This window comes from Motilimonas sp. 1_MG-2023 (assembly GCF_030547455.1).
In the GTDB taxonomy this organism is placed as follows: domain Bacteria; phylum Pseudomonadota; class Gammaproteobacteria; order Enterobacterales; family CBDFNC01; genus Motilimonas.
The window spans coordinates 1-115,343 of the sequence record NZ_JAUOPX010000010.1; the positions used below are offsets into that span (position 1 = coordinate 1).

At 43.8% G+C, this 115,343-nt stretch carries 91 protein-coding genes and 1 pseudogene (1 of these 92 running past the window's edge); 51 read left to right on the top strand and 41 right to left on the bottom strand.

Translation table 11 applies throughout. From position 1 onward, the window contains the following. The first annotated feature begins 737 nt into the window (after positions 1 to 737). From Q4519_RS07180 to Q4519_RS07190, 3 genes and pseudogenes are all read left to right on the top strand, one after another. A complete protein-coding gene (locus tag Q4519_RS07180) occupies positions 738 to 950 on the top strand; it encodes a hypothetical protein (protein WP_232801323.1) in 213 nt (70 codons plus the stop codon). 119 nt (positions 951 to 1,069) lie between these two features. Further along, positions 1,070 to 1,807, top strand: a complete 738-nt coding sequence (locus tag Q4519_RS07185) for an SDR family NAD(P)-dependent oxidoreductase (RefSeq protein ID WP_303511209.1) — start codon at positions 1,070 to 1,072, stop codon at positions 1,805 to 1,807. Positions 1,808 to 1,999: 192 nt separating this feature from the next. After that, positions 2,000 to 2,244: pseudogene (locus tag Q4519_RS07190) on the top strand (GNAT family N-acetyltransferase); the annotation flags it as partial. A gap of 75 nt (positions 2,245 to 2,319) precedes the next feature. Here the strand turns inward: Q4519_RS07190 and Q4519_RS07195 are convergent. The 3 genes from Q4519_RS07195 to Q4519_RS07205 form a co-directional block, all read right to left on the bottom strand. Further along, positions 2,320 to 2,814 (bottom strand): hypothetical protein, encoded by a 495-nt coding sequence (locus Q4519_RS07195; protein ID WP_303511212.1) that lies wholly within the window; start codon positions 2,812 to 2,814, stop codon positions 2,320 to 2,322. Positions 2,815 to 2,993: 179 nt separating this feature from the next. Further along, a complete protein-coding gene (locus Q4519_RS07200) occupies positions 2,994 to 4,805 on the bottom strand; it encodes a M3 family oligoendopeptidase (RefSeq protein WP_232801320.1) in 1,812 nt (603 codons plus the stop codon). Between the two features lie 193 nt (positions 4,806 to 4,998). Next, positions 4,999 to 6,915: a methyl-accepting chemotaxis protein gene (locus tag Q4519_RS07205; RefSeq protein ID WP_303511214.1), complete on the bottom strand. Its 1,917-nt coding sequence runs from the start codon at positions 6,913 to 6,915 to the stop codon at positions 4,999 to 5,001. Between the two features lie 300 nt (positions 6,916 to 7,215). Between Q4519_RS07205 and Q4519_RS07210 the strand changes: the two genes are divergently transcribed. Further along, positions 7,216 to 7,809, top strand: coding sequence for an FMN-dependent NADH-azoreductase (locus Q4519_RS07210; protein WP_303511216.1), 594 nt, complete (start codon positions 7,216 to 7,218; stop codon positions 7,807 to 7,809). A 50-nt stretch (positions 7,810 to 7,859) separates the two neighbouring features. Here Q4519_RS07210 and Q4519_RS07215 read toward each other — a convergent pair whose 3' ends face one another. After that, positions 7,860 to 8,027, bottom strand: a complete 168-nt coding sequence (locus Q4519_RS07215; RefSeq protein ID WP_232801317.1) for a YqaE/Pmp3 family membrane protein — start codon at positions 8,025 to 8,027, stop codon at positions 7,860 to 7,862. A 216-nt stretch (positions 8,028 to 8,243) separates the two neighbouring features. On the opposite strand from Q4519_RS07215, the gene Q4519_RS07220 reads away from it, so the two are divergent. After that, positions 8,244 to 8,933 (top strand): SDR family oxidoreductase, encoded by a 690-nt coding sequence (locus Q4519_RS07220; protein ID WP_303511220.1) that lies wholly within the window; start codon positions 8,244 to 8,246, stop codon positions 8,931 to 8,933. 61 nt (positions 8,934 to 8,994) lie between these two features. Here Q4519_RS07220 and Q4519_RS07225 read toward each other — a convergent pair whose 3' ends face one another. Then, the gene (locus Q4519_RS07225; RefSeq protein WP_303511223.1) at positions 8,995 to 10,188 is read right to left on the bottom strand and encodes a putative manganese transporter; all 1,194 of its coding nucleotides are present in this window, start codon (positions 10,186 to 10,188) and stop codon (positions 8,995 to 8,997) included. A 241-nt stretch (positions 10,189 to 10,429) separates the two neighbouring features. Here Q4519_RS07225 and Q4519_RS07230 point away from each other — a divergent pair, with 241 nt between their 5' ends. Both Q4519_RS07230 and Q4519_RS07235 read left to right on the top strand, forming a co-directional pair. Next, complete coding sequence (locus Q4519_RS07230) at positions 10,430 to 11,020, top strand: pentapeptide repeat-containing protein (RefSeq protein ID WP_303511225.1); 591 nt, start codon at positions 10,430 to 10,432, stop codon at positions 11,018 to 11,020. Between the two features lie 155 nt (positions 11,021 to 11,175). Then, complete coding sequence (locus tag Q4519_RS07235) at positions 11,176 to 12,132, top strand: Wadjet anti-phage system protein JetD domain-containing protein (RefSeq protein ID WP_303511227.1); 957 nt, start codon at positions 11,176 to 11,178, stop codon at positions 12,130 to 12,132. A 9-nt stretch (positions 12,133 to 12,141) separates the two neighbouring features. On the opposite strand, the gene Q4519_RS07240 is transcribed toward Q4519_RS07235, so the two are convergent. Then, entirely contained in the window at positions 12,142 to 12,864 is a 723-nt protein-coding gene (locus Q4519_RS07240) for a DNA repair protein (RefSeq protein WP_303511342.1), read from the bottom strand. A gap of 112 nt (positions 12,865 to 12,976) precedes the next feature. Beyond that, entirely contained in the window at positions 12,977 to 13,666 is a 690-nt protein-coding gene (locus Q4519_RS07245) for a sensor histidine kinase KdpD (protein ID WP_303511228.1), read from the bottom strand. Between the two features lie 133 nt (positions 13,667 to 13,799). On the opposite strand from Q4519_RS07245, the gene cysB reads away from it, so the two are divergent. After that, the gene (gene cysB / locus Q4519_RS07250; RefSeq protein WP_232801310.1) at positions 13,800 to 14,774 is read left to right on the top strand and encodes an HTH-type transcriptional regulator CysB; all 975 of its coding nucleotides are present in this window, start codon (positions 13,800 to 13,802) and stop codon (positions 14,772 to 14,774) included. 15 nt (positions 14,775 to 14,789) lie between these two features. Here the strand turns inward: cysB and Q4519_RS07255 are convergent, their stop codons facing one another. Together Q4519_RS07255 and pabB are read right to left on the bottom strand one after the other, a co-directional pair. After that, positions 14,790 to 15,335, bottom strand: coding sequence for a CoA pyrophosphatase (locus tag Q4519_RS07255; protein WP_232801309.1), 546 nt, complete (start codon positions 15,333 to 15,335; stop codon positions 14,790 to 14,792). Positions 15,336 to 15,368: 33 nt separating this feature from the next. Then, positions 15,369 to 16,778, bottom strand: a complete 1,410-nt coding sequence (gene pabB / locus Q4519_RS07260) for an aminodeoxychorismate synthase component I (protein WP_303511229.1) — start codon at positions 16,776 to 16,778, stop codon at positions 15,369 to 15,371. 133 nt (positions 16,779 to 16,911) lie between these two features. On the opposite strand from pabB, the gene Q4519_RS07265 reads away from it, so the two are divergent. The 5 genes from Q4519_RS07265 to pssA all read left to right on the top strand — a co-directional run bounded on the left by Q4519_RS07265 (position 16,912) and on the right by pssA (position 25,894). Next, on the top strand, positions 16,912 to 18,432 hold the full coding sequence (locus tag Q4519_RS07265; protein WP_232801307.1) for a fumarate hydratase: 1,521 nt from the start codon (positions 16,912 to 16,914) through the stop codon (positions 18,430 to 18,432). 242 nt (positions 18,433 to 18,674) lie between these two features. Next, on the top strand, positions 18,675 to 19,865 hold the full coding sequence (locus Q4519_RS07270) for an amino acid aminotransferase (protein ID WP_303511233.1): 1,191 nt from the start codon (positions 18,675 to 18,677) through the stop codon (positions 19,863 to 19,865). Positions 19,866 to 20,446: 581 nt separating this feature from the next. After that, positions 20,447 to 22,852: a N,N'-diacetylchitobiose phosphorylase gene (locus Q4519_RS07275; RefSeq protein WP_303511235.1), complete on the top strand. Its 2,406-nt coding sequence runs from the start codon at positions 20,447 to 20,449 to the stop codon at positions 22,850 to 22,852. Between the two features lie 91 nt (positions 22,853 to 22,943). Beyond that, complete coding sequence (locus tag Q4519_RS07280; RefSeq protein ID WP_232801304.1) at positions 22,944 to 24,356, top strand: phosphoglucomutase/phosphomannomutase family protein; 1,413 nt, start codon at positions 22,944 to 22,946, stop codon at positions 24,354 to 24,356. Between the two features lie 173 nt (positions 24,357 to 24,529). Next, positions 24,530 to 25,894, top strand: coding sequence for a CDP-diacylglycerol--serine O-phosphatidyltransferase (pssA, locus tag Q4519_RS07285; RefSeq protein WP_303511238.1), 1,365 nt, complete (start codon positions 24,530 to 24,532; stop codon positions 25,892 to 25,894). Positions 25,895 to 25,925: 31 nt separating this feature from the next. Here the strand turns inward: pssA and Q4519_RS07290 are convergent, their stop codons facing one another. Continuing rightward, positions 25,926 to 27,143, bottom strand: a complete 1,218-nt coding sequence (locus Q4519_RS07290) for a Bcr/CflA family multidrug efflux MFS transporter (protein ID WP_303511241.1) — start codon at positions 27,141 to 27,143, stop codon at positions 25,926 to 25,928. 226 nt (positions 27,144 to 27,369) lie between these two features. Here Q4519_RS07290 and Q4519_RS07295 point away from each other — a divergent pair, with 226 nt between their 5' ends. The 8 genes from Q4519_RS07295 (at position 27,370) to Q4519_RS07330 (ending at position 33,057) form a co-directional block, all read left to right on the top strand. Next, positions 27,370 to 27,537 carry a DUF3012 domain-containing protein gene (locus Q4519_RS07295; RefSeq protein ID WP_232801301.1) on the top strand — a complete coding sequence of 56 codons (168 nt, stop codon included), beginning with the start codon at positions 27,370 to 27,372 and terminating at the stop codon, positions 27,535 to 27,537. Beyond that, positions 27,534 to 28,091 (top strand): DUF1415 domain-containing protein, encoded by a 558-nt coding sequence (locus Q4519_RS07300; protein WP_303511245.1) that lies wholly within the window; start codon positions 27,534 to 27,536, stop codon positions 28,089 to 28,091. The genes Q4519_RS07295 and Q4519_RS07300 overlap by 4 nt, the downstream gene beginning before the upstream one ends. Before the next feature lie 3 nt (positions 28,092 to 28,094). Beyond that, a complete protein-coding gene (locus Q4519_RS07305; RefSeq protein WP_232801299.1) occupies positions 28,095 to 28,394 on the top strand; it encodes an MliC family protein in 300 nt (99 codons plus the stop codon). A gap of 381 nt (positions 28,395 to 28,775) precedes the next feature. Continuing rightward, entirely contained in the window at positions 28,776 to 30,179 is a 1,404-nt protein-coding gene (gene leuC / locus Q4519_RS07310) for a 3-isopropylmalate dehydratase large subunit (RefSeq protein WP_303511248.1), read from the top strand. A 36-nt stretch (positions 30,180 to 30,215) separates the two neighbouring features. After that, positions 30,216 to 30,830: a 3-isopropylmalate dehydratase small subunit gene (gene leuD / locus Q4519_RS07315; protein ID WP_232801297.1), complete on the top strand. Its 615-nt coding sequence runs from the start codon at positions 30,216 to 30,218 to the stop codon at positions 30,828 to 30,830. Between the two features lie 109 nt (positions 30,831 to 30,939). Then, entirely contained in the window at positions 30,940 to 32,487 is a 1,548-nt protein-coding gene (locus Q4519_RS07320; RefSeq protein WP_232801296.1) for an alpha-isopropylmalate synthase regulatory domain-containing protein, read from the top strand. Positions 32,488 to 32,552: 65 nt separating this feature from the next. After that, complete coding sequence (locus tag Q4519_RS07325) at positions 32,553 to 32,756, top strand: DUF3283 family protein (RefSeq protein ID WP_232801295.1); 204 nt, start codon at positions 32,553 to 32,555, stop codon at positions 32,754 to 32,756. 28 nt (positions 32,757 to 32,784) lie between these two features. Continuing rightward, on the top strand, positions 32,785 to 33,057 hold the full coding sequence (locus Q4519_RS07330) for a hypothetical protein (protein ID WP_232801294.1): 273 nt from the start codon (positions 32,785 to 32,787) through the stop codon (positions 33,055 to 33,057). Positions 33,058 to 33,062: 5 nt separating this feature from the next. Here the strand turns inward: Q4519_RS07330 and Q4519_RS07335 are convergent, their stop codons facing one another. After that, positions 33,063 to 33,596 carry a hypothetical protein gene (locus Q4519_RS07335; RefSeq protein ID WP_303511252.1) on the bottom strand — a complete coding sequence of 178 codons (534 nt, stop codon included), beginning with the start codon at positions 33,594 to 33,596 and terminating at the stop codon, positions 33,063 to 33,065. Positions 33,597 to 33,842: 246 nt separating this feature from the next. Between Q4519_RS07335 and Q4519_RS07340 the strand changes: the two genes are divergently transcribed. Then, positions 33,843 to 37,994 (top strand): hypothetical protein, encoded by a 4,152-nt coding sequence (locus Q4519_RS07340; protein WP_303511255.1) that lies wholly within the window; start codon positions 33,843 to 33,845, stop codon positions 37,992 to 37,994. Between the two features lie 260 nt (positions 37,995 to 38,254). Here the strand turns inward: Q4519_RS07340 and Q4519_RS07345 are convergent, their stop codons facing one another. Then, positions 38,255 to 38,989 (bottom strand): M48 family metallopeptidase, encoded by a 735-nt coding sequence (locus Q4519_RS07345; RefSeq protein WP_303511258.1) that lies wholly within the window; start codon positions 38,987 to 38,989, stop codon positions 38,255 to 38,257. A 244-nt stretch (positions 38,990 to 39,233) separates the two neighbouring features. On the opposite strand from Q4519_RS07345, the gene Q4519_RS07350 reads away from it, so the two are divergent. After that, positions 39,234 to 42,683, top strand: a complete 3,450-nt coding sequence (locus tag Q4519_RS07350; protein ID WP_303511261.1) for an acyl-[ACP]--phospholipid O-acyltransferase — start codon at positions 39,234 to 39,236, stop codon at positions 42,681 to 42,683. 627 nt (positions 42,684 to 43,310) lie between these two features. Here Q4519_RS07350 and Q4519_RS07355 read toward each other — a convergent pair. Continuing rightward, complete coding sequence (locus Q4519_RS07355; RefSeq protein ID WP_232801289.1) at positions 43,311 to 43,958, bottom strand: CDP-alcohol phosphatidyltransferase family protein; 648 nt, start codon at positions 43,956 to 43,958, stop codon at positions 43,311 to 43,313. A 245-nt stretch (positions 43,959 to 44,203) separates the two neighbouring features. On the opposite strand from Q4519_RS07355, the gene Q4519_RS07360 reads away from it, so the two are divergent. Further along, complete coding sequence (locus Q4519_RS07360; RefSeq protein ID WP_303511266.1) at positions 44,204 to 44,347, top strand: TIGR02808 family protein; 144 nt, start codon at positions 44,204 to 44,206, stop codon at positions 44,345 to 44,347. A 47-nt stretch (positions 44,348 to 44,394) separates the two neighbouring features. Here the strand turns inward: Q4519_RS07360 and Q4519_RS07365 are convergent, their stop codons facing one another. Beyond that, positions 44,395 to 45,588 carry a class I SAM-dependent methyltransferase gene (locus tag Q4519_RS07365; RefSeq protein WP_303511269.1) on the bottom strand — a complete coding sequence of 398 codons (1,194 nt, stop codon included), beginning with the start codon at positions 45,586 to 45,588 and terminating at the stop codon, positions 44,395 to 44,397. Positions 45,589 to 45,726: 138 nt separating this feature from the next. Here Q4519_RS07365 and Q4519_RS07370 point away from each other — a divergent pair, with 138 nt between their 5' ends. Then, the gene (locus tag Q4519_RS07370) at positions 45,727 to 45,999 is read left to right on the top strand and encodes an acylphosphatase (RefSeq protein ID WP_232801286.1); all 273 of its coding nucleotides are present in this window, start codon (positions 45,727 to 45,729) and stop codon (positions 45,997 to 45,999) included. A gap of 56 nt (positions 46,000 to 46,055) precedes the next feature. On the opposite strand, the gene metG is transcribed toward Q4519_RS07370, so the two are convergent. Then, on the bottom strand, positions 46,056 to 48,116 hold the full coding sequence (metG, locus tag Q4519_RS07375; RefSeq protein WP_303511273.1) for a methionine--tRNA ligase: 2,061 nt from the start codon (positions 48,114 to 48,116) through the stop codon (positions 46,056 to 46,058). Between the two features lie 131 nt (positions 48,117 to 48,247). Between metG and apbC the strand changes: the two genes are divergently transcribed. The 4 genes from apbC (at position 48,248) to Q4519_RS07395 (ending at position 52,609) form a co-directional block, all read left to right on the top strand. After that, positions 48,248 to 49,303 (top strand): iron-sulfur cluster carrier protein ApbC, encoded by a 1,056-nt coding sequence (apbC, locus tag Q4519_RS07380; RefSeq protein ID WP_303511276.1) that lies wholly within the window; start codon positions 48,248 to 48,250, stop codon positions 49,301 to 49,303. Between the two features lie 128 nt (positions 49,304 to 49,431). Further along, positions 49,432 to 50,076 carry a uridine kinase gene (udk, locus tag Q4519_RS07385; protein ID WP_303511279.1) on the top strand — a complete coding sequence of 215 codons (645 nt, stop codon included), beginning with the start codon at positions 49,432 to 49,434 and terminating at the stop codon, positions 50,074 to 50,076. A 113-nt stretch (positions 50,077 to 50,189) separates the two neighbouring features. Next, a complete protein-coding gene (locus tag Q4519_RS07390) occupies positions 50,190 to 52,109 on the top strand; it encodes an AsmA family protein (RefSeq protein ID WP_303511281.1) in 1,920 nt (639 codons plus the stop codon). Positions 52,110 to 52,123: 14 nt separating this feature from the next. Further along, positions 52,124 to 52,609: a low molecular weight protein-tyrosine-phosphatase gene (locus Q4519_RS07395; RefSeq protein ID WP_232801281.1), complete on the top strand. Its 486-nt coding sequence runs from the start codon at positions 52,124 to 52,126 to the stop codon at positions 52,607 to 52,609. Between the two features lie 38 nt (positions 52,610 to 52,647). On the opposite strand, the gene Q4519_RS07400 is transcribed toward Q4519_RS07395, so the two are convergent. Then, on the bottom strand, positions 52,648 to 54,327 hold the full coding sequence (locus Q4519_RS07400) for an NAD-dependent malic enzyme (RefSeq protein WP_232801280.1): 1,680 nt from the start codon (positions 54,325 to 54,327) through the stop codon (positions 52,648 to 52,650). Between the two features lie 123 nt (positions 54,328 to 54,450). Next, positions 54,451 to 57,189, bottom strand: coding sequence for an ATP-binding protein (locus Q4519_RS07405; protein ID WP_303511284.1), 2,739 nt, complete (start codon positions 57,187 to 57,189; stop codon positions 54,451 to 54,453). Positions 57,190 to 57,308: 119 nt separating this feature from the next. On the opposite strand from Q4519_RS07405, the gene Q4519_RS07410 reads away from it, so the two are divergent. After that, entirely contained in the window at positions 57,309 to 57,767 is a 459-nt protein-coding gene (locus Q4519_RS07410) for a YaiI/YqxD family protein (protein ID WP_232801278.1), read from the top strand. Positions 57,768 to 57,829: 62 nt separating this feature from the next. On the opposite strand, the gene Q4519_RS07415 is transcribed toward Q4519_RS07410, so the two are convergent. Beyond that, on the bottom strand, positions 57,830 to 59,401 hold the full coding sequence (locus Q4519_RS07415) for a SulP family inorganic anion transporter (RefSeq protein ID WP_303511288.1): 1,572 nt from the start codon (positions 59,399 to 59,401) through the stop codon (positions 57,830 to 57,832). A gap of 109 nt (positions 59,402 to 59,510) precedes the next feature. Further along, positions 59,511 to 62,561: a ribonuclease E gene (gene rne, locus Q4519_RS07420; protein ID WP_303511290.1), complete on the bottom strand. Its 3,051-nt coding sequence runs from the start codon at positions 62,559 to 62,561 to the stop codon at positions 59,511 to 59,513. Between the two features lie 355 nt (positions 62,562 to 62,916). Here rne and rluC point away from each other — a divergent pair, with 355 nt between their 5' ends. After that, positions 62,917 to 63,855, top strand: a complete 939-nt coding sequence (gene rluC, locus Q4519_RS07425; protein WP_232801275.1) for a 23S rRNA pseudouridine(955/2504/2580) synthase RluC — start codon at positions 62,917 to 62,919, stop codon at positions 63,853 to 63,855. A gap of 45 nt (positions 63,856 to 63,900) precedes the next feature. Here the strand turns inward: rluC and Q4519_RS07430 are convergent, their stop codons facing one another. Next, positions 63,901 to 64,482, bottom strand: a complete 582-nt coding sequence (locus tag Q4519_RS07430; protein WP_232801274.1) for a nucleoside triphosphate pyrophosphatase — start codon at positions 64,480 to 64,482, stop codon at positions 63,901 to 63,903. A gap of 128 nt (positions 64,483 to 64,610) precedes the next feature. On the opposite strand from Q4519_RS07430, the gene yceD reads away from it, so the two are divergent. From yceD to Q4519_RS07500, 14 genes are all read left to right on the top strand, one after another. Continuing rightward, positions 64,611 to 65,135: a 23S rRNA accumulation protein YceD gene (yceD, locus tag Q4519_RS07435; RefSeq protein ID WP_232801273.1), complete on the top strand. Its 525-nt coding sequence runs from the start codon at positions 64,611 to 64,613 to the stop codon at positions 65,133 to 65,135. A 10-nt stretch (positions 65,136 to 65,145) separates the two neighbouring features. Then, complete coding sequence (rpmF, locus tag Q4519_RS07440; RefSeq protein ID WP_232801272.1) at positions 65,146 to 65,316, top strand: 50S ribosomal protein L32; 171 nt, start codon at positions 65,146 to 65,148, stop codon at positions 65,314 to 65,316. An 11-nt stretch (positions 65,317 to 65,327) separates the two neighbouring features. Next, on the top strand, positions 65,328 to 66,356 hold the full coding sequence (plsX, locus tag Q4519_RS07445; RefSeq protein ID WP_303511293.1) for a phosphate acyltransferase PlsX: 1,029 nt from the start codon (positions 65,328 to 65,330) through the stop codon (positions 66,354 to 66,356). 6 nt (positions 66,357 to 66,362) lie between these two features. Then, entirely contained in the window at positions 66,363 to 67,322 is a 960-nt protein-coding gene (locus Q4519_RS07450) for a beta-ketoacyl-ACP synthase III (RefSeq protein WP_232801270.1), read from the top strand. 12 nt (positions 67,323 to 67,334) lie between these two features. Beyond that, a complete protein-coding gene (gene fabD / locus Q4519_RS07455; RefSeq protein ID WP_232801269.1) occupies positions 67,335 to 68,276 on the top strand; it encodes an ACP S-malonyltransferase in 942 nt (313 codons plus the stop codon). A gap of 3 nt (positions 68,277 to 68,279) precedes the next feature. Further along, positions 68,280 to 69,014, top strand: coding sequence for a 3-oxoacyl-ACP reductase FabG (gene fabG / locus Q4519_RS07460; RefSeq protein ID WP_303511296.1), 735 nt, complete (start codon positions 68,280 to 68,282; stop codon positions 69,012 to 69,014). 159 nt (positions 69,015 to 69,173) lie between these two features. Continuing rightward, a complete protein-coding gene (acpP, locus tag Q4519_RS07465; protein ID WP_232801267.1) occupies positions 69,174 to 69,410 on the top strand; it encodes an acyl carrier protein in 237 nt (78 codons plus the stop codon). A gap of 94 nt (positions 69,411 to 69,504) precedes the next feature. Then, positions 69,505 to 70,743 carry a beta-ketoacyl-ACP synthase II gene (gene fabF / locus Q4519_RS07470; protein WP_232801266.1) on the top strand — a complete coding sequence of 413 codons (1,239 nt, stop codon included), beginning with the start codon at positions 69,505 to 69,507 and terminating at the stop codon, positions 70,741 to 70,743. A 65-nt stretch (positions 70,744 to 70,808) separates the two neighbouring features. Beyond that, positions 70,809 to 71,615 (top strand): aminodeoxychorismate lyase, encoded by an 807-nt coding sequence (gene pabC / locus Q4519_RS07475; protein WP_303511298.1) that lies wholly within the window; start codon positions 70,809 to 70,811, stop codon positions 71,613 to 71,615. Further along, the gene (mltG, locus tag Q4519_RS07480) at positions 71,608 to 72,609 is read left to right on the top strand and encodes an endolytic transglycosylase MltG (protein WP_232801264.1); all 1,002 of its coding nucleotides are present in this window, start codon (positions 71,608 to 71,610) and stop codon (positions 72,607 to 72,609) included. Before pabC ends, mltG begins: the two co-directional genes overlap by 8 nt. 4 nt (positions 72,610 to 72,613) lie before the next feature. Then, positions 72,614 to 73,246, top strand: coding sequence for a dTMP kinase (gene tmk, locus Q4519_RS07485; protein WP_232801263.1), 633 nt, complete (start codon positions 72,614 to 72,616; stop codon positions 73,244 to 73,246). Continuing rightward, the gene (gene holB, locus Q4519_RS07490; RefSeq protein WP_303511299.1) at positions 73,243 to 74,208 is read left to right on the top strand and encodes a DNA polymerase III subunit delta'; all 966 of its coding nucleotides are present in this window, start codon (positions 73,243 to 73,245) and stop codon (positions 74,206 to 74,208) included. The genes tmk and holB overlap by 4 nt, the downstream gene beginning before the upstream one ends. A 1-nt stretch (position 74,209) precedes the next feature. Then, positions 74,210 to 74,992: a TatD family hydrolase gene (locus tag Q4519_RS07495; protein WP_303511300.1), complete on the top strand. Its 783-nt coding sequence runs from the start codon at positions 74,210 to 74,212 to the stop codon at positions 74,990 to 74,992. A gap of 28 nt (positions 74,993 to 75,020) precedes the next feature. Further along, complete coding sequence (locus Q4519_RS07500; RefSeq protein ID WP_232801369.1) at positions 75,021 to 75,629, top strand: trimeric intracellular cation channel family protein; 609 nt, start codon at positions 75,021 to 75,023, stop codon at positions 75,627 to 75,629. A 96-nt stretch (positions 75,630 to 75,725) separates the two neighbouring features. On the opposite strand, the gene rsmF is transcribed toward Q4519_RS07500, so the two are convergent. The 4 genes from rsmF to Q4519_RS07520 are packed head-to-tail and all read right to left on the bottom strand — an operon-like array spanning position 75,726 to position 81,043. After that, a complete protein-coding gene (gene rsmF / locus Q4519_RS07505) occupies positions 75,726 to 77,165 on the bottom strand; it encodes a 16S rRNA (cytosine(1407)-C(5))-methyltransferase RsmF (protein WP_303511301.1) in 1,440 nt (479 codons plus the stop codon). 39 nt (positions 77,166 to 77,204) lie between these two features. Then, complete coding sequence (locus Q4519_RS07510) at positions 77,205 to 79,835, bottom strand: MlaD family protein (protein ID WP_303511302.1); 2,631 nt, start codon at positions 79,833 to 79,835, stop codon at positions 77,205 to 77,207. Beyond that, a complete protein-coding gene (locus tag Q4519_RS07515; RefSeq protein ID WP_232801258.1) occupies positions 79,819 to 80,436 on the bottom strand; it encodes a paraquat-inducible protein A in 618 nt (205 codons plus the stop codon). Before Q4519_RS07515 ends, Q4519_RS07510 begins: the two co-directional genes overlap by 17 nt. Then, positions 80,423 to 81,043 carry a paraquat-inducible protein A gene (locus Q4519_RS07520; RefSeq protein ID WP_232801257.1) on the bottom strand — a complete coding sequence of 207 codons (621 nt, stop codon included), beginning with the start codon at positions 81,041 to 81,043 and terminating at the stop codon, positions 80,423 to 80,425. Before Q4519_RS07520 ends, Q4519_RS07515 begins: the two co-directional genes overlap by 14 nt. A 124-nt stretch (positions 81,044 to 81,167) precedes the next feature. On the opposite strand from Q4519_RS07520, the gene Q4519_RS07525 reads away from it, so the two are divergent. Further along, positions 81,168 to 81,467 (top strand): YebG family protein, encoded by a 300-nt coding sequence (locus Q4519_RS07525; protein ID WP_232801256.1) that lies wholly within the window; start codon positions 81,168 to 81,170, stop codon positions 81,465 to 81,467. Positions 81,468 to 81,482: 15 nt separating this feature from the next. On the opposite strand, the gene Q4519_RS07530 is transcribed toward Q4519_RS07525, so the two are convergent. The 5 genes from Q4519_RS07530 to Q4519_RS07550 all read right to left on the bottom strand — a co-directional run bounded on the left by Q4519_RS07530 (position 81,483) and on the right by Q4519_RS07550 (position 87,252). Continuing rightward, entirely contained in the window at positions 81,483 to 82,421 is a 939-nt protein-coding gene (locus Q4519_RS07530) for a diguanylate cyclase (RefSeq protein WP_303511303.1), read from the bottom strand. 135 nt (positions 82,422 to 82,556) lie between these two features. Further along, a complete protein-coding gene (locus tag Q4519_RS07535; protein ID WP_303511305.1) occupies positions 82,557 to 82,796 on the bottom strand; it encodes a hypothetical protein in 240 nt (79 codons plus the stop codon). Between the two features lie 121 nt (positions 82,797 to 82,917). Then, positions 82,918 to 84,585 (bottom strand): asparagine synthase B, encoded by a 1,668-nt coding sequence (gene asnB, locus Q4519_RS07540; protein ID WP_232801253.1) that lies wholly within the window; start codon positions 84,583 to 84,585, stop codon positions 82,918 to 82,920. 191 nt (positions 84,586 to 84,776) lie between these two features. Then, a complete protein-coding gene (locus tag Q4519_RS07545) occupies positions 84,777 to 86,393 on the bottom strand; it encodes a cation:proton antiporter family protein (protein ID WP_232801252.1) in 1,617 nt (538 codons plus the stop codon). Positions 86,394 to 86,502: 109 nt separating this feature from the next. After that, positions 86,503 to 87,252 carry an HAD-IIA family hydrolase gene (locus Q4519_RS07550; RefSeq protein WP_232801251.1) on the bottom strand — a complete coding sequence of 250 codons (750 nt, stop codon included), beginning with the start codon at positions 87,250 to 87,252 and terminating at the stop codon, positions 86,503 to 86,505. Between the two features lie 149 nt (positions 87,253 to 87,401). On the opposite strand from Q4519_RS07550, the gene Q4519_RS07555 reads away from it, so the two are divergent. Together Q4519_RS07555 and Q4519_RS07560 are read left to right on the top strand one after the other, a co-directional pair. Further along, positions 87,402 to 88,013 (top strand): DUF924 family protein, encoded by a 612-nt coding sequence (locus Q4519_RS07555; protein ID WP_303511310.1) that lies wholly within the window; start codon positions 87,402 to 87,404, stop codon positions 88,011 to 88,013. A gap of 35 nt (positions 88,014 to 88,048) precedes the next feature. Further along, positions 88,049 to 88,462 carry a hypothetical protein gene (locus Q4519_RS07560; protein WP_232801249.1) on the top strand — a complete coding sequence of 138 codons (414 nt, stop codon included), beginning with the start codon at positions 88,049 to 88,051 and terminating at the stop codon, positions 88,460 to 88,462. Positions 88,463 to 88,531: 69 nt separating this feature from the next. Here the strand turns inward: Q4519_RS07560 and Q4519_RS07565 are convergent, their stop codons facing one another. Genes Q4519_RS07565 through Q4519_RS07620 form a run of 12 tightly spaced genes read right to left on the bottom strand, consistent with a single transcriptional unit; the run spans position 88,532 to position 100,258 of the window. Then, positions 88,532 to 90,025, bottom strand: coding sequence for a nitrilase-related carbon-nitrogen hydrolase (locus tag Q4519_RS07565; RefSeq protein ID WP_303511311.1), 1,494 nt, complete (start codon positions 90,023 to 90,025; stop codon positions 88,532 to 88,534). 14 nt (positions 90,026 to 90,039) lie between these two features. After that, positions 90,040 to 90,762, bottom strand: coding sequence for a 4'-phosphopantetheinyl transferase superfamily protein (locus tag Q4519_RS07570; RefSeq protein WP_232801247.1), 723 nt, complete (start codon positions 90,760 to 90,762; stop codon positions 90,040 to 90,042). 12 nt (positions 90,763 to 90,774) lie between these two features. Beyond that, on the bottom strand, positions 90,775 to 91,500 hold the full coding sequence (locus Q4519_RS07575) for an SDR family NAD(P)-dependent oxidoreductase (protein ID WP_303511313.1): 726 nt from the start codon (positions 91,498 to 91,500) through the stop codon (positions 90,775 to 90,777). After that, positions 91,497 to 92,000, bottom strand: coding sequence for a hypothetical protein (locus Q4519_RS07580; protein ID WP_303511314.1), 504 nt, complete (start codon positions 91,998 to 92,000; stop codon positions 91,497 to 91,499). Before Q4519_RS07580 ends, Q4519_RS07575 begins: the two co-directional genes overlap by 4 nt. Then, positions 91,984 to 92,916 carry an alpha/beta fold hydrolase gene (locus Q4519_RS07585; protein ID WP_303511316.1) on the bottom strand — a complete coding sequence of 311 codons (933 nt, stop codon included), beginning with the start codon at positions 92,914 to 92,916 and terminating at the stop codon, positions 91,984 to 91,986. Before Q4519_RS07585 ends, Q4519_RS07580 begins: the two co-directional genes overlap by 17 nt. Further along, positions 92,913 to 94,052, bottom strand: coding sequence for a polyketide synthase dehydratase domain-containing protein (locus Q4519_RS07590; protein WP_303511318.1), 1,140 nt, complete (start codon positions 94,050 to 94,052; stop codon positions 92,913 to 92,915). Before Q4519_RS07590 ends, Q4519_RS07585 begins: the two co-directional genes overlap by 4 nt. Continuing rightward, entirely contained in the window at positions 94,046 to 95,086 is a 1,041-nt protein-coding gene (locus Q4519_RS07595) for a polyketide synthase dehydratase domain-containing protein (RefSeq protein WP_303511319.1), read from the bottom strand. Before Q4519_RS07595 ends, Q4519_RS07590 begins: the two co-directional genes overlap by 7 nt. Then, a complete protein-coding gene (locus tag Q4519_RS07600; protein ID WP_232801241.1) occupies positions 95,083 to 96,039 on the bottom strand; it encodes a hypothetical protein in 957 nt (318 codons plus the stop codon). Before Q4519_RS07600 ends, Q4519_RS07595 begins: the two co-directional genes overlap by 4 nt. A 10-nt stretch (positions 96,040 to 96,049) precedes the next feature. Next, positions 96,050 to 97,348: a beta-ketoacyl synthase gene (locus Q4519_RS07605; protein WP_303511321.1), complete on the bottom strand. Its 1,299-nt coding sequence runs from the start codon at positions 97,346 to 97,348 to the stop codon at positions 96,050 to 96,052. Further along, a complete protein-coding gene (locus Q4519_RS07610; protein ID WP_303511323.1) occupies positions 97,345 to 98,604 on the bottom strand; it encodes a beta-ketoacyl synthase N-terminal-like domain-containing protein in 1,260 nt (419 codons plus the stop codon). Before Q4519_RS07610 ends, Q4519_RS07605 begins: the two co-directional genes overlap by 4 nt. Further along, positions 98,601 to 99,833, bottom strand: a complete 1,233-nt coding sequence (locus tag Q4519_RS07615) for a beta-ketoacyl synthase (protein ID WP_303511325.1) — start codon at positions 99,831 to 99,833, stop codon at positions 98,601 to 98,603. Before Q4519_RS07615 ends, Q4519_RS07610 begins: the two co-directional genes overlap by 4 nt. A gap of 14 nt (positions 99,834 to 99,847) precedes the next feature. Then, positions 99,848 to 100,258, bottom strand: coding sequence for an acyl carrier protein (locus tag Q4519_RS07620; RefSeq protein ID WP_232801237.1), 411 nt, complete (start codon positions 100,256 to 100,258; stop codon positions 99,848 to 99,850). A gap of 815 nt (positions 100,259 to 101,073) precedes the next feature. Between Q4519_RS07620 and Q4519_RS07625 the strand changes: the two genes are divergently transcribed. The 3 genes from Q4519_RS07625 to Q4519_RS07635 form a co-directional block, all read left to right on the top strand. Beyond that, positions 101,074 to 101,802 (top strand): 4'-phosphopantetheinyl transferase, encoded by a 729-nt coding sequence (locus Q4519_RS07625; RefSeq protein WP_232801236.1) that lies wholly within the window; start codon positions 101,074 to 101,076, stop codon positions 101,800 to 101,802. A gap of 650 nt (positions 101,803 to 102,452) precedes the next feature. After that, a complete protein-coding gene (locus Q4519_RS07630) occupies positions 102,453 to 108,815 on the top strand; it encodes a type I polyketide synthase (RefSeq protein WP_303511328.1) in 6,363 nt (2,120 codons plus the stop codon). Beyond that, positions 108,812 to 115,343 carry the 5' portion of a non-ribosomal peptide synthetase gene (locus tag Q4519_RS07635; RefSeq protein WP_303511330.1) on the top strand. The gene runs 1,331 nt beyond the window's last position, so 6,532 of the gene's 7,863 nt are visible here — the first part of the coding sequence; it begins with the start codon at positions 108,812 to 108,814; its stop codon lies off the right edge, out of view. Before Q4519_RS07630 ends, Q4519_RS07635 begins: the two co-directional genes overlap by 4 nt.

The window sequence follows — 115,343 nt, forward strand, 5'->3', positions numbered from 1 at the left end:
AGAGCCCGTATATAAGCACGCATCTTATGCTATGACATCGCAAAACTATTGAACAATACGAGGAGTCCATATAAGCCGTATGCGTTAGTAGCGCACGTACGGATCTGTGCCGGAGGCCTGATCTTTAGGAGTTATCTCTTTAGATCAGGGCTTTACGGCGACCCTCTTTTTGGGTTGAATAATACTAACTCGCCTCATCATAACCACACTATTTACCCAGCTTCTATCAGCTGGTGCAGTCATGCTTGATTTTTATCAATCCGCTCAGCATTTAGCATCTCTATTCTTTTTTAGTTATTAACGAAGCATCAGCAGATGATCTAGTCGCTAATCAGTAAATAAGATTTGGCAATGTTGTGGTAGCTTGGTGCATGAAACTGGCGGTGTAGAATTACCGCGGTGTAGAATTACCTAAAAATTTGGTGGATGTCCCAACTTTCCCTGCCAGCTTTGCCACCAGCTTTCCTGTAAACCGATACCACAGTAGTATGGATGTGCGTTATTATAAATGTTTATTGAGTTTCATCCTGCTGGGTATGGTTACCTTAAGCGTACCTCGGTTAGAGGTTTGGGGAGGGGCCCAATGACTATCAAGGCGCGGCTATCAGACAATTTTTTCGCTGCGCTTCAAACCAGCCGTAAATGTAGGCGTTACGTGGCAGTTTTAGCTAAGGGGTTTTGCTATCAAACAATCAGAAAATAAGCTGCAAGAGTTTTTGCTAGGGCAGTTTGCATCAATGTTATTTGCACTGCCAACAACAGCATTACTTTGGCTTGCAACCAACAAGTATTTAACTTTTTGGGGACCTGAAAATGCATTTATAGGTAGCTTAGGTTTCTGGGTAATATTTGGTGTGTTTGCCTTTACCTCTTTATTTTATCCTCGCTTATTTCCATCGCTACTTGGTAAAGCGTGGAATGGCTTGATGAAAGCTGAAAAGTGGTTGTAGCTAGAACAGATAAGAGTAGGTGTCGCGAAGCCAAAGTGGGTATAAGAGAAGAAGAATGACAGGGTGACATCTGTATGGACTACCGCTGGTAACCAAACATATACACGAGGTTGAGATAAATGAAACATAGAGTCGCATTAGTTACAGGTTCTACATCCGGAATAGGCAAAGCTATCGCCAGCAGACTTGCCTCGGATGGCTTTCACGTTATTTTCCATTCTCGTTCATCTGTAGATGTTGGCCAACGGTTGGCATCAGAGCATGAAGGCGCTTCTTATTTTCAAGCTGATTTATCAAGTCAGGCAGAATCGAAAAGCCTAATTGAGAAAATTACTCGCAAATACGGACGTCTGGATGTGTTAGTAAATAACGCTGCATTAACTGAGGTTATTGACCATTCAGACCTAAAGGCTGCAACTCCTGAAATATGGCGAATGCTCCATGAGGTTAATGTGATTTCGCCATGGACACTGATTTCAGAAGCGGAGTTTTTATTGAAAAACGCGTCCACAGAGGGAGCGACTAGCTGCATTCTCAATATCAGTTCGCATGCAGGCGTTCGCCCCAAAGGAGCATCAATTCCTTATTCGGTAACTAAGGCTGCGCTCAATCATATGACTAAACTTCTGGCTTTGAATCTAGGGCCTGATATTAGGGTTAACGCTATCGCCCCAGGTTTAGTTCATACGCCCATGAGCAAAGATTGGGTTGCGGCTAGAGAACTGTGGGCTACCAAGTCTCCTATGAGACGGGGTGCTGAGCCGGAGGAAATTGCCTATGTCGCTAGTATGTTAATCAATAGCTCCTATTTAACGGGTGAAATTGTGCTTTCAGACGGTGGGCTAAATTTAACGTGAAGAAAACTCTTAACAAATTTCAGCCGTCGCGCCTATGGTTCCGAGCGATGTTAAATTTCAGTCAGCCGAATCAGGACACTTAAAAACCAATAAATGATTTCAAAGGTAAAATTTCAACATTGCAGGACTATTGGTTAGAGTCGGCTGGTCAATAAGTCCTCCCTGACCTGCCAGACAATAGCCACAGCCTATTTTCTTTTAGCTCAACTTGCGGTTCATAAAGAATTTTATGGAAGTGGACTAGGTAAAGTTAGCTTAATCAAAGCTCTCGAATATCTTTGGGAAATAAACTCTCACATGAGAGTTTATGTCATTGTTGCTTAACTGAAAAAGCTGAGTCATTCTACGCAAAATATGGTTTCGAGGTTCTTTGTGAAATCAATGGCCGAGTAAGAATGTTCATTCCAATGAAAACAATCGGCCAGTTATTCACTTAGACGTAAAAGTGAATATAACAACAGGCTATGGCATCAATAGTTTATCCTAGGTTTTATCGCTTCTACATAGCACTTTTATCGACGACGTTGCCGCCAAGCAATGGCAAAAAACACCACCGCGCCAACTACGCCAGAGTATAAACAAAATTGGTGTATAGCTTGGTGGCTGAGTAGGTTTAACAGTGGGTTGGTGAGGCTAACGGGGAAAAACGGCTCAACATCGTGATGCATGATGGCGTCGAGTACTACGTGGCTGGCACAGCCAATAGCGGCACTGAAAAAAGCGACGGGCCAGCTTATTTTTGTCGGCATAAATCGGTCTAGCTCGAGCCATCTCAAGCCCCATTCTGACAGATGTTTACCGCTGAGGGTCGCAACAACGGTGAGCAAGCTGGCGCCAACAAAGGTATGACTAAAACCATGTAAATGCCCCTCACCTGTGATCATCACTATCAAGGGTTGTATGTCCATGATGATCTGCGCCCAGCCAAACACCATTAAGCTAAAGCTGCCTTGGAACAAGGCTTTAATGAATATTCCGGGGCCCATATGAAAGGGTGTAAAAGGCATAGATTGGCTCTCGTGCTAAACTGGGTTTATCAGTTAATTAGATTAAAATCAATGGACTATAGCATCAAAAGTGTATTGTGTTCTAGTTGAATCATGTTGCTTTTTGATGTTGTGTGCAACGAGGGGGATTCCCAAGCAATTTAGGCCGAATATGTACCTTATAATTGCTTGGGGGCAAATTAGCGTGCTAATTGCGCAGCAAATTGTTCGATGTCTTGTGCTATTAAGTCTAAGCTTTGCTGCCAAAAATCAGCTTGGCGAATATCCATGCCTAAATGTTTTTGCACTAGGTCTTCGGCGGTCATGGCGCCGGTATCGGCCAGTAGCGCCTTATAATCCGCGTAAAACTCATTGCCTTTGGCAGCACGCTGGGCATAAACCCCTTTGCTGAATAGGTAACCAAACAGGTAAGGGTAATTATAAAAACTCACCGAGCCAATGCTAAAGTGTAGTTTGCTGGCCCAAAACATCGGGTTGGTTTCGTCCATGGCATCGCCATACCAATCGGCCCAGGTATCAGACATTAGTTGGCTTAGCTGCGCTGGCGAAAGTTCACCTTGGCTGCGTTGAGTGTAAAAGGCCTGTTCAAATTCAAAGCGCACGGGAATGTTATTTAATAGGGCCAGTGCTGATTGCGCTTCTTCCCATAACATTTGTAATTTAGCCTGCTTATTAGTGGCTTGCTCCATTAATGCTGATCGCACTACGTTTTCGGCAAAAATAGAGGCGGTTTCTGCCAAGGTCATTGGGTAGTTTGCTAAAGTACGCGGTTGGTCCTTAAGCACCCAGTTATGAAACGCATGGCCGAGCTCGTGGGCGAGGGTGATCACATCTGACATGCTGTTGCCCCATGTCATAAACACTAATGGGGTACGACTATTTGCAAATTGGGTACAGTAAGCGCCCATGCGTTTATTCGGAGCAGGAGCGGCGTCGATTAATTGGTTTTCTACCATGTAGTCAACAAACTCGGCCATCTCTGGGTCGATCCCTGTAAAAGCTTGTTTAATGATGGTGATGGCTTGTTCGAAGCTGTATTGCTCTGCAATTTCACCTTCTGATGCGGGCATCGCGGCTTGCTCTTGCCAAGGTTTCAGGCAGGTTTGACCATAACATTGCGCCATTAATTTACCCGCGCGTTGGCCTAAGGCACGATTGTTTTTCGTCACGCTGATCATGGTGTTTAAGGTTTGCGCTTCAATGCGACTGTCAAACAAGGAGGGGTCTAAAAAATGCACTGGCGCTTGGCCTTTACTCACGGCAACGTCGCTGCGCTTGGCGTATTCCGTTAAGCGATCGCCTGCTAGCGCATTTAAGATGGCAGCAAAACTTTGTTGATGCTGCGTCATTGCTTGATTAATGGCGCGCCAAGCAGCTTCATGGCGCAGGGTATCGCTGCCATATAAAATGCTAGCGGCTTGGGATAAGCCCATGGTTTCTTGGCTGCCATCAGCCAGCGTTAAGGTAACTTGAATACTGCCGGTAAGGTTGTCGTATAAACGCGACCAGGCGTTGCGACCATTGACTTGCATGGCGCTCAGTAGCTGCTCTTCTTTCACCGTTAGGGACGTTGCGCTTTTTAGGCGCTCGCGCTGATAGGTAAAGGCAAAATGCGCTAAGCTGCCTGTTTGCTCATTGCCTGCTAATACTTGTGCTAATTGCTCGTCACTACCGTGGATCAGTGCGTGTTGAATTGGGCTTAACTGTTGTTGCAGTCGTGAATATAAGCCGTCCATTTTAACGTCTAAGGCTTTGGCTGGTTCATTACTGGCATCCACAGAGGTAATACAGTTAGCAAAACTGGATAGGGTATGCAGTTTGACGCCGATAGCTTCAGCTTTTACTAAGGCTTGTTGTAGATGCTCAATCTTGGTTGGGTCTAACTGGGTTAAGCCTGCAATGCCCTGCTCAATATCAGCGATGTCGTGGTTGATCTGTGGATCAGTTAAGCCGTTGTAGGCTAGCGATAGGTTCCACGTTGGCGCAGTCATAAAGTACCTCTAATCAGATAAATAGAATTAGTTAATACTTGGATATGAACATAAAACCATCAGTACTGACAAGAAACTCGCCATAAAAACAAAAAGGCCAATATTACATTGGCCTTTGAGTCTCATAAGGTAGGCTTTTACACCGTTGAATTTAATGGTGATCCATTAGTTGAGAGTCTAAGCACCAAGATCACTAAACCTTAAAGGTTGCCACTAAGCTATCAAGGCGGTGAGACAACTCGGTTAGCTCTGAACTTGCCTGTGCAGCTGCTTGCGCTGTGTTCGCGGTGCGGTGAGTTATATCATTGATGTCATTCACATTGCGGTTGATATCTTCTACTACGGTTGATTGCTCTTCGGTGGCGGCGGCTACTTGCATGTTCATGTCACTGATCAGGGCGATACGTTCACTAATGCTGATCAGCGATTCACTGACGGCATCCACAGAGCTGACACCTTCATGAGAGCGACTCAAACTTAGTTCGGTGGCTTTAACGGCTTTGGCTGCCTCACTTTGGAGTTTGTCGATCATGGCTTGTACTTCGTCGGTGCTGGCGGCAGTGCGTGAAGCTAAGCTGCGTACTTCATCTGCTACTACCGCAAAGCCGCGACCAGCTTCCCCGGCACGGGCTGCTTCTATGGCGGCATTGAGAGCCAGCAAGTTAGTTTGTTCAGAAATCGCTCGGATCACGTCTAAAATAGTACCAATTGATTTTGTGTGGTGAGCGAGAGATTCAATCACTTCACCGACTTCAGATACATCGTTGGATAAGTTGTTAATTGTTCCTCGTGCCTGATCCGAGAGTTTTTGACCATCATTTGCTTGGTTGTCAGCATCTTTGGCTTCAATAGCCGCGTTTGCTGCATTGCTGGCGATCTCATTAACAGTGGCGCCCATTTCATTAATCGCAGTGGCAACCATCACGGTACGGTCTTTTTGTAATTCGCTGTCATTTAAGGTTTGCTGGGCTTGGCTAGCAACGTCACTGGCGGAGCTATTCAATAACTTACTGGTGCTGGCCACTTCAATTATTGATTGTTGAATTTTTTCGATAAAGCTATTAAAGCCACTAGCCAGTTGGGCAATTTCATCATTACCATTAACAGGTAAGCGCTGGCGCAAATCACCGCCACCGGCGCCAATGTCTTGTAGCATGTTAGCTACTTGCGCGATGGGCTTGCTGACTGAGTTGGCTAATACTGCTGCTAGTGCAATAAATACAGCAGCAATCAACAAGGTCCAGATCAGGATTTGATAGGCTGATTGATCGAGCATGGCAAATATTTCATTTGCAGGTACATAAGCAACTAAATACCAATCCATGGCTGGAATGTAGCTGCTTGCTACCAACATATCGACGCCGTTCACTTGCGTTTCAATAATGTTGAAATCATCTGGGCTCAATAAACTTTGCGTGTTGGCGTTAGGATAAATTTGGGCAAGGCTTTGTCCGCTACTTTGACCACCTTGATAATGAATTTGCACGTCGCCTTTAGCATTAACTAAGAATACTCGACCTGATTGCTCAATAGTGAAGCGTTGCAGTAAATTCACCATATCATCAAGGGATTTAGCTAAGCCGACTAAGGCTCGACCATTTGGCTGTTGGTAGTTAATAAATAATTTTACTTCGCCGTTAGCCTCGGTAAAGACATTGAGCATGCGCTCTTCACCACTGTCGCGATAATCATAAAACCAGCTATCTTGCTGTTTGTCTAATAAGCGTAAAAAACCTGACTGAGTGTAATAAGCACCTGTTTCTTTATCGGCATAGGAGGTTTGCACTAGATCATATTGCTGTTTCAATACCGCTAGCTGCTGGATCACCAATGGTGTTTGTTCTTCTGGGCGACCATTGTTGAGCCAAGCTTGCAAAAATGGATCGTTTGCTAATTGCTCAGCAGCATTCATTAATCCGCTAATTTCATGATCAACTTGATCGCGAATTTGCTTGGTAATACTGGGCATTTCTGAGTTAAGCATACGTTGTTGTACGACTTCTTTAGCACTCCTCTGACTGAGGAGGCCAACGAGGGCGGTGGACAGTAAAATAGCAATGACGACTGTCATTAATATTTTTTGTTTGATGCTAACATTGTTCAATTTCATATAGGTGCCCTAAACAAGCAGAAAATTCATAGAAGAGTATAATAGCGCAGCTTACTAGGTTTGCTAGTTTATTGTTCTTTTACTGTATCTAGGATTGTATATATCAGGCTATTATTATGTGTATAGATTATTAATTGTTAGTTGTAAAAAAATAGGTTGAAAATCAGATAATGGACAAGATTGCGATGTTTGTTCTAAATAATAGAATGTTTTAGCTTAAATTTAGCACTATTATTCAAGATTGTGAGGCTATAAAGTTGGCGTAAATATTCCTAGATGATAATCAAAAGGGCGCCAATAATGAAAAAAGCATTGCTATTACAATCAAGTATTTTAGGTGAACATTCTCAATCTTCGCTGTTGGTGGCGCACTTAGCTGCGCGCTGGCAGGCGCAAGGTGTGCGAGTAACGTTACGTGACTTAGTGGCGGAGCCTGTTCCCGTGTTAGATGGGGCCATTGCCACAGCATTACGCGGTGGTGATAATTTAGATATGCAGCAAACGCAGGCTTTGGCGCTATCAAATCAGTTGGTTGAAGAGTTGATGCAGCACGATACGCTAGTGCTTGCTGCGCCCATGTATAATTTTAGTGTTCCTACCCAGTTGAAAAATTGGTTTGATTTTATTGCTCGTGCTGGCGTGACATTTGCCTACACTGAGAAAGGGCCGCAAGGTCTTGTAACGGGTAAAAAGGCGATAATTATTACCACTCGTGGCGGTGCCCACAAAGACTCAGAGCATGATCATGTAACGCCTTATTTAAAAACGGTGTTGGGCTTTATTGGTATTACTGAAGTAGAAGTCGTTTACGCTGAAGCACTGGCGATGGGGCCAGAAAGTGCAGAGCAGGGGATTGCGTTAGCTAAGCAGCAGTTGAACGAAATTGCCGCGTAAAAAATGATTTAGGCGAGCTAACAAACAATGTTAACTCGCCTGATATAGCACTAGCCATCTTTCATTGTTACCCAAAGGGCATGAACCACACCTGGGAAAAACACGATTAAACACAGCACTATGTTGATCAGCAAATCAACGCCCACGCCCTTTTTCAAAAATACCGCAATGGGTGGCAATAATAACGACAAGATAATCAGTAGTAACTTGTTATCCATTTTCTTTTTCTCCATTCAAGTAATGTCTTAGCCAGTGTATAGGCTATATCAAATAAATGACATCTGTTAGGCTAGTTCAATGTAGATTTTGTTGCGTATAAAAGCGTTAGCGAAATATTTAAGCCAACTTTAGGTCATTGCTGGTTATTCAATTAATACAGGCTTGATGTGGCGTTAATGAAAACCAACCTCATAGAAACGGAGTAACTAGATACGATGGAAACAATACTGATCACTGGTGCTAACCGTGGTATTGGTTTGGCCCTGACTGAAGCATGTTTAAATAAAAGTTATGCGGTACTGGCCACTTACCGTGATGAAGGTAGCTGCGGGGCATTAAAGGCGCTAGGCGGAGAGCATGCTGAGTTAAGTTTGATGAAATTATTCCTTGATGATGAAGCGTCAATACTAGCCTTGGCTGAGGGGTTACAGGGCCGCAAAATTGATGTACTGATCAACAATGCGGGCGTCATGGGGCCGACGAATCAATCCCTAACAGCCATGGACAGTACTGGTTGGTTAAATGCCTTTGCTATTAATACCATCGCACCTTTTACGTTAAGTCGATTGCTATTAGACAATTTGAGCCTCGCTGAACGGCCTCGTATTGTGACTGTTTCAAGTCAAATGGGCTCGCTTAACCGAGTGAGTAAGGGCGCATTTGCTTATCGTAGCTCTAAGGCCGCGGTGAATAAAGTGATGCAAGTAATGGCGCTAGAGCTCCAAGAGCAGGGCATTGTTGTGTGTCCCGTGCACCCTGGTTGGGTACAAACCGATATGGGCGGCAGCGAAGCCGAGATTACCGCGGAGCAAAGCGCGGTTGGGATCCTTGAATTAGTAGAAAAGCTACAACTTGAGCACTCAGGGCGTTTTTGGACCTGGCAAGGAGAAGAACATCCTTGGTAATGGTTGTTAAAATAGAGGGCGCGCCGACTTGGCTGCGCCTTATTTGACTTTAGTAACCTAATTATTCGAATAGATAGTAATAACCATAAGCGACCACAAAAGCGGGAATAGCAGAATAAAAAGTGGCGACCAGTGCCGCTTTTGGTGCTAGCGCTAAGGCCGGAAATAACGCATCACCATCGTTTGATATGCCATTGGCAATTTGACTTGAAAGGGGCACCGCGCCGCTGATGTATAAACTCGTCACCAAGATTTGCGGCCCACAACCGGGTAATAAGCCAATGATTAATCCCATTAATGGCATCCACGGCCCCCAGCCAGTGAGAAACTCAGAAAGATTAACGTCTGCGAAATGAATTGTTAACTCAAAGCTGAGTAGCGCCACAATAACCCAAGCACTAACAAAGTGGGTATCTTGTGCAACTTTTTCCATTGGATGTATGCAAGTTTGTTTATCACTCTCAGCGACGGTGGATTGATAGTCACAGGTTTTTTTAGTTAATGCCCATAAGCTTAATGTGAGAAGCGACAATATTGCGCCAACCCATTCAATACTATTACTCGGCAATGACAGTAACTGATTGATGTTGATTTGAAACGAGTTAAGTGCGGCAATGATAAGAGCTGGGACCATAAGTAGTTGCCAGAAAAGACCTTGTATGTTGATGATACTATTATTAGATGCTAACTCTCGGTTTTGTATTGTTTGGCCTAATGGGGTTGAATGAATACTTGGCCGTAAATAGTCGTCACTGTGAAAGAAGTTAATAATAATGCCAGATATCATGCCGACCGCAACGCCCAGTACTATCATAAACAGCCCTACTTGTGGCTTACTTGCCAATAGTAAAAAGGCGGCGTCGCCCATAGTGGCGGTTAGTACGGCAACCATGGCTGAAAACCCCACTTTTCCTTGGATAAATTGAGTGGTTACTATGATGGCGCCGCCGCAGCCGGGCAGCGCGCCCATCAATGCAGCGAAAATGACTTGGTTTTGGCGTGAGTGTCGATATAACTGGCTGATCCTGCTGGTGTGATCAAATAACCTAGACAAATAATGGTAAAGGGTGAGGGTAAAAGCGACATAACAAGATACGGCCCAAAAAGCATCAGCAAGTGTTGCCACGATAATGGATTGCAAGTCGTCCTGTAGTAATAATGTTAGTAGTAGCACAGGAAGAAACAAACGTTTATGGGAAAGCGTAAATTGCTTTAAAGAAAAATACGTTACATTGTCAGTAGCGAAAAATTGCATCGAATCGGTCTCACAAGTGATATTAATTACCATTATATGCAAATGATAACTATTATCAATTGTGTTTTTCGATAGTATTCACGCTTGGTTCTTAAATGTTGAGATGAATCGTTCTTTTTAGTACCGTTTACAGCGTATGATGGATGGAGGAAACAACTATCTAATGGGCCCCCTGAGTCAATAGGCTTTATCTTTCAGGTATTTACTTCATTTCCCCCTTAAATGCATTATGGAATTCACCATGTTTAATAATCAAACCCAGTATACAGACGAAACATTTGACCAACTCATTAGCCAACATGAGCATCATTCATTAACGTTTGAAGACTGCAGTTTTGAGCGGTGTGATTTTTCACAAGCGAGTTTTAATCGTTGTCAGTTTATCCGGTGTAACTTTTTACAGTGTAATTTGAGTAATGCTTCGATATTAGGCTGCCAGTTCAATCAGGCTTTGTTTACCGATTGTAAATTGCTCGGCATCGATTGGACTCAAGCCGTTTGGCTTGACTATGTGTTTGATCAAACTGTGTCTTTTAAATCATGTTTACTTTCGGATAACTCATTTTTCGGTTTAAGTCTTTATGAACTAACGCTGAAAGATTGTAAGGCGCATCGGGCTGATTTTCGAGAGGGGAGTTTTTGCCGTGCTGACTTTAGCGGCTCAGATTTCTATGGTAGTCAATTTAGCCAAACAAACTTAACGCAAGCTAACTTTGTTGGAGCAGAAAATTACCACATGGATATTACCCGAAACCGTTTACAAAAAGCTAAATTTAGCCGCTATGAGGCCATTTGCCTATTGTCGAACTTAGATATAGAACTGGTAGATTAGCAGTACTATCCCATTTATGAATGTGTTTGGGATCGAAAAATTTAATCATGTCAAATCATGAACATCTTCACGTTGTTGGGGCATTGTTCTTGGGTTATTTTGGCCATCGGGTATGATAAAAATTCGTTGCTGAACACGGATGTAGATAAATATTCATGGCTGGATTATTTGATGATGAGTATGTTCAATACGCAGCGCGTCAGTTGCTTGATGGTCATGAAGTAAATTTATCGGCTAAACGTTTAGCTGAGCTTAAAGGGTTGTTAACAGACAATCATTTCACCTTGTCAAAAGGGCAGCGCTTCTGGCTTAACCCACAAGGTAAGGAATACATCAAACGGCAGTTAGCGCAGGCGAAACCCATTGGTGTCACCGATCCTGAATTGGATATTCAACAACTCAATATTCACCTTCCCGAGCAAGTTAACCAACATGTACTTCAAGCATTATTGAAAAAGGATGCGAAGAAAAAATTAGACGAGGCTGACCGGCAACGACTGATTGAAGTAGACATTAAAGTCACTAAAGATGATATTTTACGCCTTCGCTCTGCCCATGGCTTTAGTTTATATCTTAGACAAGGTAGCTTGCTTGATTTATCGAGTGTCTTTGCTTTATCTGACGAGTGTATTCTATCAGAGCGTTTATTAACGACAGTGACAAAGTTACTGCCGGGTGATGTTGCTTTTACTCATGTGATCACCGTTGAGAACCTTGGCGCATTTATTGAAATAGAATTAAAGCCGCAATGCTTGTTTATTTATGCCCCTGGCAATAACACACGATTAGCGGAATTATTAGTGGGAATGTTACCCGCTAATATTAGTTGGGTGCATTTTGGCGACTTAGATCAAGCAGGTATCGACATTGGTTTGCGGATGGCAGCTAATTTAGCGCGCCCTTATAAGCCTTTGTTACCACGAAATTTACATGACATAGCAGTGCGCTACGGTAGACCGGTTGAAAGTCGTAAGCCCGAGTTAGAGCAAAACAAAAGAGGTAAGCTACCTTGGCAAACCGCTAAGTTAAACCCAGAGCTGGCGGCGCGCTTGGCGCCGCTGATTGAACAAGATTTGTGGCTAGAGCAAGAGGTGATCGTGATGTGCTTGTAAAGAAATGGATTACCACTTCTTCTTAGGCTGAAACAGTACATCTAATTCATCGACCTCTTTCTCTTGGCGCTCTTTTAAATCGGTGTCACTGGCTGTTTTAAGCTGTGAATTCATTTCCGCTTTCATTGCTTCCATTTGCTCAAGCTTAGATTGTAAGTAAGCATCACGATCGGGTACGCCAGATAAAGTGGTAATGGCTTTATCTAATAATTGTTTGACGGTACCAAATTGCCGGTTCATTTTTGCTGTTTGCGCGCGCGCGATAGCATTCTCAAGATTAATTTTCAGCTGCATTAATTCTAAGCGGCGGTTTTCCATGACGTAAACAGGGGTTTCAACTTTACCTTTTGAATGCTCAGAACGAACAATGGCGCGTATTTTTTTAATCACTTGTAACGTTAGCAGGGCTTGTTTGTCGTTATCTGGCGAACGGTATGAGTCACTTGGCGGCGCTTGATAATTTTGCTGAATATTACTAATTTGCCCAGTAATATCATTTAACCTTTGTTTGACTTGGCCCAGTGATGGGTCCACTTGAGCAATGGCCTGTAAGGCGTTGTAAACACGTTGGTGTAATATTAACAACAGCTCTTTACTGAAAGGTAAACGCGATGCCTGTAATAGCATTTCATCGGTTTCTTCTATAACCGCTTTTTGTTTGACGATAGTCGCGCGTTTTTCCGCTTCTACCTTTTGTCGATATTGCTGGAGGATGTTGTAACCTATGATCACAAACAAAAGTACACCAGCTAGAATTAATATTAATGGAAGAACCATAGTATCCTCAGGTCGAGATTAAAATGCGAATCGCCGAATATTTGAAATATTACAGTCATATATCTTATCAGGGTAAGGTTAGCATAAACTGACTACCGCCTAACTCACCGCCATTTTTCAAGGAAATGTGACCTGTATTGTTTTTTATCTCATGGGCTGCGGCAATTTTTTTCGCAAAAAACAGGCCTAAGCCAGTTCTGCCACGTGTTACGTCAAAATCGGCCAACGTGTTCTCACCTATCTTAAGCATTTCATCGGGGTATCCTTGACCATTGTCCTCGACTAAAATTTCTAGTTGCATGTTATGAATTTTGGCAGTCACCCGAACTTTATCCTTAGTATAGCGCAGTGCGTTGACGAGAATATCGTTGATTAAGTACGCTATTAATTCGCCATCAAAGTACCAAGTGAGATCGGGGTCAACATTAAGGGATATTTCCACGTTTTTATTTTGGTAAAAAGTTTGATTGCGGCCTACTTGCTCTTCCAAAATATCGAAGACAAAGTGCTCGGCGATATTAATAGGCAGTTGTTCACGTTCGTACCGGTAGAGCGCCAAAATTTGCATTAAACCACTATTTAAGCGTGACGCCTCATAATGTAAGGTGGCAATTTGCTGACGCTTTTCTGGTGGATCATTCTCACTGTCCGCCGATAAGGTATCGATGGATTGCAACAACATAAATAATGAATTTTTCATGTCATGTACAGCTGTTGCGAGGACTGCTGCAAAATCTAAATTATCGTTTTGGGACATAAAAATTCCATAAAATTAATCCAAATCAATTAGTTTCAGCTTACCTTTTGCCATTAATGGGGTAAAGTAAAACCGTTTTTTCCTTATTCTGTTAAAATTTAGCAGAAGATGTTCATTTTAATATGGTGAAATAATGAAACTGCAGCAGCTCAGATATATTGTCGAAGTGCTCAATCATAGTTTAAATGTTTCCGCGACCGCAGAAAGTCTGTACACCTCGCAACCTGGCATCAGTAAACAAGTGCGAATGTTAGAAGACGAGCTGGGAGTGCAAATATTTGAGCGCAGTGGTAAACACCTTACCCAAGTAACTCCTGCGGGAAAGGATATCATTCGTATTGCTTCGGAAATATTAGGCAAGGTTGAAAGTATTAAATCCGTTGCAAGTCAGCACACTCACCCTGATGAAGGGACGTTGAATATTTCAACCACTCATACCCAAGCGCGTTATGCATTGCCTGATGTCATTAAAGGGTTTATTAAACGCTACCCCAAAGTTTCATTGCACATGCACCAAGGTACACCATCGCAAATCAGTGAGGCGGTCGCAAAGGGCACGGCTGATTTTGCTATTGCCACGGAAGCGCTGCACTTGTATCACGATTTGGTAATGTTGCCTTGCTATCACTGGAATCGCAGTGTGGTGGTGCCACGTAACCACCCTTTAGCTGATAAAAAACGTATTACGGTTGAGGACGTGGCTCAGTATTCTCTGGTTACTTATGTGTTTGGTTTTACCGGTCGCTCTGAGTTAGATGCGGCTTTTAACGCCGCCGGGCTTGAGCCAAAAATTGTGTTTACCGCCACGGATGCTGATGTTATCAAAACGTATGTTCGTTTAGGCATTGGTGTGGGTGTGATTGCCACTATGGCAATCGATAAACATCAAGATAGTGACTTAGTTGCCCTTGATGCCAGCCATTTGTTTGACTCAAGTACTACCAGCATTGGTTTTAGGAAAGGCACATTTTTACGCGGTTATATGTATGATTTTATGGAGCGTTTTGCGCCGCATTTAACGCGCGATGTAGTGGATAAAGCCATTATGTTGAAAAGTAATATTGAAGTTGAAAATATGTTTAAGGATATTGAATTACCCCTTAAATAAGGGGGCTTAAGGTAACTAACTCAAGTGGCGGTATAAGTTATCTAATATCGCTGCGGTTGCCCCCCAAATTAGGCGCTGCTGATAGCGGATAAAGACTAAATCGTGTGGCTTGTTTGCCAGTGTTACTTGGCAATGCTGCTTTTGTTTTATCTGATTCAGGGGCATAAAAAATATGTCTTTAACTTCGTTGGGGTCGGCTGTTAAGTTAAAGCCAGGCTGCAATTTAGCCAAAATTGGCGTGATCGTAAAACCACTGCCAGTGTGAAAAGTGGGCAGGGTGCCTAGCACATTAATAAACTCCGATGTTAAGCCAACTTCTTCCTGCGTTTCTCTTAGGGCGGTGTGCACCAAAGATGGATCCGTTGGCTCTACTTTTCCTCCGGGAAAAGATATTTGCCCTTTGTGATGACGTAAGTGTAGGGCTCGCTGAGTTAATAACACTTGCCATTGGTGCTGATGCCGATACAACCCAACGAGGACGGCAGCTGAGCGACCCCGTGGTGCTTGATGATTATGGGGGAGTGCTTGTTGTAGAGTAAAACGATGAAATATATGGCGCACCTCATTTCCCTCCAACTTACTCAACGTCACTGATTACACGGTCAGCAATGGTAATATTTTCGCCACTTTATCAAAGGTTTCTTGATATTCTGCAGCGACCTCTGAGTCTGCCACCAAGCCCCCGCCAGCCCAACAATAAAGCTGGTTGTGAACGCATACCACAGTGCGAATGGCAATGTTAGTATCCATGTTACCTTCAGCACTAATATAGCCCAAGCTACCACAATAATAACTGCGACGATGTGGCTCTAACTCTTCTATTATCTCCATGGCACGAATTTTTGGCGCACCAGTAATCGAGCCCCCCGGAAAACATGCTCTGAGTAAGTCTTCTGCTTCATAGGGCGGGGCTAACTCACCCGTTACCGTGCTGACTAAGTGATGCACCGCAGGATAGCTTTCAATTGCAAACAGCTCTGGTACCGCAACACTGCCAGGTGTGCACACTCTGCCAATATCGTTGCGCAGTAGATCGACTATCATCAGGTTCTCGGCGCGATCTTTTTCTGCTGTCGCTAACGCATGCTTCATGGCTGCATCCGCTTGTGACTCTGTCATTCGCGGCCTTGTCCCTTTTATTGGTTTTGTTTCTACCTTATTGCCTTCGAGTTTTAAGAAGCGCTCAGGAGAAATTGATAGCACGCAGCCTTGTGTCAGGCGCATGAAACAAGAAAACGGCGCCTGATTGGCTTGCACTAATGTTAAATAGGCTTGGTATTCATCACCACGATATTGCGCCATAAAGCGCTGCGCCAGATTAACTTGATAACAGTCGCCACTATGTAAGTAGCTTTGTACCTGCTCAAATTTTTCCTGGTATTGGCGTTGGCTCATGTTGGATTGCCAATCGGATTCAAGAGCGAACGGAACTGTATTTGCTTTATTATCGGTTAATTGATGCAACCAAGCTAAGCGCTGTTCAATAATCTGTGTTGCCTTTGGTCCATTAGCCACCAGATGAACTTGTTGTATTTGATGGTCAATAATCAAAGCCCAATCGTAGAAACCTACCGCCATGTCAGGCAAGGGCAAATCATGCTGTGCTTGATTAGGCATTCGCTCAAATTGACGACCTAAATCATAGCTAAAACAGCCCATGGCACCGCCGTTAAAGGGCAATTCTGTTAGCGGGAGGGCGTCATCAATTAAGCAACAAGGCTGACCTAAATCTTGGCTAAATAACTTCTTACGCCAATCTTGTACTAAAGCGAGTGGGTCTTGATTGGTGGTTAGCCGTTGCTGTTGATAGCTGACTTGGCTGGTTTTACCATAAGTTTCAATGCAAGCGATGGGCTCTGCGCTAATAATTTGGTAGCGATTATGTTGGCTTAGTGGCGGCTGGCCGCCCAAAATTATGGCCCAAGGTTGTTGAGATAGCGCAATTTTTATTCGATTTAGCGCTGCCATAGAGAAAGACAAGTTTTTTTTAACAACTAACGACATCTTTTTTTCAAACCATACCAGAGTTTTTAACACACTTGCTGGATGCAAGGTTCGCGCAAGAGTATCATACGGGGTATAACAATAAAGCTAATTATGCTCCTAGGTTGGGGCAAGGAACAGTGAGGCAACGTCGATGTCAGTGATAAAAAAAGAACACCTTATTGAAAGTGTAGCGGATGCGCTGCAGTTTATTTCTTATTACCACCCGCTGGATTTTATTCAAGCGCTGGAACAGGCGTATAACAAAGAAGAAAGCCAAGCCGCTAAAGATGCAATGGCGCAAATTCTCATCAACTCGCGTATGTCGGCCGAAGGTCACCGACCAATTTGTCAAGACACTGGTATTGTGACTGCATTTGTTAAAATTGGTATGAATGTACAGTGGGAAAGTGATTTAACGGTACAGCAGATGATCGATGAAGGCATTCGTCGTGCTTATAACAATGCTGATAACCCATTGCGCGCTTCCATTGTGGCCGATCCAGCGGGCGCACGTAAAAACACCAAAGACAATACCCCAGGCGTGGTTCACATTGAAATGGTGCCGGGCGATAAAGTGGAAGTGATGGTAGCGGCTAAGGGCGGCGGCTCAGAAAACAAATCGAAAATGGTCATGCTCAACCCCTCCGATGATGTCGCAGCTTGGGTTGAAAAAACCGTCCCGCTGATGGGCGCGGGTTGGTGTCCGCCGGGGATGTTAGGCATAGGCATTGGCGGTACGGCGGAAAAAGCCGCGGTAATGGCAAAAGAAGCATTAATGGACCCGGTAGATATTCATGAGCTTCGTGAGCGCGGTGCGCAAACCACAGATGAAAAGCTACGTTTAGATATTATGGATAGAGTCAATAACCTTGGTATTGGTGCACAAGGCTTAGGTGGCTTGACGACTGTTCTTGATATTAAAATCAAAAGTTGCCCAACTCACGCCGCCTCTAAGCCGGTGGTGATGATCCCAAACTGTGCCGCCACGCGTCATACGCATTTTACCCTTGATGGCAGCGGTCCTGCGGAACTTAAACCGCCACGTTTAGAAGACTGGCCTGAGGTAACATTTGAGGTGGGCGAGAATGCTCGTCGGGTTAACGTAGATACGTTAACCAAAGCCGAAATGCAAGAATGGAAGATGGGGGAGACAGTGTTACTGTCAGGCAAAATCCTTACTGGCCGTGACGCTGCCCATAAGCGTATTAAAGAATTGATGGAGTCGGGTAAAGGCTTACCTGAAGGAGTTGATTTCAATGGTCGCTTCATTTACTACGTTGGTCCTGTTGATGCGGTAGGCGAAGAGGTAGTTGGTCCAGCAGGCCCAACCACGTCAACGCGAATGGATAAGTTTACGGATTTCATGCTTGAAGAAACCGGATTGATGGGCATGATAGGTAAAGCAGAGCGTGGTCCAGCAACAGTTGAATCAATCAAAAAACACCAAGCTGTGTATTTGATGGCAGTTGGCGGCGCTGCATATTTAGTCGCTAAGGCGATTAAGCAGTCTCGCGTCGTAGCGTTTGAGGACTTAGGGATGGAAGCAATCTACGAGTTCGAAGTAGAAGACATGCCAGTGACGGTAGCAGTAGACTCAACCGGTGCTAATGCTCATGAGCAAGGCCCAGCTATTTGGCGTGCTAATATTGCTGATGCTAATGCATTAAAGTAAGTAAAAGTAGAATAAATATGCAAAAAGCCGGCAAGAGCCGGCTTTTTTGATCGACGAATACGGTTCGATAATGTGCAGATTTGTTATTGGTTTGTTATTAACATTCTTTTTTTCAGTTTTTTTGCCTGAAAAATAAAAAAAAGCAGTAAAATTACACCAAAATGTGACTTTCTACTTTGTTCGTAATTGGCGCAATGGTATAACTGAGTTGCAACTTTTAGTCATATTATTGAGGGATTACAATGTTTGAGAAGGTCGTTGAAGCTGCTGCAGATCCAATTCTTGGTTTAACTGAAGCGTTTAAAAAAGACGAGCGCGCAGAGAAAATTAACCTAGGTGTAGGTATTTACAAAAATGAAGATGGCCAAACGCCAATTCTAGAAACAGTTAAGAAAGCTGAAGCACGTCTTTTGGCTTCTGAGACGACTAAAAGTTACTTAAGCATTGAAGGTAATGTTGCTTACGGTAAAGCGGTACAAGCGCTGCTTTTTGGTAAAGACAGCGATATTGTTGTTAATCACCGCGCCTTTACTGCACAAGCACCAGGTGGTACCGGTGCACTGCGTACAGCGGCAGATTTTGCTGTTAAACATTTACCTTCTAACAAAATTTGGGTCAGTAACCCAACGTGGGCGAACCACGGCAATGTATTTAAAACAGCTGGTTTAGAAGTTGTCACTTATGATTACTACAACGCTGAAACGCGCGATTTAGATTTTGCCGCTATGCTAGCGTCACTAGAAACAGCGCAAGCAGGTGATTTAGTGCTGTTCCACGGTTGTTGTCATAACCCAACGGGTATTGATCCAACGGCTGAGCAGTGGGAAATTTTAGCTAAGCTGTGCGCGGTTAAAGGCTTACTGCCATTATTCGACTTTGCTTACCAAGGTTTCGCTAAGGGCGTTGAAGAAGATGCGCAGGGTTTACGTATTTTCGCGCAGTACAATCAAGAGTTATTGATTGCGAATTCTTTCTCGAAAAACTTTGGTTTATACAACGAGCGCGTGGGTGCGGTAACGTTAGTTGCAGCGACTACGCAAGTGGCTGAAGTGGCCTTCAGTCAAGTTAAGAGCGGTATTCGTGCTAACTATTCAAACCCGCCAGCACACGGCGCGGCTGTGGTAACTGAAATTCTAAATGACCCTGAACTTTATGCTGAGTGGGACAAAGAAGTTGCTGAAATGCGCGACCGCATTCAAGAAATGCGTACCTTGTTTGTGCAAACGTTAAAAGACAAAGGCGTACAAGGCGATTACAGCTTTATTGAACGTCAAAATGGTATGTTCTCTTTCTCTGGTTTAACTCCTGAGCAAGTGGCGACATTAAAAGATGTTCACGGCATTTATATTGTTGGCTCTGGCCGTATCTCAGTTGCAGGTATGACCAAATCAAATATGGATGCATTGTGTGAAAGTATTGCTAAGGTGGTTTAATTCACTTTAGTAAAAAAATAAACGCTGCTAATTGCAGCGTTTTTTTTGCCTGATGTTTGCCGATGTGCAGCATTAAAGTAATGTAAACGTGAATATATGTAATCGCGCTGTAAACAACATTGACATCAGCCTACGTTAATTCCGTTAATTACGTTAACCTAAGCCGCTGTTAAGCCTTGAAAGTCAGTAAAACCAATCTTGTAGAGCTTATGAAACATTAAGAAATACAATGCTTTAATCTTGAGTTTTTTAGACTAGGTGACAGCTATCACAGTATCTAAGAACAGAGACCTTGAATGCCTATTCGCGCTTTGTTTCAGTGGTACAATGTGGTAAAAAACACGGCGTTAGAAAAGGATTTTTTCACAGGGAAGCTATCAGGTTGTTGGGCTTTGTGAATATCAGCTTTTATTTATTATTGAAAAGTTGTTATTTCACGGTGTTTTGATTTAGACACTAATTAAAAGCAACCATTATGATACAAAGTGATTTTTAACTTTTAGTTTTATTTTTTTGCGAGTATCACATTTTGGTATTTTGGAAGCACCAAAGTACGCAACATAAGTAAGGATGGATAATAAATGAAATACGGTTTTTTTGATGATGCAAATCGAGAGTACGTGATCACGCGTCCGGATACACCGGCGCCGTGGACTAACTACTTAGGTACAGAAAAGTTCTGTACTGTTATCTCTCACAATGCTGGCGGTTACTCTTTCTACAATTCTCCTGAGTACAACCGTGTTACTAAATTCCGTCCAAACGCGTCTTTTGACCGCCCTGGACATTACGTTTACTTACGTGATGATGAAACAGGTGATTACTGGTCTATCTCATGGCAGCCAGTAGCGAAAAGCCTAGACGAAGCGAAGTATGAAGTTCGCCACGGTCTTTCTTATTCAAAATTCAAATGTGAATATAACGGCATCACAGCGACTAAAACATTATTCGTACCAAAAGGCGAAGATGCAGAAGTATGGGATGTGGTTATTGAAAACACGGGCGATAAGCCACGTACTATCTCAGCTTTCTCTTTTGTTGAGTTCTCTTTCTCTCATATTCAGTCAGACAACCAAAACCATCAGATGTCTTTGTACTCTGCAGGTACGGCTTACACTGAAGGTGTGATTGAATACGACCTATACTACAACACTAATGATTTCGAAGGTTTCTACTACCTAGCATCAACGTTTAGCCCTGACTCATACGATGGTCAACGTGATAACTTCCTCGGTGCATACCGTGATGAAGCTAACCCAATTGCGGTTGAAAACGGTAAATGTTCTAACACAGTTAAAACTTGTTACAACCACTGTGGTTCTCTGCACAAGCAGTTCGTTATCCAACCTGGTGAGAAAGTACGTTTTGCCTTTATTCTTGGTATCGGTAAAGGTAACGGCGATCGTCTACGTGAGAAATACCAAGACCTAGCTAATGTTGACGCAGCTTTCCAAGGTATTCTTGATCACTGGGAAGAGCGTTGTAGCAAATTCCAAGTTAAGTCACCAAATGTTGGTCTTAACTCAATGATCAATGCTTGGACCTTATACCAAGCTGAAACTTGTGTGGTTTGGTCACGTTTTGCTTCATTCATTGAAGTAGGTGGTCGTACTGGTTTGGGTTACCGTGATACTGCGCAAGACGCTATCTCAGTACCTCATGCTAACCCGAAAATGACACGTAAGCGTCTTGTTGACTTATTACGTGGTCAAGTTAAAGAAGGTTACGGCCTACACTTATTCGATCCTGATTGGTTCGATCCAGAAAAAGCGGACGTTAAACCATCTAAATCACCAACGGTAGTACCTACACCGTCTGATGATGACAAAATTCACGGCATCGAAGATACGTGTTCTGATGACCACTTATGGATTGTTCCTACGATTTGTAAATACGTAATGGAATCTGGCGAAGAAAGCTTCTTCGACGAGCAAATTCCTTACGCAAACGGTGGCACAGCGTCTGTTTACGACCACATGAAAGCCGCGTTAGACTTCTCTGCTGAATATGTTGGCCAAACGGGTATCTGTAAAGGCCTTCGCGCCGACTGGAACGACTGTCTAAACCTAGGCGGTGGTGAGTCAGCCATGGTTTCTTTCCTTCATTACTGGGCATTACAAGAGTTTATCGACCTTGCTAAATACCTAGGTAAAGAAGATGACGTTGCTAAGTACACTGCAATGGCGCAAGGCGTGCAAAAAGCCTGTGAAGAGCACCTATGGGACGAAGAGGGTGGCTGGTACATCCGTGGTCTAACTAAAGACGGTGACAAAATTGGTACTGCGCAACAAGCTGAAGGTCGCGTTCACTTAGAGTCAAACACACTGGCTGTTCTTTCAGGAGCGGTTTCGCAAGAGCGCGGTGAAAAAGCGATGGATGCGGTTGATGAGAACTTATACTCAGAATACGGCTTACACCTAAATTCACCTTCGTTCTCAACGCCAAACGACGACATCGGTTTCGTTACTCGCGTTTACCAAGGTGTTAAAGAAAACGGTGCAATCTTCTCACATCCAAACCCATGGGCTTGGGTAGCGGAAGCGAAACTAGGCCGTGGTGACCGTGCGATGAAGTTCTACGATGCACTAAACCCATACAACCAAAATGAGAATATGGACAAACGCGTTGTTGAACCATACTCATATGTACAATTCATCATGGGTCGTGATCATGAAGATCATGGCCGTGCTAACCACCCATGGTTAACAGGTACTTCTGGTTGGGCTTACTTTGCGGTAACTAACTTTATTCTGGGTGTGCGTTTAAGCTTTGAAGGCCTAATTGTTGACCCATGTGTACCAACTAACTGGCCTGGATTTGAAGTACAACGCGAATGGCGTGGTGCTAAGTTCAACATCAAAGTTGAAAATCCAAATGGCGTAAGTAAAGGTGTTGCCTCTGTAACCCTTAATGGTGTTGCCGTAGAAGGTGCCATTCCTGTTCAGGCTGAAGGCAGCGTGAACGAAGTTGTTGTGGTAATGGGCTAAGCCTCAGCCTCAATCATAATGTGATTTTTAAGGGGCGGGCAGTCATGCAGCGCCCCTTTTTTGTTTTTATTTTTAGAGTGTAGGGAAAGTAATGATTAAATTTGGAACAGGCGGCTGGCGTGCATTTATTGGTGAAGAGTTCACTAAAGATAATGTACGTTTAGTTGGCCAAGCACTATCTAATATTATTAATACAGAAAATGCAGCGGGTAATGGTTTTGTCGTTGGTTTTGACCGTCGTTTTATCTCGAAAAAAGCGGCGACTTGGCTAACGGAAGTGCTTGCTGGTAACGGTATTACCGTTAGTTTCATCGATAAATATGTACCGACTCCGATCGTGATGTTTAAGTGTCGTGAAATGGGCTGTCAATATTCAGCCTGTATTACTGCTTCTCATAACCCTGCTGATTACAACGGTATTAAAGTGTTCATTGAAGGCGGCCGCGATGCTGATGAAGTGATCACACAAAAAATTGAAGCGCAAATCGCTAACTTAACCCTAGCTGATGTGAAATCATTGGATATAGACGTAGCGATTGCAGATGGCAAAATATTGCTAATCAACCCAATGAATGAATTTGTTGACTCAATTTTGAATTACTTAGACGTTGAATCAATCAAAAAAGCAAATTTAAAAGTGTTGATTGACCCTATGTTCGGTGTAGCAAAAAATGCACTGCAAACTGTGTTGATTTCAGCGCGCTGTGAAGTTGACGTGATCAACGATGGTGAAAACCCAGGTTTTGGTGGTTTAATGCCAAGCCCAAGTGCAGCCACCCTGTACCGACTAAAACACCTTGTTGCGCATGAAGGTTACGACATTGGTATTGGCACTGATGGCGATGCTGACCGTTTAGGTATCATTGATGAGAAAGGTAACTTTATTCATCCAAATGAAGTACTGCTGCTGTTGTATTACTACCTACTTGAATATAAAGGCCTTAAAGGGTCTGTGGTACGTAATATCGCGACGACGCACCTATTGGACAAAATTGCTGCGGATCATGGTGAAAAGAGCTTTGAGGTTCCAGTGGGCTTTAAACACATTAGTTCGCAAATGGAAGCTGATGATTCCCTTATCGGTGGTGAGAGCTCGGGTGGCCTAACTATTCGTGGCCATATTAAAGGTAAAGATGGCGTATTCGCGTCAAGCCTATTAGTTGAAATGATCTGTGTAACAGGTAAAAAACTAGGCGAGTTACTAAAAGAAATTTACGGCAAGTACGGTTACGCTTACACCGCAGAAGGCGACTGTACGTTTAAACCTTCTGCTAAAGAAGCGCTATACAAGCGTATTTATGAAGATAAAGAGCTGCCAGAGTTTGCTTACGAAATCGAAAAAGTCAGTTATGAAGACGGCGCGAAAGTGTACTTCAAAAATGGCGGTTGGGTGATTGCTCGTTTCTCTGGTACTGAGCCTTTACTGCGTATTTTTGCTGAGATGGAAGACCAGCCAACGGCGGAAGCCGTGGTTGCACAAGTTAAAGCATTCCTGAACGTGTAATACTTAGTGTTATCAAAAAGCTCCGAAAGGGGCTTTTTTTTTAACTGAAACGACCTAAAAAATCATATTTGTTTTGGTAATTTGCGATAAAGGTGAATAGTTAAACAGATGATTTGTAAATAACTTGATATAATATCGCCGCTTTTACAACATTGAGTATAAGAATTTTGGGCATGATGGACAGAATCAATCGAAGTTTAACCTTTATAGCTGAGCAACCCTTTCTGATCAGTCATATCAGTGATATACAGTTTTTGTATGAGGCTGCTGAATTCAGAAAGTGCATTCTCGCTTCGATCGCTAATGCCAAGCATCGTATTTATTTGACCGCTTTATATCTAGAAGATGATGAGGCCGGACAAGAAATTTGGCACGCACTTAATCAAGCGAAGCAAAGTAATCCAGCACTAGAAGTAGTGGTGCTTGTTGATTTCCATCGCGCACAGCGTGGTCTTATTGGCCAAGCAGCGGATTCCACTAATGCGACTTTTTATCAACAGTTTGCACAAACCTTTAATAGTGACTTTAATATTTATGGTATACCAGTTAAAAGCCGTGAATTATTTGGCGTGTTGCATTTAAAAGGGTTTGTGTTCGACGACCAAGTGCTTTACAGCGGTGCAAGTTTAAATAACATCTATTTAAATAAGAAAGACCGTTATCGCTACGATCGTTATTGTCTTATTAAGCACAATGAATTGGCCGATAGTTTTGTTAACTATATCGACGATCTAATCAAAGGTGACTTTGCGGTCGTGCCGTTAAATATTGCGCCAATCCCCACGTTGACCGAGATGAAAGGGCAGCATAAGCAGTTGCGTCGCCATTTGAAAAGAGCCCAGTATCAATATTCCGGCCACGTGTTGCCGAAAAAAATCGAACCTGATTGCATTGGGATTGCACCATTAGCTGGTTTTGGTGCTCGCGGTAATAAATTAAACCAAATGATACGCCACATCTTTCACAGCACACGTCGTGAATTGATCTTATTTACACCTTATTTTAATTTTCCTGCGGCATTGTCGCGTGATATTGCCGCCATGTTAAAACGCGGCGTTAGCATCACCTTGGTTGTTGGCGATAAAACGGCTAATGACTTTTACATTCCGCCATCTGAGCCCTTTAAAACCATTGCTGGTTTACCGTATTTGTATGAAGTTAACTTACGTAAGTTTGCCAAGCGACATAACAAATATATTGATCAAGGTAGCCTTAATATTCATTTATGGCGCCATGAAACTAACAGCTTCCACCTTAAAGGAATTTATTCAGACAGCCAAACAATGTTACTGACGGGTAATAACCTCAACCCTAGGGCATGGCGTTTAGATCTTGAAAACGGTTTATTACTTCAAGACAAAAGTGGTGCTTTAGCAGATATGCAAGAAAAAGAGTTGGAGCTCATTCTTGCTCACACCACTCGTATTAATCACTATAAGCAAATAGAAACCTTAGAAGATTACCCTCAGCAAGTGCAGAGACTACTAGGGCGAATGCGGGTGTTTCGTGCTGATAATATGGTTAAGCGCATTCTTTAAATGCGATTACTGCCTTAAAGTGTTGGTTATCTTAGGCTGCGTCAACCGTCGTCATATTTTTGTCGTTAGTGGGTTTAACCAGCCAGAGATAACTTGCTATGGAGAGTACCGCGCAGACAAACATTCCTCCAGCCATTGAATCGGCATTATTGCTGTGAAACATGCTGACGATGGCGCCTGCCACGGCGCCCATACCAAACCTGAGGGTACCTGTAAGGGCGGTAGCAGTACCCGCCATGTCACTAAATTCGTTTAGAATACCAGCCATGCCATTTGAGCCAATTAATGACATAACGCCAACAAAACTGACCACAGCAGCCACGATGAACAACCGACTATTCACATTGAATAACATAATCAGCAACATCATCAAAGCAGCAAAACCCAACAGGCTCAAACCCAGCTGTAGCATGTATATATAGCCTTTAGTCTCAACAAAACGGCCATTTGACCAGGTTAAGATCATCATAAATATGATATTCAAGCCAAAATAATAACCGTATTGTTCGGTGGGAATGCCGAGAAATTCAATGTAGACATAGGGTGAGGTGGTTAAAAAAATAAACATACCAGAAAATGAAAAGCCACTGGTGAGGATAAAGCCTAGTACCCGGCGATGTTTAAGCACTTTTATGTAATTGCGCGCCACACTGCCTAGTCGCAATGGGATCCGGTTTTCCTCAGGTAAGGTTTCTGGAATAAATACCATAACTGCTATTGCAGTGAGTAAGCCTGCGGTTGACAGTAAATAGAAAATAGCGCGCCAATCAGCAATGATGAGGATTTGCCCTCCTAGCAAAGGGGCGACTAAAGGGGCGACGGTCATGATTAAAATTACAAACGACATCACTTTAGAAAAAGCATCTTTGGCAAACATGTCGCGTAATAAAGCGCTGACAATAACCGCACCTGCGCCACCTCCGATCGCTTGAATAAATCGTAATATCATTAAAGTGGTAATGTCTTGTGCAAAGTACACCAATCCATTGCTGACGACAAAAATGAATAAGCCAGATAGTAATACTTTTTTCCGGCCTAAGCTGTCAGAGAGAGGGCCGTAGATCATTTGGCCAATAGCAAAGCCAACTAAAAAGACACTTAATGTTAATTGCACCAAACTGATTCGGGTGTCTAATGCTTGGGTTATGGTCGGGATCGCTGGAAGATACATATCCACTGCAAGAGGGGTCAGTCCAGACAAAGATCCTAGGATGACAAGCAATAATAGGCTTGGCTTAGTTGGATTCATCGATTATTGCCAAATAAAATAGTGGGCTCAATAAGGTATTAGATAATTGTTGTGAAGTCCATCAAACTATTGCATAACCAAAATGAAATGAGATTATGTCTTAGCTAGAAGGTTAATCGTTGCTGATTGAATGATATTAAGTATTAATTTTGCGCTAACTATTAAGCCTTTATGACAATTGTAGTAATATTTGCAAAACAACTTATTACAAACTGAGAGAGCCTTGATGAGATTAATTAACGTATTTTTTGCTGGCATTTTTATGCTGTTTTTAACGGCGTGCTCACCGGAAGTTGGCTCAGAGGAATGGTGCCAGCAAATTAAAGAAAAATCAGCAGGCGATATTACCGCAAATGAAGCAGCCGATTATGCCAAGCATTGTGTATTTAAATGATCATTAAAGAAGCAGAAATTGAGCAAAAAATTTGGACTTGGTTAGAGCAAGTGGTCATAGGTTTAAACCTATGTCCTTTTGCCAACAAACCGCACCGCAATAAGCAAATTAAAGTGTTATTAAGTGATGCCAATGAGCCACAGCAGTTTTTGGATGATTTAGCGCACGCATTCGGATTACTAGCGAGCACGGATGCTAAAACATTAGATACGGTTTTGTTTGCCACGCCGGGTTTATTTGCCGATTTTATGGACTTTAATGATGCGCTCGATTGGGCCGATGCATTACTCGCCGAGCAAGACTGGTATGGCGTTTATCAAATTGCCAGTTTTCATCCTCATTATCAGTTTGCTGGAACAGACCCCGAAGATGATGAGAATTTAACTAACCGAGCACCATACCCTATTTTTCACCTGATCAGGGAGGAGAGCATGAACCGAGCATTGGATAGCTACCCGGATCATGACAAAATCCCTGAGCGTAATATTGCGCGTGTTAGCGCACTAACAAACACTGAAAAGAAACACCTTTTTTCATATTTATATAAGGATTAAACCATGAAAAGTATCATGCTGGCAGTTACAGGCGTTTTAGCCGTTGCAACACTTTCAGCTTGTTCTAAAGCGCCTGCTGGTGACAAGTATGTCTGCCAAGATAAGGTGGAGTTCTACATTGATATTAATGATGACAAAACTGCAACCCTGTATTTTAAAGGCAAAGAAGAAGCCTTAACGTCTGTTCCTGCTGGCTCAGGCGCGAAATACGTTAGTGATGAACATATGTTTTGGTCCCATCAAAATGAAGCCATGCTTGGCGAAGGGCAAAATCTACATAAGCAATGTCTAAAACAAGGTTAAATTTGACGTTAGGGTGTTAACCTAAACATAAACATGCATTACCATGCATAAAAAAGCCTAAAAAATTCATAAATATTCAAATAAGGCGGCTTTTATATTTATAGTTTATGTTTCTGAGTATAAGTCTTTTTAAGGTTTAATATACTAAGTATTTATCCTTAACTGGTGTTATATTCTTTTTTTATTGGCTGGCTCGACCTTGAGTTAGCATTTTAAACTGCAGTGTTGGCTTAATTTATTATTTCTAGCTTGAGCCAATTCTATCGATCATTTAATATTGCGATTTTCAGCTGATCCACCGAAATGATGGGTAAGATTTTAATACTATTATCAGCGGTTGATTTGCGTGGTAACGCAAAGTGAAGAGTGGTAAGGGAAGCAATGAATAAAACGATGTATGAAAAGATATGGGACAGTCATTTAGTTCACGAGCCAGAAGGCGGCACGCCTCTGCTATACGTTGACAGACAGCTCATGCACGAAGTAACCAGCCCACAAGCCTTTGAAGGCATGAAGCTGAAGAATCGTAAAATCCGTAACCCACATAGTGTACTTGCTACTATGGATCACTGTGTGCCAACAACTAAAGCAGGCCGCGCAGTGCTAGTGGATCCAATTGCGAAAAAGCAAATTGAAACCATGGCTGCAAACTGTGAAGAGCACGGTTTAAATCTTTACGATATGGAAAACCCAAATAATGGTGTTATTCATATTGTTGTACCTGAGCATGGCTTTGTTCATCCAGGAATGGTGGCTTGTTGTGGCGATAGCCATACAGCCACTCACGGTGCGTTTGGTGCGCTGGCATTTGGTATTGGTACTTCTGAAGTTGAACACGTTATGGCGACACAAACGCTGCAACAGAAGAAATCTAAAACCATGCAAGTCAAAGTGGATGGCAAGCTAACCAAATTTGCAACCGCTAAAGATATAGCACTGGCGGTAATCGGCAAAATAGGCACAGCTGGTGGTACTGGTTATGTTATCGAGTTTGCTGGTGAAGCGGTTCGTAACCTAACCATGGAAGGGCGCATGACCCTTTGTAACATGGCGATTGAAGGTGGTGCTCGTGCAGGCTTGATCGCGCCAGATCAAACGACATTTGATTACCTTGAAGGCAAAGAGTTTGCGCCTAAAGGTGATGACTGGGATGCGGCTGTTACCTACTGGAAATCTCTAGTTTCTGACGAAGGCGCAACATTTGATGCTGTGGTTGAACTTGATGCTGCTGAAATTGCACCACAAGTAACCTGGGGTACGTCACCTGAACAAGTAATTAATGTTAATGCGCCAATTCCTGGCCCAGATGACTTTGATGACAAAATCAAAAAACAAGCCGCTGAATCAGCGCTTAAATACATGGGCTTAGAAGCAGGCCAATCGTTAACAGATGTAAAACTAGACATCATCTTTATCGGTTCTTGTACCAACGGTCGTATTGAAGATTTCCGCGCCGCTGCTGAGTTGTTAAAAGGTAAAAAAGTGGCGCCAGGCATTCAAGCCATCGCGGTACCAGGCTCTTACTTAGTGAAGAATCAAGCGGAAGCCGAAGGCCTAGACAAAATTTTTGTTGAAGCTGGTTGGGAATGGCGTGAGCCAAGCTGTTCAATGTGTTTAGCGATGAATGGTGACCAATTAGCACCAGGACAACGCAGTGCGTCTACATCAAACCGTAACTTTGAAGGTCGCCAAGGTAAAGGGGGACGTACACACCTACTGTCACCTGCTATGGCCGCTGCCGCATCTGTTGCGGGTACGTTTGTTGACATCCGTGATTGGGACTAATCCTTAATCGCCTCACTAAGTTGTTTGGAGTAATAAATGCAACCATATAAAAAACACACTAGTATTGCGGCATTAATGGATCGCAGTAACGTAGACACTGACCAAATCATTCCAAAGCAATTCCTAAAAAAGGTTGAGCGTACTGGATTTGGTATCCACTTGTTTCACGATTGGCGTTTTCTGGATGACGGTATCACGCCAAATCCAGATTTTGAACTGAACAATCCTGCTTTTAAAGGCGCTAAAATTTTAGTGGCGGGTGACAACTTCGGTTGTGGTTCATCTCGTGAGCATGCGCCATGGGCAATTGAAGATTACGGTTTTAATACGGTTATCTCTACTAGCTTCGCTGATATATTTTTCAGTAACTGTTTCAAAAACGGCATCATTCCTATTAAAGTTACGCCAGCTGAGCTGGACAGCTTAATGGATGAAATTCGTGCTAATGAAGGCGTTGAGTTTACTGTCGATTTAGAAGCGGAAAAGTTAACTACCCCAGGTGGGATTGTCATCAAAATTGAAGTTGACGCATTCCGCAAGCAAAGTTTACTTGAAGGATTAGACGATATCGCCTGGTCACTCAAGCACGAAGACAAAATCACAGCTTTCGAAGAAAAGCATAAACAACAACTACCTTGGTTGTGGAAATAAGCTTCGCGCTTATGCAACCTTAGTTGATGAAGGGCGCGGCATTCGCTGCGCCTTTTTTTTACACCATTATTTTTACGTGTAACTGTTACGTGAAACAAGGAAATGCAGCATGGGACAATTAAACCGCCGTGTGCTTTTAATGGACACAACCCTTCGTGATGGTGAACAGACGCAGTCGGTGTCTTTTCCTCCAACTGAAAAAGTCAGTATAGCCAAAGCGCTGTTACAAAAGCTTAAGATTGACCGCCTTGAAGTTGCCTCGGCTCGTGTATCAGAGGGTGAAAAAGAAGCGGTTAAGAAGCTCAACGAATGGGCAACGGCTGAAGGTTTAGTTGAACGAATTGAGGTATTAGGCTTTGTTGACCATACCTTAAGTGTTGATTGGATCAAAGAGACGGGTGGACAGGTACTGAACTTGCTTGCTAAAGGCAGTTTAAAGCATTGCAGCGAGCAGCTTAAGAAATCCCTTGATCAGCATGTTGCCGATATTAAACAAACCGTTGACTATGCCTTAAGCCAAGGCTTACGGGTGAATATTTATCTCGAAGATTGGTCTAACGGTTATAAAGATAGCCCCCAGTATGTCTATGATATGGTGGCAAAGTTAGTTGACAGTGGCATCGAGCATTTCATGCTGCCTGACACTTTAGGTGTGATGTCACCTGATGAGGTATTCGATAGCCTGTCAGATATGTTAACTCGTTTCCCTGACACTAAGTTTGATTTTCATCCTCATAATGATTACGGCTTAGCCACCGCCAATGCGATGTTTGCGGTTAAAGCGGGCATTAGCTCTATTCATTGTACCGTAAACTGTTTAGGTGAGCGTGCCGGTAATGCTTCTCTTGCTGAAGTGGCGGTGGTGTTAAAAGATAAGCTGGGTTTAGAAGTGGGCATTGATGAAAGTCAAATGCATCATATTAGCCAGTTAGTGGAAAATTTTTCTGGTAAGCGAATAGCAGATAATACTCCGATTGTTGGCGCTGATGTGTTTACTCAAACCAGTGGTATTCACGCTGATGGCGATAAAAAAGGCGGCTTGTATATGTCAGCCTTAACTCCTGAACGCTTTAACCGTGAGCGTAGCTATGCGCTGGGTAAAATGAGCGGCAAAGCGTCGCTGGCGAAAAACCTAGAAGCCATGGACATTGAGCTCAGCGACGAACAGCAACGCATGCTACTCAAACGTATTGTTAAACTGGGCGATCAAAAGGCCAGTATCACACCTGAAGATTTACCGTTTTTAGTGGCTGATTTGCTCGAGCGTAAAGATTATAACCACGTTCAATTGCTTAATTGCTCGATCACCTCGGGGATGGATTTAGAGTCTGTTGTCAGTATCCGCGTGTCGGTTAATGGCAGCATTCGTAAATCAGCAGGCAGTGGTAACGGTGGCTTTGATGCCTTTATCAGTGCGATGAAACAAGTGCTGAATGAAGAAGAGCAGTTTGATTTTCCTGAATTGCTTGATTACGAGCTGCGTATTCCGCCCGGTGGGCAAACCAGTGCATTAACCGAGTGTATTGTGACATGGCGTGATGATGGTAAGGTATTACGTACTCGCGGGGTTAACACTAACCAAGTTTTGGCCGGTATTGGCGCCACGTTACGTATGATCAACATTAAGCTACACAGTAAGCACACAGCTAGCGTTTAAATGCTGGTTAGGCTGCATCACTTTCGTTAAAATCGCCTACGGGCGATTTTTTATTTGGAAATGCAATGACGACCTTTAATTTGGCTTTATTGCCAGCGGACGAGAAACAAGCCATAGAGCTAGATAAACAAGCGGCATACGATGTATGGAAAGTACGCAGTGGCCAAGAGCCAGAGTTTTATCTTGAGCAACAAAAAGCCAAGATGAGCGACCCCGAGCAGCTAAGCCGTTATCAACAAGCTGTTGATCTGTATAAGACGTTAATTTAAAGCACACCAAAATACCCCTTGAGGATCTATGAATTTAGTTGAATTAGGTGAAATGACCGACTGCGAATATGACGCAGAACATTGTTGCCAACAAAATGCTTATCCAAAATTTGATCGATTAGTGCATTGCAACATCAGTCAAGATGAGCCTGTAGATGCGTGGCAACTACACGGTATTCACTATGCTGATGAAGAAGAAGTGGCAATGGGAGAAGCAGAAGCCGTTGGTGAGATCATATACCACAGCATGATTTTAGTTAATTATTGCCCATTTTGTGGAACACAGCTCAAAATGGAGTAGGTACTTTATTTGGTTTTCACCAGCTGAATTAAGTAATCCGCTACACGGTCAATTTTTTCATTAGACAGTTGTCTGTAATCAAAGTAAGGGCAGACAATTAGTCTGCTTTTTACATCAATGGCAAATTGCTCATCAAGCCAAATTAGACCGGAGTTGATTTTACCAGCGAGGAGCAATTTGTTGGCATAGGTTTTACCACTAATAATGTGTAAGGCTTGGCTGTCATGGTTTATTACTGGTGGGCTAAATAATAGTGCGGTAGCACTGCCTTGTTGCAGCAAATGTTGATCTCGGTATGCTTGCCAAGAGGGGGCGGCACAAGCAAACTTAAACCAGTCTAGATCAAGGGCATATAACAGTTTAGTGTATACATTAAACACCTTGCGCCAACCGTTTCCACATTCCAAGCCAATATGTTGTATCTCACCAGTGCTTAATGGCTTTATCACATCCAAGTTTTCATAAGCCACCATAGCAGGTTTGTTTTCGATATATACTGCCAGACTAAAATTGCTGCAGCCAAAGCCCACGTTTTTCACTTTTTATACCTTCTTCGCGACTAACAATATAAGGGCTGACCCCAAAGCCTTATCTTACCCGAACAATATTCTTTTCTACACCTCTGCCTAGAATATCAGCCTCGGCTTAAAATGTGAGCCAGGCAACGTTAATGACTTATTACTCATATTTATATCGAAAACGTAACCCTAACTAAAGCTCTACAGGTTAAATAAGTTTACGATTGTTTTTTATCAATTTTATGCCTATTTAAAAAGGATTTAGAGATGCGATTAACTCGCTTGTTTCTTATATTCATCTTATGCAGTTGTTTGTTTAATCTCGCCCAAGCTGCCGATGATCCTGCCCTTTCACCAAGCTGGCAACAATGGGTAGAAGAGCGGCATCCTGAGCTTGACTGTCCCTGGTTGATGTCGGCTAGCAAGCAACGAGTCTGTAGTTGGCCTGCACAATTTAAAGGTGAATTAATAAGCGAGGGGATGCGTTTTGAGATGCAAGTTGAAGTATTTTCGCGTGCGAGTGAGGTACGCTTACCAGGCAATCAATCTCATTGGCCAACACAACTCTTGGTCAATCAACAACCCGCGTTGGTTCTCGATAAGGGAGGTAAGCCCTATGTGCAATTAAGCAAAGGGCGTCACCTGATCACCGGAACGTACCTTTGGTCACGTTTGCCGACAAGCCTAGCATTACCAGATGATTTAGCTTTGCTGAATATTGTCAAAAATGATCAGCGGTTTCCCACCACCATTAACAACAACCAACTGATTTTTGCACAAAAACTGACTGGGACGGAGAGTGCTAAAGATACCTTGCGCGTAGAAGTGTATCGCATGTTAAGCGATGATGTGCCGATGGGCTTAACAACGCAGATTAAACTGTTTGTTAGTGGTAAGTCGCGTGAAGTAGAAATCGGCCAGGTCTCATGGGATAACATTAAAACGCTTCAACTCGAGTCAAACCTACCCGCTCGATTAGAAGAGAATGGCATGTTAAGGGTGCAAGTTAAGCCCGGGGTCCATGAAATAAAATTGCAAAGTCGTGTGGTTGGTAATATCACCTCGTTTCAAACCAATAAGTTATCTACGGCTTGGCCTGAACATGAATACATTAGTTTCGCTAGTGATCCCCATTGGCGTGAGGTTACCCTAACCGGTGCAACAAGTGTTGATACGTCTTTAGTTGATATTCCCGCACAATGGAAAAATTTACCCACTTATCGGCTACAGGCTAATCAAGCCTTGCAACTTACTAGCAAAACATCACAGGCCAGTAAGGGACATAGCAATACCATCAATATTCGACGCGAAATTTGGCTGGCATTTAATGGTCAAGGTGCTGTGGTTAAAGACTTAGTTCGTGGCGAAATGAATCAAGGCTGGCGTCTCAATGCTGATAGTGAAATGCAGGCTGGTCGTGCGTTAGTTAATGAGCAAGCAGTGTTAATAACAGAGCTTGACGGTCAGCAAGGGGTAGAGATACGCAGTCCACAAATCAACCTTGAAGCGGTAAGTTCTCTTAACGATATTCGTCATTTTAATGCGGTGGGTTGGCAAAATGACGTGACAGGTTTCAGTGCCAGCATTCATTTACCACCGGGTTGGCGAGCACTTCATGCCAGTGGTGTCGACGGTGTAGCAGGTACTTGGATCCAACAGTGGAACTTATGGGATATCTTTTGGTTGATGATTTTGGTTGCGGTAGCGAATAAGTTATTGGGCGTGAAAGGGGCTATGCTGATGGCCGTAACGTTGATATTAAGTTTTCATGAAGATAAAGCGCCCAATTTGTTGTGGGCCCTATTGTTGTTATTGATTGGTTTGGCCTCACTGCCCATCGGAAAGTACAAAGTGTGGGTGTCGCGATTTGCCTTGTTCCCTGTGTTTATTTTAGTGCTTAGCATAGTGGTATTTAGTGTGTCATCACTGCGTTTGGCGCTGTACCCCAGTTTAGAGAAGCCTGGTATTAGCCATTATGCGATGAACACCCATCTTGAGCTTGAGTCTGCAGTTGAGAATAGTTTTGATGAAATTGATCCTTTGGCCGAATTATCCCAAAAAAGTGCTAGTCCGATGACGATAAAAGAGCAACAAAGTAGCAGTCAAGATTTGAAAAAGCTGCAACGCAGTGGGCGTCCTGACAGCTATGCTGGCGTTAAAGAGCTATCTCCTTATCAAGTGGGAGAAAATGATCGCGTACAAACTGGGCCAGGAGTACCGACTTGGCAATGGAATCGCTTCTATATTAATGCGACAGGTGTTGTCTTGGCCACGCAGAGCATTGATGTCATTTATTCATCCCCTTGGATGACGGCCCTATGGCGAGTGTTAAATGTCTTATTATTAAGTGCGATGTCGTTAGTGACAGTGATGAAATTAGTGCAAGTGGGCCGCTTTAAATCATCGCTAGATGCCGACACAAAGGGGACAAGCCAGACTTCTAAAAATACCAGTTCAATGGCTTCGATAGGCTTGCTTATTGCCTTAGCAAGCACTGGCACGTTAATCAGTGAGCCAAGTCAAGCGCAAGATTTCCCACCTGAGTATTTACTGACGGAATATGAGGCAAGATTATTGGCAGCGCCAGATTGTTTACCTCATTGTGTGTCACTCGACCAAGGCCATTTAGAAATCCGTGAGGGGCAATTACGTTTGTCGTTTAATGTAGTGGCAAGTGTTGATGTAGCGATTGCGCTACCTAGCGCAGGTAATACTTGGCAAGCAGATTCCATTAGTCTTGATAATCAATCAGCTATCTTACGTAAAGACAAAGGTAACCCGTTTATCTATGTCGCAAAAGGACAACATCAGGTAGTGCTGCAAGGGCCTATTTTAAATCATCAAATTGCGATTAGTTTACCTTTAGCTATCCATAATTTTACCAGCTATACACCGGATTGGTTGGTTGATGGCATACAAGATGGCGTGGTGTTGAAAAATAACATTGGCCTAGTGTCAAAAAAAGCCATGGTCGTTGATACGAATGATAACTTGACACCATTACCAGTGAAACCTTATGCCATCGTACATCGGAAAATTAGCTTGGGGAATCAATGGCAAGTGGAAACCCAAGTTGAAAAATTATCGCCCCTGAATGAGTCAGCAACTTTCACTGTTGCTTTACTACCGGGCGAACAAGTGTTGTCAGGTCTTGAGGTTCGTAATGATGGCGCGGTGATGATACAGATCCCTAAAGGGCAAAGAACCTATGTGTGGCATTCTACTTTGCCAGCGACGCCAGTGATAAGCTTACAAGCTGGGAAAAGCAATGCTTATTCTGAACGTTGGCGTGTGATCCCATCTTCGCTTTGGCATGTTAGCTATAGTGGTATTGCAGCGGTCAAATCTGATGCTCAGGCTGAGCAGTTGCAACCACTCTGGAAGCCTTGGGCTGGTGAGCAGTTAGACATTCAGGTACAACGCCCAGAAGGCGTTAGTGGCAGTGTATTCACCACTGAAAAAGCCACATTGTTACATGTCGCAGGTAAAAATACCCAAGCCATGACCTTGAAACTAAAGGTTCGAGCCAGTCAAGGAATCGACTATAAGATAGATCTTGCAGCGGATGCCAACATTATGGCGTTAACGCATAACGGTCGAAATTTAAGTATCAATAGCCCTACCAGTGCGGTGGTGCAATTGCATCCAGGTGAGCAAGAAATTGAGGTTAAATTTCAGTTGCCTAGGGTGCTAAGTTGGGCTGAAACCAGTGCAAACATTCAACTGCCGGGCAAAGTATCCAATATTGATATCGAGTTTGAATTACCTCGTGATCGTTGGTTATTGTTTATCTCTGGGCCTGCATTAGGTGCCTCTATGCTGTATTGGGGCATGTTAGGTGTGGTTGTGTTAGGTGCGCTAGCCCTTCCTGTGCTGGCCAGAAAGTTAAGCCTTACTTTACCGGTTAACACCATGGCTTGGGTTTTATTAGGGCTAGGTTTTTCAACTGTGAGTAGCTATGGCGTAGTGCCGTTTGCACTGTTGTTTTTCGCGACCGCTTATCGAAATCAATTTGTTGTGCCCAACAAGTTGGCGCAGTGGCAGTTTAACATGTTGCAAGTCGGGCTCTTGTTACTGACTTTTATTTGTTTAGTTATTTTACTGCTGGTTATCCCTGTCGGCTTATTGGCGACACCGGATATGCAAGTGGTGGGTAATGGCAGCAGCGCTTATCTGTATAAGTTTTTTCAAGACCAAGTGACATCTGGCGCGTTACCTTTAGTGCAGGTTTATAGTTTACCGATTTGGGTTTATCGTGTGTTGATGTTGCTCTGGTCGCTATGGATTGCGACACAGTTAATCAAATGGGGTAAATGGTGGTTTGTTAGCTATACCCAAGGTGGAGCATGGTTGAGCGGGGCGACTGCAGCTAAAACGGCAGAAAATACAGCAAGTATTAATCAATCAAAGGACGGCTAATGAATGAAGCTCAGCTGATACTTACCTTTAGATAAGTGAAAAAAGTATGCTTTCGCTAATAGTTGGTTTTAGTAAGTTTAAATACAAACTGCCGAGTTAACTCGGCATTACATTCATGGCCAGCTTGGCGATAGGGTGAATAACTATGTTGCTTATCCAAGTTATGGCTTAGCCAGTTTCAAATGCGAGCAGATAAGAAAAAGCCGGCCATAAATGGCCGGCAAACGCTTAGATTGCAGTCTTTTGCGTTAAAACTAGCGTTACAGTTGTTTCTCTAATCGCTCTGCACGTTTAGATGGAGCGGGATGGCTTGAAGTGATGCTGTCGACATCGCCTAAACCGGCTAGCTTTCTAAAGCTGCTTACAAGGGCTTCACGCTTGTAGCCATGTTTTTTCATAAACTTAAATGAGTAATCATCTGAGCCTAGCTCGTCTGATTGAGAAAATTGCGCTTTCATGACTTCATCGGCTAAATCGACTAGCTGTGACTTGGCGAGATTACCAGCCACACCTCCTTGAGAGGCAACGCCTTTACGCGCAGCACTGGCAGCGTAAGCTTTTTGGAACTGCGTTTTAGTGTGCTGTAATTTAACGTGGCCAATTTCATGACCGATCACACCAATCAGTTCTTCATCTGTCATCATGTCCATTAAGCCAGAATAGACACGGATGCTGCCATCAGGTAGGGCAAAAGCATTTACATTCGAATCTTCATATACTTTAAAGTTCAGATTTAACCCATCTTCTTTTAAGTGTTTTTTGGTTAGTTTAGCCAAACGCTTACTGTACTCTGAATCGGCCGGTGATACTTTGCTTTGTTCATCATAAGCCGCTGCCGATTCGCGACCTAATTCGATAATTTCCGCATCCGATAAGGTGATCGCTTTGCCAGCGTCTTTGGCTGCATCAAGGAGACCGGTATTTATTTCAAAAGCAAGGGCAGGAGCAGTGCTGATAGCTAAGCTTAATAATGAATAAGTAAATAGTTTACGCATGATGTTTCACTCATTTTAAAATTTAGCCAACATTAACAGTGATATAACACTGGTGCAATATTCATATGATAATAACTTTATATTCCTTTGCAATTAACGATGAAAAAGTAAAGCTTTGCCATTGAGTTAATCTTATCTATCAAAAACTCCTCACTATAATGTAGAATTTGTCACGTTTATTAAGCTGACGGATTAACCTATCCATGTATCATGTTGCAGATAGGAATTATATTAAGGGAACACTATGAAAAAGCTTTGGCAATATGCCGGTGCATTACCGTATTTGTTTGCTGTTTTTTTGAATTCATTTGTCGATTTAGGGCATAAAATTATCATTCAAAATACGGTATTTAAGGTATACGATGGTCAGCAGCAAATTATTTTGACCGCTATTGTCAATGCGCTGATTTTGCTTCCTTTTATATTGTTGCTTTCACCCGCGGGTTTTTTATCGGATCGCCATCCGAAAAATAAGGTGATGCGCGGGGCCGCTTGGGCCGCTGTCGCTCTGACCATCGGTATCACCGCTTGTTACTATCTCGGCTTATTTTGGCCAGCGTTTGCCATGACCTTCTTATTAGCAGTGCAATCAGCACTTTATTCGCCGGCAAAGTTTGGTTATATCAAACCCTTATTTGGTAAAGAGCGTTTAGCGCAGGCAAACGGTATGGTACAGGCGGTGTCTATCGTTGCAATTTTATCGGGTACGTTAGTTTATTCGTTGCTGTTTGAAATTTTTTATCAGCCTGACGCCGTGACACCTGAAGCGATATTACTATTGATTGCGCCATTAGGCTGGATTCTAATCGCTAATGCTTTGATTGAGCTGGTGATGGTGTATCGATTGCCACAACTTGAAGCTGACGACCAAAGCAACGATTTTGACTGGTCTGCTTATCGCACTGGCCGTTTAATGAAGCAAAGCTTAAGTCCTCTTAAAGATCGCATGGTGATCCGTTTATCTATTATTGGCCTTGCGATGTTTTGGGCGATTGGTCAAATGCTGCTAGCGGCATTTCCCGCTTATGCCAAAGCATACTTTGATGTGACCAACACCTTAGTGATCCAAGGTACTATTGCCACAACTGGGGTTGGTATTGCGTTGGGTTCATGGTTGGCTGGTCGTTGGTCAAAGTCTCATATTGAAACGGGGTTAGTTCCTATTGGCGCGGTGGGTATATCACTCGCGCTGTGGGCCTTGCCATATATGGACTCTTCTTTAACCCAAGCCCTTTGTTTCCTTGTGGTGGGCACCATGGGCGGTATTTTCATTGTGCCCCTTAATGCTTTAATTCAATTTCATGCTGGCGAGCATGAAATGGGCCGGGTGTTAGCCGTTAATAACTGGGTACAAAACGTGGCCATGGCCAGCTTTTTACTGATCACGGCAGGGGCTGCGGTTTATGGTTTAGACAGCAAGTTTTTGCTTGGTTTTACTGCTGTGGTTGCTGTTATTGGTGGTGCTTATACTATCTTCAAATTGCCACAGAGTTTACTGCGTATTTTGGTTCGTTGGGTATTATCGCGCCGCTATGAAATATCAGTGCAAGGGATAAAGAATATTCCTAGTGAAGGCGGTTTGCTATTACTCGGTAACCATATTAGTTGGATTGACTGGGCGATTTTACAAATTGCTTGCCCACGACCAATTCGGTTTGTGATGCTTAAGGCAATATATCAACGCTGGTACCTAAAGTGGTTTTTTGATTTGGTGGGTTGCGTGCCTATTGAATCTGGCGCCTCAAGTGTTAAGTCGTTAAACATTATCGCAGAGTTACTGGATGCAGGTGAAGCTGTGGCTCTATTCCCAGAAGGGACCATTAGTCGCACCGGCCACTTAGCCGAGTTTAGACGTGGCTATGAGAAGGCTTGTGATGCCTGTGAAACAGAAATTAAAATCGTGCCGTTTTATTTGCGTGGTTTATGGGGCAGTCAATTTAGCCGGTCATCAGAACGATTAAAGCGCACCAGTGCTCAAGGAATGTCTCGTGATTTAATTGTGGCTTTCGGCCCTGCATTAGCCAAAGACACGCCTGTTGATGTACTAAAGCGCCGCGTGTTTGATTTATCAGTGCATTCTTGGCAGAGCCATGTGGAAACTTTACCGAGCATTGGTAGTGCTTGGGTGAGTAGTGTAAAGCGGGTTAAAAACAATGTCTCATTAACGGATAGCATCAGCGGTGATGTATCGGCATACAAAGCGTTAACAGGTGCCATCTGCATGTCAAGGCGGATGAAAAAACAAATAGTGGGACAAAACGTGGGCATTTTAATGCCCACTAGTGTCGGTGGTGTGTTGGCTAATATGGCAGCGTTATTACGGGGAAAAACCTTAGTAAACTTAAACTACACTGCCAGTAGTGATGCGCTTATTGCGGGGCTTGAACAAGCCAATGTTAACACTATATATACCGCGAAACGCTTTATTAAGCAGCTAGAAAAACGTTGCATTGATTTAGCCCCTGTGCTTGAAGGTAAAGAGGTTATTTATCTTGAGGAGTTAAACCAAGGTATTAGCATGCGTGAAAAGGCGTTGACCTTATTCTCAGTACGCTTATTACCCGCTTGGTTGTTGCGATTGTTGTACTGCAAAAAGGTTAAACCTGACGCGACGGCGGCGATATTGTTTTCAAGTGGCAGTGAAGGTACACCCAAAGGGGTCATGCTAAGTCATAAGAATATTATGGCTAATCTTAAGCAGATTTCAGATGTGCTCAACACCCAGGAAAGTGACGTGGTGATGGCGTCATTGCCGTTATTCCATGCCTTTGGTTTGACGGTAACACAATTTATGCCGTTGGTTGAAGGCTTGCCTATGGTATGTCATAGCGACCCAACAGATGCCCTTGGTATCGGTAAGGCGGTTGCCAAGCATAACGCGACTATTATGTGTGGTACATCTACATTCTTACGCATCTATAGTAAGAGTAAGAAACTTCATCCATTAATGTTTAGTTCATTACGCTTAGTGGTGGCAGGTGCTGAGCGCCTTAATCCAGAAGTCAGACAAAGCTTTGAGCTTAAATTCAATCGTCCTATTTTAGAAGGCTACGGCACCACGGAAACGACCCCTGTGGCCAGTGTGAATTTGCCTGATCAACTGGATACGCAGTGGTGGCAAGTGCAAATAGGTGGCAAAGTTGGCACTGTGGGCATGCCACTACCGGGCACTAGCTTTAAAGTGGTTGATCCGAACGATTTTACCGAGTTGCCGACCGGCGAAGCGGGCATGATCTTAATAGGTGGGGCGCAGGTAATGCAAGGCTACCTCAACAACCCTGAAAAAACGGCAGAAGTAATTAAAGAAATCGATGGTGCCCGATGGTATGTGACGGGAGATAAAGGGCAAATAGATAAAGATGGCTTCTTAACTATCATCGATAGGTATTCTCGCTTTGCTAAGCTCGGCGGCGAGATGATCAGCTTGGGAGCGCTTGAGCAAGCGGTCGCTAAACATTTAGCCCCTGATCAGCAAATTGTCGCTGTTGCACTGAGCGATGAGAAAAAAGGTGAGAAGATTGTTTTGTTGTATGAAGGTGAGTTAGCCACAGACCAAGTGCGAAAAGCAATGTTAGAGGCGGGCGTTAACCCCTTGATGATCCCATCAAGTTGGATGTCGGTTGAACAAGTGCCTAAATTAGGCTCAGGTAAAACCGACTTTAGCCAAGCTAAGGCTTTAGCAATGGCAAGTTGAGTTACGGTTTAGCTAGATCGGAAGTTCGAGCCCATCATGTTTTTTCGTGTTGGGCTTTTTATTTTGCCGTGTTGGCAGATAGCTTGAGATAGAGCAGAGGTCATTCACTTCAGCTTTACTTAAGCCAATAACGAACGAATACAGGGTATTTTACTGTAAAGTTTCGTTTTCAAGGGTAAAAACGCAACGGGTATAGGGGCATTTCCCGCAACAATGTCAAAAGCAAAGTTCAACGTTATGTTTTAGGTGGGCCTATTTATCGCATTTTTGCAGGAAAACTATACTGTTTTACTTATCCAGAACTTGGGGTAATTAGAGATAAAAATAGCGGATAAAAAAATGCAACGTTATTTTATTGGAGTAAGGGCCAATAAAATAAGCGTTGCAATTTGCGGTGTAGATGGCGCGTTAACTCTTACTAAGCTAATGACACTGCATTAACCAAACAACCGAGCTCCACTCTTTTTCTTATTATTCACGTGGGCGCATAACACAAAGATTAAATCTGACATGGATTGAAATCAATTTTCTGTTTGATAAAGCGTTAACTGTAACTCTTTTTATCGTCACAACTGTGACCTAGCTAACGTAGCCTAAGGCAATAAATGGGTATAGAGGATATTATCGTTAAGGCACTGGCCGGTTTTTAACCGCAACCCGTTGTTCGAATTTCTGTAACGTAACGAAACCGCTATAGAGACGAATGGCGGCGGTGATAAAACAAAGCGAGGCAAACCCGTAAGCAATAATGCTGAAATGCTGTGGCAGTAAGCAGCATACTAAAAATAATAAAATAGTCTCCGTACCTTCGGTGATCCCACCAATGTAATAGAAGCCTTTACTGGGGTATTCAATGTTTTCTAATTGATGTTTTTGCGCAAGAATGGCAAAGGCTAAAAATGTTGATCCCGTAGCCATAAAACTTAGGATCAAGGTCGTAGCAGCAATGCTATTTTCGTTTGGATTTGCAAGGGCAAAGCCCAGTACAATCGCAGAATAAAAAATGAAATCACAACTAATATCTAAGAAGGCACCTGCACTGGTCGCGCCATGACGTCTTGCCAGCGCGCCATCTAAGCCATCAGCAATGCGGTTTAATGCAATAAAAAATAAGGCAGGTAGGTAATATTGTAATGCTAATAATGGCACCGCTATTAAGCCGAGAATGAAGCCAATGAGAGAAACCTGATTAGCCGATAGTCCAACCTTATCAAGCTGCTGAGCGCTTAGTTGGGTAAGGGGGTTGATGATTTTAAGAGCATATTTATCAAGCATTAGTTGAGCCTTGTTTCTTCATGTAAACGGTTAAGTGACTAAATTTTATCTAATATGATAGTGGCTGAAAGCGATGGATGCTGGGTTGCCGATATTTTTTCCAACTATAGGTCTGCTGCATTTATCGTTAGTGTTGGATAAAAACGGCGGTTACCTCTTTAGAGATGTTTACGGGAAAGTTTGATGTATCACAATTTCTGGCTTTTTTTCCGGCTTATACTCAACACAAATAAGGAGCAATTTATATGAGTACTCTCGAGTCAATTATATGGCATGTACTAGGCTATGGCGTAATGCCTGTCATCTTTTTAGGTGGGTTTATTGGGGTGTTTTTTGTTTCGCTATTGATATTAAAGCTAACGGGGGCAAAGTCGTTACCGAATAAGTAACAGTAAAAACCAGCACTAGCGTGGTTTTTACTGTTTAATAACCAAGCTTAATAAACCTTAACGACTAGCCCTTTAAGGTAAAAGCCTTCTGGGTAGTTTGTTTTGACTGGATGATCGCCAGCTTGAGACATGCGCTCAACAATATAGGCATCTTTACCTGCGTCTACTGCCGCATCTGCCACTACCTTTTGAAACAGCTCGCCCGAAATCAAGCCTGAGCATGAAAAAGTTAGCAATGTGCCTCCTTCATTAAGTAGTTGCATGGCGATCATATTAATGTCTTTGTAACCGCGGCATGCTTTTACTACTTGTGACTTGTTTTCGGCGAACTTAGGCGGATCGAGAATAATGGTATCGAAGGTGCGCCCTTCGTTGCGGTAACGACGTAGCAGGGAGAATACGTCCTCATTAATAAATTCGGCTTTTGATAAATCTAGCTGATTAAGTTGTGCGTTTTCTTTAGCGGTGGCCAGCGCTAAATCTGATACATCGACATTTTGTACGTGTTTAGCTCCGCCTTTTAGGGCATAAACGCCAAAAGTGCCGGTGTAGCAGAAACAATTAAGTACGGTTTTATCTTTAACGTATTTTGCAGCGATGGCGCGATTGTCACGTTGATCTAAGTAAAAGCCGGTTTTATGGCCGTTAACTATATCCACTTTGATTTTAACGCCGTTGTTTTCACTAATGACGATGTCACCTTCTGGCATAGTGCCAGCGAGCAAGCCTTGAGTCAGAGCTAAGCCTTCCTTTTTTCTTACCGCCACATCTGAACGTTCATAGACAGCGCAGTCTGGGTAAAGGGCTTGCAGAGCGCCAATGATGGCCGGTTTTTGAAATTCAGCGCCGGCCGACAGCAGTTGGCAAACCATGACATTATTGTAGCGATCGATAGTAATGCCGGGCAAACCATCCGCTTCTCCAGCAATGAGGCGATAGCCGGTGAGGCCTTTTTCGGCAATCAAATCATCGCGCAATGTTTGTGCCTGTTTGATTTTGTTGATGAAAAAAGCTAAGTCGATGGATTCATTTGGTTCAAAACTCCACACCCTTGCGCGAATTTGTGAGCTATCAGACCAAGCTGCTTTTGCTAGCCAGTTGCCATGGGCATCAACTATGTCTACAGTTTCACCTGACAGGGCTTTTCCTTGGGTAGATTTTATCGCACCAGAGAAAATCCATGGATGACGACGTAATAACGATTTTTCTTTGCCTTTGGCAAGGGTAACAGTAAGTGGCATAGTTAGGGCCTTGAAAAAATTTGCCCAATTCTACGACTTGGCTAGCTTTTTTAATAGGCAAAAGAGCAATAAACTGTGGGCAAGGTGCAGGAAAAATGTTTTTTTATTGCATAAACTAGTTAAAACAGGAGGAGTGATATGTCTAAAATTGGTGTCCATGTGGTGGTATCAGGTACGGTGCAAGAGGTTGGCTTTCGTTTTTTTACTGTCCGTGAAGCAGAGCGTTTAGGCATTGTTGGGCATGTACGGAATTTGGAATCTGGCGAAGTTGATATTGAAGCTTTTGGTGAGCCGGAGGCGATCAAAAACTTTTTGGCATTTTTAGAGCATGGCCCGAAAACGGCGATGGTTGAGCATTTAGTGGCCAAAGAAATCCCGGTTAAACACCTTATTTCTTTTACCTCAAGCTAAAAAGCCAGCTTAAAAAGCTGGCTTTAATTGGTTTTGCCTGGGGACTAAGCTTGCTGCTACATGATGCGCATGCCCGGTTGGGCACCATCATCGGGGTTAAGAATATAGATTTCTTCTCCGCCAGGGCCTGCTGCTAAAACCATGCCCTCTGAAACGCCAAACTTCATCTTACGTGGTGCTAAGTTAGCCACCATGACAGTCAGTTTTCCTTCTAATTGCTCTGGCTCGTAAGCGGATTTAATGCCAGCAAATACTTGGCGAGTTTCACCGCCCAAGTCTAAAGTCAGTTTAAGCAATTTTTTCGCTTCTTTTAGGCTCTCAGCTTTAACGATACGGGCAACACGCAAGTCAACCTTAGCAAAATCATCAAAGCTGATTTCTGCAGCGATAGGCTCTTTATCTAACTCAGACTGTGACGCTTGCTGCGCTTTTTTCGCCGCCGCTGCTTTGGCTTTATTCGCTGCCTCAAAACTGGCTTTTTCTTCTGCGATCATGGCTTCCACATGCTTTGGATCAACACGTTGGAACAAGGCTTTAAATTTACTAATTTGGTGGTTAGTAAGTGGCGTTTGAATGCCATCCCAGGTTAACTCTTCATTTAAAAAGCCTTCAGAGCGCGCGGCCAACTCAGGCATAACAGGTTTTAAATAACCCATTAAAATACGGAACAAGTTAATGCCGACTGAACATACGGCCTGTACTTGTGCTTCAGCACCTTCTTGCTTTGCCAGTACCCATGGTGCTTTTTCATCTACATAACGGTTAGCGACATCGGCTAAGGTCATGATTTCACGAATAGCTTTACTAAACTCACGCGTTTCGTAGGCGTTAGCTATCACTTCTGCTTTATCCGCAAACTGTTGGTATAACTCAGGCTCAGCAAACTCTGCGGCTAACATGCCATCGAATTTCTTGCTGACAAAGCCGGCATTACGTGACGCTAAGTTAACCAGTTTGTTGACCACATCTGAGTTAACACGTTGCACAAAGTCATCAAGGTTTAAGTCTAAATCATCCACGCGGCTAGAAAGTTTAGCAGTGTAGTAATAACGTAAACACTCTGGCTCAAGGTGTTTTAAATAGGTTGACGCATTAATGAACGTGCCTTTTGATTTAGACATTTTCTCACCGTTAACGGTGACATAACCATGCACGTTTACTGCCGTCGGCTTGCGAAAACCTGAACCTTCAAGCATGCCGGGCCAGAATAGGCAGTGGAAGTTAACGATGTCTTTACCAATGAAATGATAAAGCTCGGCATCGCTTTTTGCAGACCAATAATCATCAAAATTAAGGCCGTCAGTACGATCACATAGATGCTTAAATGAGCCCATATAGCCGATAGGAGCATCTAGCCAGACGTAGAAAAATTTGCCTGCAGCGCCGGGGATTTCAAAGCCGAAGTAGGGGGCGTCACGGGTGATATCCCATTGCTTTAATCCGGTTTCAAACCATTCTTCTAATTTATTTGCTACCTCATCTTGTACTGCGTCTGAGCGTACCCAGCCTTTTAACATGTCGGTGAATTGCGGCAGGTCGAAGAAGAAATGCTCGGTGTCTTTCATGACCGGCGTGGCACCGGATACAGTTGAGCGTGGATCAATCAGCTCAGTAGAGCCATAGGTTGCGCCACACGAGTCACAATTATCGCCATATTGATCCGGCGCTTTACATTTTGGGCAAATACCGCGCACAAAACGCTCAGGCAAGAACATTTCTTTCTCCGGATCGTATAATTGAGAAATCGTGCGACTGCTAATATAGCCTTTACCTTTGAGCTGTTCATAAATGTAAGCAGATAGCTCTCGGTTTTCTTCACTATGAGTGCTGTGATAGTTGTCAAAGCTGATATTAAAGCCAGCAAAATCACGTTGATGCTCTTTGCTTACTTGGGCAATCATGGTTTCAGGCTCAATTCCCAGCTCTTGTGCTTTTAACATCACTGGCGTGCCATGGGCATCGTCTGCACAAATAAAGTGAACTTGATTGTCACGCATTCGTTGGTAACGCACCCATACATCCGCTTGGATGTGCTCTAACATGTGACCTAAATGAATTGAGCCGTTTGCATAAGGCAAGGCGCAGGTAACTAAAATTTTGCGTGCTTGATTCGCCATAATATCCGTACTAACTTCCAGTGATTAATCTGAGTTGAATGTTACCTAATAGAGGCTATAAATCCCAGTGATGACATGAAAATAGCGGGATTTTTGCTACACTGGCGCAAATTTCCAGCGAAGTGATCAATATGGACGGTAAATTAGATAGAGCAATGGCGGTATTAGCTGCCTCGGGCGGTAATGAACTTATCAAAACCTTGCATTCCCGAGGTGCTTTTAAATTGAGCGACGGCCTTTTAACGTTGAGAAAGCCGTTTTATGCGCCCACATGGTTTGACACCTTAAAAGCAAAAACGCAGGTAAAATTGGCCGCACTTGGTATAACGTTACATTGCCAGAATCAAGTTGCTACCTTGCAGTCTAATATTGCCAGCCCCATTGCAGGCATTAAAAATGTGTTGGTAGTTGCTTCAGGAAAAGGCGGCGTTGGTAAATCCACCGTGTCGGTAAATCTCGCGTTGGCGCTTGCTGTGAAAGGGGCAAAAGTAGGCATTCTTGATGCTGATATTTATGGCCCGTCGATGCCATTAATGTTGGGACAGTCAGAAGCAAAACCGGAAAGCCATGATGGCAAAACTATGTTACCCATTAAGGCCCATGGTGTGGTAGCCAATAGTATTGGTTTTTTAGTGGATAAAAACGATGCCACGGTTTGGCGCGGACCTATGGCCAGTAAAGCACTAGCGCAAATTTTGCGTGAAACCCAATGGGGTGAACTCGATTACTTAGTGGTGGATATGCCACCAGGAACCGGGGATATTCAATTAACCATGGCACAACAAGTGCCAGTTACCTCTGCATTGATAGTGACCACGCCGCAAAATGTCGCATTGGCAGACGCCACTAAAGGCATCAATATGTTTACAAAAGTAAATGTACCTGTGCTCGGGCTGGTGGAAAACATGAGTATGCATGTGTGCAGTCAATGTGGTCATGAAGAAGCTATTTTTGATCAAGGCGGTGGCGTCACGTTGGCTCATGCGCATAACAGTGAATGCCTAGCGCAATTGCCACTACACCGACAATATCGTGAAGATACCGACGCGGGGACGCCAACGGTCATCAAATCGCCAGATTCACCATTAAGCCAAGCCTATCTTGAGTTAGCAGAAAAGGTTGCCATAAAGTTGTATCAAGATTGTGCGTTAGGTGTACAGACAATTTCTGTTGTTTCAGTTGATTAGAGCCTATATAGGGGCGGAGTAGTTAAATAACAGTAGAAGCTGCTGTAAACTTGACTTGCCCCAAACAGATCTAACTTTCTATAATAAAAGAGATATTCCTTATTACCTTAACCACATAATGAGCCCCCATGTCTAGCGATCAAAATGAAGCGGTTATTATCGCCATTGCAGGTGCATCAGCCTCAGGTAAGAGCCTGATAGCACAAACTATTTATAGAAAATTGAGAAAGGACTTTAGCTCACAAGAGATAGGTGTTATCTCAGAGGATAGATATTATCGAGATCAAACTCATCTGCCGATGGAGCAGCGGGTGTTAACCAATTATGATCACCCTAATGCCATGGAGCATGAGTTGTTGGTTAAACACTTAACAGCACTCAAAACGGGTCAAGCTGTTGAATTACCGAATTATTCCTATACAGAGCATACCCGTATGGCGGAAACGACAGAGTTTAAGCCAAAAAAAGTCATTATTCTTGAAGGTATTCTATTATTGAATGTACCGGAATTACGTGAATTGATGCATACCAGTGTGTTTATGGATACGCCATTGGATATTTGCTTGATTCGACGTTTGAAAAGGGATGTGGCTGAACGGGGACGTTCAATGGAATCTGTGTTGGCCCAGTATCAAGCCACGGTGCGACCAATGTTTATGCAATTCATTGAACCATCGAAACAATATGCTGATATCATAGTGCCTCGAGGCGGTAAAAATGTGATTGCAATAGACTTGTTAACAGCTCGCATTCGTCAATTTTTGAAGAATTAATAATCGCATATTTGCACTTAGGTTCTTGCCCATGTTAATGGGCGTTTTAAGAGAAGTGCTGATGCGTTTAGTTATTTCCAACTAATACTCGCTAGATATTGAAAAGGACCATAATGAAAAAACTCCTCTATGCCTTTGTAGCCATCGTGCTATTAATTATCATTGCTATCGTCACCATCACCAGTTTAGTGGACACCGACCGGGTGAAAGCGATGCTGTCGGAACAGGTAAAGTCGACAACTGGTGCTGATTTAGTGGTGTCGGGCGATCTGTCGTGGCGCTTTTTCCCTAGCTTAGGTTTTACGTTGGGCCAAACAGAATTGCGTAATGCAGCCGGCTACTCAGAGCAAAACTTGATTGAGTTTAAAAGTGCGAGCATGGACTTGGCAGTTAAACCTTTGTTCGACAGAAAAATTGAAGTTGGTCAAGTAACCTTTTCTGGCGTGAAAATTAATATTTTGACCAAAGCTAACGGTGAAACGAATGTCGATGAATTTAGCCAAGGTATCACCGAGCAAAACAAAGAACAATCCACTAAAGAGCAACCAACAGAGCCGAATCAACTGAGCGAAAGACCTGAATTCAGCATCAGTGTTGCGGGGATTAATATTGAGCAAGGTCAGTTGTTATTACGTGATGAAGTGAGTAAAAAGCAGCAGTTAGTCTCAAATATTGACTTTAGTACTTCTGACATTGCTTTAGAAAAAGCCATTCCCGTTAGTGTATCAGCTGATTACGCGGAGCAAGGGCTGGTAGCGAGATTCGAAAGTAGTTTTAACTTATTGGTTAACGCCCAGCTTGATGTTTTAACTATCACAACTATGCAGACTAAGGCTGAATTAGCAGGGGACGCCATTCCAAAGGGGCAGCAAACCATTCAAATGGATGCAGATTTACGTTATGAGCTAGGTAATAATTTAGCAACAATAACGAATCTGAAGCTAAATGCTTTTGCCCATGAGCTAACAGGCAGTGCTTCTGTGCAGCAAGCTAAGATCCCCAAAATTCGTTTTAATCTTTCGTCTGAGCAACTGGATGTAGATAATTTGTTGGCCCAGTTTACTGACTCAAATCAATCAACCACCGCGCAACCAGCAGCCACTGAAGAAACAGCCAAGGAAACAGAGCAAGCTAAATCGCCAGCATCAACCGATCTATCCATTTTGTCAGCAATTGATTTATTGGGTGATTTGTCCATCAGTAACGTTGCTGTATCAAATGCACAAATTGAACAAGTTAAAATGCAGGCCAAAATTAGCCAAGGCATTGCACAATTGTCAGGCATTCAAGCGCAACTTTATCAAGGCCAGTTAAAGGGCAATCTAACCCTTAATGGTAAGACTAAGGTGCCTACGTTTAAAGTGCAGCAAACTTTAACGGGCGTGCAAGTAAGACCATTAATGACGGCTGTTGCAGAAATGGACAAATTGGCGGGCACGATGAATGCTAGTATTAATCTGACTGGTACAGGGTTAACGGATCCTCAAATCAGAAAAAGTCTGGCTGGTGAAGCCAAGCTGAAGTTTACTGATGGCGCGTTACACGGCATTAATATTGCGCAAATGGTACGCAAAGGAAAAGCGCAGCTCAAAGGTCAAAGTGTTGATGAGGTGGCGGAAAAGAAAACCGACTTTTCAGCACTTACTGGCAGTTTCCAAATTGGTAAAGGTGTGGCACGCACGCAAGATATCAAGATGGAATCCCCCGCACTGCGGGTAAATGGTAAAGGTCATACCAATTTAGTCAGTGAGAGTTTGGATTTTCTTGTTGATGTCACTGTAGTGGGTTCTTTGAAAGGGCAAGGTGGTAAGTCAGAAGACGAGTTGGCAGGCTTTAACGTGCCAATAAAAGTTTCAGGATCTTGGCAAGCGCCTGCTTTCGCACTAGACATGGAAGCGTTACTGAAGCAGGAAATGAAACAGCATGGCGAGCAGTTAAAAGAGAAGCTCGAGCAAGCTATCGATGACAAAGTGAAAGATGAAGGCGCCAAAGAGTTACTGAAAAAATTACCCCTTAAAGGTTTATTTAATTAATACACGAGGCATTCATGGTTAAAAAAATCCTAGTCGTTTGTTTGGGAAACATATGCCGCTCTCCTACTGGGGAGGCTGTGCTGCGTCATAAGGCTAAACTGCGAGGATTTGATTTGGTGATTGACTCAGCGGGGACCATTGCGGCTCACGCCGGCGAAGGGCCGGATAGTCGCAGTGTGATAGCTGGTGAATCAAGGGGTTATCAGTTTACTGGGATTTATTCACGTAAAATCAGCGTCGATGATTTTGCTGAATTTGATTTGATCTTGGCTGCTGATAAGCAAAACTTGAGAGATTTAACAGCCATCTGTCCAGTTGACCAACAGCACAAGTTAGCTTTATTTTTGAGTTTTGCCAATGGTGATGTCGCAGAAATACCTGACCCATACTACGGCGGAGCTGGGGGGTTTAACAAAGTGATTGATTTGATTGAGCAAGCCAGTGACAGTTTGCTTGATTATCTGCAACACACGAAGGTGCAAACTAAGTCTGCGTTATAATAACATCAAGCCAGCCAGACTGGCTTGATGTAACATACCTAGAATGACGTACGTCGGTATTGGCGATACTCTGGTCGCCAAAATTGATTGATTAGTTCTTGATCTAACACTTCTTCCGCAACAGGTAAGGCCAGACCATCTTCAATGGCTTGCATCGCAACCGCTTTAGCGATTTTTTTGCTGACCGTTTGTATTTCAGCTAGCGGTGGTAACAGGCCATCCGTTTCTTGGTAAGCCATTGACGCATCGGCCAATGCTTGGCTAGCTGCCATTAACATATTGTCACTGATTGATTTAGCGGCAACCGCTAACACGCCAAGTCCTATACCGGGGAAAATATAGCTGTTATTACACTGCGATATTTCAATGGTTTGTTCTTGGTATACCACCGGCGGGAATGGACTGCCCGTCGCTACGATTGCTTTCCCTTGGCTCCAATGAATGATATCTGACGGCGTGCCTTCAACCCGTGACGTTGGGTTGGATAAGGGGAGTACGATCGGTTGTGGAGTATTAACGCAAAGTTGTTCGATGATTTCTTGTGTAAACAGCCCAGGTTGGCCACTAACGCCTATTAATACGGTAATTTTGCCTTGTTCGACTACCTGCTGTAAGCCCAATGGAGCGGGCGTCGGCCAGTTGGAAATACGTGTTTTGGCTTGCACTAATGGCTGTTGGAAGCCTTGTAAATTAGGCATGTCATCGGTTAATAGGCCATATCGGTCAACCATAAATACTTGGGATCTTGCTTGTTGCTCAGACAAGCCTTCACGTTGCATTTGTTTTACAATGTGCTCTGCGATGCCACAGCCTGCTGAGCCAGCCCCGAGAAAGGCGATGTTTTGCTCACTGAGCTTTTGCCCTTTGTTTTGACATGCTGCTATCAATGTGCCGACCGAAACCGCCGCTGTGCCTTGAATGTCATCGTTAAAGCAGCACAGTTGGTTGCGGTATTTTTGCAGTAAGGGGGTGGCATTAGCTTGTGCAAAGTCTTCAAATTGCAATAACACTTCTGGCCAGCGACGTTTTACTGCCTGAATAAATTCGTCAACAAACTCGGCATACTGTTCACCATCAATGCGTGGATTACGCCAGCCCATGTACATAGGATCGCTGAGTAACTGTGTATTGTTAGTACCAACATCGAGCACTATGGGTAAACAATAGGCTGGGCTAATACCACCACAAGCAGTGTAAAGAGCCAGTTTTCCTATTGGAATACCCATTCCCCCAATGCCTTGGTCGCCAAGACCTAAGATCCGCTCGCCATCTGTTACGACGATCACTTTTACATTTTGCTTGGTCGCATTTTGCAGCATGTCGTCTATCTTGTCGCGCTCTGGATAGGAGATAAAAAGACCCCGTTTACGGCGATATATTTTAGAAAACTTCTGACACGCAAGGCCAACCGTTGGCGTATAAATCAGCGGCATGATCTCTTCAAGATGATGATCAATCAGACGGTGAAACAGGGTTTCATTGGTATCTTGAATGTTACGTAAATAAATGTGCTTGTCTAAGTCTGATTTAAAGGAGGAAAACTGCTGGTAAGCCCTTGCGGCTTGCTCTTCAATGGTTTCAATATTGTGCGGCAATAAACCAGTTAAATTAAAACTGTCGCGCTCTTCTTGAGAGAATGCACTGCCTTTATTGAGTAAAGATGTTTCCAGCAATGCAGGGCCAGCAAAGGGAATGTATAACGGGCGTTGAAATGGCATAGGTATGGCTCAAAGTTATGAATAAAGTAGCTCTATAGCTTGGTTATTTATTGTGCCGAATAACCAAGCATTTACAACTGTTAAATTGTTTAGCCTTATCAAAATTGGGGTATAAACGGACCTCTAGACGATGATCTCGCCTCCATTTTTTGTGCCAAACTGGATTAACGTGGCTTTGAGGTTGTCCATATCAATGGGTTTGGCTATGTGTGCGTTAAAGCCAATTTCGATGGCATAAATTTTTTCATCTTGCATCACATCTGCAGTGAGCGCAATGATTGGGAGATCAATAAACTCGGGGATTTGTCGAATGACTTTAGTTGCTTCATAGCCATCTAGTATAGGCATTTGACAATCCATCAATACGATATCAAAGGCTTGTTGTTTAACCGCATCGATAGCTTGCTGTCCGTCGGATACAACAACAGGCTCGATAGCAAAATTATTGAGCATACCTTTGATAACCATTTGGTTTACCATGTTATCTTCGGCGACAAGGACGGCTAACTGTGACAGAGGTGTGGTATTTGGCTTGATTGATTGATCCACTTTTGGTGGCTCACAGGTTGCTAGCGGTATCGTTAAGCAAAAGCATGAGCCTTCACCAATTTGGCTTTCAACAGTAAGCTTACCTTGCATTAACTCGGTTAAACGTTTGCTGATGGCTAAACCTAACCCAGTACCGCCAAAACGACGAGAAGTCGATGAATCCGCTTGAGTAAAGGCTTTAAACAAATTAGCTTGTTGTGTTTTAGATATGCCAATGCCGCTGTCTTTGACACTGATGATTAATGCTGATGTGTTTTCTTGGTAGTTAGTCAACTCTGCAGATAATTCAATCAAACCTTGTTCGGTAAATTTAAACGCATTTGAACACAGGTTCATTAATACCTGTTCTAAGCGTAAAGGGTCACCGATAAACCATTGGTCTTCATCGACATGATTAACGACTCGCCAAGTTAATGATTTATTAATTACACTTGGTTCAAACAGCGTTTGCATGCTGGATAATATGGTCTGTAAATTGAAAGGGATAGACTCGAGCTCAAGCTTGTTGGCTTCGATTTTAGCTATATCTAATATGTCGTTAATGATGTTGAGTAAAGCGGAAGATGATTGCTGGGTTTTAGCCAGATAGGTTTTTATTTCTTCTTTATCATCACTTAACTCAGCCAATTGGGTGAAACCTATTACGGCATTGAGTGGGGTTCGTATTTCATGGCTCATATGGGCTAGAAAACGACTTTTTGCCTGATTGGCATTATCTGATTCTTGCTTTGCTTTTTCTAATTCAATGGTGCGGGCTTGCACCATTAAATCAAGACTGTGGCGACGATTATTCATCAACAAAATTAATAACATAACAAATGCAATGATAATGAGTTGGATGATTAAAAGCAGTTGTGACCATTGACTTTGGTATTGCTGAACAAAGCTGGATTTAATTGCTAGGTTAAGACGCCAAGTTTGTCCGGCGACATTAAAGTAAATGACTTGTGGCTCACTCGCTACAGCGGCAGGGCCTTCGGTATGGTTGATAAATGGCTTGTTGGCACCTTCCTCATATAGTTGATAATTAAATATTGAGGAATGCGTGGTATTGAAGGCCTGATCTATCATAGGTTGTACCAAGAAAACACCGGTCGCATAGCCACTTGGAGTGTGATCATCATTTTTCGTGCCGTGTTGATAGACAGGCGCAAATAATAAGTAACCTGGCTCAGGGATCACAGATTGAACCAATCGAATAATGGGTGTGGCGATGGGGCGGTAGGGCAATAGTTCGCTATTGAGAGCTGATTTACGAGCTGGATCTGAAAAAACATTAAAGCCAATAGCAGCTTCATTGCCTTGCTCTGGGTAAATTAATCCTATTACGACAATCGGATCATCAGGTTGTAGAGGGGCTCCTTTAACGCTGATTTCTCTTTTATAGTAACTGCTTATTTGCTGCTCTACTTCCTTTTGGCGTGAGGCGGGCACTAAAAGATTCCAAGATAACGCTTTGACACCTGATTGTTGCGCGATGAGTTTACTGGCAAATTGATTAAAGTTATGTCGACTAATATGAGTGGTATTATTTAGATAGCTGGATAAAACTTGAACGGTTGATATGCTGTTATTGAACTGTCGATATAAGCTGTTTTCAAGTACTTTCATTTCTTTTTTAGCTAGCATAAAAGCATTTTGTTGACTGTTGTGGACAAAAAACAAAGTCGTAAATGAAGCTGATATAAACAGCACCGTGGCGGTAAGTAAGATCAAACTACGTGATTTTTTAGTCTGACTATCGAGTTGATTCAAATGGAGTAGAGAAAGTAACAAGGGCGTCGCGATCAATACCCCCAGTGAATCTCCTAACCACCAGTTTAATACGTTGCGCCAATGATGTGCAAAGTCATAGTAGGGATTGAATAAACTCAGAGCATAAACGCCGATATTGCTGGAAATAAGGTTAATCAGTAGGCCAACAATTAAAATAAAGGCGATCACTTTTAAGTCTGACCGGCAGTGCAGGGGGCTACCAATCCAATAAAGAAGTATGCTGGCGCCAACCAGCGCTTGTATTGTTGCACCCGATGCAATCATGCCCACCTCAAGCATTAAGTCGAAGGTGACGTCTGCCGGGCTAAGTGGAAAGTGACTGTATAAGTTAAAGCTTATTGATGCGATAAATACGGCTGGTACAAACCGCCAGCGCCAGACATAACAACCGTACAAGGCAATACCAGCGGGCAACCAAACAGGCACGACTTGTGACTGAGAAAAGAAATCCGCAAGTAATACGCCACAGAAGAAATAACTCAGGCAAAGAGCAAGGTATAGTACAATATTGCGTGAATAGACTGAGATGGAAACCAATTCAAGCCCTTATTATAGTGAGTAAATAGCAATAATTAGCTCAATGATAGATGAGAAAGGGGCATAAAGCAGGCAGGTAACCATATATTTTAATAGATAAAAATGTTCTGGAGTGATAAATGAATATTTGGGTTGATGCAGATGCTTGCCCGGTGGTAATTAAAGAAATAATTTTTCGAGCTGCGCAAAGAGCGAGTATTCATACTACCTTAGTGGCTAATGCCAGTATGCCAACACCTCCTTCGCCTTATTTGCATACGCTACAGGTTGCTTCCGGTTTTGATGTTGCCGATGATGAAATTGTTGTGCGGGTTGATAATGGGGATATTGTGATCACTGCGGATATTCCATTAGCTGATGAAGTGATTAGCAAAGGTGCTTGGGTATTAAGCCCAAGAGGTGAGCTGTTGACAAAAGAAAACATTCGCCAGCGCTTAAATATGCGCGATTTTATGGACACGCTACGTAGCAGTGGCGTTCAATCGGGTGGGCCTGCACCATTGAATAATAAAGATAAAATGGCCTTTGCTAATGGCCTTGATAAATTGATTAGCCAGTATCAGCGCCGTAGCAAGTAAAGGAGGGAGATGTATCGCCGGGGGCCAGTGCGCTCAGGCACAATACCTGAGCGCAAATAACATTAGCCTAAGCTATCTGTCATAACTTTATAGTTTGGATCTTCAATCATATTCACCTCAACCAGATCGCCAGCTCGCGTGAGTAATTGACGACACTCAGGACTTAGGTGTTTAAGATGCAACGTTTTTCCTTGATTGATATAGCGTTCAGCAAGGGTATCAATAGCTTCAAGAGCCGAGTGGTCTACCACGCGTGAACCAGCAAAGTCGATGATCACATCCTTGGGGTCGTTTTTAACATCAAACAGAGCGAGAAAGTGACTGACTGAGCCAAAAAATAATGGGCCGTGAAGTTGGTAAATTTTATGCTCTGTATCAGGTTGAGAGCTATCAGCATAGATGTGTTTAGCGTGTTGCCAAGCAAACACTAAGGCTGACACTATTACGCCGACAAATACCGCGATAGCTAAGTCAGTAAATACTGTTACCACTGTTACGAGTACAATCACAAAGGCATCATGCTTTGGCACTTTACGCATCACTTTAAAAGAAGCCCATTCAAAAGTGCCTAATACCACAATGAACATGACGCCTACTAAAGCGGCCAACGGCACGACTTCAATTACACTTGATGCAAACAGGATAAAGGCAAGTAAGCCTAACGCTGCGGTGATCCCAGATAAACGACCACGGCCACCGGAATTGATGTTGATCATCGACTGACCGATCATGGCACAACCGCCCATGCCGCCAAACACGCCATTTGTCATGTTCGCGACACCTTGCGCGACACATTCTTTATTGCTGTTACCGTGAGTATCTGTCATTTCATCGATCACGGTTAATGTGAGTAAGGATTCAATTAAACCCACCGCCGCTAAGATCAGTGAATAGGGCAAAATGATTTGTAATGTTTCCCAAGATAGCGGCACCTCAGGTAATGCAAAACTCGGCAATGAACCTTGTACCGTTGCATTAATATCACCTGTCATATTGATCAGATAGTCTTGAACGTTTCGGGTATCTAAATCAAATCCGATAGCGATTAATGTTACTGTGGCAATCGCGACTAATGATGATGGGACTGCGGTGGTTAGTTTAGGTAAAAGGTGAATGATAGCCATGGTGAGAAGGATCAAAGCAATCATAATACTGAGCTGCTCAGTTGCTAGCCATTGGTAGATATTATCGCCGTTTTCATCAACGCCAATCTTCTCTTTAAATTGACCAAACTGGGCTAAGAAAATGACGATGGCCAAGCCGTTAACAAATCCTATCATTACCGAGTGCGGCACAATACGGATAAATTTACCAAGGCGAAATATACCCGCTAAAATTTGCAGCAGGCCGGTGAGTAAAACCGCAGCAAAAAGGTATTGCACGCCATGACTGGCAACCAGTGACACCATCACCACCGCCATGGCGCCAGTAGCACCGGAAATCATTCCAGGTCGACCGCCAAAAACCGCAGTAATTAACCCCACCATAAAGGCAGCATAAAGGCCAATCATCGGGTCGACACCAGCGACAAAGGCAAACGCTACCGCCTCAGGGACAAGGGCGAGGGCAACTGTAAGGCCAGACAAAACGTCATTCTTCACGCTGACCTTAGTAAATTTGGGGAACTCAAACATGCTGTAAATCTTCTTTTTCTGAGGGTGAGGTTAATATCACATCAACCAAATTTTAGATGAAAAAAGACCGCCTAATGCGGTCTTTTTCGTTTAACGCTAACAGTGCATTTTATGACTGCTGTGGTCGGCTCATCTCGCTAGTTGCACTGCTTGAAGCATTTAAGCTACCAGCTTGCTTAACCGATTTAGTGATAGGCGCTCGACTAGCTGCAATACGTGTTGCTACTTTAGGTGCATTAGAAGGTGCAAAATTTGGCTTAGTCATGCCAGATGTTGCGTGTCCTTTTGCTAGAATCACTGGCTTAGCTGCCGCCATTTTTTCTGTTGATGCTGCTTTGGGTGTTGCCACCACTTCGCTAGCAATAGTTGTTTCTGGCTGTGGTGAAATAGGAGCGGCGCTTGCTACTGCTGCAGGCATGGCAGAGCTCTCTTGCACCACAGATTCCGTTTTAGCTTCCACCTTAACTGAATTTTTAGCTTCATCAATTGTTGGCGCTTTTTCTGCTTCGGTCACCTTCACTTCTGTGTCAGCTGGTGCAGGTTGTGGTTGTGAAACAGCAGATGCTGAGTCTATATTGGCTGCTTCAGCAGGCTTAGATTCAACCTTAGATGGCTCAGCTTGTTCCGCTTGCTCAGGGTAACGAGATACAACGGGATCATCTGTTTTATTCTCAGCGGCTATATCTGCATTGCTACCTTCTTGCTCACGCTGGTCACTAAAACGTTTGCGACGATAGTTACCAGTGCGAAGGTGGCGCGGGGTACGACGAGAACGTTTACCTTCATCTTCAGTTTTCTCAACTTCTGCTGTTTCAGTCGTTACTGTTTCAGTCGTTGGCTCAACAACCGGTTGTGACTCTGGTTGTTGTGGTGCAACGGTATCGGCCGGCTGAGCTTCTACCACGGGAGTTGCCGTGTTGGTTGGCTCAGTGACTGATTCGGCCGATTGTTCAGTAACAGGATCTTTGGCAGCGAGAGCTTGCTCTTGTATCTGTTTTTTCTTGATTGGCTTACGGCGCGGTTTTTTCTCTGGCTGTGGCGTAGCTTGTGCCGCTTCAACATTAGCTTGCTCTGCCGAGACGTCAGACGTTTCAGTAGACTCTTGTTTTACACGTACTTTCTTGCGCATATTTCGGCGCTGACGACGTTCGGCAACGACTTGCTCTTTGTCGTTCTTGCCTTCGGTACGCTCTTGACGTTGACGCTGTGGTTTTTCTTGACGTTCAGCTTTGGCTGGTTGCCCTTGGTTTTCGTTTTCTAGTTGGTCGGGTTTAGCCTTAGCGCGGCGTTTTGGACGTTCACTTCGTTCCGTGCGATCATTCCCATTTCGCTCGCCTTGACCTTCATTACGACGGTTGCGACGGCGTGAGTCGTTATTACGACGTGCGCGCTGCGGTTTATCTTCTTTAGTTTTGTTTTCTGTTGTTTGCTTTTTCTCTTCAACCACAGGCTCTGCTGGGGCAAAGAAGTCGCCAATTGCTTTAAACAAACGGCTAAATAAAGACGTTGGTTGAGGAGCCACTTTTGCTGTTGGAGCCGGCGGCTTATCTGCTACTGTAGTCGGCTCATTGCTAGTAACAAAACCATGTACAGCAGGCTCTTCGGTTGAACGATGTGAGCTAATTTGGCCTGGCTGATATACCTCAGCAGTACGCTCTAAACTATTGTAATCAATCACTTCAACTTCATCGTTTTTACGTAAACGAGAAACTTCAAAGTGCGGTGATTGCAGGTTTTCATTTGGAATGATGTAAACTTCAACATTGTGGCGTTTTTCAATTTTGGCCACCGCGCGACGTTTTTCATTCAGCAAATAAGCTGCCACAGCAACAGGCACCATTGCTTGAATTTGTACTGTGTTTTCTTTAATCGCTTCTTCTTCAATCAGGCGAAGAATGGCCAGAGCCAGTGATTCATTATCACGAATGGTACCTTGGCCATTACAGCGAGGACAAACGTGAGAAGCAGATTCACCTAATGAAGGGCGTAGACGCTGACGCGACATTTCCATCAAACCAAAACGAGAGATGCGACCAAGTTGAACCCGCGCACGGTCTTGACGTACTGCATCGCGCATACGGTTTTCAACTTCACGTTGATGGCGTACTGGTGACATGTCGATGAAGTCAATAACAACTAAACCACCTAAGTCACGTAGACGTAATTGACGGGCAATTTCGTCTGCAGCTTCTAGGTTCGTATTTAGTGCTGTTTCTTCGATATCACCGCCGCGGGTAGAGCGTGCGGAGTTGATATCAATGGACGTCAAGGCTTCGGTTGGGTCGATAACAATTGAGCCACCAGAAGGCAGACGAACCTCACGTTGGAAAGCCGACTGAATCTGGCTCTCTACTTGATAGTGAGTGAACATAGGTGACTCTAATTGATAGAGTTTTACGCGACTTAAAAAGTCAGGACGAACCATGGCAATATGCTGTTTAGCAAGCTCGTAAGTCTTTCCGTGATCAATTAAGATTTCGCCAATGTCGCGACGTAAATAGTCACGAATAGCGCGAACAATGACGTTTGATTCACGATGAAGTAGACAAGGCGCTGCGCGTTTATCCGACTCTTCGGTAATGTGTGACCAGTGGTTGATCAACATTTTCAAATCATGCTCAAGCTCTTCTGCAGACTTGCCTACACCTGCTGTGCGCACGATTAACCCCATGCCATCAGGCAAGGTGATATTACTTAGCGCATCTTTCAGTTGAGTGCGTTCGTCACCTTCAATGCGGCGAGAGATCCCCCCAGCACGAGGATTATTTGGCATTAATACTAGGTAAGAGCCCGCTAAACTGATAAAAGTGGTGAGCGCTGCACCCTTGTTACCACGCTCTTCTTTATCAACTTGAATGATGACTTCTTGGTTTTCTTTTAATACTTCTCGAATATTCGGACGACCTTTGTAAGAGTAGTCTTTTGGGAAGTAATTTTTGGCAATTTCTTTAAGTGGAAGGAAACCATGACGTTCTGCACCGTATTCAACGAATGCTGCTTCTAAACTCGGTTCAATGCGGGTGATTTTACCTTTATAGATGTTGGCTTTCTTTTGATCGTGTCCAGGGCTTTCTATATCTAAATCATACAAAGTTTGCCCATCAACTAGGGCAACGCGCAACTCTTCTGCTTGAGTTGCGTTAATTAACATTCTTTTCATTTTTTACTCTATTAAATTCGGTGTCATAAATCGCCGCACCCTTTGGCTGCTTGGCCCCGGGTCGTTAGCATGGATGCAACCTCACGGTTGGAATGCATGGGGCGCTGTTTCGGCTACATAAAACCTTTTGACTGTTTTATAGTGGTTTTATGCTAATTTGCCTAGCAGGCTCGTTCTCTTCTCGGAATGCGACGCTGTTACAGCTGTTTCATTACTGCTTAAAATTTTTCAGCCTGTATTTTTTGATTTTTACCGTTTTGGCGGGAAAAACCTGCCGATTATCCCATTTTATTAGTGTTTTTAGCAAGGTATTATTTCTATTTGATCTGGCTGCGCTTCTGGTAGAATGCGCGCCATGAATGAATTATATAAAACAGTCCAGTTCCTTGACATCGACGATGAATATCAAGGCCAGCGGATAGACAATTTTCTTATTGCGCGTTTAAAAGGTGTGCCGAAAAGCTTGGTGTACCGTATTGTGCGTAAGGGTGAAGTGCGGGTAAACAAAAAGCGGGTTAAACCGGAATACAAGTTGCTTGTGGGAGATGTGGTTCGAGTTCCACCGCTACGCGTAGCTGAAGCCGATGCGCCGCCTTCGGTTAAGTTAAACAAAGTTGCCGCCCTTGAGTCGCAAATTTTATTTGAAGATGACTGGTTGATTGTGCTTAACAAACCTTCTGGTTTGGCTGTGCATGGTGGCAGTGGCTTAAGCTTTGGCGTGATTGAAGGATTACGGGCATTGCGACCACAATGCCGCTTTCTTGAACTAGTACACCGGATTGACCGAGATACATCAGGTTGCCTATTAATTGCTAAAAAGCGCAGTGCATTACGTTCGTTACATGAGCAGTTACGTAATAAAACCATGCGCAAGCGTTATCATGCATTAGTGCAAGGGTCGTGGCCAAAATCTATTCGTGTTGTCACTGAGCCATTGTTAAAAAAGGCAGAACAGTCCTTAGTGCAGGTACATCCAGAAGGTAAGGCAAGTGAAACTCGGTTTAAAATTTTGCAGCGTTATCAGCACTGCACCTTAGTAGAAGCAAGCCCAGTAACTGGACGAACCCATCAAATTCGTGTGCACACGGCTTGCAATAGTCACCCGATTGCCGGTGATGATAAATACGGTGATGATGTGTTTGCCGCAGAGATGAAAAAACAAGGATTAACAAGGTTGTTCTTACATGCTGCTCAACTGGATTTTTTTCATCCTGGCATTGAACAAACAATGACAGTAGAAGCGCCACTGAGCCCTGAATTGGTCGCTGTGTTAGGTCAGTTAAAAAGAGCTTAATAGTGTAAGCGCTTTTTAACATCGTTTAACTGCTGGCTAAGGAAATTAAATCACCCTTAGTCCAGCTTCATCTAATATCTCTATTAATGAAATCAGCGGTAAGCCAATTAAGCTATTTGGGTCTCTTCCTTCAAGCCTACCGAATAAACTAATGCCAAACCCTTCACTTTTAAAGCTGCCAGCGCAGTCATAAGGCTGTTCGACCGTCAAATAATGGTCGATCATTTCATCGGTTAATTGACGAAAGTGGACAATGTAAGGTTCCACTAGTGAGGTTACCTGCTGTGTTTCACTGTCTATCACCGCAAGACCAGTATAAAAAGTGACTTTATTTCCACTGGCAGCTTTTAATTGGGCAAATGCATTTTCATAGTTACCCGGTTTGCCAAGAATGTCGCCATGACTAACACAGACCTGATCTGAGCCAATGATAATGGCATTGGAGTGCTGTTTAGCGATGACCTGTGCTTTTGCGATGGCTAAGCGTTCGACAAGCTCTAATGCGGTTTCATTAGCTAGGGGCGTTTCATCAGTATCTGGTTTAGCCGTGCTAAAAGGAAGGTTTAGCTTTTCCAGTAACGCTTTTCGGTATGGCGACGTTGAAGCCAAAATAAGTTTTTTGTTCATTTTAGAATCATTCTGTTAGGGTGTTTTAGGCTATTGTATTTTAACCTGTGAGCAGAAAGCGAGAATAAGCGGAAAAAAGAGGTTTTTCCTTTGACTCTATTTCACCGAATCTATATTATGCGCGCCTTATGCAAAGACTTAAGATTCAAATTAGCGTTGACCCTGTTCGCGCTGCTCAAAAAAAACTGGATATTCAGGGCATTGTTCCTGCATCCAACTTGAGTAGACTTGCAGAATCAACAAAAGGTATTTGCAATGATATTGAAACAAACTTGAGTTTCGATTTCGATCTGCAGAAGCTGCCTACTATTCGTGGGACGGCCGAAGTAGACGTAATACTTGAGTGTCAGAGGTGCTCAGACGCATTTCAGTATACTTGTAAAGCTGAGTTTTTATACACACCTGTGCGCTTCGGTGCAGAGGATACCGATTTACCTAGCGCTTACGATATCATTGAACGTGATGAAGAAGGTGAGATAAACCTTCATCAGCTTGTAGAAGATGAATTGATTCTTAACCTGCCACTGATTGCTATGCATGATGTTGCAGATTGTGGACTCAAAGAATTTGATACCTCATTCGGTGAAATTGTAGAAGAAGAGCGCGTTAACCCATTTGCAGTTTTAGAATCTCTAAAACGCAAAAGTAAGTAAGGAGTCAGCCATGGCTGTTCAAAAGAGCAAAAAATCTCGTTCTAAGCGCGGTATGCGTCGTTCACATGATGCACTAGTACCTACACAACTTTCTGTAGATGCTACTTCTGGTGAGTTACACCTACGTCACCATGTAACTGCTGACGGTTACTACCGTGGCCAAAAAGTAGTTAACCTGTAAGGTTATCTGCATTGCACGATCTGACGATCGCGCTAGATGCCATGGGGGGCGACTTCGGCCCCCAGGTTTCGGTGCCTGCAGCCCAGCAGGCACTAAATTTGTTTCCTCAATTGCATCTTATTTTAGTTGGTAACCTGGCTGAAATAGATCCTCTGATCCAACAATATCATCTGCTTCAACACCCAAGACTTAGGCTAATTCATGCTAGCGAAAACGTCGCTATGAATGATAAACCGTTACTTGCCCTGCGTGGTTTGAAAGACTCATCGATGCGTGTTGCGCTTAATTTGGTTAAATCAGGCGATGCTCAGGCATGTGTGAGTAGTGGCAACACTGGCGCTTTGATGGCGTTGTCGAAAACGATTTTAAAAGTATTACCTGGCATTGACAGGCCGGCACTTATTACTGCATTACCTAATATACAAGGTGGGCACACTTACTTGCTGGATTTAGGGGCAAATATCAGCTGTGATGCGGATACTTTATTTCAATTTGCTTTAATGGGCTCAGTACTTTCTGAAAAAGTCGAAGGACAGGCTTTTCCAAAAATTGCTTTGCTCAATGTTGGTGAAGAAGAAACGAAAGGTAACGATCAAGTAAAGCGTGCCGCACAGCTACTATCCGCTTGTTCACAAATTAATTACACGGGCTTTATAGAAGGTCATGATTTGTTCAGTGGTAAGGCCGATGTTATCGTCGCTGATGGTTTTGTCGGCAATGTCACCCTAAAAACCTGTGAAGGCTTAGCAAAACTCTTTAAACAACAGCTAATTTCGAGTATAAATCAGAATTGGTTTACCCGCTGTGTTGGGTTTTTATTAAAACCCTCTCTAAAGCCACAACTGGCTCATATGAATCCAGATCTATATAATGGCGCGAGTTTAATCGGCCTACGGGGCATAGTAATAAAAAGCCACGGCAGTGCGCAAAGCAAGGCTTTTTTAAATGCAATTAAAGCTGCCATTAAAGAAATTGAGCGACAGGTCCCGGCGCAAATAACGGATAAATTAGAAGCAGTACTACTAGAAAGAGATTCTTAATTCCTTATGTATACAAAAATTATTGGAACCGGAAGTTATTTGCCAACGTCTGTTCGCACTAACGAAGATTTAGAAAAAATGGTTGAAACCAGTGATGAGTGGATCACCGCTCGCACAGGGATTAAAGAACGTCGTATTGCCAGTGAACAAGAAACCGTGTCATACATGGCTTACAAGGCTGGCGAGCAAGCTTTAGCTGCTGCGGATATACCAGCCACCGATGTTGATTTGATCATTTTGGCGACCACATCAGCCAACAATGCTTTTCCTGCAGCTGCGTGTGAAGTTCAGGCCTTATTAGGTTTAACCAACATTCCAGCTTTTGATTTAGGAGCGGCCTGTGCCGGTTTTACCTACGCATTAAGTGTGGCCGATAACTTTATTCGTAGTGGCATGTACAAAACCGTATTGGTGATAGGTGCCGATGCCCTGTCTCATACTTGTGACCCTGAAGACCGTGGCACCATTATTCTGTTTGGTGATGGCGCAGGCGCAGCCGTTGCCCAAGCCAGTAACGAACAGGGCATATTGTCTACCCAGATCAATGCTGATGGGCGCTTTGGTGATTTATTAAAGTTGCCTAACCCCAAACGTGGCTTATCAGGCAGCGAGCTTGAGTCGTACATGTTTATGAAAGGCAATGACGTATTTAAAGTGGCGGTGACAAAGTTAAGTGAACTTGTCACTCAAACCCTTGAAGCGAACAATATAGATAAATCTGAATTAGATTGGTTAGTGCCTCATCAAGCTAACTATAGAATCATCAATGCGACGGCAAAAAAATTAAACATGCCTCTTGAGCGTGTGATTTTAACGCTAGAAAAACACGGTAATACCTCCGCTGCATCGGTGCCCATCGCATTAGATGAGGGGGTGCGTGACGGCCGTATTAAAGCGGGTGATTTAGTCTTATTAGAAGCCTTTGGCGGTGGTTTTGCCTGGGGCTCAGCACTGATTCGAATGTAGTAAGGAATAATAATGACCACTTTTACACTTGCATTTCCAGGCCAAGGCTCACAAAGCGTGGGTATGTTGGCAGAGTTGGCAGCAGAGTTTGCCACTGTTGAAGCCACATTTGCACAGGCCAGTGACGTATTAGGCTACGACCTTTGGCAATTGGTGCAACAAGGTCCAGTTGAAGAATTAAACAAGACTTTTAAAACCCAGCCTGCTTTATTAGCTGCATCGGTAGCTATTTGGCGAGTATGGCAAGAAAAGGGCGGTGCAGCGCCTGTGATTATGGCCGGTCATAGCTTAGGTGAATATTCAGCACTAGTGTGTGCTGGAGTGATTGAATTTAAAGATGCAATTAAACTGGTTGAACTGCGCGGTCAATTAATGCAACAAGCAGTGCCGGAGGGTGTTGGTGCAATGGCTGCGGTTATTGGCCTTGATGACCAAGGGATTGCCGATGCGTGTATTCAAGCTGCGCAAGATGAAGTTGTTTCGCCAGTAAACTTTAATTCACCCGGCCAAGTGGTGATTGCGGGTAATAAAGCTGCGGTAGAGCGTGCAGGCGTACTATGTAAAGAAGCGGGTGCAAAACGTGTACTGCCTTTACCTGTCAGTGTGCCATCGCACTGCGCATTAATGAAGCCAGCGGCGGATGAGCTGGCTAAAGCATTAAAAAATATTCAATTTAATACGCCTGTCATACCCGTGATTAATAATGTCGACGTGGCTCAAGAAACTAACCCAGAAGCAATCAAAGATGCCCTAGTGCGTCAGCTTTACTTGCCTGTGCGTTGGACTGAAATTGTTGAAACGATGGCTAAGCTTGATGTCACCTTAGAAATTGAAGCGGGTCCGGGTAAAGTATTATCAGGTTTAGTGAAAAGAATTAATAAAACCATCGCGGCACAAGCGATAAATGATGTTGCTGGCTTAAATGCAGCGCTAGCAGCGACGAACGAGGGATAAAAGATGAACTTTGAAGGCAAAATCGTACTGGTAACAGGAGCAAGCCGTGGTATTGGCCGCTCAGTTGCAGAGAGTTTTGTAGCTAAAGGTGCCACAGTAATAGGAACTGCTACCAGCGCAAACGGCGCAGCTGCTATTAGTGAATATTTGGGAGAAAGTGGCAGAGGCCTTGAGCTGAATGTGACCGACCCGGCTTCTATTGAGCAGCTGTTTGCTGGTATTAAAGCAAACTATGGCGATATCGATGTGTTGGTTAATAACGCTGGCATTACTCGTGATAATTTGATGATGCGCATGAAAGATGACGAGTGGCAAGATATAATCGACACTAACTTAACGTCTGTATTCCGCCTTAGTAAAGCAGTACTACGTGCCATGATGAAAAAACGCAATGGTCGTATTATTAGCATCGGCTCGGTGGTGGGTACGATGGGCAACGCGGGACAAGCGAATTACGCAGCGGCAAAAGCCGGTGTTATTGGCTTTACTAAGTCACTTGCTCGCGAAGTCGCGTCACGCGGTATTACCGTGAATGCAATTGCGCCAGGATTTATTGAAACTGACATGACAAAAGCCCTTAATGATGAACAAAGAGCGGCGATTTTAGGTCAAGTTCCAGCGGGTCGTTTAGGCGATCCGAAAGAGATTGCGGAAACTGTATGCTTTTTAGCGTCTGACAGTGCTGCATATATCACCGGCGAAACGTTACATGTTAACGGCGGGATGTATATGGTTTGATGCCATATTGTTAACGAGATGTGCTTTCGGCCTATTTTTTCGATAAAAATCACGAAAAAAATGGTTAGACCAGTCATCTCGGGGTTGAAACTTTCGAGCGATGGAATACACTATCGCGACTAACGCAATTAGCGTATTTTCTAAAGGAAAAAATTGATCATGAGTAATATTGAAGAACGCGTAAAAAAGATCATCATTGAGCAACTTGGTGTTAAAGAAGAAGAAGTGAAAAACGAATCTTCTTTCGTAGATGACTTAGGCGCAGATTCACTAGATACAGTTGAACTTGTTATGGCTCTTGAAGAAGAATTCGATACAGAGATCCCAGACGAAGAAGCTGAAAAAATTACTACAGTTCAAGCAGCTATCGATTACGTAGTGAACAACGCAGAATAATTGCAGCTTAACTTAAACAGTTAATTTTATGGGGCGGTCTTTTGACCGCCTTTTATTTATCTACTTATTTTATCTACCATCCGGAGATTTTGACGTGTCAAAGCGCAGAGTAGTTGTGACTGGTATGGGAATGTTATCCCCTGTCGGTAATTCAGTTGACGATTCTTGGCAAGCCTTGTTAGCGGGTAAAAGTGGTATCTCAAATATCGATCATTTTGATACCGAGGCTTATTCAACTAAATTCGCCGGCTTGATCCGAGACTTAAACGTTGAAGATTACATGAGCCGTAAAGATGCTCGTAAAATGGATTTATTTATCCAATACGGTGTCATTGCGGCCGAGCAAGCCTTCCAAGATAGCCAACTAGAAGTGAATGAGCAAAACGCTCGTAGAATTGGTGTGGCGATTGGTTCTGGAATAGGTGGCCTTGGTTTAATTGAGTCGAACGCTATTAACCTACAAAAATCGGGTCCACGTAAAATTAGCCCATTTTTTGTCCCTTCGACCATTATCAATATGGTATCAGGCCATGTCTCAATCAATAAAGGCTTGAAAGGGCCGAACATTGCTGTGACCACTGCTTGTACCACTGGCTCTCACTGTATTGGTTTAGCTGCGCGCATGATCCAATATGGCGACGCAGATGTGATGTTAGCAGGCGGCGCTGAAAAAGCCTCAACAGAATTAGGCATGGGTGGCTTTGGTGCGGCTAAGGCACTTTCTACTCGCAATGATGATCCAACTAAAGCCAGTCGCCCTTGGGATCAAGACCGTGATGGTTTTGTATTGGGAGACGGTGCGGGTGTTATCGTGTTAGAAGAATACGAGCATGCAGTAGCACGCGGCGCAAAAATTTACGCTGAATTAGTTGGTTTTGGTATGAGTGGGGACGCTTATCACATGACGTCGCCTCCCGCTGATGGCGAAGGTGCGGCGGCTGCGATGCAAAATGCCATTGAAGATGCCAAGATTGAAGCAAACCAAATTGGTTACATCAATGCTCACGGTACTTCAACACCTGCCGGTGACATTGCTGAAACGCAGGCAGTTAAATCTGTGTTTGGCGAGCACGCTCAATCTGTACTTGTTAGTTCAACCAAATCGATGACAGGTCATCTATTGGGGGCTGCGGGTGCGATAGAAGCGATCATTACGGTGTTAGCGTTGCGCGATCAAGTCGCGCCGCCAACCATCAATTTAGAAAACCCGTCTGAAGGTTGTGATTTAGACTACGTTGTGGGCGGTGCGCGTAAAGCGAACCTAGAATATGCCTTATCAAACTCGTTTGGTTTCGGTGGCACTAACGGGTCACTCATCTTTAAACGCGTTTAATGCCATAAAGGCCATTTTCTGGTATAAAGCCTGATAATTATTTATCAGGCTTTTTTGTATTTACTATGATGCTAATTAACGGCGAGCCCAATTGTCAGATATCGGCTGTTGATCGAGGCTTAGCTTACGGTGACGGCTTTTTTACCACGGCAAAAGTGGTACAAGGTAAAGTTGAGTTTTGGCGCGATCATGTCGAGCGTTTGATGTTGGCGAGTAAAAAGTTTGCTATTGAGTTACCAAGCTTGCTGACTTTATTTAGCGAAGTGCAAACGGCGATAGCTGAAGTGGAGCTAGGTTGCTTAAAAATCCTAATCACCCGCGGTGAAGGGGGCAGAGGCTACAGTGGTGTTGGTTGTGATAATCCGACACGGATCATCACCGTGACGCCATGGCCTGCCCAGTATCAACAGTGGCAAACAGAAGGAATTTCACTGACTTCTTGTCAATATCAACTCGGCTTAAATCCTCAACTTGCAGGCTACAAAACATTGAATCGTCTTGATCAGGTGTTAATCAAACAAGAGCTTGAATCTCTCGATGTGGATGATGTGATTGTTTGTGATGTGAATGGCCATGTAGTTGAGTCCAGTGCTGCTAACGTATTCTGGTTCGAACAGGGAACTCTTTATACTCCTGACTTATCTCAAGCCGGTGTCAATGGCGTGATGCGTAAGCAAGTGTTGCGCTGTGCTGAGCAACTTGAAATACCGGTTAATATTGTAAAGTTCAAACTTGAGCAATTAGCTCAAGTGGATAGCATGTTTATCACCAACGCGTTAATGGGTCTAGTGCCTATCAAGCAGTTTCAACAACGTGTCCTAACGGATTTCTCTTTGGTACAAAGACTTCAACAAGAAATAAAAGATGATTAAAAAAATATTTTTGCTGTTTCTCTTTTCATTATTGATTTGCGCAGGTGCTATTAGTTATTTATGGCATCAACTACAAAACTACCGAACCACTGCGGTGATCAAAGAAGATACTGTGTTCACTGTGCCCAGTGGTAGTCACTTTCGCCAATTAGAATCACAATTGGTGGCAGCAGGTATCATTAAGCCGAGCCCTTATTATGTCTGGTTAGGGCGCTTATATCCTGAGTTAACACCATTGAAGAGCGGGACCTATCACTTACAAGCAAATTGGACAATAGAGCAGGTATTACAACAGTTTGTTGATGGTAAAGAGTATCAGTTTAAATTGACTCTCATTGAGGGCAGTACTTATAAGCAATGGAAACAGCAAATTGAGCAAGTTGAAGGAGTCACTTTAACTGGGGTGCTTGATGATGAAGCCGCGCTCGCGAAAAAATTAGGCCTAGCGCAATCAAAACTAGAAGGCTTCTTACAGCCGCAAACCTATTTGTTTCCTTATCATGCAACAGATTTGGAAGTAATAGAGCGCGCTTATGCTGCGCAACAAAAAGACTTAGATGAAGCATGGCAAAATCGAGCTAAAAATTTACCTTTGAAGACACCTTATGAAGCGCTGATATTGGCTTCTATCATCGAAAAAGAAAGTGGCCATGCACCAGAGCGTAAAACCATTGCATCGGTGTTTATCAACCGTTTAAATGCCAACATGCGGTTACAGACTGACCCCACCGTTATTTATGGTATGGGCGATCGTTATGATGGCAATATCAGGCGAAAAGATTTGCGCGAAGCAACGCCCTATAACACCTATGTTATTGATGGTTTACCACCAACACCGATTGCCATGCCGGGTAAAGATGCGATAAATGCCGCATTGAATCCTGCGGATACGCCTTATTATTATTTTGTTAGTATGGGTAACGGCGAACATTATTTTTCGAAGAACTTGGCTGAGCACAACCGTGCGGTTAGAAAATACATATTAAAAAAGTGATCTTATGAACAGCGGTAAATTTATTGTAATTGAAGGACTCGAAGGTGCGGGTAAAAGCAGCGCAGTTGCAGGTGTTAAAGCTTGGCTTAGCGCCAATGGTGTGCAAGAAATTGTATGTACACGTGAGCCGGGTGGAACGCCATTAGCGGAAAAAATGCGTAGCATTGTTAAGGACAATACCGACGAAATCTTGAGTGACAAAGCTGAATTATTGTTGATGTACGCGGCACGGGTGCAATTGGTTGAGACAGTGATCAAACCGGCTTTAGCGCGAGGCGCTTATGTCATCGGTGACCGCCATGATTTATCCTCTCAGGCATACCAAGGTGGTGGTCGAGGTATTAATTTGGCGTTGATCCAGCAAATTAAAGGCGCAGTACTGGCTGACTTTCACCCTGATTTGACTTTGTATATGGATATTGACCCGGTTCAGGGTTTACAACGGGCAAGTGCCCGCGGGGAGTTAGATCGCATTGAACAACAAGCCATCGATTTTTTCCAACGTACCAGAGCGACATATTTAAGCTTAGTGGCACAAGACCCCCATGCTTATGTCATCGATGCCAGTCAAACCTTGCCAGAAGTTACCTTGCAAATTGAACAACAACTTACTCAGGTCGCAGAGCAAATATTGTGATATATCCTTGGCTTGAGGCTTTATCTCAGCAGCTATTTACGCAAGCGGACCAAGGCAAATTGCATCATGCTTTATTAATGTCTGGTATTGCTGGCTTAGGTAAGCATGATTTAGCGAAGGAGTTGGCACAGCGGTTATTGTGCGCGCAGCCACATCATTACGGTAGTTGTGGCGTTTGCCACAGTTGCCAATTGTTTTTGGCTGGGAATCACCCCGACTTTCATCAAATTAATGAAACTGAAAAAAGGCTGATTAGCATTGATACCGTGCGTCAGCTTAATAAAGTGGTTGCCGAACGTGCCCAGCAAGGTACCGCAAAAGTCGTGGTGTTTGATAATGCAGAAAGCTTTAACGAATCATCAGCTAATGCTTTATTAAAGACCTTAGAAGAGCCAACCGATAACAGTTACTTTATTCTACTTTGTGAAAGTGTTGGTCGGTTAATGCCGACGATCACCAGCCGCTGCCAGAAAATTTTGCTCCATGCCCCCAATGATTGTCTGCCATGGCTAACACAGCAAGGTTATCGTGATGTACCTGCGGGCTTAATTCAGCTTTATCAAGGTGCGCCATTAGCCGTATTGCAGGCGTTAAAACAGCAAAACGCTACAGAATACGAGCAAATCGCAGTCGAGTTTGATCAATTCATACAAGGCAAGAGTAGCAGTTTCCAGTTAGCCGACTTTATTAGTCAAGATCTTGATACCAGGATGAATTGGTTTTATTACTTGCTCCATGATATGCAAAAAGTGCAAGTTGGAGTGGCGAAGGATAAACTCATTTTTAGTAACTACCACACATTACTTGTTCGTTGTAGCCAACAATGGTCAGCTGTTACAGGCTATCATCTTGCGGAAGCGTGGCTAAAGCTGAAACAGCAATTTATCTCTCATTCAGGTTTGAAAAAAGACCTGTTACTTAGCCAATACTTTATCGACCTAAAAAATAAGCCCGGAGGTTAGTGTGCTTGTTGATTCCCATTGTCACCTCGACAAATTAGACTACGAAAATAAACACCTTGATGTCGCAGATGTAATAGCCAAAGCCAAACAGCGTGGTGTTAGCCATATGCTTGCAGTCGCGGTCGAGTTAGGTGAATTTGAAGCCCTTGAATCCTTGGTTGCCCCTTTTGATAACGTATTTCTCTCATGCGGTATCCACCCATTGCACCAAAATTCAGATCAAGATGAAGCCAAATTATTGCGTTACTGTCAGCAAGATAACGTGGTCGCCGTGGGTGAAACGGGCCTCGACTATTTTTATTCCCCCGATGATAAAGAGCAGCAACAAGCCTGTTTTCGTCGCCATATCCGCGTTGCAAGGCAAGTAAATAAGCCTTTGATCATTCATACCCGAGACGCACGAGAAGATACCTTAGCCATCTTGCAACAGGAAGGGGAAGGTCAAGTAACCGGTGTATTACATTGCTTTACGGAATCGCTAGCCATGGCTAAGGCCGCGATTGAAATGGGTTTTTATATTTCAATCTCAGGTATTGTTACTTTTAAAACCGCCAATGAGCTACGAGAAGTAGTAGAGCAACTACCACTTGATAGATTACTGGTAGAAACAGACTCGCCCTATTTGGCACCTGTGCCTTATCGCGGTGAACAAAACCAGCCTGGTCATACCCGTGCAGTCGCTGAATTTGTTGCGCAGCTAAAAGGGGTTACATTGGCAACCCTTGCAGAGCAAACCACGACTAACTTTTTCCGGTTGTTCAACACAGCAACCCCTACTGAGTGATCCACCTGCAATGGGGTAAGTGAATTTTATGCTTTACTTCTTTGGCTTACTGGCGGTATTTGTTTTTTCTGCCACTGGCGTGTTAGCCGCCAGTAAAAAGCGGGTTGATTTAGTCAGTGTGTTACTGACTGGCATGATCACCGCTCTTGGTGGTGGAACACTACGTGATTTGTTGATAGGCCAGCCGGTTTTCTGGCTTGTTGATGAAACTTATCTGTGGGTTGCCTTGCTCGGATCGCTGGTTACTTTCCTTAGCGAACCAAGCATGCGCAAACGCTACCATTGGGTGCTGTACTTAGATGGCTTAGGCATTGCTTTATTTGCCGTTCAAGCCATTGATAAAGTACAAGGTGTCGGATATTCAGCAGTAGTGGCGGTATTAATGTCAGTGATCACCGCTATTATGGGTGGGGTTATGCGTGATGTGATGACCGGCCATACTACCTTGTTATCGACGAAAGAGCTATATGCAACGCCCGTATTAGTGGGCAGTATTTGTTATGTCATTTTAAAAGAAACCAGCTTACCTCCAGGGCTACCTGCTGCGATTGGTTTTTTCGTGGTTGCCGTTTTCCGCTTTATTGCGATCCGATTTAATATTAGTTACCCAGAGCGTTTTATGATCGGTCCTCGGTAAAAAAGGGCTCGGGACAATTCCTACGTACCCGAGCTAGGGGAAGTTAAACTCTTTTTATGACAATTAAGATTAGTAGAAAAAGCGCGATCTGCGAGCTTAAAAGTCAAAAAGATGGTAATCACGTACCAGATCTCTTGGGTAACTATTTTTAATTCTGTTGTTTACCCACTTTCCTAAGCCTACCGGCGCACCGCGGTAGAGGAGGATAACTTCACCTTTGCCGAGTACCTGCTCCAAATGAATATCCCTACCCATGTAGTATTCTTTACATTGGTTAGCATTGAGCTCAAAGGTGTTTTTGTTAGCGATTTGGCCTATGACGAGCGCTAATTCGTGAGTAATACGAAAGCTCTTCTTAATCGCTTCAGCTAATTTTATGCCGACTCGGTCATACTTCATCTTGCCTTTAATACCCGAGAACGCTTTTGGGAAAAGCCAGTATTCGGCATCGCGTATGCAAACATCACCGATGAGTTGATCGGCATTTACGCCAAATTGACTATCAAGATAATTGAAAAAGTTTTCTGTTTTCTCTTTAGTTGCAAAGCTAAATGGAAACTTGCCGCGATGGCGGTTTTTCTCACTTGGTTGAGCCGATCCTAGTTTTCTGAAGCCAGCGACAAAGAAGCCTTCACTGTCAAACACTTGTGGCCAAACATGGAGATAACCTTCAGTGGTAGCAACGTTTGCGGCATCGGGAAATAAATTTGTCAGGGGCTGTACGGCGACGGCATCACCGAAGGTTTCAAATAGGTGTTGGCATACTTCCTGATTTTCACTCTGGTTTAAGGTGCAGGTAGAATACACTAGGGTGCCACCAGGTTTGAGAGCATAAAAAGCACTTTCTATTAGCGCTTTTTGTGTGTTGGCAATCTCTGAGACGGAGCTTTCGCTCCAGTTTTTCATTGCATTGTCATCTTTACGCACTGCGCCTTCACCTGAACAAGGAGCATCTAATAAAATAGCATCGACACTTTCTGTCAGCCAGCTACCAAACACGCGAGCGTCAAAGTGGGTAAGGGCAGTATTTTTAATACCACAGCGCATAAGATTACTGTGTAACACTTTAACTCGGCTAGAAGAAAACTCATTTGCAATCAACAAGCCTTGGTTATTCATTAATGCTGCTATTTGTGTCGTTTTAGAGCCGGGGGCCGCCGCTGCGTCAAGTACAACGGGATCAGCTGTCTCTGATTGCCATAAATGAAACAGCGCAGTCACAGGCATCATTGAGCTTGCTTCTTGAATATAAAATAGCCCTGCTAAATGTTCAGCACTATTGCCAAGGGGGACTGATTCATCTTCTCTGCTGATCCAAAAACCATGATCACACCAAGGAATGGGGCTAAGTTGCCATTGGTGCTCTAATGCGCGTTGCTTAAAGGCGTCAACACTAATTTTTAAGGTGTTAACTCGAATGCTTTTGCGTAATGGCTGATTACAAATTGCAACAAAGTCATCCATGGATAACTCATTAGGCATGATTTTGGCCATGCAAGATAAAAAAGTATCGGGTAAGAATATTTGATTTGCCACTGGTCGCCCCTCATAGATAGAGGCGACATATTATCATGATTAACGTGGAATTTTAGGCTGCCAATCAAGCCATTTTTGTTTAAATTCTTGCTCTAGACTGAATCGCTGACCGATTTTAGCTTTAGCTTGAATTTTTCCATCGGGGGTAGCAAACGAAATACCACCACGAATAATAGCTTCTAAAGACTCTGCTTTTAGACTTGCGCCTGTTATGCCGACATCCATGTTAAACCCAGAAGCCTGCCAAAATACGGAATTGTTTCTAACCAAGTGTTGGTATTGTGGCTCAATATTGATACTTATCTCGACTTGATCGCCTGCACTGGCAACCGTGAATTCAGTGACTTCACCGACTTGAATTTGCCTGAAATAGACAGGGCTGCCCAAACTGAGGGAGCCAGCTCTTGGCGCGGTTAAGGTTAGGCTCAAGCCCTTTTGTTCGCGAGACAGTAATGGCGCTTGTTGGCCTGCGGTAAAACTAGTTTGCGCTTTACCTGAGCCGGGTAGGGCTTCAATATAAGGGCCTGCTAGCACAGTGTCCAAATTTTCAGCGCCCGCTAACGAAACCTTAGCATTGACTAACCAATACTGACTGCCTTGACGTCGAAAGCGATCAGCAAAATCTTGTTTTATTTTGACTTTTGCTTGTACGTTGTCATTTCTTTCATTTAAATTCAGGCTTTCCACTGCGCCAATGACAATGCCCTTGTAACGCACTTGAGTTCCAGGCTTAACATTATCGGCACGTGCAAAACTGAGATAAATATTGTAATTGACTTGAGTCGCGGCCTCAAAACTGGAAAACAGAGGGAAGTGTCCGTCTACCTTAGGTGTTGCCGTTGTTTTATTGTCAAAGGCAATACCGCCTGCTGCTATCGCTAGCAGGGAATCGGTTTTTATTTCGAGCCCAGACAAGCCCCCCTTGATATCAATGCCACTGACATCCCAGAAAAAGCTATTTTTTGTGATTAAATGTCGATACTGGCCCGCAATCTCCAGCTCAATGGCCACCTTTCCCGTAGCGGTTAAGTCATAATGACTGACTTCACCGACGGGGAGTTTACGAAAATATACGGGTGAGCCTAACGTAACTGAACTCATTTTGTCGCTAATGACGGTAACCTTAAGGGGTCTTGCAAATGCAGCACTGCCAAGCTCAGCCAACGCGCGGTCGGGATATAGTCGATATTGGGATAGGGGATTACCTTTGGTTTTATTATCGGGGTTATACAGGCTTATCCCCCCTTTAAGTAAGCTAGGTAGAGGCTCAGCACTTAGCTCCATGCCTTTTAATGAGGCCTTCAGAGAGATGCCTCCTGTTTTGTAAAAGCGGGTATTGCCAGCGATGAGGTGCTGAAAACTTGGTTCAACGGTCAGTGTGATAGTCACGCCATCTGCTTTTTCATTGAGTGTAATGTTTTGTATTTGACCAACAGAAACGCGTCGATAATAAACAGCATCACCTGGCTCTATGCCACTGGCATCATCGGCAAACAGTTCAACGCGCATCGCCGTGTCAGAAACGTTTTTATTATCAGACACAACAAAAGTCCGCATCGGGTTACCATTTGCAGGCTCAAAGGCAATAAAATCCCCTTTGATTAAGTTACTTAAGTTTTCTACTCCGGCCATAGTGAGTTTTGCTTTTTCGAGCCAAAACCGTGTATTTTCACTAAGTTGCTCTCTAAACATAGGTTCAATTACGGCATTGGCAACAAATAACCCTTGCTCTTCATCCAACTCTATTTGAGTGATTTTACCAGCCTTAAAACCCTTATAAACAATAGGCGTACCGACATTGATACCATCAATGGACGTTAATTTGAGTTGGATTTTTGCACCACGTCCTGCTGCCTCGATATCGTCATAAAATTTGAATAAGAAATTAGAAGGTGCTTTATTTCCCTCGATAGGGGAGTCAAATGCGATAGCGCCAGAAATAATAGAGGCTAAACTCTCAGTATGGACCTTTATTCCCGACAACGAGAAGTCTGCATTGATGCCACTGACATTCCAGAAGCGAGAGTTTTGCTTGACTAAGTCGGCGTATTTGACATCAATATTAAGTTGTATTTCAACTTCTTGTGCATCGCGTACTAAACGGAAATTATAAACTTCGCCGACCTGAATTTTTTTATAGTAAACCGGAGAGCCAATAGAGACACTCCCCATATCTTGTGCCAACAGTTTAACCGTTAAACCTCGTTCTGGTTGGCTCAATGGTTGTTCATCAGCGGCAATAAAACTATCGGATGGCTCACCAACGCCAGGGCGCATGTTAATATAACTGCCGGTAAACAAGGTATCTAACCCCGAGATACCACTTAACGATGCTTTAGCAGACACGAGCCAAAACTTGGTATCTGATTTAAGCATATGAGCGGCTTGGTGCTCGATTTCTGCAATCACATAAACACCGGAAACATCCTCGTCTAGTTTGATATCGGTTACTTTACCTATATCGACACCTTGATACTTAATTCGTGTTTTGCCAACTAAAATACCATTGGCATTTTCAAAGTGAATACGGATCTCAGAAGCGGCATTAGACATATGCTGAAATAATAACCAACCACCGAGCACTAAAGCCAAGATGGGTAAAAACCAAATTGCTGAAAGGTTTCGTTTATTACTCACTACGGGGGCTGTCGGCTCAATTTGTCCAGTCATTATCTTTTTCCAAATCCCACATTAAACGCGTATCAAAACTTTTTGCCGCTAACAAGGTTAATACGACCACTGATGCAAAGGCTGTTGCGCCTGGGCCTGGCACAATAACTAACAACTGTCCTTTGTCGATAACCGCGACCATGATTGAAATAACAAAGAGGTCTAGCATAGACCAGCGGCCGACCCAATCAATAAACTTAAACATAATAAAACGCATTTTGTGGCTCATGCTTAACTGCAATTGCAAAGAAAGCAAAATAAACCCCATGCCGAGAATTTTAGCTATAGGGACAACAATAGATGCGACAAAAACAATAATGGCAATACCTGCGCTGCCACTGTTAATCAGTGCGATAACACCAGACATAATGGTGTCAGGGGTTTCATTGCCTTGGCTAATCAATATCGTGATAGGCATGAAATTAGCCGGAAAAATAAAAATACAAGCTGTGATTAAATATGCCCATGTTTTTTGCAAACTATTTGTTTGTCGCATGGTTAGCGTTGCATTACATCTTGGACATTGGCTATTTTCTTGAAAAGAGCAAACTAGTGCACATTCCCCGCAACGTACTAACCCTGCGTCTTTAGCTGATTGCATCTATAGGTACCTTTTGCCAGTAACTGCTAGCATCAAAAAAAGACAAGATTAGGCTGTTAATGATCATTAGCAGACTAAAACACACTAATCCAACCCCTAACTCTATATCTGCGAGATCAACAAGTTTAATTAGCGCGACAAGGAAAGAAACTAAGTACACTTCTAGCATTGACCAGTGCGTCAAAAAATCTGTCCATTTTAATAGTTTTTTTAACCACTGAGTTTGGATGTTAAAACTAATAATGAAACTCGCACAGCAAAGAGATAACAACATTAAAAAAGGAGCGATAGTCGAACAAATAAAAATTAATAACGCGACGAAGTAGTTGCCCTCATGAAATATTTTAAGTGTAGCTTGTAGTAGGCTAGCTGTTTCTGTACTGCCTATCATAGTCATCGATAAAAGTGGATATAGATTGGCAGGCAATAGCAAAATTAACGCTGTTAAAGTTAATGCTAGCATGCTCATAGGCGAGCAGATGGAGTTAAAATATAAACGACTACCACAGCGTGGGCAGGTGGCGATTTGACCTAGCTGTAACGGTTGCTTAACCTGTAATAAATCACAATGCTCGCAAGCGATTAAGGTTTCATTATACTTATTCATTACCATCAAAATCATTTCATTTTAGATAAAGTATATCGAAACTGTGAGCACAAAACGAATTAAATGCTTGGCGATAAATAGAGATAATGATACTGTATAAAAAAACAGTTAATGGAGAAAACCTGTGGCCGTTGTCATTAAGTATATAGTTGAACGAAATGGTGAAGAAAAGATGACCTTTACGAGCAAAAAAGAAGCGGATGCCTACGATAAAATGCTTGATACTGCTGATCAGTTGTCAAGTTTTCTCGCCACTGGGCCGATTGCGCTTGATGATACTCAGCTTGAAGAATTAGGTCTCTTTTTAGCCGCGAATAAAAACGATGTAATGAATGTGCTCAAAGGTGGTAAGGCTGTTAGCGAAAAAAAACCTAAAGCGACATCCGCTAAAAAATTGCAACTTGCTGACGATCCTGCCGCATAGTTTTCCCTATTAAGTTTAGTTACTTTGGTAGATGGCATGTTGCGCTCTTCCTGCTGTTTTTGCTTGATATAGAGCTTGATCGGCGTAGGATAAAAAGTCGTTACAGTCAATTGGTGTCTCAGCTAAATAGCTGAATATGCCTACGCTGACAGATACCAAGCTCTCTGGACCTATACTCATGTGAGGGATTGCTAGGTCTCGTATTAATTGATTAATGCGCTTAGCGACTTCTATTGCGCCTTTTTGATTCGTACTCGGTAAGATAATGCAAAACTCCTCTCCGCCATAGCGACTGACTGAGTCAGTACTACGTTTGCATGCCTGAGTCAGTGTTTGAGCAATCTTTTTTAAGCAATCATCTCCTTCAAGGTGGCCGTAATAGTCGTTAAACTTTTTAAAATGATCGACATCAATCAGTAAAACACTCACGGCTACCTTATCACGAAAAGCGCGTGCAAGCTCAAGGGGGAGAGCATGATCGAGATAACGGCGATTAGCTATCCCGGTTAAGCCATCACTTAAACTCATTTTTTTTAATTCAATATTGGCTTGTTCTAATTGAGTCGTTGTATTAATTAATTGCATGCGCATTTTGGCAATGCGCTCCATTGCTTGCAGTTTCGCACTCAGCACTAAAGGATCAACAGGTTTAGTTAAATAGTCGTCACCTCCCGCGTTAATTCCTTCCATTAAATCTTCTGGACTCGTTTTACCGCTAAGAAAAATAATCGGTACCCAAGGCTCTTCAGAAGCACGGATCTGTTTTGCTACTTCGTAGCCATCAATGCCCGGCATCATGACATCAAGCAAAATCAAATCAGGTTGTTCTGATAAGAATGCTGCCACGCCTTCCTCGCCAGAAGAGACGATTATTAATTTATGCAAGGCGTGATCTAAAAAGGAGCCAATAACCATTTGTTCAATTTTAGAATCATCAATCAGCAGTATTTTCATAAATGCTATCGTAAGACTTGAGATAAATTAATTGTATGCAAAAGTAGTACAATAGGTGAATGTAATATGAACTAGTGACTTATGAATATCTAGGAGTGAGAGCTTGCTCGCACTCGTCCTTTGAACTGAAGCTGACTAAGGGAAAAAAGTAAGGCTAATAAAGCGAAAAATAACCGCCAGTAGTAGAAAAACAACCCCTGAGCGAATGAATTTGTATTCAGCGATAGTGAGATCATCGACTTGATTAAAAAATATTTTAACAGGGGCGAAGTAATCAGATTTTCTTCGGCTGTAAGTAATGTAGCCAATTAACACAAGTACTACACCAAATAAAAGCGCAACAGGCTCAGCTATTGTTAATATTTCAGTCCACATAAAATCTCCTTTTTATACATGTTAATTTAGTATCTTATGCTTAGCTATTAGCGGAAAGTCTAAACAAAAAAAGAGCCGTAGGCTCTTTTTTAATCATTAACAATAGTGATGAGCTACAAGATTATTTTTTGTAAGCGTCATTGTGTACGCCAGCCGCACGACCAGAAGGATCAGCATTATTTTGAAATGACTCATCCCAAAGCAGTGCTTCTGGTGTAGAACAAGCAACCGACTTACCATGAGGCACACATTGTGCTGCAGACTCAAGGGGGAAGTGCTCTTCAAAGATACTGCGATAGTAGTAAGCTTCTTTAGTATCTGGCGTATTGATTGGGAATCTAAATTCCGCACTGGCTAATTGTTGATCGGTTACTTGAGTGGCAATGAACTCTTTTAAGCTGTCAATCCAGTTGTAGCCAACACCGTCAGAGAACTGTTCTTTTTGACGCCATAATACTTCATCTAATAGCTTGCCATCAAAGGCTTCGCGTAGAATGTTTTTCTCGATACGGCCATCTTTGATCATTTTAAGCTCTGGGTTGGTGCGCATTGCCACATCCATGAACTCTTTATCTAAGAAAGGTACGCGCGCTTCAATTCCCCATGCTGCCATGGATTTGTTGGCACGTAGGCAGTCGAACATATGCAGCTTATCGAGTTTACGGTTAAGCTCTTCGTGAAATTCTTGTGCGTTTGGCGCCTTATGGAAATACAAGTAGCCGCCAAAAATTTCATCAGCCCCTTCACCTGACAACACCATTTTAATCCCCATGGCTTTGATCTTACGTGCCATCAAGTACATTGGAGTGGATGCACGTATTGTCGTTACATCATAGGTTTCTAAGTGGTAGATCACTTCACGTAGCGCATCGATACCGTTTTGTACCGTAAAGATGATAGGGTGGTGAATAGTACCAATCGAATCCGCCACTTTTTGCGCGGCTGCAAGATCGGGTGAGCCTTCAAGACCGACAGAGAAAGAGTGCAGTTGTGGCCACCAAGCAGCAGACTTATCATCATCTTCAACTCGCTGTTTAGCAAAGCGTTGAGTGATTGCAGAGATCACAGATGAATCTAAACCGCCTGATAACAGTACGCCGTAAGGAACATCACACATTAGCTGACGTTTTACCGATTCTTCTAATGCTTGGCCAATTTCTGCAGCGCTACCACCATTGTCCTTAACCCCTTCATAGGTCATCCAATCACGTTGATAATAACGTGTCAGTTTACCATCTTCGCTATCAAGGTAGTGTCCTGGTGGAAATTCTTGCACTTTTGCACAAACTGGCGTTAACGCTTTCATTTCAGAGGCAACGTAAAAGTTACCGTGTACGTCCCAGCCCATGTAAAGCGGGATAATACCGATGTGATCGCGACCGATCAGGTATTTGTCTTTTTTCTCATCGTATAGACAGAATGCGAAGATACCATTAAGGTCGTCTAAAAATGCGTTGCCTTTTTCTTCGTATAAACCAAGAATAACTTCACAGTCAGACTTTGTTTTAAACTGGTAACCACAAGTAAGCTTAGCTGCTAAGTCTTTATGGTTATAAATTTCGCCGTTCACTGCGAGAATGTGTGTGTTGTCTTGGTTATATAAAGGCTGCGCACCTGTATTAACGTCAACAATAGACAAACGTTCGTGCACTAAAATCGCTTTGTCACTGGCGTAAACGCCTGACCAATCAGGGCCTCTATGACGGAGCAGTTTAGACATTTGAATCGCTTGCTCACGCAGTGCAACCGCATCACTTTTGATGTCGAGAATACCGAAAATCGAACACATAGACTTCCCTTCTTATCAGTCTTTGAGCCTATTAATATATGGCTCGGTTACTACACATTTGCATCAAGCAAAGAAAATAGACATAGGTAATGCCACTTTATTGCCAGTTATATTTTTGATTCATGGTTTTAACAAATATCCAACACAAAGTCACTGCCCAATTAAGCGCGCAATGACTTTGTGCAACAGATTTAAATATCGATACGACTGGCTACTGGGGTTGTCATGCTCTGCATTTCGCTGCAAACATGACGCGCAAATCCTGCCCCGGCTTCATCATACATATTAAACACCGCATTAACGCCTAAGCCTTTTAATTCCTCAATGTCTTCGGCAAAGCGGGCAATGGCCGCAATTTTCATACTGCAGTTACGATTGCGTAGCTGAATAGCAGCATAGTGATTACCATTATGATCGGGCATTGCAAGTAGAATCAGATTAATTTGGTCTGTGATCTCGAGTTTATTCCAAAAATCCGAGTCCATTGCGTCGCCTGTAATGACGCGTCTGCCTAGTTCTCGGTGCTTAATGGTTTTTTCATGGCTGTTATCTATGCCTAATACGGTATCGCCAAACACTTCTTTTAACTCGTCATAAGCACCGGTTCCGATACGGCCCATGCCCATGACTAAGACTTTTGCGTCACCAACACGGATCGGTCTATCTTCAACATGTAAGCGCAAATGCTGGAAACGCTTTAACCGAGGAGACAGTTTTTGATAAATAGCGTCACTGCTTTTATTCAGTACTGATGCCAAGATAAAACTAAAGGATAGGGCAATGGCTGTCACGATGAGCCAATCGTTGCTGAGCCAGCCTTTGCTCGCCGCTAACGCCGCTACAATTAAGCCGAATTCACTGTAGTTGGCGAGGGAAAACGAGCCCAGAAGTGAGGTGCGCGCACGTAACTTGAACAGGTTGAAACAAAAGAAATATAAAATGGTTTTTAACGGTAATAGCAATACGAGTAACGCAGCAATAATCAAATGATCGCCAGTAGGTAGGCCGTTTAAGCCAATATTTAAAAAGAAACAGACTAAGAACAGCTCTTTTAAATTGAACAATGACTTGGCCATGCCACCCGCACTTGGATGCGCGGCAACGAGCATGCCGGCGATGAGTGCGCCCAAGTCGGCTTTCATTCCTACCATTTCAAACAGGCCCGCGCCAATAACGAGGGCAAGGAAAAAACCGTACAATACAAGTAGCTCACCATGGCCCACTTTATCCATTACCTTAAACAGTAAAGGCCGCAGGAAGGGCAATAATAGCAAGCCTAAGGCATAGTATTCGGGTAATTTTCCGGTAGAAAACGTTAAAAACAGTACAGCAAAAATATCTTGCATGATCAGTACACCAATGGCGATACGACCATAAAGGGAGTTCATTTCACTTTTTTCTTCGAGAATTTTTACTGCAAATACGGTACTGGAAAAGCTCAACGCAAACGCGACAATGAAAAAGCCATTACTGTCTAAGCTTTCCACTAAGCCGAGCCCCAGGAATTTCAATAAAAACAGCGCGCCAGCAAAAAACAATACTGAGCCAGTGATATGTAAGGATGCCGCGCCCCACACCTCACTTTTAAACAAGGTACGTATATCAAGCTTAAGGCCAATAGAAAATAACAGCAGTGTCACACCAAGGTCAGCAATGGTAGAGAGGCCTTCAGAAGACTCAAACCCCATGGCATTTAGCACAAAGCCAGCTAATAAAAAGCCGACCATAGGGGGAAGTCCAATGGCATTTATCGCCATGCCACTAGCAAAAGCGATTCCGATTAGGGTAATTAGGGTGCTGGGTTCCATGATAATTATATTTCTTATGTTGTGGTGTACAGGGGGTTGATAAAGCGATAATCAATACCTGTATTATCGCTTAGAGTCAATAGAGTCGCACTCAGGCATTAGGCTCGAGTTATAAAAAATCGATGTCTTGGATCGAGTTAACTATATAGTTTGGCTTAAATGGTACCTTGTCAATATCTGCCCGAGTACTCACACCAGAAAGCACTAATATCGTTTCTAGACCAGCTTGAAAGCCCATTAAAATATCGGTGCGCAAGTTATCCCCTATGATGCAAGTATCTTGGGAATGGGCACCAATTTTATTTAAAGCCGCACGAATGATCCAAGTGCTGGGTTTACCGACATAAAAGGGCTCCTTGCCGGTCATCCGCTCGATGGGCGCACATAACGCACCGCACGCTGGGCTCATGCTCGGGCCATGGGTGTCTGGATTGGTCGCAATAAAACGGGCCCCATCAGCAACAAAGCGGGCCGCCTTTTGGATCATGCTCCAGTTATAGCTGGTGGTTTCGCCGACAATGACAAAATCGGGATTAATATCGGTAATGGTAAAGCCTGCTTTATACAGCTCGTGGGTCAGGGCGCCTTCACCAATCACAAATGCTTTATTGCCTTCTTGGCGTTCCATAAAAGCTGCCGTCGCCATAGCCGAAGTGTAGAAATATTCCGGTGGTACATTAATGCCAGCGGATTTAAACCGATTATGTAGATCATTTTCGGTCATGGCTGGATAGTTAGTTAAAATAACCAGCTTGTTGCCTTGTTCAATCATTCGGTGAATAAATGTATCGGCACCAGGGATCAAAGAATTGTTATGAAGTAAAACGCCGTCGATATCGCAAATAATGCTTTTTTGCATGCTCTGTTCCATGATGAAATAAATACTAATTAATAGTAACCAGTTAAAAATATTATGTATAGATACAATTGCCTGTGTTCAACTTTTGCTAGAAGAGCAAGTTACATGGCTGATTCTAAGTTCAGAATAAGCATGATAAAGGGAATAAAATGAATACTAATGAATATGAATCAGTACTGACATATTGGTTTGGTGACTTAAGGGATGGCTTATCGGACGCCCTCCATCGAAATCGCTGGTTTCAAGGTGGCGAGTCAGTTGATGCTGAAATAAAAGCAAAATTTGCTGCACTGCATCAAGGCATCGTTGCCGGCGAATATGCGCATTGGCTAAAACAAGACCGAGGCATATTAGCGACAGTGATCGTACTTGATCAGTTTAGTCGGAATTTGTTTCGTGGCAGCAAAGCAGCATTTGCCTATGACGGGCAAGGGTTAGTGCTGGCAAAAGAGGCAGTGGCGCGCGGGATTGATTTGCGCTTGCCGTTGGATTATCGGCTTTTCTTATATTTACCTTACGAACATTCGGAAAACATGCAAGATCAAGAGCAGTGCCTGGCCCTGATGCAAGGTATGCTTGAAGATGCCCACTCCCTTGAAGCGCAGCAGTTGGTGCAACAGTACCTGCAATTTGCAGAGCACCATTATGATATTATTCGTAAGTTTGGCCGTTATCCACATCGAAATGCGGTGTTAGGAAGACCTTCGAGGCAAATTGAGGTACGCTATTTGGCCAATGAGCCAACTCGTTTTGGCCAGTAGACCTTTTTTCTCATTAATTAACAAGGAAGTTAACGTTGAAACATTTTTCTAAAATTATTAAATCTATTTTTATTAGTGGCTTATTTTTTACCGGTATTGCTCATGCCACTGATTCTGGGCTTGATGAATTCTATGCCCAACCACCTAATCAAGCCGCTTACAAAAGAGCAGTAGAGGCAGGCGCACTAGTTAAAGCACGGCAGTTTTTTGTCAATACTTGTAAAGACGCTAAGGCAAAAGGGGTCGAAAAAACACTCGACTGTCGCTGTGTGGAAGAGCAAGTTGCCAACATATCCGATGAAGTATTTTTTTATGAAACCATTCAATCATACCAAGAGTTTCAAGCGCGAGCGCAATTACAAGGTGATGCTGAAAAGCTTAAAGCGCTGAAAGTCGAGCAAAGTAAACGTGAAAGTCTGACTAAGCAATTAGGCAAAGCCTGCGGTTAGTGGGGCTATTTTTCACGTTGGGTAGACAAATATGTTTACCCAAGTGTTTACCATGGCCTTTATCTCTCATTAATCCTTACCCTTTAACTTAAATCTCCGCCTTGTGTCGATGATAATAGCTAATGTGAGTAAGCACATTAGCCAGGCGAGGATGTCACCGTTACGACTGTAAAAGGTTGACTCGGGGTGAATGCTACTTGTTCCTTGGATCACTTCCCGTTGGTTAAACTGGCTGCGCGCAGTCACTTGGCCGTAAGGATTGATCACCATGCTTACTCCACTGGTGGTACCCAAGCCATAGGTCACGCGATTTTCAATCGCGCGAAAGATGCTGTCAGTAGCGTGCAGCAAGGGCAGCTGCTTATTGCCTTTAAAATCATCATCAACGGGCATTAAGATAATATCAGCGCCGTGCTGTTTTAAGGCGCGAGAAATCCACAATCGATGGCGATCAAAGCATACGCCAAGGCCGACATTGCCAAATGGCGTTGTCACTACTTTCATGTCTTGCGCTTTACCGGGAGTGAAACCGAATTGTTTTTCTCGGAATGTAATTGCGATTTTTGGCGCTCTTAATACCTCATTACCTTCAGGGTCAAACATCACCGCGGTATCGTATTGATTTTCCCCTTCTCGCCACACCAAATCAGCCACAAGATAACTGTTTTGTTGGCGTGCTAAGGCTTGTAATTGTGAAACAATCACTGGGTTGTCAATGGTGGCCATTTCATTTTCAGGCCAGACAATAAAATTAGCAGGTTGTGGTAATGTCTTGGTCAGTGCGGCATTAACATCAAAAATAGCTTGAGACATGACTTGGGTATCGGCCCAATAGCCTTCACCATCCATGGGTTTGAGCGCTAAATTTTGGATACTGGGGTCTTGATTGGTTAAGTCTACCGTCGCGGCAATATTAACTGTAGCGGGCACGTTTGCGGGAATTTTCTGCTGGCCCCAGTATGCCAAACCAGCAATCAATATTAGGCAAGCTATTGCGGGTTTATGTATGGCTTTGCGCTGCCAAATAGTCAGTATCAGTTGCGTGATGGCGGTATTACTGAGCACAACTAAAAAGCTCACGCCGACAAATCCGGTAAACGACAATATTTGTAACAAATCGGTTTGTTGCCATTGGCTTTTGGCAATCAATACAAACCAAATATCTTCCAAATAAGGTAACACATAACGCAAAAACTCAACGCTACACCAAGCAAGGGGGAGGGCAAATAGGCTCAATGCCGGCCGACAATGGCGACTGAGTACGATCCCCCAATGGATAACACGGGCAAAGAAGAAGCCCACCCCGATCATTAAAAGACTGCCAATGATGGTGCCGAATAAATCTTGAAACCAGCCATGAGCGAGCCAAGACCAGATAATAGTCGTTGGCAGCAGTAAGCGAAAAGGCTTCACATCCGCTCGGACATGGATCAGTACCAGCACAGGCACCAAAGCAAACCAAGCTAGATAGCCTACGTTATGTCCTGGCATCGACAGGCCAATCAATAAACCCGAAGTCGCGGCAATTAAGATGCTAAAAGTGCGAGAGAAAGCAGGAGTCATTTATACGGTCTTCCTTAATGTTGAATCGGCCAGTGAATTAAATTAACGTGTTTAACTTCTTGCTGTGCAGTCAGCGCAATACTCAGTTTTTGCGGTGATAACTGCGCCAAGTCATGCTTGGCTAGTGGTATTAAGTAACTGTATAAATTACCTGCGTCAAAAACATGAGATGCAAGCTCCCTAATACCTTTTATCCATCCTACGCCGCTGGCTTTTAACCAAGATTCCATTAAGGCCCACCTATCATAAAAATATTCAGGATCGTTTTGTCGATGTAGCTCGTCAGAGGTTAAGCATATTTCAGAAAGTCGCCTCACTTTAGCGGCACTAAAGTGATGCTGGCAAATGTCCAACCCCAGCGGATTAGCATTACTAACGGCGATCATCATGATCTCAGCGCAATGTGACAGGTTAAATTCAATCGCACTATTTTTAACCGATGGTTTACCAACTGGACCCCATTCAAATTCAAGCTCTTGGCCTGCAAGGTGCCGCTTTAACACTTGATTAAGCATGACTCGTTGCTTAATAAATTGCAGACGGGTGGCATTGGTTTTTTCCCTTACTTTTAGCCACTGATCTTGAGTTAAAGCCACTCTGGCTAACTGTTGTTGGGTTGTATTGTCGTTATCGGTATTATTATCAATAATCGCATAGTAAAGGTTAATAACGCCTGGCGAAAGGGGAGGCGATGCATTGGCATTAAGATGGTTGCAGTTGATCACAGATTGAAGCATATCGATTACTCCTTAGGCGGTTTGTGTTGTTTGGGTATAACCACCATCAATAATCAAATTTTCTCCCGAGTGGATCATTGGGTGGGTCGCTAAGCAATATGCGGCATGGGCGATCTCCTCCGGCTGGCAAAAACGGCGTAAGGGGATCCGATTAAACGCGTTTTTTTCCTGATACCAAGGTGCGTTAACGATCATGTCGGTTGCTACGGGCCCCGGTGAAATTGCAAAACTGTTTATTTGTGGGTATTGCTGTGCAAGCCAATGAGTCCATGCAATCAACATGCTTTTAGAGACGCTATAAGCACTTTGCCCTGCACGTGGACGAACCCCAGAAATACTGGCCATATTGATTACGCAACCCTGTTTCGATTTTAGTAAGTGCGGTTTGGCCAACTCAAACAATGCGCAACTGGCCTCATAATTGGTAGCCATGCAACGTTGCCAATCTGTTAATGGCGTTTGCACCAATAAGTTATCGGCTAAGCATCCGGCATTGTTGATTAATACATCAAGGGAGGGGCATTGCTGCATGTATTGTTCGCGCGCGAGCTTATCGGTGATATCAAATATCGCCAGCTCTGCTTTGCCGCCTTGCTGCTTTATCGTTTGTAGCAGCGCATCACTGTGCTGATTTTGCTGACGTACGTTAATTAAAACGTGGTAGCCGTGTTTAGCAAAATAATTCGCCATGGCACTGCCGATGCCTTTCGCAGCACCGGTAATTAATACCGTTTTCATAATAACTCCTCTCGTTTCTCTAATTGCGATAATGGGGCTTCTGGCAGTGAAAAGGCTTGCGCGGTGCAGTAATGAGCAAACTGCCAATGTAGCAGGCATTGCCGCTGCTGATCTGACAAAGCGTAACGTTGGTGAATAAAATTAATGCTCACCCCTTTACGTGCCAACTCTAATGCAGCAATTTGGCATAACGCTTGAGCACCCGCTCTAATTATCGACTCACCGCTGCGCTGCCAAACCACCCAAACCTGTTTGTTGTTACCACGCATTAATGGTCGATACAGGCCTTGTAATAAAACAAATAATTGCTCTAGCAAAGCGGGTTCTCCTTGGCTGGCATCAACCAATACATGTAATGAAGTCAGTCCATCTTGCGCGCATAATTGATTCAATGGTTCAATGGGCAAAGGCGCTTCAGTTAAATTAATATCGAGTTGAGCCATGAGACTGGCTCCTTGATAACTGCGAAGCTGAATCGGAATATTAGAGGATGGCTGCATGGGTCGCTCCTATTAGTGTTTGTTCAAGTGGCGAGTGTTCTGGAATAAATTGTTCGATGTGTCGATTCACAGCTACGGCGGCTTCAAGATTGGCAACATGGGATTGCAGCTCAAGATCGATCTGGGTAATGTTTGCGCTTTGCTGGCAAAAAACAGTAGTAATGCTAGGTGGAAATAACGGATCGCCACTGCACGTTATCAGCAACATCGGAATGCTGAGCACAGCCTGCTCATTAGGTTGCGCAGGCGTAGATTGGCGAGTGTTCCCATCACAATTTTGGCGGCGATGACAAGCGTGCAAAAATGCCGTTAAGCCTTGGCTGTCTTGGTTGTAGTTGGCGTAACTTTGTAATACGTAATCACTCATACTATCGAGTTTAAGCAGATATTCATCACTGAAAAACCAAGGGTAAACTTGGCTAAAAAGGGTCGGGAGAGGAATATCTAGGTTGAGCAACTGCTGCACATTTTTCATCATCCATTGGCCCTTGATACTGATCCGGTCAGCGCTGTTTATTAACACTATTTTTTCTAGATGAGGAGTATGGAGATTAGGCTGCGCCGTTTGCGCTGGCCACTGTTTGGCCATTTCAAGGGCGAGCATGCCACCGAGGGAATAACCTACTAAGATCACCCGCTCAAGGGATAGGTATTGGAGCAGCTCTGTGATGGCATTAGCAATATCACTAAAAGTAAAATCTTGTTGCTGGCTACTGAGTTGATTACCGCCACAGCCAGGATAATCGAGGAACAATTGCTTGTAGTTTTGAAAACCTTGATAACGTTGCTGCTTGATCCAAGATGCTTCGCCATGAAAGAGCCCATTTAGAAAGACTAAGGTTATCTTCGATGCCTGGTTACCTTTTAAATTATATTGCAGCGGTAAATGGGGCGACTGGGTGGCATTAAATTTCATTGCTGTTCCCCTGTTGTACTTGTCTCTTCTACATGAGCTGCCACTAAGATGTTTTCAAGCCAGCGCTCAAACAAGCTAAGATCAAACGCGCCCCCTTGATGGCTTTGTGCGATAGCTTGTTTTACATCGAAAACGATTCGGTTGTGTTGATCAAAAACGGTCACTTTGGCTTCGGTTTTACCCACGTCTTGTTGCACTAATTCGATCAAGGCGCGACAAGGCTGATCCATTGGATGCGCGCGATACAGGTTAAGTTGACCAATAAATACCGGTAATCTGGGCAGCCCATCTTGCAAAATCGCGAGAAAACACAGCAGCTGCAAGCAGGAATCTAAGCCTAAAGGTGATAAGACAAAGTGGCCATTACCGCTATTTAACCAAGTAGCTTCTTTGTTTTGGCAATCATAAGAAGCGAGGATCTGATTTCGTTCCTCATTGATATACAGTTCACCAGTAATACTTTGCATTTTTTCACCGTGGCTAGTGAGCACTTTGCTATATATTTGTTGTTCGGTGGTTTGATAGTGATGAACTAAGCCATTCAGCAGTGGCACTTTATTGGTGGCGCGCACGCTGGGATCAAAACCAATCGTGACACTGGCATGGCATTTAAGGCCAAGATATTTCCCTTGCTTGTTAAATCGGGGGCTATGCAAGCTAAGCTGAATTTCATGGCCATGGGGACCAATAAAACGCTTGTTAACATGAATTTGAAGATCGACTGCAGATGAGCCTTGAGGCAATATTAAGACGCGATCAAGCTTCAGTTGACTCACCTGTAGTGGGTACCATTGCTGGTGACCATGGCTTTTTTGCTGTAACCATGACGCGGCTTCAACAAAGTATTCTAAGACAGCCGTAGCAGGCATGATGTCGCCCATCGGAAAGCGGTGATGGCGTAAGTAAGGCGAATGTTGTTCATTAATACGGCAATGGAACTGACATAAGCCGTGTTTATCCCAATGCACCACTGCCCCTTCAAGTAGTGGCAGGCTAACTTGGCTAATGGTTTCTTGACTTGGCTGGCCGGGTGTATTTGGCCATTTGTATTTAATGCCACGGGATTGCTGATTCAAGCCTTGTTTTGCGCCATCTAGCCATCTATTTAAGCGCTGTTTGTTTTTTATACTTAACATAAAACCTCCACATCAGGTTTGCTTTGTTGATCTGTTAATAAAAATCGGTGGTAGTCACGCTCAAATTGACAAGCAAGGCGGCGCTCATTAGGCGCACGGTGTAAAGTAATGGAGTCAAAGTAAGCAATGAGCTGACCTTGCTGATCTTTTACCCACGCACGCAAAACCTGAGTCTGGTCATCGAGCGAGACCAAATTCAACATGCATTGATAGAGATGATTGAATTGAAACGGTTGAAAAAACTGCACCTGACTCATCGCAACCGGCAATTTGCTGAAAAAATCTTCATGCTGTTTGCTCTCAACTTGGATGCAGCTCAGTACACACGCCTGCAGTACGCTATCTATTGCCAAGGGTGAACAAACAAAAGGTAGATCATCAATGTGACTGTAGCGCTGCTCTTTATCTTCAATATTAAATTCAGATACCAGCCATTGTTGGTCCGTAGATAACGTACACTTACCAGTCAAGCTTTGAAAAAGATCGCCGTGGCTGGGGTTGATCAACTTATAGTAGTTAGCTTGGCCAAAATCGAACGATTGATAAAGCGCCTTACTCATACTGTTCAATTGAGATAAATAAGGTCGTTCTGTTGTTGTCGGTATGGCCGTTGAAATCTGAATAACACTTTGTGCAACCAACACATTATGCCGTAACAACTTACCATTGGCATGATATAGATGGCGCCGCAGTGATACCTTATAACCCCCCCCCTTAACGTGTGTCGCGCTAATAAACAGTCGGATCTGCTCATTACTTGCTAAGGCAAGTGGCCGTTTAATATTAAATGACTCGATGGTGATCTTCGGATAACGTATTTGTACAGGGTTTACTTGTGGCGTAAGTTGCGCAAACTGCATTGCGGCTTGAACACACAGCTCCGCTGAAATTGCTGCGGGAACTAAGCATTGACCAGAGAAAATATGATGTTGCAAAAACACTTGTTGCTGTGGGTCAATCAGCCATTCAAAACTTAACTGCTCTGAACTTTGCTGAAGGTGTTGCGCAAAGTGTACAAAGAACCATTGCTTCATGCGGCGCTCCTTGCAGTGACTTTTGGTAGTAACTGATAGCCAGTTAATAGCGCTATCGGATGGAGGTTATCTTGTCTCATTAGCAAAATATCGACGTGGTGTGGTTTATTGGATGGCGTGATTTGGCTGATGAGTTTACCCTGATTGTTATCTTTATTTTGCCAACCGGGAAGGTAGGTTATTTGGTCTATACTGGCTGGGATCGCGACTTGGCCTTGTAAATAACCATAAAAAGGCAAATGTTGGATAGCTGACATGCAGGCCAAAACAGGGCTGACAAAGCAGGGGTCTGATTCGCTACTAAAGCAATATTGGGCACTGTTGCTAATATCAGAATAAGCCCAGAGGCAGTGTTTTTGCTGCTGCCAATAATAACGAAATTCTAAGGTACAAAATAAAATACCGAGTTTACCTGGCGATAGATCTTTATAGTCGTCAATTACTTGTCTAGGTATTAGGTAGGCATTGGTTATTTCTTCTGTGGTCGGTGTTGTTACATTGCGTGGTTCATCTGCAGCGCTTTTTGAATTCAAGCCTGGTAGCAGTAACTCTGCGCTTAATACCGTTAAGGCTGGCCTAACACATTGCCCTTGCTCATTTAACTTGTCATAACAAATAGTCAACACTAAACCATTTTCCATGGGCCGCCAATGTACCTGAAGGTGTTGCTTAGTTTGACCAATCAGATAAGCCAATCGCGGTGCGGTGATATTTTGCCAACACAAGCTTTGCTGCTTGGCTGAGGCTTGCGTCAACTCCTCCCCAAATGATGTACGAGATAATACGCCTAGACCCATTTCTAGTAAGAACACACTGGGGATCACGACTTGATTATTTAATTTATGAGAATAAAGGTATCGATGTTGGCTTAAATCAAGCCAGACATCCGCAACAATCTCTTTTGCTGATTCGCTGATATTGAGCTTTGATAATGCGACTAAAGTACTTTTCATCAGGCTTTCCTTATTGCGCCACAAATCGGGAATAGATCACGCTGGCGTTTTGTCCGCCGAAGCCAAAGTTGTTAGACAGAACATGGTTCAGTGTTAACTGACGAGCTCCTTCAGCAACATAGTCAAGATCAAGCTCAGGATCGTGCTGCTGATAATTACGGGTACCATGTATCGTCTGATCGCGTAGCGCATTGATGCAAGCCGCGGCCTCTAGCGCACCTGCGGCCATAATGCCATGACCGATCATCGATTTAGTGGAGGAAATAGGCAGCTGGTAGGCATGTTCACCAAACACGGCTTTAATGGCATTGGTCTCGGTTTTATCATTCATTGTGGTTGAGGTGCCATGGGCGTTAATGTAACCAATTTGCTCTGGCGCTAACTGCGCAGTAGCTAATGCGCCGCGTAAGGTGCGCTGAGCGCCCATGCCGGAAGGGTCGGGGTCAGTGGCGCGATAGCCATCTGAATAAGAAGCATAACCTGTGACTTCACACAGGATATTGGCGCCGCGTGCGTGGGCATGTTCAAGAGATTCCATAATTAACACGCCGCAGCCGCTACCCATGACAAAGCCACTGCGCCTAGCATCAAAAGGTCGACACGCAGTATCAGGGTTGTCATGAGTGCTTAACGCGCCAATGCGGGTAAAGCCAACCATTGAATTCATATCAAAATCGTAGGCGCCACCGGCTAACGCGCAGTCTAAGCGGCCATGACGAATTTTTTCAAATGCTTCACCGATACTATTGTTACCGGAAGCACACGCAGTGCCAATACTTAGGGCAGGGCCTGTTAGTTGGTAATAACGGGCGATAAAGTGATTAATGCTGTCGCGTTCATCGCAGCGATAGCGATGTTTTAACTCGTTATCATTTTGCAATGCCTGCCAGTATTGCAAGGGCGAAAGGCTGGCAATGTTTTCATTAGTGAGACTTTGTTTAATAGAAGGCAAAAATTGCGCCATTAAGCTGGTAGGCGAAAAAGGCCGATCGGCTATCATGGTCGCCACTTTTGCCAAATTAAGGGTTGTAAAATCGAGTTTTGCTTGTTCGACCGCTTCATGTACTGCCAGAAAGAACGACTTGATCGATGGATCTAACGTTCGCATCGCAGCCAGCTTAGGAATGGCCTGTATTTCTTTTTCTAAGTTTGGAATAGCGGCGCCAATGGCAACAATGTCACCTTGTAATGGCAAGTGCGATATCTGGGTAATGCCATTTTTACCGGCCAACAAGGCTTGCCAAAGTCGCTCGGTACCTGTGCCAAAGGCACTGACTGCGCCCATGCCTGTAATAACTACTCTTTTCATATTAGCTCCTGCTTGAGATGGTGTGCTGTGGTACGCAAAATTAGACTGACTTGGTTACCAAGATGGTCAATGTGATGGCAAAAGAGGGTGGTAATACCGGCATCTAATTGACATTTTTGTTGGTAATTAAGTTGTCCGATAAGCGGTTTCTTGGCTTGATTTAACACCGGTGCTAAGTACTGATGTTGCAGCTGCAAGCAAGCATAAAAGAGGTTAGTAGCCGCGGCTGCACCTAATGCAAAGCCAGAGTAATCAGTGGCGCAAAGCACCTGAACGGTTGCGCTAAATACCTGCTGCGTTGCCTTCGCTTCACTTTGGTCAAGGGCAGGGATCCCGGCCATAGTTAATTGAATAGCGCTGATCTCTTGGGGTGATAGTTCCGCTTTATCGAGTGTACGTAAAAAGTGGGCTCTGACTTTTTGTTCAAGCTCCGCTTCAGAAAGAGTGAGAATGTGCGGAATATAGCTATTTTCATAAGCAACCAGTTCAATGCTATTTGATACTTGGCGCGATTGAGCAAGGGCAAGGGGCTCAACAATAAAACTCACACCCGCTTCACTGATGGTCAAGCCCGCTTTTGATGGCGTCTGTTTGGCAAGCACGCCAAGTTGATCGAGCGCAAAGAGCTGCTCAATAGTCGGATCCATTTCTGATGCACCAGTAACAAAGCGACGGGCCCTGCCGTCTTGTATGCATTCTAAGGCTTCACCCACTGAGATCATGCCGCCAGCGGGGCCATTTACCACGCTGTAGCTGAGTCCCCGCAGGCCATATTGAATCGAGATCTGACCGCCGGTGGTGTTGGGCAAACGCGGTAAGATCCACAGTGGTGGAAATTCGCGATAGTGGCGATCGCCAAATGCCTGGTAATCAATGGCATCTGAGTTATCGAGTGCATTAAGGTAAGGCTGAGCAGCATTGAGCACACCTTGACTATAAAAAGCGCCGTAGATAACGCCGTTAAGTTGGTCTTGTTCCGCGAGTTCACTGGTACTGAGCTGTGCTTGGTTTAAAGCTAAAGTAGCACTGGCAATCCCCAGTAAACCTTGACGGGTGAGCATTCGGCAAGACTTTTTATCTGGGATCCATTGTTTTATATTGGACTCAGAAACATCGCCTTGTAAAAACGGTAGTTCGTGCTTGGCCCGTAAACAGGACTCACCTTGCTGGTGGGCGGCAAGGTGCTCATTGATATCTGCGCCTAACGGGGTTAATGCGCCGATGCCAGAAATAACAATCCGGTCAATCTCACTCATTTTTCTATCCTCTTAAAAACTAAACTGGTGTTGGTCCCACCAATGGCACTGGAGTTGGATAAACTAAAATTCAATTTGCAGGAAATAGCTTGCTCTCCCACTAATGTCAGTGGGGGAGTGTCTTTTGATTGGGTAAATGGGCGATTGGGGTGGAGCATTTGCTGTTGTAAACTTTTAATACAAACTATTGCCTCTAATGCCCCACTGGCGGCGAGGCTATGGCCAAGAAATCCCTTGCTGGAATTCACCCATGGTGTTAATGAACCAAATATTTGTTGTATCGCAAGGGTTTCGGCGTAGTCATTTTGCTGCGTTGCTGTGCCATGGGCATTGATATAGCCGATATCTCTAACATTGATACTCGCGTCTTGTAGTGCTAATGCCATGGCGCGGGCCTTGCCTTGAGGGCAAGGCTCCGTTAGGCGATAGGCATCTTGACTGCAGCCAAAGCCAAGCACTTGTGCTAATGGTTTTGCACCACGTTGGGATGCATGTTGAGCACTTTCTAATATCAACACGCCAGCGCCTTCTCCTAACACAAATCCATCCCTGTGTTGATCAAAAGGTCGCATACCTTGCTCAAGGTCTGCTCCTTTACTGAGCATATTCAAGCGTGAGAATCCGGACAAGAAGGCCGGTGAGATACGACTATCAGCACCGCCGACTAAGGCTATGTCTAATAAGCCTGCACGGATCATCTGCATACCTTGGCCTATAGCCTGACTAGCACTGGTGCAAGCGTTTACTATGGTGGTTGCAAACCCAGTTAGCCCTAGCACTCGAGATAAATGGGCCAAGTGTATGTTGGGGTAAGTTTGCAATAGCCAGTTAGGGTTACGTTGCGCTGGTAGTAATTTGGTTTGCTCCTCACACAAATTGACGCCTGCACCTATAATGGTGCCGACTTTGAGATTATTAGCTATATCGTCGTAGGACAGCTTCGCTTGATCTAGGGCATTGAGAGCACTGTGGCAGAGCATCTTGGATACCGTTGACATTTGGCGTAGCTGCTTTTGAGTCAGGGGCCACTTATCCATGTGGCCAGATAAAAATTCCAATTGTTGACATTTTGCTAACAGATGTACTTGTTCGCAGGCCAGAGGATCATGCTGTACTAATGGCTTAATGCCAGTGTATCCAGCAATTAAGGATTGCCACATTTGTTCACTGTTATTACCTAGAGCACTGGCGCAACCTAGGCCTGTTACCACAACATCTGTTGGATACATCTTAACCCCTTTCTTTATGCTAGCTCTGCAGTTTGCTGGGTAGCAGAAACCGCTTTGGTATTCTGTTTATATTCAATAAAGTCAACGAGAACACTGACTCTAAAGAATATACTGGCTTGTTTTTTATCATAAAACTCGCTCAAGCAAGCACTCGATAGATGTGGGCATTGGCTGTTTAACTTACTCCGTACTTCATCACTGACTTCACCCGAGCTATTAAGAAATTGCCCTTGCTGTAAGAACGCAGGGAAGATGTCGCCAGGCGCAATCGTTAGGTCATACTCTTGCTCTAATGCATAAATAATGTCGACGAAATCGATTGATTCCGCAGCTAAGTCATCGACTAAGTTCGCCTCTAAGGTTATTTCTTGTTGCTCTACGCCGAGCACCTCTTCCAGCATCTTGGTGATATTTTGCAAAATCATGGTCTCTCCTTTTGATTAAATGTTCTGCGTTAAAAAACATAACAGTAAATAAAACCCTTTTAAAACAATAATTTAAATTATTTTTTTCGTGGGCGTATAGATCCTCCTCTCTTCATTTTGAAAAGATTTTTCATTTTATAATTGGTAGTCACTTTGACTATAAAGACGGTTTAATCGGTTTTAGATAATAGGCGTACTTCCTTTTTGTAGTGATAAGTGCTAATAAAAGGTTTTATTCCGGTGAGGTGTATAAAAGTTATTTAAATCAAACTGTTAACAAGATGTGACAGGTGTACATGACTGTATTTAAAAGAATTCTTGATTGATGTGTTAGCAGCGGCAAAATATAAATAGTTGTAGGAAAAGAATGGTATTTTGTGAACTACGTTATTTGATTGTTAGATTTGGGCAATATAGGCTTGTATTTTTAGACTTATATGTGGTTAAAGTTAGGTTCGCGCTGTTAACGCGTTTGAAGATAAGCGATGGCATGTAGACTAAACATGTTCGTTAAGCTCAACATAACGTCATTCCTAGTCCTTTGTGGATATGATTTTAGCAATTAGATATGTCAACTGAGTGAGGGGGAACCTAGGCAAACCCATAAATGTTTTTTGAACGTTTAGTGGTGTTTTCTTAGGCGAATATCTGTCGGTAGTTAAGCCATCAACAGCCTTAGAAGTATGATTCTACGGCGTTTCGTATAATAAAATGTTACTTGTTGAAGGTTATGCTCAAATATTTTACGTTCATGCTTTTGCTCTAAGGAGATGTTTTTTGAAATTTTTATTTAGTATATCTGAAGGGGCAGAGCCTTGAGCTATCATCCTACATTGCCCGTAACAATCAATGATTTCATCCATCGTATAGAGACGCTTGAATTACCCACTTTTTCAAACCTGATGATAGTGAAATGTCATTTTGACATTGCACGATATCAGCTGAATATGTTTGAGATGCTGGGGGTGGATTGTCCTGCTGAAATTGCAAATTCTGTCTATAAACGTCAAGCTGAGTTTTTAGCCGGTCGGTTTTGTTCCCAGCAAGCTCTACAGTTACTCTCTACTGAGAGAGTAACTATCAATATAGGTGAAAATCGTGCGCCAATCTGGCCAGATAGGATCATTGGCTCAATTGCCCATAGCAAGCAAATTGCGTTGGCTGCGGTAGCGGAGGTTTCTTCCTACCAATACATTGGTATTGACTGTGAAGGTGTTATAGACAAAGCGTTAGCAAGTTCCATTGCATCAACTATCGTCACTAACAATGAACTCAATTTACTGACATCTTCTGGTGTTGAGTTATTAGCGACTGCCGTTACGATCGCTTTTTCATCTAAAGAAGCCATGTTTAAAGCGTTATATCCTAAAGTCGGCTATTACTTTGACTTTTCTGTCGCGGAAATAATTAAAATAGACTTATTAGAAAACCTGCTCTTCATTCAATTAATCGAGACATTATCTCGTGATTATAAGAAAGGTGACATTTTTAAATGTTATTTTTACTTTGATGAACAACATATTATTTCTCTGATGGCCCAATAACCCTAAACGCCATTTCCTATTTCTTGTCCTTTTCCTCTAAACTTTTTTTGAGCTGCAAGTCATATCTAAATTGCCATTTAATCAACTAAAAATGCATGATGTTATTTTTATCGAATAAAGCGATATGCAACTACATTAATTGTTACTTTCACAGCATGTTCAGCATATAAAAAACCTTATTAATGTTTGTTAGTGACCTTTATGTTACTAGTCTTTTCTGGCGTTAAATCCCAATTAAAAGTATTTAAGTGGTTTATCATTCCATTATTATTAATTTATATAGCTAATAAATTCAAAGAAATAGAGGGTGGCCTTGTGTTAATAATTAGTTAATCAAATGTTTAAAAAGGTGTATTGAATGATTAAAAAGTGTCGTTTAGTATGTTGTCAGTTGATTCTGTTGTGATTGTGAATTGGTTGTTATGAGCTTTTTAATTTATTTTTTATTGCTTTATTTGGGTTGCTTTAGTTCGGCAACATATTTCCTATCTAACAAAAAATCTTACCTTTATCTAAGTACGTAGTTTCATTCTTTAGAAATACATGCTTACTGACTTAAAACATAATTAAAGCGCTTAAACTTACATAATTTATTTTAACATCTACCCTCATTTGAAAATTTTGACTGCTAAATATAAGAGTTTGATGATATGAACATAAATGAAAATACAAATAGTAATGATATCGCTATTGTCGGCATGTCATGTCGCTATCCCGGTGGCGTAAATTCACCTTCTCAATTTTATGATTTCTTGTTAGCGGGTGGCGATGGCATTGTTGATGTGCCCGCCGATCGCTGGGACATCAACTCTTATTACGACAGTGATAAAGACAAAGTTAACCGCATGTATGTTAAGCGTGGTGGTTTCATTGCGGACATAGACCAATTTGATCCACAATTTTTTGGTATTTCACCGATAGAAGCCCCCCATATCGACCCACAACACCGATGGCTACTTGAGCTGACTCACGAAGCCTTGGAAAATGCAGGACTAAAAGCGGGGACGTTAAAAGGCAGTGACACAGGCGTATTTATCGGTCAGTTCATGCATGATTATGAGCAAATTCAACTGGACTCAGCCGCCCATGGCATGATCGCAAGCCATTCTGCGACGGGGCCATCAATGACCCTGACCGCTAACCGCATTTCTTACTGTTTTGACTTTGTTGGGCCAAGTGTCACTTTAGACACGGCATGCTCTTCTTCATTGGTCGCCTTAGACATGGCCTGTAAATCCCTGTTAACCGGAGACAGTCGCGTCGCGATAGCCGGTGGTGTCAATATTCTACTTCGCCCAGAGTTAACCATGTCGATTTGTAAAGCATCGATGTTGTCTCCCGATGGCCAATGTAAAAGTTTTGATGCTTCTGCCAATGGTTATGTGCGCAGTGAAGGCGCTGGCCTAGTGGTGGTTAAAAAACTCAGTGATGCGATCGCAGATGGTGACAATGTATTAGCAGTAATTAAGGCTTCTGGGGTTAACCAAGACGGACAGACCAGCGGGATAACCGTACCTAATGGCGATGCACAGCAACGGCTGTTGAAAAAATCATTAGCTAAGGCGGGTTTTACTGGTGCCGATATTCAATATGCAGAAGCCCATGGCACGGGCACCGCCGTTGGTGACCCCATTGAAGTTAATGCACTCGGGCAGACTTTAGGGCAACGTCAGCAGGGGCAAGAGCAATGTGTTATTGGCTCGGTAAAAAGCAATATTGGCCATACCGAGGCAGCAGCAGGTGTCGCCGGATTAATTAAAACGGTGATGGCGATGAATGGGGGAGTGATCCCTAAAAACATCCATTATCACAACACTAATCCGGCGATAAATCTAGCCGAGTTAAACGTTCAGATCGCCAGTGAAAATAAACCATGGCCTGTGGCACCGGGACAAACTAAAAAAGCCATTATCAATTCATTTGGCTTTGGCGGTACTAATGCAAACGTAGTACTAGAAGAAGCGCCTCAGGTCACTGTAAAAAATGACCAAGATGCAACCACTAAAGTCATTCAAAGCTTATGCTTGAGTGCTAAAACAAGCCAAGGGCTGAAAGGACAAGCACAGGCTTTTATTAACCATATTAACGCAAATGAAGCTGTCTCGATTGATAGCATTTGCGCCGAGGCGGCATTAAGTCGCGAGCATTTTAAACATCGTTTAGTGGTTAATGGTCAAGATAAAGTGCAAGTATTGGCAGGGCTAGCAGACTTTATTAACGATACCCCCGCGAATAATTATGCGCAGTATTCAGTGACGCCACAAGCTTCAGGGCCTTTGGCATTCATCTTCTCAGGCATGGGGACTACTTGGCCGCAAATGGGCATGCAGTTATACCAAAAAGAGCCTGTTTTTGCTGCCATGATGGACAAGTGTAGTGATGCAATACAAGCCTATACAGGATGGTCATTGGTTGAGCTGATTGCCGATGAGACAAAACCTAATGCTATTTATGATACTGAAATTGCGCAACCGGGCATTTTTTCTGTTCAAGTTTCACTAGTGGCGCTACTCGCTAGCTGGGGTATTAAAGCCGACGCTATTGCCGGACACAGCGCTGGAGAAGTCGCTGCCGCTTATTGTGCGGGCGCGTTAAGTTTTGACGATGCAGTAAAAGTTATCTATCACCGCAGTCAGCTGCAGCAGACCACCGAAGGGCAAGGGAAAATGCTCGCCGTCGCACTAACAGAGCAAGAGGTGGCACCTTACTTAGCTAATGTTAGTGATAAAGTTTCCATTGCCGCCATCAATAGTGAAACTGCGCTTACCCTATCGGGCGATGCGGACTGCTTAACGGATATTTTTAATCAATTAGATAGCAAAGGAATATTTGCGCGATTTCTAAAAGTAGGCGTGCCTTATCACAGCCCAGTGATGGACCAATTAAAAGCGCCGCTGATCAATGCCCTTAACGATATTGTTGTGACAACGCCGCATACGCCGCTGTATTCAACGGTTTCAGGTAAATTAACGCAAGTAGGTGATTGGGATGCGGCCTACTGGGCTGACAATGTCCGAGAGCCGGTATTATTCAAAGCCGCCATTGAGGCGATGAGTCAAGATGGCTTGACTAGCTACATTGAAGTGGCACCCCATACCGCATTAGGAAGTTCAATCGAAGCAAACCTTAAAAGTGCTAAGGCGGTTGCGGGCATCGTGATCCCGACCATGAAACGCGGTGCGGATGATAATTTAATGTTGGCCAATACCTTAGCCAGTTTACATTGTCATGGTGTTGACGTTGATTGGCAGCTGCAATACCAAGCTATGGGATCGCCTGCGCAATTACCAAATTATGCGTGGCAACATGCAAGCTATTGGCAAGAGCATGAAGACGTGAAACAAGCGCGCTTGTATAACACGCAGCCTCAAGGTGCATTTGCGCGCAGCCTACATCCATTACTGGGTGGCCGACTGACCTCCACTGCTGCCCTTTGGCAAAACAAGTTAGATTTACAAGAGCAAAGCTACCTTATCGATCACCAAGTCGATAACGAAATTATCTACCCCGGTGCGGCTTATGTTGAAATGGCCCTCAATGTGGCGAAATCTCAACCTGATTCAAGTGATGCGGGTTTTTGTATTGAGAACATTGCATTCCTGCGCGCATTTTTTGTTTCACCGGAACAAACGCAAACCTTAGAAACCGTTTATCAACAAGAGACGGGAGAATTTACCATTTCGGCCTGTCATCCAGACTCCGGTCAATGGTCATTATATAGCCAAGGTCGCATCAGTAATGATGTTGTACCACATGGGCAACAAACTTTTGATTTAATTGCGATAAAAGGGCAACTTGGCGCCCAGCAAAGTAAAGCTGATTTCTACCAACACTGTCATCAACTCGGCTTAAATTACTTAGATTGTTTCCAAGGCGTTGTCCACGCTTGGCATGACGACATGGACAGCCTAGTTAAAATTAAATTACCTACTCAGCTAGAAGGTCAGCTGTCGAACCACCTACTGCACCCAGCGATTTTAGATGGCGCATTTCAAAGCCTATTCGCTACCATCAGCAGCGCGTATTTACCCGTGAAAATTGGCCTGATTAACTATTTACGCAAGCCAACAGAGATCTGCTACGGTTATTTGCAAACTAAATTTAAAGATGCCCACGAAATTAAAGGCGATCTTTACATTTTGAATGAACAGGGTGAAACGTTGATAGAGTTAATTGGCGTTGAGCTAAAAGCTAATACGTCACAACTGCAAGATCAGCAAGCGACACTCGCTTCTACCTATCACTATCAATGGCTTGAAGATAAGGCATCAGAAACGACCAAGATAGCGCCTGGTCATTGGTTAGTGTTTGCTGATGAGCAAGGTGTTGCCGCAGCGCTCACTCCGCAACTGGAAGCCCTTGGCCATCAAGTCACCAACGTACCTTACCAACAGCAAGCATCGGCTGAACTGAGTCAACAACTGCAAGTGATGTCGCAACAGGTGACAGGCATTATTTACTTGTGGGGACTTAATAGCGCGATTAATCAAGAGCAACATTTATCACCTGCTTGCGATCACAGTACGATCGTGCCGTTAGACGCTTTTCAAGGCATAAATAGCGTCAGCTGGAAGCAAGGTTTGCCAATTTACATTGCGACTCAAGGCGCGTATCAACTTCCGCAGGATGAATGCTTACCACGCCCAGAGCAACTGGCGTTATGGGGGTTTTCTCGCGTATTGGCTTCAGAGCATCCTGAATATAGAGTAAGTTTGGTCGATCTTGATATTGCTGCGAACAAGGCGGTGATAAACCTGCTCACAGATGAGGTCAACAGTCAGCATTTTGAGCAAGAGTTATCGCTGCGCGAAAGTGGTCGTTTTGTGCATCGTTTACAGCGCACCAAACATGAGACCATCGCACAAAATCAACATTATATTGTGCCAATGACGGACACAACCCACTATCAATTGGGCCTTCATCATGCGGAGCAAGGTAAAACCTTAATGCCATATTTGGCAGAAAAGCCGACGCTGCTCGCGGGTAACGAGCTGGTTATTGAATTGGAAAAAGTCGTGCTTGAATCAGCACAGCTATCCAGTTTGGTTGAGTCTAGTCAGACTAATGCGAGTAAAGCGCAAGTTTATGCTGTGCAGGGACGCATTGTAACAATGGGCGCAGAAGTGTCAGGCTTTAGCTTAGATGAGGTTGTTGTTTCAGTGACGACGCAGCCACCAGCATCATCGATTATTTGCCGTGCTGATTTAGTGATTAAGGCGCAATCTAGGCTCGATTTAGGTGCACTAAAAGCGGCACTGATTAACCAAATGACTCTAACTGCTTTAGCGGATGAGAAGGGCACCGTCCTTGTACATCAAGGCACATCTGCAGCTGCAATTGCTTTATGTCAGCAGCTCACTAAGCAAGGTGTGAATGTTGTTGTAACTGTTGCAGATACAGAGCAGCGTGCATTATTCAATCATGTAGACGTTGCTGGGGTGTGCGAATCACATCAAACGCAAGCATTAGCCGATTTATTGCAAGGTTTTGCCGTTAGTCAGGTGGATGCTGTGATTAATTTTGCAACAGGGCCACAGCCGCTGCGTATTGCTCAATTAATCAAACCAGCAGGTTTGTTTGTTAATTTGACTGATAGCGGGAATGTCGCGCTGTTTAATGCTTTACAAGAACATGACATTCGTTATGTGAAGTTGGATCTCGCAACATTAATCACGCATCGTCCTCGTCAAATTAGTCAAAGTATGCAACTGCTCCAAGCTGATGACAACGAGTTACATCAGGTGTCTGCGCCACTTGAGACCTTCACTTTAAACAACTTGGCTCAAGTAACGTTGCAGTTGCAGCAGCAAGATAGCCAAGTGCTGCTCGATCTAAGCCAACGTAGTGGCAAAGTGCTAAAAGCGGTGCCAGAGCAGGTGATTACAGGCGAAAAGAGTTACTTAGTTACGGGCGGTTTAGGTGGTTTAGGCCTAGAAATTATGGCTTGGTTGGCTCAGTCTGGCGCGAAGTCGATTGTGTTAATGGGCCGCAGCGCCCCTAAACCAGACGCATTGCATGCCATTGAATTGGTGCGTGAATTGGGCGTAGAGGTGTTGACGTTGCAAGGGGATGTGAGCCAGCTGGGTGACGTTAAACGTGTTGTTGAGCAAATTAATGGCAGGGCATACCCACTGGGAGGCATTATTCATTCAGCGGGTGTCTTAGACGATGCCACTATTATGCAGCAGAGCCATGAAAAGTATCAGCGCGTGCTGCAGCCGAAAATTCAAGGCAGCTGGAACTTACATTTAGCTACCCAAGCTATTGAACTCGACTTTTTTGTTTGTTTCTCTTCCATTGCCGCCGTCGTTGGCTGGGCAGGGCAAAGCAACTATGCCAGCGCCAATGCCTACATGGATGGTTTGTGTGCTTACCGCCGGGCACAGGGAAAACCTGGGCTGTCAATTAACTGGGGACCGTGGGCTGAAGCTGGTATGGCGGCTAACTTAGCCAGTGAAGATATTAAACGGATGAATAATGCCGGTATGGCAGCGTTAGCACCTGATGCTGGGTTACATGCGATGGCGCACTTGATGCAATCATCCATGGCGCAGGCTGGGGTGTTTGATCTTGATTGGTCAAAAATATTCAATCAACAGGTTAATCCTAGCCAAGCCACGGTATTTAGTCAGTTCTTTGATTTAGCCGACGCCAGTCAGTTAGATGATTTCTTGGGACGATTTAATAGCAGTGAAGGGGATGAGAAGCGCCAAATTTTATTGGAAAAGGTAACTGACACCTTGGCCATGGTGCTTGGTCTTGATTCAAGTGAAAACTTAGAGCCTAACGTCAATGTGTTTGAATATGGCTTGAACTCATTAATGGGCATGGATTTGAAAAACCGCTTACAAGCAAGTGTTGATTTACCGCTACCTGCTACCTTGATTTTAAAACACCCCAGTGTCGATGCGATGACTGACTTTATTCTCGCCCACGCCTCGCCTGCGCAAGAGGTCGCACAAGAGGCTATTTCAGTAGTACGTGAGTCGCAAAAAGTGAAGGTGAGCATATGAGTATGAAAGCGTTAGTTGAGCGTTGTTTAAGCGAAGCTATCTCGCTGTCACTCAACGATGATGGCGGCATTGATATTCATGCCGAAAGTGAAATATCCAGTGCCACGATTGAGCTACTAAAGGCGAATAAAGCAGAGCTGATTGCATTTTTAACGTCGCAGCAACAGAAAGTTGTAGCCAAGCCGTTAAGTGCTATTGCGGCAACGGGACAGCCAGTTGGACCGCTGTCGTTTGCGCAGCAACGTTTATGGCTGATCGATCAAATTGATGGTGAAAGTAGCCAGTACAACTTGGCGACGGCTTTGCAGCTTAAGGGCATGTTAAATGTGGATGCGTTGGAGCAGGCGATAGCGCAAATTTGTGCTCGGCATCAGATCTTACGCACTGTATATCGTGTTAATGAAGATGAAACGGTGCAGCAAGTGGTCAGTGATGACTGGGCATTTAAGCTAACACAAATTGACTTGACCGAGCTTGATCAGGCGACACGCAAAGAAGAAATAGCGGCCCTTATTGAACAAGACGCACAGTGCTCGTTTGATTTAAGCACTGAGCTTATGCTTAGGGCCACTTTAGTAAAGGAGCAAGAGCAGCAATTTGTGTTACTGCTTACCATGCATCATATCGCGTCTGATGGGTGGTCGCGTCACATTTTGTGTGACGAAATGTTTAGCCTATATAATGATTTTAGTGCTGGCCGCGCGCCAGCACTGCCAGAGTTGCCGGTTCAATACAGTGATTATGCAAGGTGGCAGCGTACCGAGTTATCGGGCGAAACACTTGAAAAATTAACTGGCTATTGGCGTGAAAAGTTAGCCGGACATTCCGGTCAGCATAGTCTGCCACTTGATAAAGCGCGGCCTAAGGCATCCTCGTTTAAAGGGCAGACCATTGTCAGGAAGCTTGATGTTAGCACCACGGCGCAGTGGAATCGCTTCGCACAACAATCGGGCGTCACCCTATTTATGTTGCTCCATGCAGGACTAGTATCATTATTGTCGCGCTACAGTAATGACACCGATATCGTGATTGGCACGCCGACGGCGAATCGAGATAATGATCAACTGGCGCCTTTAGTCGGCTTCTTCGTTAATAGCTTAGCGTTAAGAACAGAGCTAAAACAACAATGTAGCTTTAATGAACTGTTGCAACAATGTCGTGACTGTTTGTTAGATGCGTTTGAACATCAACAAGCGCCATTTGAATACTTAGTTGAGCAAATGCAGGTTGAGCGCCATCTAAACCTTAGCCCAATTTTTCAAGTGATGTTGGCATTGCAAAACAACGCGGCGGGGATCCCTCGCTTGGCGGGCATGGAAATAACCCCTGTTGAGCAACAAAGCCAAACTGCGAAATTTGATTTAAGTTTAGATGTGATTGAAACTGAGACTGGTCTTGAGCTTTCGTGGGAGTACGCCACTGATATATTTGATCATGACACCATTGCCAGTATGGCGGCGCATTTTGAGCACTTGTTACAGCAATGTATGGCTGCACCGACAGTAAAAATATCTAATTTAGAGCTATTCTCAAAAGCTCAGCTTCACCAGCAGCTCGTGGCCTGGAATGATACGCAGACACACTATCCGGATAATGTTTGCTTACAACAGGTGTTTGAACAAAAAGCAGTTGAATTTGCCGATCAGTTAGCTGTTGCCGATACCACTACACAATTAACTTACGCGCAATTAAATGCTAAAGCGAATCAGCTAGCGCATTATTTACGTGAGCAGTACCAAGTAGCGCCAGAGCAGTTAATCGGTGTTTCTTTAGCGCGCTCTGTCGACACCGTTGTCACGCTTTTGGCTATCTTAAAAGCGGGTGGCGCGTATCTGCCCCTTGATCCGCTTTATCCGCCAGAGCGCTTAGCCTTTATGCTTGACGACAGTCAGGCCAATTTGGTGATCACGCAGCAAGACATCGGCGACAAGATAGTTAACTTAGGCCGTCACGTTGACACCTTGGTGTTAGAGCAAGCCAATGATGCAATATCAAGTCAAAAGACGTCAGATCTTGAGATGAATGAACAGCACTGTCGTCAGTTGGCGTATGTGATTTACACCTCGGGCACCACGGGTAAGCCAAAAGGGACATTGCTTGAGCATCGCGGCGCGGTGAACTTGGCCTTTGGCCAGAAATCGGCGTTTTCAGTCACAGCGCAAAGCAGAGTGCTGCAATTTGCCTCGTTTAGTTTTGATGCGGCAACGTTTGAGTGGCTGATGGCGTTAATGCATGGCGCATCGCTGCATATTTGCAGTGATGACAGCCGCACCAACCCTGCATTGCTGCAACAGATGCTGGTTGAGCAAAAAATCACTCATGCCACGTTACCGCCCTCCTTATTGCCCCACTTAGACATTGAGGCTAATTATGTGCTGCAATCACTTATTGTGGCGGGCGAAGCGTGCGACCCACTGCAAGCTCAGCGCTGGTCACAGCGTTACCGTTTAATCAATGCTTATGGTCCGAGTGAAACCACTGTTTGTGCCAGTGCGCAAGTGATTGAGCCTAACGCGCCGCTAACCATTGGCCGCGGTATCGCCAATACTCAGTTGTATGTTCTAGGCGCCAATCTAAACTTGTTGCCTGTTGGCTCAGTAGGGGAGCTTTATATTGCGGGGGATGGTGTTGGCCGCGGCTACTTAAATCGTGATGATTTAACGGCACAGCGCTTTATTGAACACACATTAATCACGGGCGAGCCGGCCACTCGATTATACAAAACCGGTGACTTAGTGCGCTGGCAGTCAGATGGTCAGCTGGTCTTTTTAGGCCGAGCGGATGACCAGGTGAAAATACGTGGTTATCGCATTGAATTAGCCGAAGTAGAGCAACAAATACTTAACACCGACGGCGTTAAGCAGTGTGTGGCATTAGTGCGCGAAGATAAACCGGGCCAACCCTATTTAGCGGCCTATCTTGTTGCGAGCAAAACCTTGGTTGAGACTGAGCAAAAAGTGCTAATAGAGGCGGTGCGCGCTCATCTAGCTGCGCAATTGCCAGATTACATGATCCCAAGTGTCATGATGTGTCTTGAGCAGCTGCCACTCAATAGTAATGGCAAGATAGATCGTAAAGCCTTACCACAACCAGACTTAAACCAAGGGCAAGATTATGTTGCGCCAAATTGCGAGCTAGAGCGGCAGATTTGTGAGATCTGGCAGCAAGTACTGAAACAACCGCAGATAGGGTTACAAGACAACTTTTTCCAATTGGGCGGCCATTCACTTACTGCAACCCAAGTCATTGCTAAGGTGAATCAGGCGTTTGATCTTCAGTTGCCAGTGAAAACCCTATTTCAAGCGCAAACCGTGTCGGCGTTAGTAGAAACGATTAACAGTCAAACCAGCCAACAGAGCATGGCTATTATTGCGTATGAAAAACAGGGACCGATACCGCTTTCATTTGCCCAGCAGCGTTTATGGCTGTTAAATCAAATTGAAGGCAGCAATGCTCATTACAATATGCCAACGGTAATCGAGCTTAAAGGTAAGCTCGATAACGTGGCGTTAACCAAAGCCATGACAACCTTGGTTGAGCGCCACCAAGTATTACGTACTAATTATCCTCAACACGAGCCCGTGCAAGTTATTAATGAACAGGTAAGTGTTAGTATTAATAGGGTAAATTTAGCGACACTAACCGCATCAGAGCAGCAGGCGGATCTTGAGTCAATAATGCAAAATGAGCTGGAGAACGGCTTTGATCTTGAACGTGATCTCATGTTACGTGCAACATTAGTTACTCTTGCTAGCGAACATCATGTGCTACTGGTCACGCTGCATCATATTGCATCAGATGGTTGGTCTGTTAGCTTATTAATGCGAGAATTCAGCCTGCTTTATCAAGCGTTTGCTAAAGGAGAGGGGGATCCACTTGCGCCGTTGCCGGTGCAATATGCTGATTATGCCATTTGGCAACGAGAATGGTTACAAGGTGATTATTTAACAAAACAGTTAAGCTATTGGCAGCAGCAGCTTGCTGACTTACCCCGCGTACACAGTTTACCATTGGATTTTACACGGCCAAATTTGCCCAGTTTTCGTGGTGGAAATGTGACTCAAACCATTTCAAGTAAAACCGCGGATGGCTTACGTGGTCTTTGTCAGCACAATGAAGCAACATTATTTATGGGACTTAACGCGGCCTTTGCAGCGTTTTTATCTCGTTTTAGTAATGAGAAAGACATCGTAATTGGCTCAGCCATTGCTAACCGTGAGCAAGCGGAAGTGGCTCAATTACTTGGCTTTTTTGTCAATAACTTAGTGCTTCGATCCGATTTGAGTTGTGAGCCTAGTTTTACTGAGCTACTTGGGCAAAGTAGACAAACCTGTCTTGACGCTTTTGATCATCAGCAGGTACCGTTTGAGCAAATTGTAGAAGTTATCCAGCCTGAGCGTAGTGTGAGTCATACGCCACTATTTCAAATCATGCTGGTGTTACAAAATAATGAGCAAACTAATATTACTTTACCGGATTTAACGGTAACAGAATTGGCTTATCCTGAGCATAAAGCTAAGTATGATCTAACACTATATGTAAAAGAAACACCGCAAGGATTGGCACTCAACTGGGAATATAGCCGAGATGTTTTTTACTGCGAAACCATAGAAAAAATGGCGGAAAATTTTGCCATTTTACTGGATGGTTTAGTATCACAGCCGAGTGTGAGTGTATTTAATGTGCCGATGTTATCGGCGTCAGAATCGCAATATTTGCTGACCGAACTCAATGCCACCAAGGTTATTTTACCTGATTCTCCGCTGCCGTATCTGTTTGCTCAGCAAGCAGATACCAATGCAACGAAAACGGCGGTGTGCTTTGCACAGCGTACCTTGAGTTACCAAGATCTAAATGAACAAGCCAATCAACTGGCGCGTCATTTGAGGTCCTTGGGCGTTTGTCGAAATAGCCTTGTCGGACTTTGTGTTGAGCGCAGTGAACAAATGATGGTGGCGCTGTTGGCTATCTTCAAAGCGGGCGGGGCGTACGTGGCCTTAGATCCTCATTATCCCCAGGCGCGATTGGCCTACATGTTGGCTGATAGTGGTGCCCAAGTGGTGATCACGCAAAGTCACTTACGTGACGTGTTAACAGTCGATGGGCAAACCGTGGTTGATTTAGACACCACTGATGTGTCTGACTACGAATCACATAATGTTGATGAAGTTGCCGTTAGCGCAGAGGATTTGGCCTATGTGATTTATACCTCAGGCTCAACAGGTCAGCCTAAAGGCGTGATGATTCAACATGGCGCGCTGACCAACTTTATGCTGTCGATGCAAGATAAACCCGGCCTGAGTCATGATGACACCTTGTTGGCTGTCACGTCACTGTCGTTTGATATTCATACCTTAGAGCTCTACTTGCCGCTGATCAGTGGTGCGACATTGGTGATTGCCAGTCGAGATGATGCCTCCCAGCCAGGTGCGCTGCGCCAATTGCTTGATAGCCATCAAGTGTCGATGATGCAAGCCACGCCGGCCACTTGGAACATGCTGATTGATGACGGCTGGTACGCCCAGCAGCCACTCAAAGTGTTGTGTGGTGGTGAGGCGTTAAGCAGTAAATTAAAAGCGGCGTTAACACAACAAAGTCACATCGCCTTGTGGAACATGTATGGCCCTACCGAAACCTGTGTGTGGTCGTCAGTACAAGCATTATCAGTAGACACGCCGATCACCTTAGGGCGCCCGATTGCCAATACCCAGTTTTATGTGGTGGATAACCAGTTGCAACCGGTGCCAATGGGTGTCGCGGGTGAGCTATTAATTGGCGGAGCAGGACTAGCGAAAGGTTATTTAAACCGTGATGCGCTAACGGCGGAGAAGTTCATCAACTTTACAGTTGGGTCATCGCCATTAGGGCGGGTTTACCGCACTGGCGATTTGGTACGGTATCAGCGTGGTGGTGAGTTGGAATACCTCGGTCGGTTAGACCATCAAGTGAAGATCCGTGGTTTTAGGATTGAACTGGGTGAGATAGAAGAATGCTTAGTGAAGCACCCAGCGGTGGCGCAATGTGTGGTCATGGCACAAAACGATCCAGACTTGATTGTGGCCTATGTTGTGAGCAGTGACGGGGTGGTTGATGTAGCGGCATTTAGTCATCAATTGCGCAGTTATTTGAGTGAACAGCTGCCAGATTACATGTTGCCAGGCAGCCTAATGTTACTTGATGCTATGCCACTGACGGCGAATGGCAAAGTGGATAGAAAAGGGTTACCGGCCCCTGACTTAAGTCAAGTGCAAGGGGAGTATGTTGCGCCAACGACGCCTCTCGAAGCACAACTCTGCCAAGTTTGGCAGGAAACACTTGGTTTGGAAGCCATCGGGATAAAGGACAATTTCTTTGATCTAGGAGGTGACTCTTTAACCTTAATCAAACTAGCTTCGAAATTATCTAATCTTGGCTTTAGTATTAAAGCGCAAGACATACATCGACAACAAACAGTTGAACAACTCACAAAAGTGATTCAACAACAAGCCCAAGTTGATCTTCATCAACTCAGCGCTAGCGAAATAAACA

Coding starts and splice junctions, on each gene's coding strand:
- Q4519_RS07410 (WP_232801278.1), top strand. CDS start 57,309: ATGAATATTTGGGTTGATGCAGATGCTTGCCCGGTGGTAATTAAAGAA.
- Q4519_RS07325 (WP_232801295.1), top strand. CDS start 32,553: ATGACGACCTTTAATTTGGCTTTATTGCCAGCGGACGAGAAACAAGCC.
- Q4519_RS07605 (WP_303511321.1), bottom strand. CDS start 97,348: ATGAAAAGAGTAGTTATTACAGGCATGGGCGCAGTCAGTGCCTTTGGC.
- Q4519_RS07280 (WP_232801304.1), top strand. CDS start 22,944: ATGATTAAATTTGGAACAGGCGGCTGGCGTGCATTTATTGGTGAAGAG.
- leuC (WP_303511248.1), top strand. CDS start 28,776: ATGAATAAAACGATGTATGAAAAGATATGGGACAGTCATTTAGTTCAC.
- Q4519_RS07200 (WP_232801320.1), bottom strand. CDS start 4,805: ATGACTGCGCCAACGTGGAACCTATCGCTAGCCTACAACGGCTTAACT.
- Q4519_RS07340 (WP_303511255.1), top strand. CDS start 33,843: ATGCGATTAACTCGCTTGTTTCTTATATTCATCTTATGCAGTTGTTTG.
- Q4519_RS07230 (WP_303511225.1), top strand. CDS start 10,430: ATGTTTAATAATCAAACCCAGTATACAGACGAAACATTTGACCAACTC.
- Q4519_RS07395 (WP_232801281.1), top strand. CDS start 52,124: ATGGTTAAAAAAATCCTAGTCGTTTGTTTGGGAAACATATGCCGCTCT.
- Q4519_RS07210 (WP_303511216.1), top strand. CDS start 7,216: ATGAAAAAAGCATTGCTATTACAATCAAGTATTTTAGGTGAACATTCT.
- Q4519_RS07430 (WP_232801274.1), bottom strand. CDS start 64,482: ATGAACAAAAAACTTATTTTGGCTTCAACGTCGCCATACCGAAAAGCG.
- Q4519_RS07320 (WP_232801296.1), top strand. CDS start 30,940: ATGGGACAATTAAACCGCCGTGTGCTTTTAATGGACACAACCCTTCGT.
- Q4519_RS07585 (WP_303511316.1), bottom strand. CDS start 92,916: ATGAAATTTAATGCCACCCAGTCGCCCCATTTACCGCTGCAATATAAT.
- Q4519_RS07550 (WP_232801251.1), bottom strand. CDS start 87,252: ATGCAAAAAAGCATTATTTGCGATATCGACGGCGTTTTACTTCATAAC.
- Q4519_RS07300 (WP_303511245.1), top strand. CDS start 27,534: ATGATCATTAAAGAAGCAGAAATTGAGCAAAAAATTTGGACTTGGTTA.
- Q4519_RS07530 (WP_303511303.1), bottom strand. CDS start 82,421: ATGAAAATACTGCTGATTGATGATTCTAAAATTGAACAAATGGTTATT.
- Q4519_RS07595 (WP_303511319.1), bottom strand. CDS start 95,086: ATGAAGCAATGGTTCTTTGTACACTTTGCGCAACACCTTCAGCAAAGT.
- Q4519_RS07355 (WP_232801289.1), bottom strand. CDS start 43,958: ATGCTTGATAAATATGCTCTTAAAATCATCAACCCCCTTACCCAACTA.
- Q4519_RS07620 (WP_232801237.1), bottom strand. CDS start 100,258: ATGATTTTGCAAAATATCACCAAGATGCTGGAAGAGGTGCTCGGCGTA.
- Q4519_RS07290 (WP_303511241.1), bottom strand. CDS start 27,143: ATGAATCCAACTAAGCCAAGCCTATTATTGCTTGTCATCCTAGGATCT.
- Q4519_RS07575 (WP_303511313.1), bottom strand. CDS start 91,500: ATGAAAACGGTATTAATTACCGGTGCTGCGAAAGGCATCGGCAGTGCC.
- Q4519_RS07590 (WP_303511318.1), bottom strand. CDS start 94,052: ATGTTAAGTATAAAAAACAAACAGCGCTTAAATAGATGGCTAGATGGC.
- udk (WP_303511279.1), top strand. CDS start 49,432: ATGTCTAGCGATCAAAATGAAGCGGTTATTATCGCCATTGCAGGTGCA.
- Q4519_RS07600 (WP_232801241.1), bottom strand. CDS start 96,039: ATGAAAAGTACTTTAGTCGCATTATCAAAGCTCAATATCAGCGAATCA.
- Q4519_RS07365 (WP_303511269.1), bottom strand. CDS start 45,588: ATGCCACTTACTGTTACCCTTGCCAAAGGCAAAGAAAAATCGTTATTA.
- pabC (WP_303511298.1), top strand. CDS start 70,809: ATGATGCTAATTAACGGCGAGCCCAATTGTCAGATATCGGCTGTTGAT.
- Q4519_RS07615 (WP_303511325.1), bottom strand. CDS start 99,833: ATGTATCCAACAGATGTTGTGGTAACAGGCCTAGGTTGCGCCAGTGCT.
- Q4519_RS07305 (WP_232801299.1), top strand. CDS start 28,095: ATGAAAAGTATCATGCTGGCAGTTACAGGCGTTTTAGCCGTTGCAACA.
- Q4519_RS07220 (WP_303511220.1), top strand. CDS start 8,244: ATGGAAACAATACTGATCACTGGTGCTAACCGTGGTATTGGTTTGGCC.
- Q4519_RS07515 (WP_232801258.1), bottom strand. CDS start 80,436: ATGCAATCAGCTAAAGACGCAGGGTTAGTACGTTGCGGGGAATGTGCA.
- mltG (WP_232801264.1), top strand. CDS start 71,608: ATGATTAAAAAAATATTTTTGCTGTTTCTCTTTTCATTATTGATTTGC.
- Q4519_RS07570 (WP_232801247.1), bottom strand. CDS start 90,762: ATGCTTCAATCTGTGATCAACTGCAACCATCTTAATGCCAATGCATCG.
- Q4519_RS07195 (WP_303511212.1), bottom strand. CDS start 2,814: ATGCCTTTTACACCCTTTCATATGGGCCCCGGAATATTCATTAAAGCC.
- fabD (WP_232801269.1), top strand. CDS start 67,335: ATGACCACTTTTACACTTGCATTTCCAGGCCAAGGCTCACAAAGCGTG.
- Q4519_RS07610 (WP_303511323.1), bottom strand. CDS start 98,604: ATGAGTGAGATTGACCGGATTGTTATTTCTGGCATCGGCGCATTAACC.
- Q4519_RS07450 (WP_232801270.1), top strand. CDS start 66,363: ATGTATACAAAAATTATTGGAACCGGAAGTTATTTGCCAACGTCTGTT.
- acpP (WP_232801267.1), top strand. CDS start 69,174: ATGAGTAATATTGAAGAACGCGTAAAAAAGATCATCATTGAGCAACTT.
- Q4519_RS07185 (WP_303511209.1), top strand. CDS start 1,070: ATGAAACATAGAGTCGCATTAGTTACAGGTTCTACATCCGGAATAGGC.
- leuD (WP_232801297.1), top strand. CDS start 30,216: ATGCAACCATATAAAAAACACACTAGTATTGCGGCATTAATGGATCGC.
- Q4519_RS07565 (WP_303511311.1), bottom strand. CDS start 90,025: ATGACTCCTGCTTTCTCTCGCACTTTTAGCATCTTAATTGCCGCGACT.
- Q4519_RS07520 (WP_232801257.1), bottom strand. CDS start 81,043: ATGAATAAGTATAATGAAACCTTAATCGCTTGCGAGCATTGTGATTTA.
- asnB (WP_232801253.1), bottom strand. CDS start 84,585: ATGTGTTCGATTTTCGGTATTCTCGACATCAAAAGTGATGCGGTTGCA.
- tmk (WP_232801263.1), top strand. CDS start 72,614: ATGAACAGCGGTAAATTTATTGTAATTGAAGGACTCGAAGGTGCGGGT.
- Q4519_RS07275 (WP_303511235.1), top strand. CDS start 20,447: ATGAAATACGGTTTTTTTGATGATGCAAATCGAGAGTACGTGATCACG.
- Q4519_RS07225 (WP_303511223.1), bottom strand. CDS start 10,188: ATGCAATTTTTCGCTACTGACAATGTAACGTATTTTTCTTTAAAGCAA.
- pabB (WP_303511229.1), bottom strand. CDS start 16,778: ATGTCGTTAGTTGTTAAAAAAAACTTGTCTTTCTCTATGGCAGCGCTA.
- Q4519_RS07580 (WP_303511314.1), bottom strand. CDS start 92,000: ATGCAGCCATCCTCTAATATTCCGATTCAGCTTCGCAGTTATCAAGGA.
- fabG (WP_303511296.1), top strand. CDS start 68,280: ATGAACTTTGAAGGCAAAATCGTACTGGTAACAGGAGCAAGCCGTGGT.
- Q4519_RS07400 (WP_232801280.1), bottom strand. CDS start 54,327: ATGCCATTTCAACGCCCGTTATACATTCCCTTTGCTGGCCCTGCATTG.
- Q4519_RS07235 (WP_303511227.1), top strand. CDS start 11,176: ATGGCTGGATTATTTGATGATGAGTATGTTCAATACGCAGCGCGTCAG.
- Q4519_RS07555 (WP_303511310.1), top strand. CDS start 87,402: ATGAATACTAATGAATATGAATCAGTACTGACATATTGGTTTGGTGAC.
- metG (WP_303511273.1), bottom strand. CDS start 48,116: ATGGCGAATCAAGCACGCAAAATTTTAGTTACCTGCGCCTTGCCTTAT.
- Q4519_RS07180 (WP_232801323.1), top strand. CDS start 738: ATGTTATTTGCACTGCCAACAACAGCATTACTTTGGCTTGCAACCAAC.
- Q4519_RS07330 (WP_232801294.1), top strand. CDS start 32,785: ATGAATTTAGTTGAATTAGGTGAAATGACCGACTGCGAATATGACGCA.
- Q4519_RS07245 (WP_303511228.1), bottom strand. CDS start 13,666: ATGTCCCAAAACGATAATTTAGATTTTGCAGCAGTCCTCGCAACAGCT.
- pssA (WP_303511238.1), top strand. CDS start 24,530: ATGATGGACAGAATCAATCGAAGTTTAACCTTTATAGCTGAGCAACCC.
- Q4519_RS07370 (WP_232801286.1), top strand. CDS start 45,727: ATGTCTAAAATTGGTGTCCATGTGGTGGTATCAGGTACGGTGCAAGAG.
- Q4519_RS07295 (WP_232801301.1), top strand. CDS start 27,370: ATGAGATTAATTAACGTATTTTTTGCTGGCATTTTTATGCTGTTTTTA.
- yceD (WP_232801273.1), top strand. CDS start 64,611: ATGCAAAGACTTAAGATTCAAATTAGCGTTGACCCTGTTCGCGCTGCT.
- Q4519_RS07215 (WP_232801317.1), bottom strand. CDS start 8,027: ATGGATAACAAGTTACTACTGATTATCTTGTCGTTATTATTGCCACCC.
- Q4519_RS07545 (WP_232801252.1), bottom strand. CDS start 86,393: ATGGAACCCAGCACCCTAATTACCCTAATCGGAATCGCTTTTGCTAGT.
- Q4519_RS07345 (WP_303511258.1), bottom strand. CDS start 38,989: ATGCGTAAACTATTTACTTATTCATTATTAAGCTTAGCTATCAGCACT.
- rne (WP_303511290.1), bottom strand. CDS start 62,561: ATGAAAAGAATGTTAATTAACGCAACTCAAGCAGAAGAGTTGCGCGTT.
- Q4519_RS07630 (WP_303511328.1), top strand. CDS start 102,453: ATGAACATAAATGAAAATACAAATAGTAATGATATCGCTATTGTCGGC.
- rluC (WP_232801275.1), top strand. CDS start 62,917: ATGAATGAATTATATAAAACAGTCCAGTTCCTTGACATCGACGATGAA.
- Q4519_RS07205 (WP_303511214.1), bottom strand. CDS start 6,915: ATGAAATTGAACAATGTTAGCATCAAACAAAAAATATTAATGACAGTC.
- Q4519_RS07265 (WP_232801307.1), top strand. CDS start 16,912: ATGTCAGTGATAAAAAAAGAACACCTTATTGAAAGTGTAGCGGATGCG.
- Q4519_RS07360 (WP_303511266.1), top strand. CDS start 44,204: ATGAGTACTCTCGAGTCAATTATATGGCATGTACTAGGCTATGGCGTA.
- Q4519_RS07510 (WP_303511302.1), bottom strand. CDS start 79,835: ATGACTGGACAAATTGAGCCGACAGCCCCCGTAGTGAGTAATAAACGA.
- Q4519_RS07270 (WP_303511233.1), top strand. CDS start 18,675: ATGTTTGAGAAGGTCGTTGAAGCTGCTGCAGATCCAATTCTTGGTTTA.
- cysB (WP_232801310.1), top strand. CDS start 13,800: ATGAAACTGCAGCAGCTCAGATATATTGTCGAAGTGCTCAATCATAGT.
- rpmF (WP_232801272.1), top strand. CDS start 65,146: ATGGCTGTTCAAAAGAGCAAAAAATCTCGTTCTAAGCGCGGTATGCGT.
- Q4519_RS07390 (WP_303511281.1), top strand. CDS start 50,190: ATGAAAAAACTCCTCTATGCCTTTGTAGCCATCGTGCTATTAATTATC.
- Q4519_RS07500 (WP_232801369.1), top strand. CDS start 75,021: ATGCTTTACTTCTTTGGCTTACTGGCGGTATTTGTTTTTTCTGCCACT.
- Q4519_RS07350 (WP_303511261.1), top strand. CDS start 39,234: ATGAAAAAGCTTTGGCAATATGCCGGTGCATTACCGTATTTGTTTGCT.
- apbC (WP_303511276.1), top strand. CDS start 48,248: ATGGACGGTAAATTAGATAGAGCAATGGCGGTATTAGCTGCCTCGGGC.
- Q4519_RS07415 (WP_303511288.1), bottom strand. CDS start 59,401: ATGTTTGAGTTCCCCAAATTTACTAAGGTCAGCGTGAAGAATGACGTT.
- Q4519_RS07535 (WP_303511305.1), bottom strand. CDS start 82,796: ATGTGGACTGAAATATTAACAATAGCTGAGCCTGTTGCGCTTTTATTT.